Raw genomic sequence first — 115343 nt, 5'->3', positions numbered from 1 at the left:
ACTCAACATTTCTATCGATGGGTACTGGCTTGAGGTAATTAACTTCTAATTTCCCTGTCGCGTACCATACTGCTTCACCTGAGCTAATTTCTCGTCCTTCTAACTGATAACCTTTGGCAATTGCGGTGCAGATACAATGGCAATCAATCACTGTAGAAATGATCCCACCATTTAGGAGCTGTGTAGGACCTGCACAGTGATGAGCAGACGGAATAAATGTACAAGCGGATTTATTTTCCCCCACCCAATGGCTCTTAATTTGTAAGCCAGACGCATTCTCTGGTCCACAGCCAAAACAGTGGTTATTTGGTATCTGATCTTGAAACGCTTTTCCCTGCTGCATACTTCCTCCTAGAACCGACTCTTATTTATTGTCGAAATACTAACTAATCTTTCAGACAGCATGTCACTTTAACTAAAATTTAACAAGTTTAGTTTCAAAAATTCAAAGGCTTATCAAAAATCAGGCCGGCTTAAATAAAAACGGTGGGATCTAACATCAGCCTGGTGTGCAGAGAGGAGTAAGGACGTAATCGACTCTAAGAATAAAAGCACAGAAAGCAACTGAGGAGTTTTGCTTTCTGTGCCTCACTTTAAGACTGGCTATTTTTCTCGCTCGCCAGGAAGCATATTTTGTAAGTAGGAATGGCCAGTAATTCGCGTCATCAAAAACACAGCGCCAATGTGAACGCAAACACACACAAAGGTTAAGTTGACTGCGGCCTCGTGAATCTCTTTAACCCAATCTTCTCCCCAGAACCTGTCTGTTTCCATCAGATACCCTGAGATTCCGATAGCTATTAGTCCTATCCACATGCACCAAATCATTATCGCGCCTGCAGGATTGTGACCATGATGATCATCAACTCGGGTTTGATACACCTCTTTTAAATGCCCTATCGCTTTAGGAACGGAGGGTAAGAAGGAGGTAAGACGCGCCGGAGGTTTGGCAACACATCCCCATAGTAACCTTAAGACAACGGCTCCAACCGCAATATACCCAACCCACTGGTGTAAAGTGCTACCGTCCTCGGTAATGAAATAGTTTATCAAGAACAAACTAGCCACAAGCCAGTGGGTGAGTTTAACGACTCGATCCCACTGAGTTTTCTTAGTCATCGACTTCCTCTTTTACTATCGTCATATCAACCGGGTTGTAATAGATTTCAACACGCTTACCACTGGTGTCGTAGCCATATAACTCGTAGCATCCTGTATCGGTTTGTTTAAATTTCTTAACTTTATAACCTTGTGACTCAACCATTTTCTGAGCTGCGTCGAATTGCATCCAGTTATCCGGACTCTCTTCAGTACAAGTTGGGTCAGAAGCATAAGCACCAAAAGAAAGTAGTCCTGCGATCATCATTGTTGAAGCTAAAAGTGTTTTACGTTCCATATTATTATTCCTGTTAGTGGTAAGAAAGATTCAAACTCGCCACCAAGATTAATCGCCATAACTTAAGAACCGCTTAAGAATCATTACATAGAGGAAAAATTAGCATTCGATTGAAATAGATAACGCTGGCTGGAGAATCGAAGCGTATTAAATGAAGGAAGAAAAAATGGAAGGGAAACAAACGTCACCTCCAATATGTGATACTTTCGTTTCCAACCCCACCAATTGTTATCATATTGTTAACCCCAATCAATTAACGTATTGCCAAAACTGTTAACCTCAGGGTAATTAATTTGCAGAAAAGTAAGGTGACAATTCAATCAATAGAGAAATAGTCAATAATTATCAGTAAATTAATGAATTAAATGCATCTTGTTTCAATCTAATTAGTCAAAGAGGTTTAAAGGTGTTTAAAACAAGAATTTGTGATCCAGAAGAAAGTTTAATTAAACAATTAATTTACATTATTAGTGTTAATGTGTTGATTGGCTTCAACGAACATAAACGTAGTGATTTAGAAAGCCTGAGTGGCTCCAAGGTATTAATAATTTTTATAAGGGGTAAATGAAGGTTCCTCTCTCACCACACGTAAATAGATAAGCGGTTATTGAGAGAGGCAAGTCAGTAAAGGTACTTTACAGGTAGTATGCGGATTTAACTAACTTTGGGTTCGTGGTTAGCGTCCCAACTTACTTGAGGCCTATCAGCTTCAACTTCGGTCAATGGCTCGACAAGTTTGAGCTCATTAAAACAGCGTTCGGCTAAGCGATGGTACATATATGTTCCTCGCTCTTTCCACTTGAGCTCATCGTCCGATACGTCTCTTTTGCGTTCTGCAGGACTGCCTAAAATCATACTCCTTGGCGGATAATCACTCTTGGCTTTTACAAAGCTGTTCGCACCAACAATGGACTCCTTTCCTATTCGAGTCAGATCCATAACGACAGCATTCATACCGACTAAGGTGTTTTCGTCGATACAACAGCCGTGAATAATCGCTCCGTGACCGACATGAACATTTTGTTCAAGTATCGTTTCTTTGCCAGGAAAGCCGTGCATGACACAGTTGTCTTGAACGTTAGAGCCCTTTTTCACGATAAGACGGCCAAAATCACCACGCAATACCGCCAGAGGACCGATGTAAACATTTTCTTCAATAATGACGTCACCGATGATTTCAGCGCTCGGATGAACGAACGCCGAAGGGTGAATAACGGGAATAACGTCAGCAAACTGATATATGGGCATTGTACTTCCTTGTTACAAAGCTCACTCTAACTCAGACCACCAAAACGGATGTAGTAGTTTGGTGACGGAACGGGCAGCTTTCCGTTTGGAGTTTCGCTGCTCTCCATTACGTACCTCAGTGCCTTAGCGTGAACTTTTCGATAGATATTAATAGTTAACTGTTCAGCCTCTTTTCGTGGCCAGTCTTCCGGTAGCAGCTCGGTTGGTAAGTCCGGGTCTTTCACTATTATTCGGCGATAAAAGTGAATAACCAGCAGTCTCATTTTAAACGCATCTTCTTCACTAATCGCGTCATCCGACATAGACTCTAATATTGCCCATGCTGAACGGAACAGCTCGATAAACTGCTGATAATTTTCAGCAATACGCTCAATATCCCATGACTGTCGAACCATATTTCTTAATGCATCTTCGCTTTCAGAATACAATTCGGCCTGCTGGAATATCTTGGCGCTAGAGATGGTTCGCGTAATCTCTTGCTTAATTTCCGGCGTCAATTGCTGTAGATCTGGCTGAACAAAAAAGTCCTTGTCGAATAAACCAAACCCTTTATGTTGCAGGTATCTCACTTGTTCTTTACTGCTATTCGTCGGGCCAAGTGACGTATGAATAATATTCCAACGTTTGCTCCACGTAACTTTCTCAGAATGGTAAATCTTCTTGTTGGCGTTAAGCATTTCGTTATATCTGGACGGGTCCAGATAGTAGTAACTCTTTCGACCGACTTTATTGACCGTCAACCATTCATCTTTATGCAGGCGAAACACAGACGAACGCACGACGCGTTGATTCAAGCCCAGTGTTTCCATCGCTTGAATAAGGTTGCCCAACCAAATACCCCCACCGCATGTCCACAAATAGTCTCCAAAATAAGAAACAATTAACGAGGTACCGCTAATAGATTGATGACCGGAAATGTCGTCGAAAAATGAATGTAGATCTTGGTTCAAAATAGCTCCATGTTTGGCTTTAACTCGTTTTTAACTATTGAAAGCCAATCCGTTTCCCTAACTAATCTTTGTATTATTCACAATTAGGGCGGTTATACCACTCTCGAATTCAACCTTTATCAAGAGTGGTATATTTATCGGTTAATCTTTTGGACGCAAATCTCTTACACGCACTGCTTTCCCTTCAGATCGAGGGATGCCATTTACCGGAAGTAAATCAATGGTAGTAGAGATTCCGATCATTGACTTGATTTGATGTTGTAGGCGTTTGGTAATCATTTCACTTTGGTCCAGATAAATGTTGTCTTTTACTTCCAACAACACAACCAAATGATCCAGGTTACCTTTGCGAATCACTTCAAGTTGGTAATGTGGGCTAAGCTGTTCGATTTGTAGAATCTGCTCTTCGATCTGCGATGGGAACACATTGACGCCCCTGATGATCAACATGTCATCGCTGCGCCCCGTAATTTTATCCATACGACGCATCGTGCGCGCAGTACCTGGCAACAAGCGGGTCAGATCACGTGTACGGTATCGGATGATCGGCAACGCTTCTTTGGTCAATGAGGTGAAGACAAGTTCACCATGCTCACCATCAGGCATCACATTGCCGTTAACAGGGTCAATAATTTCTGGATAAAAGTGGTCTTCCCAAATAGTTGGACCATCTTGAGTTTCGACACATTCCATCGCAACACCCGGGCCCATTACCTCTGAAAGACCATAGATGTCGAGAGCAACAATACCTAAGCGTCGTTCTATCTCTTTACGCATCTCATTTGACCAAGGCTCAGCCCCAAAGATGCCGACTTTCAGCGAACAACCCGATGCATCACCACCGTAATGCTCTTCCAATTTATCCAGCAAGTTGAGACAGTAAGATGGTGTCACCATGATGATGGTGGGCTTAAAATCTTCAATCAGTTGAACTTGCTTTTCGGTTTGCCCACCAGACATGGGAATAACCGCAGCGCCGAGACGTTCTGCACCATAGTGTGCACCCAAACCTCCAGTAAAGAGCCCGTAGCCGTAGGAGATATGAATTAAATCTTTCGCACTACCGCCCGCGGCACGAATCGAACGAGCAACGATGTTTGCCCACGTATCAATGTCATTTTGCGTATAGCCGACAACCGTTGGTTGCCCGGTTGTACCGGATGAGGCATGAATACGAGCCACATCTTCCATCGGTACGGCAAACGAATTAAAAGGGTAATTATCTCTTAAGTCTTGCTTGGTGGTATAAGGGAACTTATTGATATCTTCCAGACATTTAAAGTCTGATGGATGCACCCCTGCTTCATCAAACTTCTTGGTGTACATTGGTGAATTTTTATAAGCATGTTCAAGCGTCCACTTCATGCGTCTGAACTGGAGTTCTCTTAACTCCTCTACAGAAGCGGTCTCAATCGCGTCCAGCGTATTTGAATACTTAATCATGTGTCGATCTCCTCGTAAGTCCTTTTGTTTCTTATTGGCCGTAAATCACGTCTGTTGTATTTGTTTTAATTTCAGACGTTTTCGATGATCATCGCGATCCCTTGCCCTACGCCGACACACATACAGCACAAAGCATATTTCCCATTTCTACGTTTTAGCTCATTGCTCGCAGCCATTACAATTCGAGCTCCGCTCATACCTAATGGATGTCCTAAAGCAATTGCTCCGCCATTCGGATTTACGTGCTCGGCGTCATCAGCGACTCCTAGTTCACGCAATACCGCCAGCGCTTGTGATGCGAATGCTTCGTTAAGCTCGATAACATCCATATCATTAATTGATAATCCTGTTATTTCTAGTACTTTTTTCGCCGCTGGAGCTGGTCCGACCCCCATAATTGCAGGCTCTACACCAACGGTTGCCGTTGCCAGTACTTTCGCTTTAGGAATCAATCCGTACTGCTTAATCGCATCGTCGTTAGCGATCAGCACAGCAGCAGCACCATCGTTTACACCAGATGAGTTTCCTGCGGTAACAGACCCATTTTTTGCGAATGGTGTTTTGAGAGCAGCAAGCTGCTCCAGAGTCGTTTGCGGACGAGGATGTTCGTCTTCGCAAACAACAATAGGCTCGCCTTTACGTTGCGGAATAGAAACCGGGACAATCTCTTGCGCAAGCACCCCTTTCTCTTTCGCTTGCTGGGTTTTATGTTGGCTACGCAATGCAAACACATCTTGATCTTCGCGGCTGATCTTAAATCGCTCCGCCACGTTTTCTGCGGTCTCAGGCATTGAGTCGGTGCCATATTGATTTTGCATTGCCGGGTTAATGAAACGCCAACCAATAGTCGTATCGAACATCTGACCATTTCTATCGAACGCAGTGGTCGGCTTGTTCACCACATAAGGAGCACGCGACATGGATTCGACGCCACCAGCAACCATCAACTTCGCTTCGCCCGCTTTGATAGTGCGTGCAGCATGGCTAATGGCATCCATGCCTGAACCGCACAGACGGTTGATTGTTGTACCGGACACTTCGATCGGCATACCCGCCAGCAATAGCGACATACGGGCCACGTCGCGGTTATCTTCACCCGCTTGGTTCGCACATCCCAAAATCACATCATCAATTGCCGACCAGTCTAAGTCTGGGTGGCGTTCCATTAATGCTTTAAGAGGGATTGCACCCAGATCATCCGCTCGAACGCTTGAAAGTGCGCCACCGAATCGACCGATTGGGGTTCTGACGCCGTCACAAATATATGCACTAGTCACTTAACTGTCCTCCTTTACTAGCTTTGTGCCAATTCGGTGAGACTTCCCCCGAAACAGCGCTATCAACTTTTGGTCCTGATTGACGATTTCTATGTCATACGTACCAGTTACTTTTCCTTGAGATTTCACATTCGCTATGGCCGTTAGCAGGTCATTGTCAAAAGCCGGACGAATGTATTCAATGCTGCATCCAGATGCCACCGCAGCTAAGTTTTCACTATTACAAGCACAAGCAAATGCGGTATCCGCCAGGGTGAATAACATACCTCCATGGCAAGTGCTGTGGCCATTAAGCATCGATTGAGTCACTCGCATCGTCACTTTTGCCATCCCTTTGGCAACTTCCACGACGTCCATTCCCATCGATTTTGTGCAAGTGTCATTTTCTAACATCGCTGCAACGGCCTTCTCAGCCACCGCTTTTTCACACCCAGCTTCGCTCATGTGTTGCGAAAGTTGCTTTGGATTGACAACTATCATGCTGCACCTCCCTTTGCTTTAATTGCGAATTGGCGAAGCAGTGGCGATGGACGATACCTTTCTTCGCAGTAGAAAGATTGCAAATGAGTGAGTGTGTCCAGTATTCGTTGCCAGCCAAGGCGTTCACCTTGCTCAATTGGACCAAGTGGATAGTTAACACCACTCTTCATTGCTACATCGACATCGGCCAGAGACGCGCCTTGCTGATTGACCAGATCGAGCGCTTCATTGATCAACATGACCCAAGTACGCCATAGGATCAGGCCAGGATAATCATCCAGCACTAATACCTGTTTGCCTTTCGATTGAAAGTAAGCAATCACAGTTTCAGTTTGTTGTGCAGAGTTCTGCAAAGCAGGGGCAATCGCGATGATATCGCTCGCGCCGTAATCTTGGCAGTAATCAAAAACAACCACAGGGCGTTGCATCTGATCAGATAACTCTGACGCTGTCACACCTTGCACTGGCGTAACAACGATGTCGTTTATACACAGTAGTGGCAAACCTTTCTGACTGCTTATGTTAGACAGTTGAGTCAGCTCAACAAAGCTCGGGGCAGCTCTCCAGTTACCTTGGAGGGATACCGACAAGTTCTCTGGCAGAACACATTTTTGTGCCAAATTAACACTTGGTTTGTCAGTTGAAGCATCATAGCAATAGAAGCCACGACCCGATTTACGCCCTAAGAAACCTGCCTCAACAAGTTCTTTCTGAGTCAGTGACGGAGTAAAACGTTTGTCCTGGTAATACGCGTCGTAAACGCTCTTGGTAACGGCATAGTTAACATCGTGGCCAATCAGATCCATGAGCTCGAAAGGCCCCATGTTGAACTGACCAGCTTGGGTGATGATATAGTCGATGTCTTGCACTTTCGCGACGCCGCACTCCAGCGCACGCAAACCTTCTGCATAAAACGGTCTTGCAACTCGGTTTACAATAAAGCCCGGAAGCGAGCGGGTAATCACAGCGTGTTTACCACATGATACCGCCCATTCCTTAGCTGCCTCAGTCACAGCCGGAGAAGTCGCGATTCCTCGCACCACTTCGACTAACTTCATCAACGGCGCAGGATTAAAGAAATGCAGCCCAACGAAGCGTTCCGGTTTCGCCAGCGCACTGGCAATCGATGTCACCGAAATAGACGATGTGTTTGTAGAAAGCAGACAATCTTGTCGACAAATTGACTCTAGATCTCTGAATAGGCTTTGTTTGATCGCAAGATCTTCGACAATCGCTTCAATAACCAGATCCGCGCTGGCGACATCTTGCAAAGCATCCGAGCAATACATGGCATCTAACAAGGTATCTTTAGCGCTTAGTGACATTTTGCCGTTCGCAACACGCTTTTCTAAACGCTCTGCGATTACCGATTTAGCCAGCTCTGCCTTGCCATGCTCAAGATCGAACAGAACCACTTGGTATCCAGATTGAGCCGCTACTTGTGCAATACCGGCTCCCATGGTTCCTGCACCTATCACCGCGACAGTTTTGATCACAAACTCCATGATTTACTTCCCTTTAAACTCAGGTGCGCGCTTTTCGAAAAATGCAGCGATACCTTCGCGGTAATCGTCTGTTCTTCCCGCTAATCGCTGAAGATCTTTTTCTAAGTCCAGCTGAACTTCTAAGCTGTTTTCGCTGGAGTGATTCAGTGCATGTTTAATAAGACCCAACCCTTTCGTTGGCTGCGTAGCCAAATGGTTTGCTACTGACATCGCCTTTGCGATAAGTTCTTCATCTTCAACACATTGCCAGATCATGCCCCACTCTTGTGCCTGACTCGCGCTTACTTTGTCACCGAGTAACATCAGTGCTTTCGCTCGCGCCGATCCTATTAAACGTGGCAGTGTCCAAGTACCACCTGAATCTGGTACCAGACCAATTTTGCAAAACGCCTGAATAAAGCTTGCAGACTTAGCCGCAAATACGATGTCGCACGCCAATGCGATATTGGCACCCGCGCCCGCAGCCACACCATTGACCGCAGCAATGACTGGCTTAGGCATTGCAGAAATTTGTTTGAGCAAAGGGTTGTAGTATTTCTCAATGCTCTCGCCAAGATCCGGCATTTCTGCGCCGCTATTTACGTTGCGATCGTTAAGGTCTTGCCCTGCACAAAATCCTCTGCCAGTACCTGTTAGCAGTACTGCGCGCACTGAATCATCAGTTTCCGCCTGCTTTAACGCCCGCTTAAGCGCCTTGTGCATATCCGGGTTAAAGCTATTCAATTGCTTTGGTCGGTTAAGCGTAATGACAGCAACACCAGCTTCTACCTGAAATAAAATTGATTCTTCCATTGATTACTTCCCTTTAAATGTCGCCTTTCTTTTATCAAGAAAAGCTTGGATTCCTTCCGCTCGGTCTCGGGTTTCCGCAAGCAGACTGAATAACTGTCTTTCCATCACCAGTCCTTGGCCCAAGGTGCCATTTGGTACTGATTTTAATGACGTTTTAGCGGCACGAACGGCTAAAGGCGCATGTTGGGCAATACTTTTCGCTATCTCTTGAGCTTTATTGAGCGTATTTTGTGGCACCGTGATTTCACTGATTAAGCCAGCGTTAAGAGCCCTTTGCGCCGAGATTGGTTTTCCGGTCAGCACCATTTGGTTCGCGAGAGATTTACCGACAGTACGAGACAGTCGTTGCGTGCCACCTGCGCCAGGCATTAAGCCCAAAGTGATTTCTGGCAAACCAAACTGCGTGCCTTCCCCTGCGACAACGACATCACAAAGCAGGACCAGCTCTAACCCTGCGCCCAGCGCGTAGCCATTAACCGCCGCTATCAGAGGCTTTTCGAACTGATCGATACGTTGCCAAAGTTTCGGTCTTGGATTTAGCCAAGTCTCTATCGATTGCTGACTCGACATCTCGTGTAAATCTGCACCTGCAGCAAATATCGTTTCTCCGCCGTAAAGCACTACCGACTTAATGGAAGTGTCCAGAGACGCCTCTTCCAGTAACTCCGCTAAGTGTTCCAGTACATCATTGCTTAATGCATTGCGCTTTTGTGGACGATTCAACGTGATGGTTAACACCCCCTGAATGGAGATGTCACCGATCAGGTCCTGATAATCGGTTTGTAATGCCATGCTACCCTCTACACATCAAAGTCGATTTCGATTTCACTGCTTGTCGGAACCGCCTGGCAGCTCAGAACGTAGCCAGCTTCAACCTGATCCGCTTCCAGGCTGTAGTTTGTGCCCATTTCAACCTGACCGGATTTAACTTTACAGATACACGTTGCACACACGCCGCCTTTACACGCATAAGGAAGGTCGACACCCTGACGAAGTGCTGCATCCAGCAAGCTGTCATCTTGTGAGGTCATATCAATCTTCATGATGCGACCATCTCGCTTAAGCGTGACTTGGGTATTTTCTGATTGGTTAGCTGGCTTCGCTTTAGACTTGGTTGCGGTGTTAAAACGCTCTACATGGTAATTGTCTTCGCTCAATCCGCCTTCTACCAACGCGGTGTAGCAAGATTCCAAAATCTCTTCCGGGCCACAAACGTAACACGCGTCAAAGTCGCTCCAGTTAAACAGGTTGCTACCGAGCTCGCGTAGTTTGTCGCCGTCTAAACGACCATTCCATAGATCGACTTCATTGGTTTCACGTGAGAAGAAGTAACTAACGTGTAAACGATCCGGATAGCGGTTCTTCAAGCCCAGCAATTGATTGCGAAACATCATGCTATTTACGTTGCGGTTGCCATACAGCAAAGTGAAAGTGCTGTTGTCTTCCTGCTCTAATGCCGTCTTAAGCATGGATAGAATTGGAGTAATACCCGAACCTACTGCAATACCTAAGTAGTTTACGCTACGCTCAGGGCTTGGAGAAAAGCCAAAATGACCCTGTGGTGTCATCACTTCAAGTTCATCGCCGGGCTGAATTTCGTTGACGGCAAAATTGGAAAAGCGACCTTCAGAAATGGCCTTGATCCCGACTTGCAGACTCTTTTCACCCGGGTCGGAGCAAATTGAATAACAGCGTCTCAGATCCTCACCGTTGATGTTCGATTTAATAGTGAGGTGCTGACCAGGGTGAAAACGAAACTGATCGGCAAGGTCTTGCGGTACGTCAAAGTGCAGCACCACAGAATCTGGCGTTTCCTTGTCTGCACGAGCGACTTTCAATGGGTAAAAATCTGTCATAATAATCCCTTACTTTATATGCACTTGAAGTAATCAAATGGTTCCAAACACGCATTACATTGGAAGTGTGCTTTACAAGCTGTGGAACCAAATTCACTCACCATTTTTGTATCAACACTGCCACAATGTGGACATTCAGGCTGTGCGTTGATGGCTGTGTGCATACACGCTTTTCTGTCTGGTGGCGCGATTCCGTATTCACGTAACTTTTGTTTGCTCGACTCTTGAATCCAATCTGTTGTCCATGCTGGATCAAGTTGTACTTCAACCCTCACATCCTCGTACCCTTCCATGTTGAGGGTGTCTCGGATATCGTTCATCAGCATTTCTGTCGCTGGGCAACCGGAGTATGTCGGAGTGAACTTCACTATCCAGGCATCACCGACTTTGGCAATATGACGAACCATGCCCAGTTCACCAATCGAAATAACCGGAATTTCCGGGTCTGGAATCGAGTTAACTAACTGCCAAACGCGGTGCGTCTCTGGATCAGAAAGCGAATCGAGTGTTTGCTTAATCATCAGCACGCCCTACCACTGTTGGTTTGGATAAGTCCGTTGCATGTACTGAAGTTCCGCCAAAATGAAACCTAGGTGTTCACTGTGCTTACCGGATTTACCGCCTTGCAAAAAGTACTTAGACTCAGGCATCGATAACGTCGCTTTCTCTAGCGTTGCATTGACATTGCGTTGCCACTGAGCTTTTAGTTCAGAGACATCAACAATAATGTTCTGCTCTGCGAGCGCGATTTCTTCTTCACTTGGCTCAAACATCTCGTCGGTGTAACGCCATAAATCGTTCAATGCTGTTTGAACTTTTTTATGGCTTAATTCGGTGCCGCTACCTAAACGTTCAATCCAACCTGAGCTGTATCTCAGGTGGTAAGCCACCTCTTTCAGGGATTTCTTAGCGATAGCTGCCAACTGTTCGTCAGCACTGTTCGCCAGCTCCTGAAGAAGCAGCGCATGGTAGTTGTCGTAAAGGAACTGACGTACAATCGAAATATCGAAGCCTTCATTTGGACGTTCTGCCAGCAGTAGATTTTTGTATTCGCGCTCTTCGCGAAGATAAGCGTAGTCATCTTCGGTTTTCTGACTCCCTTCAAGCTCTGCAGCGTATTGGTAAAAGTTACGGGCTTCACCAAGCAGGTCTAAGCCAATATTTGCCAATGCGATGTCTATCTCTAGTTCCGGTGCGATACCACACCACTCAGATAAACGATGACTGAGAATAAGGTTGGTATCTGCCAGTTGAAGTAAGTAGTTTACTTTTGTTTGTTGCTCACTCATGACTTACTCCCTACATATGCTTGATGTCAGCAGGAATGGTGTAATGACTAGCGTGGCGATAAACTTTATCTTCAGCAGGGTCAAAAAATGGACCTTGCTCGCTCGATTGAGACGCAGTGATTTGGTTTGACTCTACCACCCAAATAGAACAGCCTTCACTACGACGAGTGTAAAGGTCGCGAGCGGCTTCAAGCGCCATTTGACCATCAGAAGCACGAACACTGCCTACATGCTTGTGGTCCAAACCTTGTTTGCTTCGAACGAATACTTCGTACAGCGGCCAGTTAAATGAACTCATCTTGATTCTCCTTAATCTGTTTCGATTCTTGTCGGCGCGACTAGGCTGCGCTTTCGATCTGTTTTTTTGCGTAAGCGACAGCAGCTTCACGAACCCAAGCGCCCGCTCCCCAGGCATCACGCTTGTCTTTCAAACGCTCATGGTTACAAATGCCGTGTCCATGGATCACTTGGTTAAACTCTTCCCAGTTGATCTCGCCAAACTCATAGTGACCCGTTTCTTCGTTCCACTTCAGATCTGGATCCGGAATCGTCATGCCCAGTGAATGAACTTGGTGAACCGTGTTATCAACGAACTTCTGACGTAGGTCATCGTTGCTCACGCGTTTGATTTTCCAAGACATGCTTTTTGCTGAGTTTGGAGATTCACTGTCGTTCGGACCAAACATCATTAACGCAGGCCACCACCAGCGATTGATAGAGTCTTGAAGCATTGCTTTTTGCTCATCGCTGCCGTCAGCAAGTACTCGACATGCCTCGTATCCCTGACGTTGGTGGAAACTCTCTTCTTTACAGATTCTCACCATGGCGCGTGCATAAGGTCCGTAAGAGGTACGGCACAATGCCACCTGGTTAACGATTGCCGCGCCATCAACAAGCCAGCCAACCACACCAACATCAGCCCAGCTTAAAGTTGGGTAGTTGAAGATGGATGAGTACTTCATCTCACCGGTCAGCATTTTTTCGTACAGGTCGTGACGCTCGCCACCTAAGGTTTCTGCCGCGCTATACAGATACAGGCCATGACCTGCTTCGTCTTGAATTTTTGCAAGCAATACCGCCTTGCGACGCAGAGATGGCGCACGTGTTAACCAGTTGGCTTCTGGCAACATTCCTACCACCTCTGAATGAGCATGCTGACCTATCTGACGTACCAGTGTTTTACGGTATCCATCAGGCATCCAATCTTTAGGCTCGACTGCAATCTCTTGTTCGATTTTTCGCTCGAATGACGTTTGCTCAGAAGACATTCCCTTCCCCATTTGATACATATTAAATATTTTTTGTAATTTTAATGTATCACGTAAAAATCCATTCGCAACACAATAATTACAAAAAAGTAAAATATGACGTCTTTAATTGTTAAAATTGTGATAAAAAAACAGGGCCAGATGGCCCTGTTGTGTAATATTTGCAGAAATTTTTAGTGAATATCTGACCAGTTAAAAGTCACCTTGCTGTCTCGCGACTAAGGTAAGGATCGTATAAAGTGCAACGGGCTTTCCTTCCTGATTGCACACTTCGACATCCCAGGCCACAACACCCTGTGCCTGTTCTTCAGCAGAACGCTGGCGCTTCTTAATTTTCTTCTTACACGTCAAATGAACCTGAATGGTATCGCCGATTTTAACCGGCTCGATAAACCTCAGTCCTTCCATTCCATAGTTGGCGAGGACAGGCCCTGGTGCGGCTTCCACAAACAGACCTGCAGCGGCTGAAATGACGAAGTACCCGTGCGCAACCCTTTCACCAAACATGGAGTCTTTTGCCGCAATCTTATCCATATGTGCATAGAAGTGATCACCACTCAAACAACCAAAGTTAACAATATCCGCTTCTGTTATCGTTCTTCTTGCTGTCGTAAGGGTTTCGCCGATTTGCAGATCTTCGAAGTACTTTTTGAACGGATGTATAGGTTCAGAGACCGTTTCAGCCCCGCGAACCCACTCTCGACCTATTTTAGCCAGCATGGTTGGTGAGCCTTGAATCGCGGTGCGCTGCATGTAATGTTTTACTCCACGCAACCCACCCATTTCTTCACCGCCACCAGCACGTCCCGGACCACCATGAACAAGCATTGGCAGCGGAGAGCCATGACCAGTAGACTCCTTGGATGATTCTTCATTCAATACGTGTAAACGGCCGTGCGACGAACCAATTTCAAGTGCAAGCTGAGCAGCGACACTGACCGAAGCGGTAACGATACTGCCTACTAAGCTGCCCTGACCTTTTTTGGCTAACACTGCTGCATCGCTAAGGTCGCTGTATGGCATAAGTGTACATACCGGACCAAATGCCTCGACAGAATGGACTTCCTCTACCTCATGAGGGTTGTTGCAGCGAAGCAGAGTTGGCGGATAGAAAGCGCCCTCACTTGGGCCCTGAACACTCATGTCTGACGTATTTCCACCCGTCAGTACATCGCAATAATTGGATAACGTTGTGACTTTTTCTTTGACGTCGTCTAGTTGGCTTTTACTCACCAACGCGCCCATCTTAACGCCTTCAATTGCAGGGTCACCGACGACAACTTTCTCGAGTTTTGACGTTAGTGCAGTTGCAACTTCATCAATCAAATGTTCGGGTACTATGGCACGGCGAATCGCGGTACATTTTTGTCCTGCTTTCACTGTCATCTCGCGAGCCACTTCACGTACAAACAGCGCGAACTCCGGCATATCAGGCGTAACATCAGCACCTAAAATGGCACAGTTCAACGAGTCAGCTTCCATCGTGAATGGAATAGATTTCTGCGTGATCGAAGGGTGAGAGCGCAGCATTTGACCTGTTTGCGCTGAACCAGTGAATGTTACGACATCTTGATACTCGAGGTGCTCGAACATGTCGCCGACAGAGCCACAGATAACCTGAATAGCCCCTTCAGGCACAATACCGCTGTCTTGCATCGCTTTAACCATTGCTTGCGTCAGATATGCGGTTTCTGTTGCCGGCTTAACTATCGCCGCCACACCGCCTAACCATGTCGGCGCAAGCTTCTCTAACATACCCCAGCAAGGAAAGTTGTACGCATTAATGTGAAGAGCTACGCCCGTTTTACTAGTCAGAAAGTGCCGAGCCGCGAAGCCGCCTTCCTTAGAAAGAGGCAGTAATTCATCTTCCGGCCAAATGGTGTCGTTCGGTAGCTCACGGTTGGCAAGACTAGAGTAATTGAACAAGGTACTGACACCCCCTTCAATATCAATCCAAGAATCCATTCTCGTTGCGCCAGTGTGTTGTGAAAGCGCGTAAAATTCTTCCTTTCTGGAAAGCAGGTACTTAGCCAAATCTTTGATCATATTGGCACGTTCTAAGAACGTCATTTTGGAAAGCGCTTTAGTGCCTCGCTCTCTTCCGTATTCCAGGACCTTAGAAGAATCCATGCCATCCGCATTGACCTGATACAACGCTTCACTGGTAATTGCACTTGAAACCACACGTGGCTTCCCACTTCCAAAATACCATTCTCCGGCTACGTAACTGGTTAATTGTTCCATTTCTATACCTCGTTAATCCTTAATGCTGTAGCAATTGCCTCACTAGAGTTTTCCACCAAATGACATGCTGAATTCGGCGTTAGCACATCACTTATGAAAATGGCTGTGTTGTTCATCTTTAAAACAAGTTCTGACTCACAAAATCACAATTCATTAACAACCATGATACACAACCACAATTTTAAATGATACGTTTAAATTATCATTTGACCTAATTATGTGTCACGTGATTGGGAAATTAATTTATTTAAATGGGACTTACAAAGGAATCAGTATGTTTAAATCAACCGTAGCTAAAGGCCTGGCAGGATTGCTCGCTTCCACTCTATTGGTGAGTCACAGTGCTCAAGCACAAACGCACGAACTAAAAATCGCAACATGGCTCAGTCCAATGCAGACAATGAATGCTGATGTACTGCCAACTTGGGGGAAATGGATAGAAGAAGCCACTGATGGACGTGTCACGATTAAACTGGAATACGACTTGGCTCACCCCAAAAGTCTTGTTGAATTAGTCGAAGATGGCGCGGTTGATGCCGCTTGGACATTTCATGGTTACCTCCCAGGGCGTTTTCGTTTAACTCAAATTGCTGAGCTTCCGGGCAACAAGGCCGGTGGTGAAGCCGCTTCTGTCGCTCACTGGCGCGTTAACGAGAAATACTTTAAAAACTCATTTGAATACAACGGAGTTGAACTGGCCGGGGTATTTGTTCATGGACCAGGACAAGTCCATATGCGTGAGCCTATCGAATCTCTTAAAGATCTGAAAGGCAAAAAAATGCGTGTAGGTGGTGGTATTTCCACTGAAGTAGGTAACCTTCTGGGAGTCTCGGGAGTAAGCGCACCTGCGACAAAAGCGTATGAGATGCTATCGCAAGGTGTAGCAGATGGTCTGTTCATGCAAATGGACATGATGAAAGCCGCTCGCTTTAAAGATGTCGCACCATACAGCTACAAGCTACCAACTGGTTTATATCTCGGTTCATTTGGCATTTTCATCAGTCCTCAATTTATGGAAAAACTCTCTGAAGAAGATCGTCAGGCAATCAGAAGCGTATCTGGCGAAAAGTTATCCGCACTTGCCGGCCGTTACTGGTCTAAAGCCGACGAAATTGGTGAAGCTGATATTATCTCGTCAGGCAGCAAAGTAGAGAACTTGTCTGATGAAGATGTTCAATACTATGAGCAACTGACTCAAGGTCTAGACGATAAATGGGTGAAATCGGTTAAGTCACGTAAAGTCGACGCCCCAGCAGCATTAACCGAGTTCAGAAAAATCGTTAATGACTACGAGCCAATCGAGCTTTAGGAATCAATGATGAACAACTCATTAATTTGGTTTACCAAAAGTTGGGAGTCTACTGCCCAACTTTTGGATAAGTTTCTGAAGCTGTGTGCGTGTCTGATATTACTCTCAATGATGCTGCTTACCTGTATCGATGTAGTAGGACGCTACCTGTTTGAAAAGCCAGTAACCGGAAGTGTAGAACTCACAGAGTTACTTTTAGGTGCGCTCATTTTCTCTACGATGCCGTTGGTGACATGGCGTAAAGAGCACATAAGCGTTGACCTGGCCGATAGCATCATTCCCAGAAAGGTAAAAAACATACGCGATATGGGGTTTGATGCCGTGGTTTCTCTTTGTCTCTCAGTTATGGGATTCAAAGTCTGGGAACTGGGTGACCGAGCACTGATGTACGGCGAGATGACCGAATATCTCGAAATCCCAACCTATTATTTTGTCTATTTTCTGGCTATTTCATGCTGGCTAACCGCAATCACTTCGCTTGTTTTAGTGGTTACGCGAATCTTTAACAAAGAGTATTTAAATCAGAGGGATTGATATGACTATTGCCTTAATTGGTTTCGCAGTACTGATGATACTAATACTGTTAAGAATGCCGATCGCGTTTGCAATGGGTGTGGTGGGATTTATAGGTTATGCAGCTTTGGGGGACTGGAATTTTAATGGCGCACTAACTATCAGTGCTAAGCGACTGATCGACACAGCGCAGGATTACGGTTTGTCGGTCATTCCTATGTTCATTCTGATGGGGAACTTAATCACTCGAGCGGGAATGTCTCAAGAACTGTACCGAGCTTGTTATGCGTTTTTGGGTCACTATCGAGGGGGATTAGCAATGGCGACCGTAGCAGCGTGTGGTGGCTTCTCTGCCATTTCTGGCTCTAGCTTGGCGACATCGGCAACCATGGCTAAGGTTGCCATGCCTTCGATGAGAAAGTATGGATATTCAGATGGCTTAGCTGCAGCTTCCATTGCGGCTGGTGGAACGCTAGGGATCTTGATCCCGCCAAGTGTCATTCTGATCATCTATGGCGTACTCACCGAACAGAGCATTCGTGACCTATTCGCAGCAGGATTTATCCCGGGCATGCTTGGTATCTTCATGTACCTTTTAGCAACAAAATACGTTGTATGGCGCAACCCAAATGCAGGCCCTAAAGGTGAAAAGATGTCTAAGGAAGATAAAAAAGCCGCGCTGAAGTCTGTCTCGGGTATTCTTGGATTATTCGCACTGGTGATGGGTGGAATATATCTGGGCGCTTTTACCCCTACAGAAGCGGCTGGTATTGGTGCCGGTGGTGCCTTTGCTATTGCACTCTACCGCCGCTCTCTCACCCTCATAGTGCTTAAAGAGATCCTGATTGATACCGCGAGAACTTCAACCATGCTGTTTGGGGTCATTATCGGTGCGCTAATTTATTCCAACTTTGTAAACCGTACTGGTTTGCCACATGAGCTCGTCACCTGGATGTCGTCTTTCGGCGCAGAACCAATCTATGTCATTCTGGCTATCATGGGGATTTACATCCTACTCGGCACGGTGTTCGAAAGTCTGTCGATGCTTCTGCTGACAGTTCCAGTGTTCTACCCATTGGTTGCAAGCTTAGGCTTTGATCTGGTCTGGTTTGGTATTGTGGTCGTGGTTGTCACTGAGATCAGTCTTATTACCCCTCCGGTAGGATTAAACATTTTTGTGCTCAGTAGCGTCGTCAAAGACATCAAAACCAGCACGATATTCAAAGGCGTCACTCCTTATTGGTGCGCAGATATCGTTAGATTACTGTTGTTACTACTTATTCCGCCATTGTCTCTATGGCTCCCAAGTATCATGTGACAAACTAACATCATCATAGCGATATTCTTTAGGATGAAAGCGTCTTAAAGAGTATCGCTAACCTTTTATCGTCAACGTTTCACTAAATTGATTATCTAGCAGCTTATATACGCTTTTGCCCTCTCCACTTATCCAGTTCAAGACTTCATCATTTGTTATCAACAAAGGCATACGATGATGAAATTCGCTGCATTGTTCATTTGGCTCTGTTGTTAATGTGACAAGATCTTTTCCATCATTCAAAGCAATACCTGCCATATATAAAACATTGCTCTCGCCAAGGCTGAATAGATATTTGGTCTTTTTGTCGTTTTCTTCTTTCCACTCATACCAGCCCGAACATGGAACAATGACTCTGTTAAATTCAAATGCATGAGCAAATGTTGCCTTAACTGCGACGGTTTCGGCTTTAGCATTAAAGATAAGGTTATTTGCCCAATCAGGTTTTATACCCCAGGGTAAGTCAAGTTGTTGAAGTTCACCGTGCAATAGCCCAACGACAGAAACAATCTGTGTCGGGCTAAGGTCTCTATTAGTATCCGTTTTAAAACTGATCCCAAGCTGTTCAGAAACAATTTCGCAAAGCGGTTCGTTAATAACATTTAACCGTCCACACATATCACACTCCTACGAAACAACTGATGAAATACACATTATAGCTACTTTTTGAACCATCATGTTTGCATACATTAGAGACGTTCACACTCAGGAGTCAATACCAGAAGGTTATACATTAAAGTTATATCAATCAATCATTTAAAAAACAAAACCTTCTCTTACCTGCCAGTATTAAATGTAAATTAAAGTCAAAGAATTTCAAAAATTGAATAGCCTTTTCCTTTTTCGAACTAACCTGATGGCTAATCAAGTGTTAACTTAACCTTAACATCTTACATAAGGTAAAAACCGTCGATAGGTAAAAGCTGACGATTTTATTCAGCCCACAGAAAAATAATAGCCTGACTAAAAAAGCGCTTTACAAAATACACTCTACTCACAATTGGACGTTTAAGTATGAATACGATTATTAAAAAGACTGCTGCCACTGCATTGTCATCACTTCTGCTAGCTTCGCCTGCGTTCGCCGCAGACGTTACATTGCGCTTCGGGCACTTTTGGCCTTCTGTATCTGATATTCATAAAGAGATCTATCAAAAGTGGGCTGACAACGTTGAAGCGGACTCCAATGGCCGTATCAACGTAGAGTTATACCCGTCTTCTACTCTCGCGAAACCACCAGCCCAATATGATGCCGTTAAACACCGTATTTTAGATATGACCGCAACGGTGCAAGGCTACTCAGCTAACCGCTTTCCTCTGACTCAAATCGTTGAGCTGCCAGGGGTGGTACAAAATGCAACTCAAGGTTCTTGTGTTATTCAGAAGCTATACGAAGAAGGCGCGTTTGCAAACGAATACAAGGATTCTAAACCGCTATTCCTATTTACCCACGGTGCCGGCTTATTGCACGTGAAAGGCAAAAATATTGAGCAACCTAGTGATCTGGAAGGTCTGCGTATTCGCCGTCCAACAGCAGTTATCGGCGGCTTACTAGAAGAGCTTGGTGCGTTACCTGTCGGTATGCCTGCGCCACAATCTTATCAATCTCTTCAGCGCGGCGTGATTGATGGTGTCGCTCTTCCTTGGGAAGGCGTAAAGAGCTTTAGAATAAATGAACTTGCGGAAAACCATACTGAAGTAGGTGGACTGTACTCTCTGGCATTCATCGTAACGATGAATACTGACGTCTACAATTCGCTTGATGATGAACTTAAAGCGGTTATCGACAAGAACTCAGGAGCTGCGTGGTCACAAATTGCAGCGCAAGTTTTTGATGATTTGGACAGCAAAGGGTTGGAAGAAGCTCAAGCGGCTGGGCACACCATCAATCGCATTGAAGAGTTAAACAACGAAACAACCTGGAAACCAATTTTCGATAAAGTGATCGAAAACTACTTGTCTGATTTAGAATCGAAAGGACTAGCCGCACGCGACGTATACAAGCGCGCAATGGAACTTTCTCAAGACTGTATTTAAAGCCAGAACAAGGGAATGAGATTATGAAAACACTCATCAACCTAGTCAATCGTGCGGCACATATTGCCCACTTGGGCGCAGGTTTTATTTTGGTGTCGATGATGTTCATCACTCTTGCTGATGTCATCACTAGAGCGATTTTTGATTTTACTGATGGCGGCATCGACTGGACTTTTGTTGGGGGCATCGAGCTGATCAAGTTTGGTTTGCTATTTGCCATTTTGCTGACCCTGCCTCACTCGGTCGCTAAGTCTCAGGTCATCGTTGATCTGTTTACCGAGAAAATGAATCAGCGCCTGAAGATATATCTTGAAGCTTTCTACAACCTCGGTTTTGCACTACTAGGCGCAGGTATGTCAGTGCGCTTCTATGAAGCGATTGAATCGGCATCTCTTACCGGAGAAACCACACAGGATTTACAGATCCCGCTTCAATATATCTATGTAGGAGTGGTTATTGCGACGGTGCTACTTGCAGTCCGAGCGTTAATCATCGCAGGCGAGTTGGTTTTCCACTGTCATAAACAAGCGACTAAAAGTGGCGGTGATGCGCCAGCAAAGTCAAGCACCAAAAAAAGTAACGTGCAACAACGAAACAAAGAGGAGTTAGTCTAATGGATGCTTCAACGATTGGTCTAATTTGTATTGCGTTAATGTTGGTAATGATGGCATTCAGAGCTCCTATCGCGTTATCTATGGCGGTAACTGGGTTTGTTGGGTTCGGCTCTATTGTTGCTTTTCCTTCTGCAATGGCGATTCTGGATAGCGGCCCATTTGAGACCCTGTCTAACTATAGCTTTAGCCCTATTCCTATGTTTATCCTCATGGGGGTATTTGCCTCTAAAGCACAAATGTCTCAAGAGCTGTTTCATGGTGCAAGAACGCTATTTGGTCGCTGGCGTGGTGGTATGGCACTGGCAGCAGTAACATCTTGTGGTGTGTTCTCAGCTATCTCAGGCTCTTCTCTGGCGACTGCGGCGAGCATGTCTCGCGTCGCCTTGCCAGAAATGGAAAAGAATGGCTACGCAATGTCTTTGGCTACGGGGACACTGGCGGCAGGTGGTACGTTAGGCATCATGATCCCGCCTTCTATCGCCCTTCTGCTTTACGCCTTGATCACAGAGCAGTCTGTGGGTGATATGTTTATCGCTGGCCTAATTCCTGGATTACTCGGCCTGTTCCTATACTGTGCGACCATTGCTATCACAGTATGGTTAAAACCCGAGCTTGCAACACCAGGTGAGAAGACTTCCTTTGCAGAGAAAGTTAAAGGGCTTAAAGGCTTGGTTCCATTTACGGGTATCTTCGCTTTAATCATTCTCGGTATTTACTTTGGTCTGTTTACTCCAACTGAAGCGGCAGCTATTGGCGCGGCAGGTACGTTAGTTATCGCCCTATTCCGAGGAATGAAGTGGAAACAATTTATTGAAGCGGTAGAAGAAACGCTCGCCATCTCTTCCATGATCTTCTTTATGATCATCGGTGCCGAGATTTTTGGCTACTTCCTTTCAGTTTCAAGAATTTCTTACACATTGGTAGAAGTGGTTGATAGCTTGCAACTTTCTCCATACATGGTTCTGTTTGCGGTACTGTTGCTGTTCATCCTACTAGGCTGTGTGATGGATAGTATTGCGATGCTACTACTTACTGTTCCAGTGGTTTACCCACTCATTCAGGCAGCAGGCTTTGACCCAATCTGGTTCGGTATCGTTGCCGTTATTACCGTTGAACTCGGTCTAATTACACCGCCAGTTGGGATGAACGTATTTGTCATCAAGTCTTTAGCACCAGATGTTTCCATTAAAGATATGTATAAAGGCGTTTTCCCGTTCGTCATGTCAGATGTCACTCGACTGCTATTGATCATCGGCTTCCCATCGCTCGCTTTGGGACTTCTATAATGACCCCTAAAACCCTCGCCACACGGACTGTGGTGAGGGCTTCATCCCCTACCCAACTTTCCGGAGAATCTAATGAAAATCTTTAGATCAGGTATTTGTGTGCCTGCGATAACTTACGCCCTAGGTTTGCTGTTATCCGTCAGTGCTTCAGCCAAAACCGATGTCATCTTATTAGGAACGGGGACTCCTGTTCCCGACGCAAACCGCTCTGGCCCATCGACCGCCGTTGTGTACAACGATACTGCATTTATCTTTGATGCGGGCGGTGGCATGGTTCAAAAAGCCATTGAAGCAGCACAAAAGAAAGGCATCAAAGCCCTCTACCCTACCAACATCAAACACGTTTTCATCACCCACCTTCACAGTGACCATATTCTGGATATCTCAGAATTGGCAGCAACCTATTGGTGGCGACGTGACGACAAAGTATCGCTTTATGGCCCTGTCGGTACGGAAAAATTTGTCACTGGCTACTATGACATGTTGTCGGTTGATATTGGTTTACGCACAAGTGGTAAACAGCCGTTAAAAGACCCGACTAACTACCAGATGAACGTGACGGAATACACTGAAAGTAACACCGTTTACGATCAAGATGGCGTCAAAATCGAAGCGTTTACCGTGCCTCATGGTGATATCCGCCCTGCGTTTGGCTACAAAGTGACAACGCCAGACAAAACTGTGGTCATCAGTGGTGATACTGCTTATTCAGACAAGATGATCGAAGTCGCGAAAGGGGCTGATGTACTGGTGCACGAAGTGATCAGTGAGCAAGGGCTCTCAAAACTTTCTGAGTTTTGGCAAAATTATCATTCCACAAGTCACACCAGAACCAGTGAGCTAGCAAAGATAGCCTCTGAAGCAAAACCTAAATTGCTGGTGCTTAGCCATATCCTCCATTACAGCGCGCCTATCGAATCCGTAGTGGAAGAAATACAGGCGAGCTACGACGGAGAAGTCGTACTCGGTAATGATCTGGATATTTTTTAATCCTGCCATTCACTAATATTCCGTGTCAAATGGGTTGAGCTGTCTGAAAGAAGTCGGGCTCAACCCAGATTTATTTTTAAAGAATCGAGAGAAATACGCCGGGTCCTCAAATCCCAGATTGTAGGCAATTTGGTCAACATGTAATTGGGTATACAGAAGGCTTCGTTTCGCTTCCACAAATAGCCGCTCTGCAATAATCGCTTTTGCCGCTACCCCTTTTGATTTGCGACATACGCGATTTAACGTCGAAACAGACGTTTGCAGCGCTTGCGCATATTGAGCGACAGTCCAATGACGACGATAGTTATTCTCTAGTAGTTTTTGGAATTGATAGTAGTGACTATTTATGGAACCACCAACGTTGGTCTCTTCGTCTTGTTGCTTTATTGCTCGGAACAGAGTCAATAAAATCATCTTTGCTAACCATTCAGAGGCTTGTCTCATTCCCACATCGTGAGCATTTAATTCAGATGACAATAAATTACAATAATCATGCAGTTGAGTAAGAACCTTATCCTCGGTTGAAAATGAGAGCACTCTTGGCTTATCCAGAACCGTCTCAAATACACTTTCTGCATACGATAACGCCGAATGTTGAATCATCGGTTCCGCGATACTGACAACATATCCCTCCGTATTCGGCGAAAAAACAAAGCCATGAACGACCCCAGTAGGAATTGCAATCACGCTGGCATTATTAACATGTATCTTTTTATTATCTAAGGATATTTTCGCATTTCCATTATCCAGAACTAAGATTTGGAATAGCTTTCCATGGCGATGTGGCTTAATACGCCACCCTCTGGTTTCGCTGCGAGCAGCAATGGTCTCCACGTGAACAAACTCGGAATTATTGCTGTCACTCTCTTCTCCATATAAGAAGAACCTTGGCACATCAGATATCGAACTCATCACCTACCTACCCGATAAAAAAACATCACACCATGACCTAAAAGTACAAGAAATTGCTCTGTATGTGAATGGAGAGAATCACACTTTATTAACAAAATAGAAACACAAGGAATCACTACAAGCGGAGTGCTTAAAATGGAAGTTATCAAAACACAAGTTGCAATTATTGGCTCTGGCCCTTCAGGTCTATTACTAGGTCAACTGCTTGCGAAACAAGGTATCGACAATGTCATTGTAGAACGTTCAACTGCGGATCATGTTCTGTCCAGAATACGTGCAGGCATCCTTGAGCAAGGTTTTGTAGACCTCATCAGAGAAGCGGGATGTAACGCTCGTTTGGACAAAGAAGGGCATGTTCATGACGGCTTCCAAATTAGTGTCGACGGCGAAAGTACCAGAATCAACCTGAAAGAGCGCACTGGCGGCAAAGTCGTGACTTGTTACGGGCAGACAGAAATCACACGAGATATGATGGAAGCAAGAAGTGCTGCTGGCCTACCAAGCTATTACAACGCGCCAGTTACCGAGATTGTCGCGCCTGACTCTTCTAACCCTGCGGTTCGATTTGAGCACGAAGGTACCCTTTATGAATTGCAATGTGATTTTATTGCTGGTTGTGATGGGTTCCATGGTGTATCCCGACCAACGATTCCAGATACCATCCGTAAAGAATATGAGCGAGTCTACCCGTTTGGTTGGCTTGGCCTACTAAGCGATACCCCACCTGTTGATGACGAATTGATTTACTGTAAACACCCACGAGGCTTTGCTTTAGCCAGCCAACGTTCATCCACTCGTTCACGCTATTACTTACAGGTTCCCGCAACGGATAAAGTTGAAGATTGGAGCGACGATAAGTTTTGGGACGAACTGAAAAAACGCTTACCAGCTGAAGCGAGCAAAAACTTACAAACCGGACCTAGTATCGAAAAAAGTATCGCGCCACTGCGTTCATTTGTGTGTGAACCGATGCAATATGGTCGATTGTTTCTAGTGGGTGACTCTGCACACATTGTACCGCCGACCGGTGCCAAAGGGCTTAACCTGGCAGCCTCTGACGTGGCGACGTTGTACAAGATCATGACTCAAGTTTACAAAAACGACGACATGGAGTGCATCAAGCAATATTCAGATATCTGCTTACGACGAGTATGGCACGGTGAGCGTTTCTCATGGTGGATGACCAATATGCTGCATGACTTTGACGAACTCAGCGTGAACAACACGGATGGCGCTATATTCAGTCACCTCATGACATCTGAACTGGATTACTGCCTGCATAGTGAATCAGGTAAAACGATGATTGCCGAGCAGTATGTCGGTTTACCGTATGAAGAGATTAAGCCGACAAAATAGTACTCTTTAGTATGCAACAACCCCTGCCAATTAAGGATGCTGACGTATCCTTAATTGGCTTAATCACGGTAAATCGTTTGACGAACCCAAAGTGGAATCAGCTCTGACAGATTGTCCAAACTCATTTCTGCCCATCTTTGATTCAGTGAATCTTAGCTAAATCAAATTGGTCCCTGTCCTCGTAAATGTCTTTACTCATTTGCCTTCATTTCATGCCACGTTTTAGCGCCAAGAATAGTTCAAGCCAAATATGTATTGATAATAATTATCATTACATAAATAAATTATGTTATTATCAATAACTAAGAAGATCACTATTTGAGTTAATCCACATTGAAGTTCTCGTTTTTCCACCAATCACTTATCCCTATCTGGGTAATAGGTCTTGTTACTGCAGTTTTCTGTTTCCTCACCATTGAGTTCTATGAATCGAGAAGATTGCATGCTCAACTAACAACTCAATTTAGCAGCAAGGTCAAATCACTTGAACAATCAACGGCAGCCCTTTCTGAGTTGCTCTACTCCACTCATAAATTTATGCAAAATGGAAACAACCCGACTCAAGAACAGTTCCAAAATTTTCTCAACGATAGAACTGAAATAGGTTCAGGTATTAACTCTGTATTTTGGCTACCACTGACCGCTTTAAGTGACGTGAATCAGTTTAAAGCGCAAGCTGAAGATGATGGCTTGCTTGGTTTTCAGCTATTTCCAGATATCCAACAAACCGCATCATGTGCAAATTGGTTAGAAGAAGCCACACTGCCTGTTTACTATGTTTCACCTCAATTTGAAGCCAGCGACTATTTGGGACAGAGGTTAGACACAAACTGTAATGATGCTACAGCAATGGAGCAGGCACTGTATCAGCAAGACATCACTACCAGTATATTCAATGAGGATGGTATTCAAGGTATGCGGATGTTTCTTCCTGTAATGGAAAGAGATGGCAAGCTACAAGGTTTTGTGGTGGTAAGTATACTATTGTATGAATTTTTAGGTGTGGCATGGAAGAGTGAAATAAACTCGAAGAAACTAAACATCTCGGTGCTTAACCTCAGTGAACAAACACATACCATTGTTTTCCAATCACATATCAATGTCGCCCTAAAGAAAACCTCTGGTTTTGAAAGAAAAATATCCCATACCCAAGAAGTGACTTTACCGACTATAGGTCAACGGTGGCAGATATCCGTTTCAACAATAGAGGACAAGTATAGCGTGCTGATTTACGGCTCAGCAGCAGTAGTACTTATATTGTTGCTTACCGCATCAGTCTCGTTTGGCGTTGCTTTTTATGCTCATCGGCTAAGGGTCTCCGAACAGTTAGTAAAAGAGAAAACCCGCAGCCTTGAGATCCAGGCGACGCAAGATGAACTTACTGGACTGTTGAATAGAAAAGCACTCAGCGGACAAATAAATTTCCAGCGGAGACAAATTGAGACACGGCAAAGTGTAGGATTTTCGATTCTCTTTATCGACCTTGATAGGTTTAAAATTGTCAACGACTCCATGGGGCACCTGATCGGTGATCTCGTCCTAAAAGAAGTCGCTAATCGTCTCAAAAACAGCATTCGAAAAGAGGATATTTGTTTTCGTTTAGGTGGAGATGAATTTGTGGTGTGCCTACCTAATCAAGTTGATAAGCAAGTTACACGAGACTTATGCCAACGTTTTTCCAACCTCCTCACAAAGCCATATTACATCCATGGCCAAACCTGTCATTTAGGTGCAAGTATCGGGGTGTCAATTGTTACTTCATCCACTCAGTCACTCGCAAGTATTTTACGTGAAGCTGATACGGCGATGTACAAAGCCAAAGAATCAGGCGCTGAAAAAGTCATCTTTTTCAATGAAAATATGTTTACTGCGGCCAAGCAGCGTTTTGTGCTAGAACAAGACCTCATTAAAGCCGTCAAGGAAGAGCAACTTTCTTTGGCGTTTCAACCCATCTATTGCCAAAAGAAAGAACAAGTATCTGGTTTTGAAGCGCTACTTCGATGGAACCATCCAGTGAAAGGGTTAATATCTCCGGCCGAGTTTATCCCGGTAGCAGAAGAAACAGGCCTTATCATACAGATTGGCGACTGGGTCGTGAGGCAGGTCTGTCAGACTTTAGAGCAACTTTGGCAGAATCATTCACTCACCCATACGCCTAGAATCAATATCAACGTGTCAGCAAAACAATTCGAATCAAAGCATATCATCCGAACATTGCAAGACACTCTCAACATCTATCAATTCCCGCCTCATTTATTGGGGATTGAAATCACAGAGTCGTTTTTACTCAATCACTCACCATGTACGGTTAAAGCGTTAGAGGAAATTAAAAAACTCGGCGTCATTATTTATCTTGATGATTTTGGTACGGGTTACTCTTCCCTTTCAGTACTTAGTGAGTATCCCGTTGATATCGTAAAAATGGATCGCAGTTTTGTTCGCAATATTGATCATAATGCACATAAGTCTGCCCAATTATGCCAAGCCATTATCTCTATGTCTCATGCGATTTCATTGGATGTGGTTGCTGAAGGTGTAGAGACTGAAATACAGCTTGCAACACTACACAATTACGGTTGTAACTTTATTCAAGGCTTCCTAAAAGCTAAGCCCGTGAGTAAAGCAGACATGTCACAATACCTGAGTTACAAACCAAATGAGTGACGATATCAAAGCTGGTTGATAGCTTAAAATACAACTCAAAGAAGATATATGAGAAAAAACAAAGCGGTCCGTTAGTTTGGACCGCTTAACAAGGAGAGAATGAACAAGTCGTCGAACGACTATTTTGACTCGATCAACATCGTACCGGAGCCAGTATTTGAGATCGGTGCGTGGTAGCTGCTTTGCAACACATTCAGCTCACCTTGTAGCGTTCCGCGCATACCAAGCCACATGTTCAGTTCAGGGCCTTGAGCGCCACCCTCTTTGATAAGATCAAGAACAGAAAGTTTGGTCAGACACTCTGGCTCGTAAACCAGTTTATCCATGCAGTACAGGTCAAACTCTTTGTTAATAAACCCTGCACGCTCGCCGTCCAGCTGGTGTGAAAGACCGCCTGTGCCAAGCACAACCACTTTCAAGTCTTGATCGAAGCTTTCAACTGCCGCAGCAATCTGTTTACCCAGGTCGTAACAACGCTTTGGAGAAGGCATTGGATGCTGCTCACAGTTGATACAAACAGGAATAACCTGAACATTATCGTACGAGTAATTCGGCCATAGAAGCTGCATAGGAACCGTCAGACCGTGGTCGACTTTCATTTCCTGACAAATCGTGATGTCGAATTCATTTTCAACCAAGTGGTTGGAAATGTGCCACGCTAAGTCTGGAGACCCTTTCACATCTGGAATCGTTTGAATACCCCAACCTTCGTCGGCGTTTTCATAACGGTCTGCGACACCAATAGCAAAGGTCGGCTTCTTATCGATGAAGAATTCCAGACCATGGTCGTTGTAAAACAGAATCGCAACGTCTGGCTTTTCTTCCCCTAACCATTTAAGAATCGGAGGATACGCATCAAACAACGGCTTCCAGTACGGTTCCTGTTGTTGATTGTTTTCTATCGCTTTGCCGATAGCAGGGATATGTGAAGTACCGATACCACCTATAATTTTTGCCATGATTATTTCCCCGCGTCGACTAACATTTGCTTAAATTCTTCAACCGTTTTTCCGGTTTGAATCGCACCAATATCTTGCATATTCAGACCAAGCATGCCGGCAAACTTAGCCAAATAGTAAATACTTCCGCCAAGCTTTAGTAAGCCAAGCACATCACGATTTTGAATCGCGACTTTCTGCTCTTCCGTCAGACCAAACTTATCGCAGTAAGCCATTTCATCACGCTGAAACTCTTCGCGAGCCGCAGCCGTGTTGAGAGAAAAGCACATCTTGTTCAGACCGTAACCTTTACGAGCCATTTCACCGTCAAACAGAACGGTACCTTCAATTGAGGACTTGTTATCAAGATAAGACATTTTAAGCTTCCTCCGACCAGTACAGTTTCATCGGGTTAGTGACAAGCAGCGCTTGTTGCAGTTCTTCCGATGGTGCGATTTTTGGGATCACATCAACAAGGTGACCGTCATCTGGCGTGTGTGATTTCATGTTTGGATGCGGCCAGTCAGTACCCCACAGTACACGTTCAGGGAAGCGTTCAACCAACTCACGAGCGAAAGGAACCACGTCTGAGTAGTCTGGTGGCGTTAGCGTCAAACGCTCTGGACAGGTCACTTTCGTCCAGATCTGCGGGTTACTCTCCATCATGTTAATGAACTTCTCGAACTCTTCGCTGTAGACGCCTTTCGAGACATCAGGACGTCCCATGTGGTCGATGACAACGGTCATATCAAGTTCATTCAGGAATGGCGCAACTTCATCGATATCCTGAGCTTCAAAGTAGACAACAACATGCCAGCCCAGTGGACGAATTTTATCGGCAATCTGCTTAAGCGTTTCTTTTGGCGCGGTATCAACAAGACGTTTCACAAAGTTAAAACGCACACCACGAACGCCGGCTTTATCCATCAGTTGCAGCTCTTCGTCAGTGACGGTTTCATCGACAAAGGCAATGCCGCGAGCTAAATCACCAGCGGTGTTGAGCGCATCTACCAAAGCAGCGTTGTCTGTACCGTGGCAAGACGCCTGAACAATAACGTTGCGGCTGAAGCCGAGGTAATCTCTTAGTGCGAATAACTGCTCTTTAGAGGCATCACACGGCGTGTACTTACGTTTTGGCGAGTAAGGGAATTTACTTGCTGGGCCAAATACGTGGCAATGGCTATCCACAGCACCTTCCGGCACCTTAAACTCGGGTTCGCTTGGATTAGGGTGAAAAGGCAGATAATCCTTGTCCATGGTCAGTCCTTATATTCTATCTATTTGTATACACGATTCCGTCGAACAACTTTCGGGCTGTACGCAAAATGGCTGCAGCTTGGACTTGGCTGTCTTTTATATCCAACACTACGCTCATTTTGCCTATCGGGTGTTCAACGTCTACCGCTAAAGTTTCACTTTGCTCGATTGATGCCAGTTTTTGTGCAGGCGACCCCGTTAAAATGCAGGCACTCGCGACACTCACGGCTCCCAGTACACCTATGGAAGCATGGCAGCGGTGAGGGATAAAGGTACGAGTAGAGATAGCGCCGCCGTACTGGGCTTTGCTCACCAATGTCATTTTAGGTACCGATAATTGGGCAACATCACCGAGATTCATTAGCGGTCCTGCTTGCAGCCGTATTGATTCCAGCTTTTGTTTTAGTTCCGCGCTATTGTCGAGTTGGTCGCGACTTTCATCGCCGGAAATACCGAGGTCTTGAGCATTGATGACGACAACAGGCATGCCGTTATCAATTAAGGTCACCTCAATACCATCAATCACATCAACGACATTGCCGCTCGGCAGCAGTGCGCCACAAGTTGATCCGGCAGTATCTTCGAACGTAACCGCAATCGGCGCAGCGCTACCTGGAACACCATCAATTTCACAGTCACCTTCGTAGGTCACTTGTCGGTTCGGCGTATTCACGGTCACCGTCACGATTTGATCGGTGTTCTCCATGTAGATTCTTACTGTCGTTTGCTTTTCTTGGGCTTCCACGATGCCTCGCTCTATCGCAAATGGCGCAACACCCGCTAAGATATTGCCACAATTTTGCTTAGTGCTGATCAATGGTTGATCCACAAACACTTGTAAGAAAAGATAATCTACATCGACACCATCTCTTTCAGATGGTGAAACGATCGCAACTTTAGAAGTCAGGGGATCGGCACCGCCAATCCCATCAATTTGACGCTCGTCAGGTGAGCCCATTGCCGCGAGAAGAAAGCTTTCCAGACAAGACTGGTCTGAAGGCAGGTCACTTTTAACAAAGTATGCGCCTTTTGAAGTACCCGCTCTCATCCACATACAAGGGGCTTGGTTAGACATATTTGAGCCCTTTTTCTGCTAAACGCTCACGCATATTATAGATGTCCAGGCCAAGTTCGCCGTTTGCTAAGCGAACACGTTTCGCCTCTTCTCTCTCGATGCGGTCGAGTGCAGCAACAAGTACTTGTTTTGCTTCGTCGCGACGAACAACCACAACACCGTCTTCATCTGCGACCATAACATCACCCGGGTAGACGATTTCTTCTGCACAGGTCATTGGCACGTTCACTGAACCCAATGTTTCTTTAATAGTGCCTTCACTGAAGATGGTTTTTGACCATACCGGGAAGTTCATTTCGCGCAAATCTCGCGTATCACGTACACCGCCCTCGATGATCAGACCAACCACACCACGCGCTTGAGCTGAAGTAGCCAATAAGTCACCAAAGAAACCGTGGTTGGATGGCGAAGTTGGAGCGAAGACTAAAAAGTCACCGTCCTGAGCTTGTTCAATTGCCACGTGCATCATCCAGTTGTCACCCGCAGCACCAGAAATGGTCAGTGCTGAGCCTGCTACTGCATCACATTGGAAGATTGGGCGCATGTAGTGTGCCAGCAGGCCGCGACGACCTTGAGCTTCATGGATAGTAGCAACGCCACATTTGCGCAGACCTTCAATCACGTCTTTGTCTGCACGTTGAATATTCTGAACTACAACATTATTTTGCATAATATTAATCCTTATGCCTTCAGACGGCTGAATACACGACGAGCGTTGCCTTCAAAAATAAGCGCTTTCTCTTCGTCGTTGACCTTGTCGCTTGCATCGATGTAACGCTTGGTATCATCAAAATAGTGACCACTTTCTGGGTCGATACCACGTACCGCACCAATCATCTCAGACGCAAACAGAATGTTTTCCGCAGGGAGAATATCCAGTAGTAGGTCAATGCCTTTTTGGTGGTATACACAAGTATCGAAGTAGATGTTCTTCAGAACTGACTCTTCTAATGGTGGAAGACCCATGTCTTGTGCAATACCGCGGAAACGTCCCCAGTGGTAAGGCACTGCGCCACCACCATGAGGAATAATAATTTTCAGCTCAGGGAAATCTTTAAATACATCCGACATCAGAAGCTGTTGGAATGCCGTGGTATCCGCCCCCAGATAATGTGAAGAAGTGGTATGGAAGCAAGAGTTACACGCCGCAGATACGTGGATCATCGCCGGAACGTCTAACTCAACCATTTTTTCGTAAAGTGGGTAGAACGCTCGGTCACCCAAAGACGCATCTTTCCAGAAGCCGCCCGTGGTATCTGGGTTTAGGTTACAGCCGATAAAGTCCATCTCTTCGACACAGCGAACCAATTCGGGTACCGATTTAGAAGGCGTCACACCCGGCGACTGAGGAAGTTGAGCAACAGGTGCGAAGTTGTTAGGAAATAGGTCACACACACGACGAATCAAATCATTTTGATGCTCTGTCCAGAAGCGGCTAGTATGCTCGTTTCCAATGTGGTGTCCCATCCAACTTGCGCGAGGAGAGAAGATAGTCAAATCGGTTCCGCGCTCTTTTTGCAGACGAAGTTGGTTATTTTCAATACTTTCGCGAATCTCATCGTCAGAAATACTGATTGTACCTTTGTCTCCAACGTATTTTGGATCTTTTGCTACCGCTGCTTTTTGGCTTTCTCGGTAATCACCGACTTGCGGTGGTGTAGTGGTATAGTGGCCGTGGCAATCGATTATCATCTCATCAATTCCTTCTGTTGTTTTGTTTTTATACTCAAATAACCTCGAGATGCTTAGTTCTGTGAAAATGTCTTGGCTGATAAATTCAACCACGACTTGAATCCTGCATCTGGAATTCACTTGTGTATAACTACTATACCGACGGAGATAACAACTCGACTATTTCAATTTATTTTTACGGTATAAGTTTTTGAGATAGAAACTTTACCCTTACCGTCCAAAAAACCAATAAAAGATCAATAAATACATAAATTTAGAAAAAGTTAACAGGTGTTAGAAAAATGAATTTTTTATTTAATGGTCGAGATAAAGGAGGGGGAATTATGGTTATTGAAAGTTGGAGTACTTACCATGTAACGCCGTTTATTTTTTAAAGCCAGTCTCGGTCACTTACGATATTTTTATAACGAGCTGCTGAACGTTTAAATATTAGCTTTAACTATCAATTAAATAGTATCGCTAGCGAGATATTGCTGAGTTTAAATCGCGAGTCACAGACCTTTTTGTTTCCGACACTCAATTAGAAAATTGTCATCATTGCCTGATCTAGAACGCAACAAAAATACTTAAGTAATCCTACTCAAAAAATGCAACTAGTTTTATAACAAAAATCGCTTTCACGACACCACAATCTAGCACTCACCCTAAGACGACCTATAATTCATATAGTGAAGGTGCCATTCAATTTTTAGATAAAGGGATAATTATCAATTGAGAACAATAAAAAATAAAATCCATAAATTCAACAAATTAAACCAAATTTTATAGAGTTGAAATATTAAATAAAAAATAAACACCCTCCATTGTATACAATTTCAAATAGGAGATTGGCGTCACAATTTATAAACAAAAAAGTAACCTAATCATTTAGCATTATGCTTAAACATGTCTAAATAAGTGAAAAGTTAATGTGGGCTTGCCTTCTAGAATCGTTGCCCCATCAGCGTTACCAGCTTTCCGAATTGCATATTCAACACTGATAATTACATTGCTCATTTACAGGCGGTCTTATGTTTAACATCCCAAATATTCGGCACTTACGCGCCATTTCTGAAGTCGTCAAAACAGGCAGCATCAGTAAGGCATCGGAGACCGTGTTTCTCTCCCAACCAGCCATCACTCAAGCGATTTCAAAATTCGAAAAGAGTATTCACAGTGAACTTTTTGAACGTACCAGTGATGGCATGACACCGACTCCGCAAGGTAAAGCGTTCGCGTTTCGTATAGACAGGGCGTTAGATCATATCGAACACGGGATTTCGGAGACACTCAAGATCGCCAAAGGGCAACGCAAAAGCAACGTTCATCGATTTCTATACAATATGACGTCGACACACCTGAAGGCGTTAGTTGCCGTGTCGGATGGTCAGGGGTTTACCGAAGCCAGCCGCCTGTTGGAGGTATCCCAGTCTTCCGTTTACCGCGCATCCAAAGATCTTGAAGAGATCTTAGATGTCACCCTATTCGAAAAAATCAGTAATGGTATTGTCGTAAGTAAAGCCGGCACCGCTCTCGTCAAAGCTTGTAAGCTCGCATTTGTTGAAATAAAGCAAGGAATCGAAGAGATCGACGCACTTAGCGACCGTCATAACAGTGTGATCACAGTGGGCTGTCTGCCGTTAGCTCGTACCTGTTTGCTACCTATTACCATTAATGAATTCAGCCAAAGCTATCCAGACTGCCGGATTCAGGTTATCGATGGCCCCTACTCCGATTTGCTCAACCACTTAAAGTACGGTGAAATCGATGTACTGATCGGCGCATTGCGATTTCCGATCCCGAGTACCGATATTCGTCAGGAAACCCTGTTCGAATCCGAAAACAAAGTCTTTGCACGCCACGATCACCCGCTATCCAAAAAAGCGAATGTCACTCTGCAGGATTTACATCAAGCCAGTTGGGTAGTCTCCAGCGCCAATACGCCAGGACGCAAGATGTTTGAAGACCTCTTTATCAATGGCGGATTACAGCCCCCAACACGTTTAGTCGAAGCCAGTTCGCAGATGCTTGTAAAAGAATTGATACTGGGTAGTGATCGCCTGTCTGTCCTTTCTCAACATCAAATTCAACGTGAACTGGACGAAGGCCACTTTACGATTTTACCTTTTGATTGTAGCCAGCAATCTAGACCGATTGGCCTTACCATGCGTAAGAACTGGTACGCGACCACAGTACAGACGCATTTCGTATCGCTTCTGCGTAAGAATGGCTTGAAAATGTCAGGCTAATTCGGGCAGCGCTTTCTCAAAATTGAATACCTCTTATCATCTTTTGATTATTCGTGTTTTTATCCAAATGTTACAGTCGTTGTCGGTGAAGCAACATATTCGGGTATCAAAGGTGAAAACAACTCGCGCCGCATTTATTGGCTTCGGTGAAGCCGCTCAAGCACTTATCAGCATCGCTGGTGATAATGCACCGGAAGTGATCAGTGCTTTTGATATCAAAACACGCGATGAGGCTACACGTGAAGCAAAACTGATGGATTACATCCAATTTCAGGTCAATGGCGCGTTTAACCCAGAGCAAGCCGTTTGTGGCGCTCAGGTTATTTTTTCTCTCGTTACACCCGATCAGGCAAACTTGGCTTTAGCACCGCTCAGTAGTGCGCTAACAGAAAAGCAGTTTGTCGTTGACTGTAACTCTTGTGCTCCGAGTGTAAAAAAACACAATGCAACGTTGGTAGAGTCTCAGGGCGCAGCCTATATTGACGCTGCAATAATGAGTCCGGTAAAAGAGAATTCAAAGCCAATCCCACTGTACATTTCTGGAAAAAAAGCCACTCTGGTTGCACCACAATTGCAGTATTTGGGTTTTGACGTCACCGTGATTTCAGAGCAGGTTGGCGATGCTTCACAAATAAAAATGTTGCGTTCAGCAATGGTGAAAGGTCTGGAAGCATTAACAACAGAATGTATGCTTGCTGCTCATCGTGCCGGGGTCGCTCCCTATGTGATTGAGTCACTGGAAAAGAGCTACCCACAATTTAATTTGTCGCAATTGGCGGTTTACCATATGGAAAGAATGCTCACCCACGGGAAACGTCGAAGCGAAGAACTTAAATCGGTAGTCGAGACACTTGCTTCACTTGATATCGATACCAGTATGTCGAGCGGCGCAATCAACTGGCATCAACGGATGTCGGATGTAAATGTAACTGTCGATAATCAAACGTTAGAACAGTTATCTAATCAAATTTTGAATACGATGGAGCACTCAGCGTCACCCATCCAATCAAACGATACCCTTTCCTCTTAACCAAGTGTAATAAAGGATTATTTATGAAAGTATGTGTAGTTGGTGCAACTGGTGCCTTTGGCCGTAAGCACTTAGAAGCCATCCAAAATATCGACGACGTAACCGTATCAGTTATGGTTTCTCCAGAACAAGACAAGCTTGATGCTCTGATCAGTGAGTATGATTCACAGGCTGTAGGTGTGACGACGCTTGAAGAAGCACTTGTTCGTGACGATGTTGATGCCGTTATCTTAGCAACGCCAACTCAAGTGCACGCATCTCAGGCGATTCAGTGTATGGAAGCTGGCAAGCACGTTTTGGTCGAAATTCCTATGGCTGATAACATCGAAGACAGCTACAAAGTGGTCGAGACTCAAAAGGCAACCGGTTTAGTTGCAATGGCTGGCCACACTCGCCGTTTCAACCCAAGCCACCAATGGATTCACAACAAAATCCAGGCTGGTGAGCTAAACATCCAACAAATGGATGTGCAGACATACTTCTTCCGCCGTACCAACACCAACGCGAAAGGCGAGCCAAGAAGCTGGACCGATCACCTGCTATGGCACCACGCTTGTCACACAGTGGATTTGTTCCAATATCAAACTGGCGAAACCGCATCGCAAGTTCAAGGCATGCAAGGCCCTATCCATCCTGATCTTGGCATCGCAATGGACATGAGCATCGGTATGAAGGTGCCATCAGGCGCGATTTGTACGCTTTCTCTGTCATTCAATAACGAAGGGCCATTTGGTACGTTCTTCCGTTACATCTGTGATGAGGGTACTTTCCTTGCTCGTTACGATGATTTGTACGACGGCTATGACAACCAAATTGATTTGACGGGTGTTACTGTGTCAAACAACGGTATTGAATTGATTGACCGTGAATTCTTCGAAGCGATTAAGACTGGGAAAGAGCCGAACTCTAGTGTTGGCCAATGCTTGTCAGCGATGGAAACACTGCACCGCATCGAAGAGCAGCTCATTTAAGGACAACACAGCTAAGGAATCTTACTATGCAACAACGCAAAATTGGCCAATTTCAATGTAACCCTGTCGGTCTGGGATGTATGAACCTGTCTCATGCGTACGGCACACCACCGGATGAGAAACAGAGTATTCATTTACTCAATCATGCCCTCGATCTTGGTTACAACCATCTTGATACCGCGACATTATATGGTGGCGGTGCCAATGAAAAACTGGTGGCCAAAGCCGTTGGGCATAGAAGAGATGAATATCTGTTGGCCAGCAAGTGTGGCATGTTCATTAACGAACAAGGTAAGAAAGAGATCAATGGTCGCCCTGAAGCGCTGCGTAAAAACATTGAAAGTAGCTTACAACGTCTAAACACGGACGTAATTGACCTCTATTACCTTCATCGCTGGGACAAAACCGTCCCTATCGAAGAAAGTGTCGGCGAACTAAGCAGACTGGTTAAAGAAGGCAAAATTCGTGAAATCGGTTTGTCTGAAGTATCCGCAGAGACAATAACAAAAGCTGCTCAAATCCACCCAATTGCGTCCGTACAATCCGAGTATTCTCTCTGGACTCGCAACCCTGAGTTCAAAGTGCTGGAAACTTGTAAAGCACTGGGGACGGCGTTTGTTGCATTTAGTCCGTTAGGGCGTGGAATTTTGACGGGTAAAATCGATTCCCCGACGAATTTTACGCCTAAAGATATCCGTCGCAACATGCCTCGATTCGATAATGAGCATTTTGCCCATAACCAGCATCTGGTGGCACAACTGGCGCAATTGATCGAGCAAGAGTCTGACACTGAGCTAAGTAAAGCGAGTCTGGCTAGCATCGTTCTGCGCTGGGTACTGGATCAACACGATCATATTCATGTTATTCCGGGAACCACCAATATCGACCATCTCACCGAGAATGTGTCTGCAACGTCGGTAACCCTATCTAGCGACCTGTTAGAAAAAATGGGGCAGCTCATCAACAATGACAATGTTTCCGGCACGCGCTACAACGTCGCTCAACAAGTTGAGATAGATACTGAAGAGTTCGACCAAAGTACCGCTCTCTCAGTCTAAATTTTTTGAGCCTGCTGCTTCGGTGAGCTTTTTAAGTCAGCTTAGCTTAGAGTAAAACCTATCAGCAGACTCCTGAAGAACTTGTTTGATTAGACAGGAAAGCGTAAGCGTCTTCCGATCCCAAAAAATTTGATTCCACTATTTAGGTAAACTCCGGTTAAACTGGCGAATACCAATCACAGTAAGTAAGTGGTCAGAAATAGCGTAGGAAAAATGCTTGAGAACAAGGCAACATTTTTCGATAAGTAGTTACTCTACAATCAAAAATGTTAACGCTGTTATCTAGTATTTTAACAAGCTAGAATAACCAGTTATTTGCTACGATTGGTATAACATATTTAGGAAAAACCGGAGTAAACCATGCTGATCACCTTTCGCTGTAAAAGCCATGCCAATATCACCATGTTCGGCGATATTGCCCTCAATATGATAAAGATGATGGGGCATAGCGGTACTGTGCCCGGTTCGATCTCAGCTCAAGACCTGCCAGAAGCGCTCGCCAGATTAACCGCTTCGTTAACCAAAGCAGCAGAAGCAGAGCATAAATCCGTTCAAGAAGCAGATGATGATGATGACGAGCAATCAGAACCGGTCGTATCGATAGGTCACAGAGCAATGCCACTTGTTGAACTGCTCAAATCTGCCATTGAAGACCAATGTGACGTGATGTGGGACAGCCAGTAGATATGCCCTAGGATTTTGTCAAAATTCACAACAGAAGCATTAAGACTGTGATCGTAATCTTCTCTTAATTGCTTTTCTCTTCTTAATAACCAAAAGTGATTGTAGCCTATATTTCAATCGCCAGAATGTATATTGTATTCTGTTTTGTTCGCATCATAAACCTCATGGAAACGTCACGTGGACATCAAACGTCTTCAGTACTTTGTCGCTTTAGCTAAGAACGGCAACTTTACCAAAACAGCCGATCAACTGGATATTGCCCAATCGGCACTCAGTGTTAGCATGCAAAAATTAGAGAAAGAAATCGGTCTGAAGTTGATCAATCGCAGCAGCAGACAGATTCAGCTCACCTCTGATGGCATGAGATTCCTGTTCCATGCGCGCAGGATTCTGGAAGATGTTGAACTCGCCCAGATTGAAATGGATGAGCTGAAAGGGCTCGAACGCGGCAAAATCGATTTTGGTGTTTCTGCAATGCTTGGGTCTTATTTTTTCCCTGAAGCACTGTCAGCCTTTAACCAAGCCTACCCTAATATTCGTATTCATGTTCAGGAACACGGCACAGCAACACTAGAAAAAATGCTTTTAGAAGGCGCTTTAGACTTGGCATTCGTCCGCACAGATAAACCCGTTGATCAACTGAGATACGTCTCATTGTGCCCTGAAGAAATCGTTGCCTGCGTTAATGAGAGCCACCCATTTGCCCAATTATCGAACGTAACTCTGGAACAATTCTGCGAGCAACCGCTTATTCTGTTTCGGGAAGGATATTTGCTGCGTGAAGCCGTCAGTCGTTACTGCCGGAAGCACAATTTAAAACCAGATATACGCTTTGAGACCAACTTAATCGAACTCGTGAAAGCCTTAGTGAAAAAGGAGGCAGGAGTTAGCACATGCCTGAGACGAATAGTGCAAGAAAATGAGCCACTAGTTTGCGTACCGTTTAATCCAGCACTAAAAGTCGAATTCGGTATTGGCTGGAAAAGCAGCCACTACTTGTCTAATGCATCGCGTGCGTTTTTGAAGTTTATGGAAGAGTGGTATCAGCCCAAAAGAATCAAATAGCGCGTTATAAAAATGCCCTCGGCCGCCCGGAAACGACTGAGGGCAATACTATCCTGAAATGTCTCTAATCAGCACCGACTTTGAGTGGTGTGAATACTTTCAGTTGATTCAAAACGGTAACCAGAAGAATACCCACCGTGGCTGCGATGTTGATTACATCACTATCGCCAAATGCCAGTACCAACGCACTGACGAGTAGTACTCCTCTTGCGACCTTAGATAGAGGGTTAAACAACCTGCCTTCAATACTGCCCGCAAACGCAACGATCAAGGCGAGTGTGTAGATCACCGACAAAGCGAATGGGAACAATGAGAACTCTTTAAACCAGATGAGATTGCCGTGGGCCATCATAATCGGAATTAAGAAGAACCCTTGCGCCAACTTCATTGCCTGAATCGCTGATTTCATTGGTGAGGCATTTGCAATACCAGCGCCCGCAAACGCTGCCAGAGCGATCGGCGGAGTGATATTAGAGGTCTGTGACAACCAAAAAACGATCATATGCGCGGCAAGCAGGCTAACACCTAAATCGGTCAATGCTGGTACCGCCATTACTGACAATACGATATACGCAGCAGTAACTGGTAGCCCCATTCCAAGAACCAAAGCTGCCAATGCCACCAGCCCGAGAACCGACCATAATTGACCGCCCGACATGGCAAGCAGGAACTGCGTGAACTGCAGACCAATTCCGGTTTGTCCAATTACACCAACGATAATACCTGCACAAGCACAAGCTACAGAGATAGGCAGAGCCATCAGTGCCCCTTCTTTCATTCCCTGTAAGATCAGCTTCAATGAAACTCGCGTCGACTTACGCACCATAGCCGCAGCAAGAATAGCGCCACAACCTGCAATTCCGACCAGTACAGGCGAGTAACTCAACATCAATAGCACCGTAATAAAGACTAATGGAGCTAAGAAGTGCCAGCCTCGAACCAGAACAATTTTAATGCTCTCTATTTGCGCCATACCTTTCAAGCCGAGCTTACACGCCATCAAATGGATATAAAGCAACGTTGAAACAAAGTAGAGAATGGCAGGAACAATCGAAACTAGAAGGATCTCTGAGTAAGCGATACCGGTAAACTGCGCCATCACAAAAGCCCCAGCCCCCATAACGGGTGGCATGATTTGCCCACCGGTTGACGCCGCAGCTTCAATGCCAGCCGCCTGCTCTGGTCGGTAACCTAGCTTTTTCATCATCGGAATGGTCAGCGAGCCCGTCGTAACCGTATTCGCAATTGCTGATCCAGAAATCGAACCCAGCGCAGCAGAGGCTATAACACTCGCCTTCGCCGGACCACCTCGATACTTACCAGCCAGAGCGAAGGCACAGTCGATAAAAAATTGACCCGCTCCGGTAACCTGAAGAAACGCGCCAAATAGCACGAAAGTAAACACCACGCCAGCAGCAATTCCCAATGGTGCTCCGTACACGCCGTTAGTCGAGAAAATATGGAAGCGAATCATCTCTTCAATAGAAAAACTCTTACTAGCGATGGCATCCGGTAAGTGTGAGCCAAACATTGCATAGAGAATAAAGACGATTGCCAACCAAGACATCACGACACCAACAGTACGTCGCGTCGCCTCAAGCAACATCGCGATGACGACTACGCCTGCAAATGTATCCGTCAGCTGAAGACCATCCATCAGAAAGCTCATATCATCGTAATCGAACACGCTAATACGCCAGGTTGCCCAGATTGTAAGTACCATGCAACACAGATCGATCATTCTTCCAAGCAGGTAGACTAACGTTGTTCTGTTTAAAGAGAATGTCGGCTTAACCAAAAATACCAATACCAGCACCCAGCTAATATGAATGGGGCGAAATGTGGGCGCAGCTAACGACGCTGTAATGCCTTGCCAAATCTGAAATGCTGATAACGACACAGCAAAAATGGCGGCGACAGCAATCAGACGCTCGGTAACCAACAGGTTCCAGTTTCTATTGTCTTTCATTCACTGACCTGCCCTATTGCGCTTGCTTACTCTGCTGCTCTTGAAGATACTTTTGGGCACCCGGATGTAGAGACACCGCGCTTAGCTGGTTCATATTTTCCACCGTGGTGAATTTTGCGACACTGAGTGAATTTTGTAATGCTGACGCGTTTTCAAAAATTAAGCGGGTCATGTTGTAAGCCAACTCTTCGTCAAGTCGCTGGTTAACGACCAAAACGTTCCAAACCGCTGGTGCCGTAAAGCTTTCTACACCGTTATACACGCCCTGTTCTACCTGCACTGACTGATACGCAGGAAGCGCACCCATGATAGATTTCATGTCTTCAGCGGAGAAATTAAGCACGCGAATATCTCGGGTCAGAGCCAATTCAGTGATCGCGCCCAATCCGGTACCACCAACAAAAACCCCGGCATCAATCTGACCATTCGCAAGAGCCTCCGAAGTCGCGGAGAAGTTAAGTGACTGAACATTCATACCGTCTTCATCAAGGTCCAGTGCAGAAAGAATACTTCTCGCGCTCACTCTGGTACCCGAACCTGGCGCACCCAGAGAGACAGTTTTCCCTTTTAAATCTTTCAGTGAGTAAATATCCGAATCTGCACGCACGACAAACTGTACAACGTTTGGATAAAGTGCCGTCAGTACCGCAACATCAAGTGCACGTGAAAACGGCTTGCTTCCCTCTTGAGCCTGAATAACGACGTCACCCATCGCGAGACCTACCAATTGCTTATCCTGAACCACTTTGATGGTGTTCTCTACTGAAGCCGCCGTCACTTCAACTCGCATATTGAAATCAGGCAGGTTATCACTCCAGATTTTTGCCAGAACACCACCATATGGGTAATAAGTTCCACTCTGACTCCCTGTACCGATAGTGTAATTTTCTGCCTGGGCTCCACTAGCTACACCAAGAATAGAAGCTAGCAGCAGCGTTTTAATTGTTTTTTTCATAATGTCCTCACGTTATTGATGTGTATAAACACTCCATGTCGGCTTTTACACACCATTAACAATACTGACAAACACGAATCCTGGCTTTTGAGATATTAATAAATAAAAGTTGCTGCAAAAAAGATGAAAAATGGCATTTCTAATACAAATAAGTGATGAAATGAATCACTTTTATTAATAAAAATGAACGCAAACCGTATTTTCAACTGACTAGAGACGCAAGCCATCTATTTTATAGATTGAAAGTATATTTTCGATATATTGAACATATAGGACCAACACTGTTAACCTTTTTGCAACAGGAAAGAACCACAGATATACAGGGTGCTCCCAATTAGGCCGCTCAACACCAAGTGGTAAACAAGCAACATCTACCACTAAGAATCAAAAGCTGAACCGGGACATCTTTTGCTGAAATAAAAGGAATAACCATGACACTAAGCATCAAAGACAGCGTAAATTCGGAGCTGAAAGGCATTACCGTAACCCCACATCCAGCTAATGAGCGCTTGCAGGTCGTTACGCTTGGAAAAGACTTATTAGAGAAGTTTAATGACCTGACTTGTGAGTGGGATCTTCAAGCCATTGAGTACAAACCGTTTCTTCGCTTTGCGGTAGCAGAAGCACTGGATAAAGCATCCGACTATCAACTCGGTGAGCTGCTTGTACAGATTATGGATGATCGTAATCAAGGCGCATTTCTTCTCGAAGCTTGTGATGAAGTACGAGCAGAGTATGAAGATACAGAGATCCAGCGTCGTTACTTCGTCAAACTCTCTACAGCTATTTCGCACATGATTGGTCTGCCAAACTTTGATGCTATGTACGGAAAATATTATGCTCGTTTTACAGTACGTAACGTTGACGACAGTGACAGCTACCTACGTCAGGCTCACCGCCGTATGGAAATGCATAACGACGGCACTTATGTCAACGAGCGCACAGATTTCGTACTAATGATGAAAATGGAAGAGAGCAATATGCAAGGTGGCGATTCACTGCTATTGCATCTCGATGACTGGCAAGACTTAGACAAATTCTATAATCATCCAATGGCGAAGCAAGACATTACTTGGGGCGCGCCACCAAGCAAAAATACCGGTTATGACATTGAGCACCCTGTCTTTTTTGAAGAAGATGCAGAAGGCAAACCACACTTCCTGTTCATTGACCAATTTGCGAAACCTAAAAATCGACGTGAAGGTTTGTATCTGTATGAAATTGGTGAGTCTCTTGAAAATGATCCGAACTGTTTTAATGTTCGTGTCAACGTCGGTTCAATGCTGGTTGTTCACAACCACCGTTGGCTACACGGACGAGATAAATTTGTACCGCATCCAGATCTAAGTCGTGAATTACTCCGCCAAAGAGGTTCATTCTCACGCTAAATGTTACTGAGCCAGGGAACGGTCTGGCACCACTAAACTACATAACAATAATTAGCCCGTGTGAAATAACACGGGCACTACTATTTTGGAGATTTCAATGGAAAAGCCGTATGACTATGTGATTCTCGGAGGCGGAATTGTCGGAATATCAACAGCATGGCAACTGAAGCAGCGTTACCCAACAGCACGTGTTTTGGTATTAGAAAAAGAATCAGAAGTATCCATGCATCAGACCGGACACAACAGTGGTGTTATTCACGCAGGTGTTTACTACCAACCAGGCAGCTTGAAGGCCCAGTTCTGTCGAGAAGGGGTTGAAAAGACGATCAGTTTTTGTGAAAAGCATGACATACCTTACGATCAATGCGGCAAATTGTTGGTTTCAACAAACCAGACAGAATATGAGCGAATGCAAGCCCTGTATGAACGCTGTGCGCAAAATGGAATTGAAGCAGAGTTGCTCGATGAGGCTGAACTGCGAAAACGAGAGCCGAATATTACTGGCAACGGCGCTATTTACGTCAAATCGACCGCCATTGTTAACTATCGTCTGGTCACGAAGAAAATGGCGGAAGAGTTTGAAGCCTGTGGGGGCGAACTAAAACTGGGTACGGAAGTTCAGGATATTGAAGAAACCGTAGACAATATTGTTCTGCACTGTCGAAATGGAAATACTTCCCACACTTACCACGCCCAATTTCTAATCACTTGTGCTGGACTAATGGCCGATCGCATAACGCGCATGCTCAATATAGCCACCGATTTTCAAATCGTCCCTTATCGCGGGGAGTACTATCGCTTGCCAGCCAAATACAACCAGATCGTCAATCACCTTATCTATCCAATTCCAGATCCAGACTTACCTTTCCTTGGGGTTCACCTGACGCGAATGATTGATGGCAGCGTGACTGTTGGCCCCAATGCAGTACAAGGTTGGAAACGAGAAGGATATGGTAAATTCAATGTATCCCTGCGTGATATCCGAGATATGGTGACTTTTGCTGGTTTCTGGAAAGTGAGCTTTAAGCACTTAAAAACCGGTTTAGCAGAAACCTGGAACTCTTGGTGGAAACCTGGTTACCTGAAAATGGTGCAAAAATATTGCCCAATGCTCGAAGTCAGCGATCTCCAGCCTTACCCCGCTGGTATTCGGGCTCAGGCCGTTCTCAAAGATGGCTCACTAGTACATGACTTCCTATTTGCTGAAAGCCCGCGCTCATTGCATGTCTGTAATGCGCCTTCGCCAGCCGCGACTTCCGCAATTCCAATCGGCAACTACATCTGCGATAAAGTGGCTGAAAAAACGGCCACGACTCTCTCGGACGCTGCCTAAAATTAGCCTCGCCCGTTACCGATTGGTGGCGGGTCGATCTTCAACAACTGACACTTATGTACGTCACAATGCATTTGTCGTTGCCCACGATCGAGCAATAAAAATTAGTCAGAACTCACTGCTGTTTCGCTTAATCTGCTGTGTAGATATTCCACCAGCATTTTGAACTGACGAGGAATGAATCTGGATTGAGGATACTGAGCGACTATTTTTCCCTGATAACTTCCCTTTACTTCCCACTCTGGAAATAACGCCTCAACGTCCCCTGATTGTATTAACGTATCAATGGAAAACTCAGGGAAAATCGAAATTCCCATCCCTCTTAAAACAGCATCTTTACGGATTTCGGTATGATTTACGGCAAGTCGCCCATCGATATTCACGGAACGAATTATATCTTGTTGTCCAAAGACCCATTTCCTGTCGGCAGGGCTTTCACCCAAGCGGATACATTGATGCGCTGTTAACTCTTCAGGGCTCCCAGGGTAGCCAAACTTTTCCAGATAGTCCGTACTAGCACAGATAAGCAACCGATTCGTTCCTAACTCTTTGGCAACTAAGCCTTCGACTGGTTTATCGGTAATATGTATCACCATATCGACTTCATGTCCGATAGGATCAATAAAATGATCCTCAACGACAAAATGTACCGAGACGTTGGGGTATTCTTGTAAGAAGTCCAGAATTAACGGCGAAAGTACTTGGCTAGCCAAAGCTCTGGGTGCGGCAATTCGAATTTCACCAGCCACCTCACTTTGAGAAGAGAAGGCGGCATCAGTCGCCAATCGGGCCGATTTCAGCATATCCATACACAAGCCGTGAACTTCTTCTCCCGCAATGGTTAACCGCATATTTCGGGTAGTTCGTTCAAGCAGCTTTTGGCACAAAGCATTTTCCAACTTAGAAATGGAACGACTCACCGACGAAGGAGCGACGCCAAGTTTTTCTGCCGCTTTTGAAAAGCTCCCTTCTTCGATAACGACAACAAAAACGGCCATTTCCGGCAATAAAGCGATGAGCTTATTTGTGTCCACAGCGCAACAGTCCTTTCCAATTCTATCCATTGTTTCACATAACGTACTAGTGGATATTGATTGAGTCAATTTATACAAGGTTTATAAGGAAAAGATGTGTCTAGCTTAGCGATAAGAAACAAGCTTTCATTGTTCAGTATCCCCGAATTACTACTCCTGCTAGTGGCTATGGTTTGGGGAACCAGCTATGGCTTAACCAAGAGTGCACTTGCCTATACAACGGTCTCCATTTTTATTGCAATTCGCTTTGGATGGACGTTTGTGCTGCTACTCCCGCTCATGATTAGGGATTTTGATCGTGGAAAAAACAGAGATTGGCCAGTCGCACTGCCAACTGGTTTCATTCTTGCTGCTATTTTCTTTTTCGAAGTCTATGGGGTCAGTCAGACAACCGCTTCTAATGCGGCATTTCTTATCAGCCTGAATGTCATATTTACCCTGCTTCTGGAAACCTTACTAGGCAGAAGAAAGCCAAACCGAACACTGGTGTGGCTGTGCTTATTCAGTACAGCTGGTGTAGTCATGCTGACCAATTCCCAAGGGATCCATATAACGTTTAATCAGGGAGATATCTATATTCTTTGCGCGGCCGCGTTGAGGGCGGTGATGGTAATCATGACTAAAAAGCTGACTCATGGTAAACACATAACCAATACCACTCTAACGTGTGTTCAATCACTCATTGTCACAGTTAGCGCCTGCTTAGTCAGCGTTGTATCTCATGAGCGAACTCAGCCACTGTTCCCACAAGCACTGGAATTTTGGCTCACCACTTCGTTTTTGGTTCTGTTCTGCACACTATTTGCCTTCTATGTGCAAAATTATGCGGTTCGGAAAATTTCCCCTACCAAAGCGTCACTGCTGATGGGGAGTGAACCTCTGTTTGGCGCGATGTTCTCCTTACTATGGCTAAATGAAGTATTAACCAGCGTCCAATGGTTGGGAGCGGTTATCCTCCTCATTACAGTACTGAGCGCTTCTTTAAGTAAAGTTGGTGAATGAACCATCAGAGCTAGGAGACAACTTGAGCCAAAGTAGATTGAAATGAAAAAGCCGCTGACTATACAGCGGCTCTTGAACTTAGAACGTGGTTTTACGGTATCCCACCAATAATAGAAACAGGAAGTAAAGGCTGCCTAAAATGGAGACAACAAGACCAGCTGCAACTTCCGATGGCGGCATGAGAGTGCGCCCTAACCCATCAGCCCAAATCAACAGGATAGCGCCCGTCATACCAGCTGCCGGTATTAAATGAGTGTGACGATACAATCCGAGTAAACGTGCGCAATGAGGGGCGAGCAGGCCGATAAAACTGATTGCCCCAACACAGGAAATCGAAATGGCGGTAAGAACGCCTGCAACCGCTAACATCAATAAACGATAGGGTTTTAGCGTGACCCCCACGACTTGTGGGATCACTTCCCCTAATGGGATGACATCTAAGCTTCTTAAAAGAGGAATGGAAACCAGCAAGGCTAAAACCAATGTAGTGACTAACGGCATAATTGAGTCAGCAGAGGCGCCATAGACCGACCCAGATAGCCACATCAAGGTTACCGATGATGTTGTGCTGCCAAAAGTCAGTAGGATATGCGTTGCGGTACCCGTAAATGCTGAAATGACAATACCAAACAGGGCAAGTTGGGAAACGCTCAATTGCTGATTTATCCCCCAAAACAACAACCCGATCACTAATAAAGCCCCTGCCAAAGCCGCTATCATTAACCAACCTTGCCCGGCCCCTGGAAATATCACCAGTAAACAAGCGATTAATAGAACTGCACTCGTGCTGACACCTGAAATATCGGGGCTTGCTAATGGGTTATTAAACAGTGTCTGTAATAAGGTACCACCGAATGCCAGTGCGAATCCGGCTAACCCCGCTAGCCATAAACGATTGAACACCCACTCCGCCCCTAAGGTGCCTGAAGGCTCAGCCCAAAATAGGATCGTGAATACCAATAATACCGCTAACAAACACAACGTCCACATTGGTTTGAGTTTGACCAGCGGTCGTAAGCCAATAACCTGTTGTTCGGTTGCAGCAAGCGCACGACCACTTCGGCCGAATAACAATACCAGGAAAAATGGTGTCCCAAGAAATGCGGCAAATGCACCGGTTGGTAGTCGGTAACCCAAAAAGAGTAAGCTGCGTGAGCACCACTCTGCTCCCAAAACCAATAACGTACCAACGATGAGTGATACTCCCCAAAGAAGCGCCACGTTTCGCCCCTTGCGATTCGCTACGCAGATATAACGCGCCAAGTGCGGCGCCATCAACCCAATAAATCCAACCATACCGACAATAGCAATCGCTAATGATGATTGTGCGATCGCTAATGACAAAATCAACCAGCGCCACCGACCTACCGCCACTCCTAACGAGTGAGCGTGGGTTTCCCCTAATTGAAACAATGACAGTTTTGGTAAGACAAACACAGCCAGCATTAGCGTTGCTACAGCCGGAATCCATACGACTTTGAATGGTTCCGCAGAACTTTGTAACACTTGACCACTGCCCCACAGGAAGAGTCCGTCGGTTTCATGCTCAAAGTAAAGCAAAAAGACAGACGCAATGGCTCCGGCTCCTAAACCGATCGCCATACCCACCAAAATAACCGGCAGTTTACCTCCGCCAATTAAGCGACTTACCATCAGAACAATCAAAGCGACAAGCACACTACCAAGAAACGCAGCCCCCCATGTCATGAGCAAACCGCTCTCCGGAAGAAAGACACGAGTCAATACTGCGCCTAAAAGCGCACCGGATGCGACCCCTAAAGTAGAAGGCGAAGCGAACTCATTTTCCAGAGATGTTTGTATTAACAAACCAGAACTCGCAAGCAAAGCTCCGGTGAGAATGGCCATTCCAACAGTGGGTAACCAAATTGCCTGCATCATTATGTCGGACAACGCAGGATCACTCACGGGTGAAATGGTAAAGAGATACCCTGCGACCATCAATATCATCGCTAGCAACGTAGAGCTCCATACTTTAACCATCAGACGTCTCCTTCCACTTAAGTAGCGACGTTGCAAATGCGTTTGCCATTCGAGAAATAGAGATGGGTCCACCGAAACTCCATAACGGCTCGACATCTGAATAAAGATGATGTTTAACAAAAGGGAGATAAGGCCAGACTGGGGAACTCGTCATCCGTTCACTGTCGGTTTGATTACCTGCCAGCAAAAGGTGCGTATGATTTATGTCTGGTAGCTGTTCCAATTGTAAGTGAACAAAATCTTTACCCGGTAAAGTCGATTGCCAACTGTAATTCAACCCCAATTCATTGGCGACTGATCCCGCCAGGCTGTCTTTTGAGAACATTCGTAAACCGTAACCCATTCCAACAAACTTACCGTATGCAATAGATTTATGTTCCATTCCCCGTTCCGCTAATTTTTGCCGTAAGTCGCGTAATGTTTGATGCATCTCATCCACCAGCATCTCCCCTTTTGAGTTCTTGCCAGTTAACGTTGCCAATTCACGAAAGACGATAATAGCCTGTTGAAAGTAACTGAAGTCGGCTTGGCCTACCTGAGGAAATTGTTGGTAAAGTAAGGTCGGCGCGATACCATTTAACGCCTTGATAAGCCGCTGATGGCGAAAGTCATACCCAACGATAAGATCAGGTTCTAACTTTGCGATTTCAGTTAAGTTAGGCTCTTGTCTCCGACCAACTTCTGTCACACCGTCTGGTAATTCAGGGTGGTTAGTCTGCCATTTTCGATAACCTTTTATTTCGGTAACACCAACGGGGGTTACGCCAAGGGAAAGCAGCATTTCTGCTGCAGTCCAATTCAGCGCAACCACTCTTACGGCTGGCTTATCTAACGTAACGCACGTAGAGGCACAAACATTCAGCTTACCTTCATGTGAAGATGGATTCGCCAATGTCACCGCTGAATATAGAGACACAACAAACAGAAACCACGGCTTCATTGCGTTACCTCGGTCATTAGGATTCGCTGATCCTCTAACTGGTGTTCATTTACTCTGGTCTGATACACCTGTGTGATTCGCTCAGCCGTAATGACTTCATTCACATCTCCAGCAGAAATCATTTCACCATTATGGAGTAACATCGCGCGATCACTGTAGTGAAGTGCTTGGTTTAAATCATGCAGAACCCAAATGATCGTTTTATCAAACTCGCGGTTCAGACGACGTACAATGTTCAGCAATGCTTGCTGATGGTGAATATCCAGCCAGGACGTCGGTTCATCAAGCATTAAAATCGGCGTATCTTGTGCCAGCACCATCGCCAGCCAGCACCGTTGTAATTCACCACCAGATAAACCTGTTAGCAAACGCTCGCGATATTCCTCAACGCCAGCCTCCGTCATCGCCCAATCAATAATCGATTGATCGTGGTTATTCAGACCACGATACCAAGGTCGGTGAGGGTGTCGTCCAAATGTCACTAAGTCTTCAACTGTCAGTGTGGAAGGTACAGGATTACGTTGTGGCATCAATGCCATTTTCTGCGCAATGTTAGCCCGTGACTGTTTTGATAAAAGCTCGCCATTCAACGACACTGTACCTGTATCCGGGTGACGTAACTGACTCAAAACAGACAACAAAGTCGATTTCCCTGAGCCGTTCGGTCCGATCAAAGCCGTTACAGAGCCTTGGGGAAAACTACCACTCATCGGTGAGAGAATATGTTTCCCTCCAACTCGGAGGGAAATATCGTTAAATTGCAACACAGATTTCACCTTAGAACGTTGCACTATAGTTGATAGTGAAGGTACGCCCCAAACCATTGTGTGTATAAATGGCCTCTGGCGAGCTAGAACCATAAAGCATCTGTGAGCGCTGGCTCCAGATGGTTTCGTAATCTCGGTCAAGCAAGTTCAGAACACCCAAATTGATGCGTCCCACTGGCAACGCGTAGTACGCATTCAGATTAGTGACGGTGTAGCTTTCGAGCTTCTCACCCGCCTCATCTTCATAAGAAATGAAGCTATTCACTTTTAGCTCCGCTCCGTACTGATAGTTATCGTAACCAATCCAGGCACTGCCTGAGCTTGGGCTGGCTGAAGCCGCTTCGAGATCGATCCAATCACCATCTTCTTTAGTTTCACTGACGACGTAATGTGCTTGTACACCACTGTAGAGTTCATTGGTTAGCTGATAAACCACCTGACCTTCTAGCCCGTAAATACGCTTATCATCATCGGCAACTTGCACTGCATAAGTGGTGCGATCGTAAGTTACGGTTTTATCGGACTGAGAATAATACCCTGCGACCTGAGCGTTCCAGTCATTCTGAGCCATACGCCAACCTAACTCGAATGAATTCGTTTTGACACCTTGCAGCTCTGTATTTTCAACCGATGTTGACGACAACAGATTTGCCCCTTCGCCAAAAGGACCATCATATCTGCCCTGACCAAAAAATCTCGCTGGATCAGGAACATCAAAGCCTTGAGAGAAATTACCCCATACCTGCATATCTTTGCTTAAGTGGTACACGCTGCCGACATTAAACAACCATTCATCGTAATCGGTTTTACCGCCCGCAATGGTATCTGGCTGTGTTGTACCGTACTGCCCCAATTGATACAGGTGCTGTTGTAGCACACTGACATGGTCACCCACTTTATGCTCGATATTCTCGTAGCGGAAACCACCGCTTACCGTCCAATTATCCGTTACATCCCAATCAACTTGGTTGAATAACGCCCAGTAACGGCTGTCGATATCAGGATAACGCTGTAGCTTTTGCGTCGGGTTAAAAATCATACCGCCTGAAGAAACTGAGGTAATGGTATCGTATATGGTTTGATCGGCTTCAAACGACTCTTTAGAAGCATCCACCCCATATGTCATCGTCAATCGTTCCCAGCTCTTGATTAAGGCTAAGTTCGCACCAAAAATAGACGTTTTCTGTTCCGATGCGCCATACAGTGGATACACACTTCCCGGGAACGGTGAGCCAGTCACGCGTGGTAATGACGGGTATGGGAAAAAGCGCAATGACTCATCTCGATAGTAAGCTTGTGCAAGTAAGCGTTGTCCAAGCACGTTGTCATGGCTGTATTGTGCGTTCACCATCACTCGCTCTGTATTTGGCTGCTTGTCTAGCTGTAAACCTTTTCGGGTTTCAATTTGAGAAGGGTCGGTTAAACCAGATAAATTGGCGCCTAAATACGTCGCATATTCAGAATCTTGCTCACTGTTGTAGTACTGAGCTGTCACTGATAAGGCTTGATCTTCATCAGGCGTAAACTCTACAGTTCCCATCAGATCAATGGTTTCATTAAACTGCATATCGGTTTGGGTAATGTCTGGACGAATGATGTCTCCATTCGCATCATATGCAGCGCCACTTTTCGAATAAGCCACCGATGCGCGCCCACGTATTAACTCACTGCCTCCGGACACGGCCAGAGCAATTTGTTTAGCCAGATCATCACTCGAGTTAAAGCCCGTCTTTGCTCCGATTTTTGTTTCAACCGAGAGTTCTTCATTCGACGCTTTTTTAGTAATGATATTAATGATGCCACCAGCAGCGCCTGCTCCATAAACAGACGTCGCCCCTGAAAGCACCTCAACACGAGCAATATTAAATGGGTCTATGCTATCTAGCTGTCGGCTGATACTTCGAGTCGAGTTTAACGATACCCCATCAATCATCACTAAAGCAGAGCGACCACGTAAGTTCTGCGAATAATTTGTTCGGGCATCGCTGCCAAAATCAAACCCTGGAATTAACTCACCCAACGCATTTTTGAGATCCAGACCCGAGTTAACTGCCCTTTCGAGACTTTCTTGATCCACAACCCACATGGTTGAAGCCACATCTGAAATTGCCGTTTCAGTACGGCTTCCCGTTACAACCATGGTGTCTGAATATGCCGCATGGCTAATATTGGCAAAAATAATTAAAGCGAGAGGACTTAGCTTAGCCATACATCGAACATTGTTTTGCATAGTATGAGAGATCCATTCTTGTAATTAGTTTAAATAGACAAATAAGTGCTTGGCACAAGCATTTTTCGAAATTCAATCTCAAGTACCTCATTGCACCTCAGAGCGATGGCAAACGTAGTGGCAAACTCAAGCAAGGCAGTTCGCGCGAAATAACCGGTACTTTTGAAAGGAAAATAGTTAAACGATTGGGCGTGTCTGGTAGAGACGAAACAGAATCTGACAACGTTAGATTTGAGAATCAAAAGTATCCAACCAATCAACAGGCTTACTACGGAAAGCACAGAGCGGTAAAGCGAACGGCTTAACGGTGACAGCAAAAACGAATGGTTAAGTCCGAATAACCTGATGACAAGTCCAATTTGAGACATCACTGCAAACACAAGAAAACAAAATGATAACTATTATTATTACTATTAAATATTGGGTGGCAATATGTCAACAATAATGTGCATGAATCTAAACATCACAACTTAATGATAATTATATAATTTATGATAAAACGGAGACAAAGCCCTGCTACGCACGTCGTCACGGCTTAAAAATTTGAGAGCATAAATCAACGAGCAATAGAGCCTGATTTACGCCGGACTAGGAAGGGGCCTTAGAACTGAAGAGATTTTTAGAGTGATTATATTTCAATAAGTTAACAGCATAGTCGCACCAACCAGCGAAATAACTTAAACTGACTAGGTAGGTAAAACATATACTCGGGATGCCATTGCACGCCTCGGATAGACTGGGAATAAGTACTTTCGATCGCTTGAATAAAACCGTCCAGATCTCTCCCCGCAACACGTAAGCCATCTCCAACATCTTTAACCGCTTGATGATGCAAGCTATTCACCCTCAACTTAGGTTTGCCACACAAAGCAAACAGATCGGAGTCTCTATCGACAAACACTTGCTTGGTGGGTAACAAACCAGGGCGATTGTAGGTCCGTTTACGTAACGTCGAGATATCCGCGTACAGGTTGCCACCATGCACAACATTCACCAGTTGTGCGCCGCGACATATCCCCAAAATGGGAACCTGATTTTCTAGCGCCCATTTTATCCACCCTACCTCTAGCTTATCGCGCTCGGGATCAAATTCATCCCGCTCACTGGCTTCACCACCATAGTGTTCAGGGTCAATGTCATCACCGCCGCCAATAATCAGACCGTCGAGCACTTTCCCTGACCATTGGTGCTTAACACTGATTCTCTCAGGTTTTGCGCCTGCTAGTATGAGCGCGAGTTTTGTGCACCACCACGATGGGGACCAACTACGATGGTTACCTGTTACCCCAATTCTCGGCTTTTTATCCACTGACTGACTTCCTTAACCCAATCACTACGTTTTACACCGATAAGCGGTAGAGACATCTCTTTAAAACGACGAGATAAAAAGTCCAGCGCCTGAGGATCGGCAGCTAATGCCTCGACCAGATACCATATGTTCCAAGACGTCGCGAAGCTCCAATTTGTATTTTCAATCAAACAATCAGGTAAGCGATAATGAAATGTAGGCCTTTGATTTACTTTACTATCCTTCACCGATTCATTGACTTTGTCTTCATCAATAAAAGCAAACAATGGCAGCATATCTAATGCACGGTTTCGGCTCGGATTATGCGTAAGATAGTCATCGATCAAAGCACTCATATCCTGATAAGACGTGTCGAGCAGCAGCTCAACGTACTCTTCAGAATATAACTGGATGTAAGGGCTGATTTTTCGAGCTAAATTAACGTCGTGAGCTTCATTCAGCCACCACTGCAGTAACCCAAAAGCCTGCAAATAGGAATGGACAGTCTGGACATCTAGTGATGGTAATTCAGGATTAATATGGACACCAAAAGCCGCAACTACCGAATCATCGGTTCCTTTAGCACCGGCATCACGCAACGCTGGAATCAGCACATCCAATTTTTCCAGCTTATCTAGTGGGAATGGCGGAGAAACGATTTCCAATGGAACCACGGACAGTGCCAGTTGATGTAAAAAATCTACCCATTCATGGCCATCATCTTTGACTTGCGCGCCCAGAGCTGTGTTTTTAAGAAACTCCCAGTCTAATTCAACTTTAAACTTACCGTACTCAGGTGTTTGTAAAACGTATTCTACTGCGGACTTTTGCTCTAGCTCACCGCCGAACACCTTTTGCAGTATTTGCGTTACGTCCCCTATGGTTAAGCCGGTAAATTCGATCTCAAACCCAACACGGCGAACTTCTTCAGCTTCTGTCGTCGTTAAAGGCGGAGTTTTAAATGCCATTATTGCCTCCACTTATGATGATTAAAGATTCGATGTTCGTTTATTCAACACTACTATTGGTAACATAAAAAGCCACGGCAAAAAACCTCAGATCTTTTTTCGCCTTAAACAACCCGAACAATGTGGCGAGACTCCTGCTCTCTCCTTCTTCATGTAACCAGTGGATAATCAGGCAAGGATTAAGGAGTTTAGCCTCATCTCAATTAAAGCCAAAACCGATAGAATGACCCCATTAGTTTGGAGTGTGACCAATAAAAGCTCAACATTTTTACACTCTAAACTCTGCGTAGCCGGACTAAATTAGTTGGTAAAGTATAAGAGTATTGACTATCAAAATTCGTCATGAAATTAAATTTTATCTAAGAGTTACGCGCCTAGTAAGTCATTGTAAATAATGCCATCTCTTAGAGCCTAAATGTGAATATTGCTCATGTTCAACATCTTCTACTGTTTTGGTTTGCATTATTTCTAACTTCAATTCAAGCAATAATATTCGTCATTACCGAGGAGGTAATATGTCAGTCTCTTATGATTTTTCCGGTAAAGTTGCACTAGTGACAGGTGCAGCATCAGGAATGGGCTTTTCTACCGCAAAAGCATACGCGGAAGCGGGCGCGGCAGTGATGCTGTCCGACGTCAATCAACAAGCACTGGATGCAGCGGTAGCAGAAATCACTCAAGCAGGCGGTAAAGCGGCTGGCTTTGTATGTGATGTAACCAAAGAAGAGCAGGTTGAAGCACTTGTTACACAAACGGTTGAACAATTTGGTGGGTTAGACATGGCGTTCAACAACGCTGGTATTCAGGTTCCAGCGATCGATGCTGCTGACGAATTGGCAGACGACTTTGATCGAGTAAATGCGATCAACCTACGTGGCGTCTGGGCTAGCATGAAGCACGAACTTAAATACATGCGCGAGCAAGGCCACGGTTCCATCGTAAACTGTTCTTCCATCGGCGGCTTGGTTGGGCTAGGTAAACTGGCTTCTTACCATGCATCAAAACACGGAGTGATCGGCCTGACCAAGAGTGCTGCACTGGAATACGCTACACGCGGTATCCGCGTTAATGCGGTTTGTCCGGCAGCAATCGATACTCCGATGGTCGCAGACATGAAAGAAAAAGGCGTATTAAGTGATGAGATCATCGCCGGAATCCAGCCAATCAGTCGTCTAGGTAAAGGAGAAGAGGTGGCAGCAGCAGTAATGTGGCTAAGCAGTGATGCTTCATCCTTCGTACTCGGTGTCGCTTTGCCTGTCGATGGTGGTGCAACCGCACGCTAAGCAGAAACAAAACATTCGATTGTTCTTTTCAATGAGCGGGGATCTCCCCGCTCATTGTTTATCTTTTACCAAACTAAAATGCATTTCATTCACACCAAATATGTACGATTAGGCAATAATTCAGTACAAACATCTCTTCTCGTCCACATAGCCTTCGCACACACTCTTTGATGGGTAGGTTTCATATAAAACAGCCAATCCCTGAACTACTCTTAGTTGGAATAATGTTACATAGGAAATGCCGATGAAAATCCATCATCAAATACAAAACCAAAAGCTATGTAGGACGACATTATGCGCTTTAGCAGTCTGCGCTAGTATAAATGTTGCTCATGCCACCCCAGAGCAAGATTGTGAGGACCTGACTTCTTTCCCAATCTACAACGGCAAGATTACAGAAACGGAATATATTACAGCAGGTAAATCTGAAAAGGATCCATTCCGAATGTTTACCGGCGCACCAGACCTTGAGTTTGACTTACCAGCCCATTGTTTGGTTCGTGGGGAGATCGAGCCACGCACGACAGCGAACGGTAAAGACAACGCACTAAGATTCGAAGTTAGGTTGCCACAAAACTGGCAGAATCGATTCATTTTCCAGGGGGGAGGTGGAACAGATGGCTTTTTGGCCAACGCCATTGGCACGACACCAATTTCAGGTTCAACCGCTACTCCTGCCCTCAACCGTGGCTATGCGGTAACCTCAATGAACGGTGGTCATGACGGTGTTGACCCTACCTTTGGTTTAGATCAACAAGCGAGACTCGACTACGCCTATGCAGCAATCGGTAAAGTAACGCAAGCGGCTAAAACCATCGTTAATAAATACTATGATAAACAGCCCGCATTTTCCTATTTTATGGGGTGCTCGAATGGTGGGCGTGAAGCCATGATCGCCGCACAACGCTACCCTGGTGAATATAACGGTGTGATAGCAGCAAACCCTGGTTTTCATTTAAGCCGCGCGGCAATTAGTGAAGTTTGGGATACTCAAACATTAATGCGTATTGCTCCAGAAAATGAGCAAGGTCAGAAAGTGCTCGCCAATGCTCTCAGCAATCAAGATCTACAAATCATCTCTGACGCAGTACTAAATCAATGTGATGCTAAAGACGGTGTTAAAGATGGACTTATAAACGACTATAAGAACTGCGGCTTCAATCCAGATAACCTCATCTGCAAGTCCTCAGCTGATAGTTCATGTCTGAGTGAAGAAAAAGTTACGGCGGTTAAGCAGATTTTTGGTGGTGCTAAAGATAGCCGAGATAACATTCTTTACAGCACTTGGCCTTACGATGCAGGAATTACTGCTCCAGGATGGAGAGCGTGGAAGCTAGGCTTTTCCCAAGATGCCGCAAAGCCTGACGCTTTAAATGCGGTTCTCGGCGCAGGCTCATTGATGTTTTATTTTATGACGCCTCCAAATCCACAAGCAGACTTGGCACACTTTGATTTTGACCAAGCCGAATCACTTGTTAGAGAAACAGGAGCATTAAACGACGCAACATCAACCATGCTAAATACCTTCGTCCAAAACGGCAGTAAGCTAATGATCATCCAAGGTGTATCTGACCCGGTTTTCTCTGCCGATGATATTGAAAATTGGTACTTGAAAACCAAGCAAACAACTTCAAATGGCGATCAAGCTGCGATGAATGAGTGGAATCGATTATTCATGGTTCCGGGGATGACCCACTGTGGGGGTGGTCCCGCACTCGATGACCTTGACCCGCTAACCGCAATGCAGAATTGGGTTGAAAAACAACAGTCACCTGATTACTTACCCGCTAAAGGACAAAACTTCCCAGGAAAAAACATGCCTGTGTGTGCCTACCCTCAAGTAGCAACATACAAAGGTAAAGGTGATATCAACGCCATCGAATCATATCAATGTATGTAAGTGGTTAACGCTTGCTTAATCCCCAATAGAACTAAGACCTATTGGGGATTAATAATCACTGAAGTTATCCGTTATTTTTGCTGGTAGACAGGGAATACGCTTGCATCACCATAATCTTGGATTTTCTGCATCGTATTTAGAACACTCATGTCTTCATCTGATATCACAAAATCAATGTCTGCGTTGTTCTCCATGTGAGCACGATTTGCTGTTTTAGGTAGTGGTAATAGTCCGAGCTGCAAATCATATCGGATACAAAGCTGTGGAATAGACACGCCATATTTGTTAGCCATTTCAGCTATATCTGCATTTTTAAATAATTCACCATGACCGACTGGTGAATAGGCTTCAACCAGCATTCCTTTGCTTTGTGAATATTCGATGAGCTCTGTAGGTACATTGCTCACATGCGCTAAAAGCTGATGAAGCATTGGTTTGACGGTACAGCTTGCCAAAATATTATCGATATCATACTGAGTAAAGTTCGATAAACCTATCGCTCGAATTTTGCCTGCATTATAAAACTCTTCTAATGCTTTCCAAGCTTGTCGGTTACCTTCTTCAAATCGGTCTTCACTGCCAAAATCGGGCCATGGCTGAGGTCCATGAATGATCATAAGGTCAATATAATCCAGCCCCATGATGTCCAGGGAGCGGTTAATAGCATCAACAGCTTCCTCATAAGTCTTATAGCCAGCGGCTAATTTTGTTGTAACAAAAATATCTTCCCTTTTAACACCACTCGCTTTAATCGCAGCAGAGACCTCTGCTTCATTACCGTAATCTTGTGCACTATCAATATGACGGTAACCAACTTCAATCGCATCTTTTACTGCTCTTTCCGCATCGCTACCTGTTATCAGCCAGGTACCGAACCCCAACTTTGGTATTTCAACACCATTTGAAAGTGTGAAGTTTTCATTTATAACCATAATTCATTCTCCCCTATGACTGGATTTCATCTATCAGCTTAGTCACACACAAAACTATTTGCTGAAAAAGCATCTTGTTTGGCTAAAGAATATAATGCGAGAGTTCTTACGAATTTACATTACACGATTGTGTTCAATTCTTGCTTAATATTATAAAAGGCTAATTGACAAATAGAGCGTCGGTTGATTCATTAGCGTGCGTTACTATCTAATAGCGGCTCACTTTGCGTGGTTGTGCGCGATCTCAATACAATTAGGAGCAGCAAAGCAACGCCAGCCATTAAGCCACCAGCATAAGATACGTATGAATATCCTAGTCCTGCTTTCAGCACTCCACTGCCAACACCAGCACCTACCGCATTGCCTAAATTAAAACCAGCAATATTAATGGATGCAGCCAGGCTTGGAGCACCTGATGCGGCATTCATCGCTCTTATTTGCAATGGAGGGACAATAATAAAAGCAGCCACTGCCCAAACAAACATGCCAACGATAGCAATCCAATGGTTAACCGCAAGGCTTGGCATTAGAATAAGCGAGCCCATTAATAGCATGAACCCAATGATGGTTGAGCCATCCAGTGACCAGTCACTTAGCTTCCCACCTAAATAGTTACCCAGAGTGAGGCCTAAACCAATGATCACCAAAGCCATGGTGATGTAATTGCTTGTGGCATCGATTTTGTCTTCTAAGAATGGCGCGATGTATGTGTACAGAGAAAAGAATGCCCCAGCAAACAGCACGGTGACTATCATTGCAACTAGCATGTCAGTATTGAGAACTGACTTTACTTCTGAATATAAGTCGACAGTTTGTTGCTTTTCATCACGAGGTAAGTTTTTAAATAGGCCAAAAAGCGTAAAAACACCAAGAAGGGTAATACCCCAGAACGCCACTCTCCACTCTGCCTGCTGACCGATGTAAGCAATAGTAGGAACACCGATAATATTGGCGATGCTTAACCCCATAAACATGGTTGCAATCGCACTACCTTGCTTTTCCTTGGGTACTACACTGGTCGCAACCACTGCACCAAAGCCAAAAAACGCGCCTTGACACAAACTGGTAATCACTCGTCCTGCAATGAGAGATAGGAAATTAGGCGCGATTGCTGAAGCAATGTTACCAACAATAAAAACCCCCATCAGTCCTAATAAGGCAGTTCGCTTGCTCAATCGGCTTAACAGCAGAGTAATAATAGGCGCGCCGATCATCACCCCGATGGCATAAGCAGTGACTATCATTCCCGCATCAGGAATAGAAACAGATAAACCTTGTGCAATATTTGGCAGCAAACCCATTGGAGCAAACTCGGTAGTACCAATAGCAAAAGATCCTAAGCCAAGCGCTAATAATGACTTATTTACGGAAGTTGAATTGAGAACCAATTTAAATTTACCTTTATACTTTTCAGACGAGATAACCAAGTCTGTCATTCAAAAACCTAGGATTGAATACAGATAAAAATGGCAGCTCTATGCTGCCGTTTATTAAGCTAATTCCGCTTATTAACCTGTATGCAATAAAGAAAATCAATTAATAAGCTGTTTGAAAGTCGTCTAATTGAAATTTCGTTACGCACCAATTCCACTTCTCGTTATGGCGCATACAAATAGTAAAGGATAATTCTGAATTAACTCTTGCCTATAGCTCTGTGATTAATGCATATAATTACAATTCTATACCCAAATAAACTCGAGATGCTTGGTTCGGCGAGAATGACTTGGCTATCAGACGCGGCAATGATTTGAAGATCTAGTGGTTCTAAATCAACGCAGGTAACTGATTTTATTGACCGCTTCATCAACAGAAATATCACCATCCGTCAGTTCAAGAATCTCACGGCGAATAGTTGGTGTATCTATCAATTTGGCGATGACAGATGCAACATTACCTCGCTTAACTGTTCCATATTGGATGGCTGAGCCTAATGTGACGTGATTATCCGCGTCTGCATGTAATAGGGTTCCTGGTCTAATAATAACCCAGTCCAACCCACTGTTAGCGACAGCAACATCCGCTTCTTTCTTGACTCGCATATAGTGCTCAAAAGCCGCCCCTAGATTGTCGTTCCGAGCAGATTCTGGAAACGCTGAAACCAGATAAATTCTTTTGATACCATTCGCAGCTGCAGCCTCAATCATTTTGACTGGACCTAACCCATCGATCATAGACGTTCTGTCAACACCACTACCCGCCGCACCAGCCGTGAATACGATAACATCGCTGTTTTTCGTCATATCCGTCAGCTGTTCTGAAGTCATGTTCATTAAATCACCTTTAACAGGTAAAACACCTTGGATACGTAACGTTTCAGCTTGATCCTGAGAGCGGTGTAAGCCAGTTACCTGATGGCCGTTGTTGGTTAGCATGGGACATAAGTACTGACCGACGCCTCCGGTTGCTCCAATAACAAAAATGTTTGCCATAATACGGTCTCTCCCATAGCAGAAATATCGTTATCTAACCTGTGAAATAACAGATATTTGTTATTTTTCAATCGACTTAATCAATTGCCCCGAAGGGCAATTGTATAAAGCACTCCACACCGTTAACGTCTGTCAGCCAATGCGATAAAAAGTCCCTACGGATATGTTATGTGAAAAGGTACGAAAACCCTTTGCCTATTTCTGTTTAATGATTGCTCACCTATCCATTTGTTAGTTCGCAATCATCAATAGATTTACATAAATTAAGATCCGTATGTAGATAACCCTTCAGCTAACTCACGGTTACGCTTAGATTCTGCCGATGCTCGGTGATCACCAGCCAATAATGTGTAAATGGTTGGCAACACAAATAGCGTAAAGAATGTACCGATTAATAAACCAGTTACCACAACAACGCCAATTGAATGTCGGCTTGCAGCGCCAGCACCAGACGCAAACATCAGAGGAATAAGTCCAGAGACCATTGCGGCCGTTGTCATAAGTACAGGACGCATCCTGATCATGGCAGCTTTGAGCATCGCATCCATTGGAGCAAGCCCTTCATGCTTTTGAATATCGTTGGCAAAAGAAACCATTAGGATCCCGTGCTTGGAAATAAGACCAATTAAGGTCACCAGCCCAATCTGGGTATAAATATTCATCGTGGCGTAACCTAACCATAGTGGAACCAAGGCACCACAAATAGCTAAGGGAACGGTCACAAGAATGACCAGCGGGTCTTTGAAACTCTCGTACTGTGCCGATAGAACAAGAAAGATAACGATAAGCGCAAAGCCAAAAGACATAACCAGTCGATTACCCTCTTGTACAAACTGTCGACTGTCAGACATCCAGTCAATTTGTGCTCCAGCTGGCAGTGGTTGTGCTTTGAGGAATTCCACTGCTTGCCCCATTGTCACTCCTGGCATGAGCACAGCAGATAAAGTAACCGCGTTCATCTGATTGAACTGCGGTAAACGATTCGCTTGAGGCTCAACGACCACATCCACAACCGTAGACAACGACACCATCTCACCCGATTGCGAACGTACGTAGTACCCTTTCAGATCTCCCGGATTCTGACGCTCGCTCTGCGGCACTTGGGCAATCACATCGTAAGAGCGGTCAAACCAGTTAAAACGGTTGATATAGTTTTCGCCGACCAACACTGCTAGCGTATCTGCCACTTCACTCATGGAGACGCCCATCTCTCCAGCTTTAGCCGCATTAATCTTTACTTGAGCCTGTGGGCTATCAAATGCCAAGTCACTGTCGACAAAGGCAAAAAGACCACTGCCCCATGCCGCCCCTTTAATGGCTTCTGTTGCCTCGTACAACTCAGAAAACTCCGTTGGCGCACGAATGATCATTTGCACAGGAAAACCACCACTACCAGCAGGCAAAGGAGCAGGTTGGAAAGCAGTTGCAAACGCACCAGTAACCTTGCCCGTTTGACCATTTATCATTCCCTCCACTTCATTGGATGTCATTTTGCGTTCATCCCATGGTGCGAGAACAACACCACCAAACGCACTGTTTTGCCCTCCGAAGCCGTTGCCAAAAAAGCTCGCTTGATAATCAGGAAGTTGACGGAATATCGCCTCGACCGCCAATGTACTGCGTTCGGTGTAATCTACGCTCGCATATTGAGGCGCTTTTGTCTGAACAAAAACGTAACCCTGATCTTCTCCAGGTGCTAATTCATGTTTCACACCCATAAACAAGACGATAATACCGGCAAAAATCGTCAAACAGACCAGTAAAACTGCCGCTTTAGCATGCAAAACATGTCCCAAGACGCGTCCGTAGCGCTCTGCCAGTCCAGTCATTGTGCGATCAATAGCTTGTGCAAGACGCCCTTCAGACATTTTGGCATTGAGCATATAGCTACTCATCATCGGAGATAGAGTTAATGCCACCACACCAGAGACAATCACAGAACTTGCTAACGTAAAAGCAAACTCTTTAAACAGTGCCCCAGTCACCCCGCCCATAAGACCGATTGGCGCATATACAGCGGCAAGCGTGACCGTCATCCCTATGACTGGCCAGACAATTTCTCGCGCGCCCAATAAAGAAGCCGCGACTGGCGACTTGCCCTCTTCAATATGTCGGTGAATGTTTTCCACAACGACAATAGCGTCATCCACCACCAAGCCGATCGCGAGCACCATGGCTAATAAGGTAAGCAGGTTGATTGAAAAACCAAACATCGACATAAGTATTGCCGCGCCAACCAAAGAGAGAGGAATCGTTACTATCGGGATAATCACAGCCCGGAACGTACCCAAGAAAAGAAAGATAACCACAACCACAATGAGTACGGCTTCCAATAAGGTTTTCATGACCTCATCAATGGCTGCGTTTACAAAGCGCGCAGTGTCGAAAATATTGGTGATTTTTAGTCCTGGAGGCGCAGAGCTTTGCAGTTGAGGCAACAACTCATTAACGCCTGCTACGATTTCTAACGGATTACCATCGGGAGTCGGTGTAATAGCCAAAGAAGCGACACGCTCACCGCTACCAAAGAACGATGAGTCAGAGCTTTGACCGCCCAATTCAACCGTTGCAATATCTTTTACTCGAACAACACTATTATCGTCACGTTTGATCACCATATCTCTGAAATCTTGAACGCTTCTTAAATCGGTTGCTGCGGTAATGGGCATAACCGTTTGGCTATCACGCAACGTGCCTGGTGCCGCCTGAACATTGTTGGCTCGAAGCGCGGCGCTTAAATCTGACGCAGTCACCTCTCTAGCCGCCATCTTGTTAGGATCAAGCCACAAACGCATGGCATAGGTCTGGCCGCCGTTAATGTCAACGGATGCAACCCCAGGCACCGACGTAATCAAAGGTTGAGCAACACGGGAAATATAATCCGTTATTTCAGGTATCGTGTGCTGGCTACTGGCAAAGTTCACGTACTGCACCGCTGAAACGCCATCTGTGATTTTGTTTATCACTGGGTCAGAAGCGCCACTTGGCATACGGTATTTAACTTGCTGTACGCGTGCCATCACTTCCGTCAATGCTTTATCAGAATCGGCATTGAGAACAAGCTTGGCACGAATTTCACTTTTGCCCATGGTTGAGGTGGATGTGAGGTACTCAATGCCACTAGCACTCGCGACGGCCTGTGAAATTGGCGATGTGATAAAACCTTGCATCACCTCCTGAGAAGCCCCAGGGTAATTCGTGGTCACCAGAATTGTAGCGCTTTCCATTGCAGGGTATTGTCGCATTGGAAGAGAAAAAATAGACGCAATACCTGTCAATAAAATAAGAATACTTAAGGTAATCGACAGTATTGGACGCTTAATAAATAAATCAGTAAAAGACATGATATACCTCTCACATCGCGGCTTGTTCGAGCGTAGTAGCTCGTTCGATCACACGAAGCTGAGCGCCGGGGCGAACGCGGAGTTGTCCTTCAGTAACCACCACGTCACCAGGCTGCAAGCCTTTATCTATGATCACTTTTTCACCTATCCGACGACTAACTTGAACAGGGACGATGTCGCCTGAACCTACCCCCTCTGCCGATATATCGCGTACGATAGCAACGGTATTGCCGTTTGATGAGGTCATTACCGCAGTGTTGGGAAGAATTAGAGCGTCAGGCTCATCAGGTAAGTTCACATTTACCGTCACATACATACCCGGATACAACAATTGCTGTGTGTTTTGTACTTTTGCTTGAATCGTAACGTTGCGTGTATTTCGATTAACTTGTCGCTCGATGGCCGTTATATTCGCGTCAATCCTTGTGTCACTTGCAATTTCACTAAATATAGATACCGACTGTCCGACACTGATTCTCGCCAGTTCCTGTTGAGGGACATCAAAATTCACATACACAGAATCAAGCGCAGTAAGTGTGGCCGCTTTATCTCCCGGGTTGATGTATTCACCGAGATCAATCTGACGTAAACCAATTTCCCCACTAAATGGCGCGATAATACGTAACTGGCTCATTCGCGCTTTAATTTGCTCTACTTGCGCAGCAGCCTTATCAAACTCCGCTTGCCTTTGCTGGAGTGTCTCAGTTGACATCGCTTGCGTTTTAACCAGCTCCTTGGCCCGTTTAAGTTGTGCCGTAGCAAATTTTGTCGTGGCGATCGCTGCGGCGAGATCGGCTCGCTCCGGTGCATTGTCTAACTGCACAAGCAAAGTGCCCGCCTCCACTTGCTGACCTGATTCAAAATGAATTTTTGACACACGACCAGCCACTTGTGAAGCCAGAGTGACCTGTTGCACCGCCCTAACTTCACCTAGCGCCTGAATGGTTACAGGAGCAGAACTTACTTTTATCGTTGTTGCGACGACATCAATCGGTCCACCGCCAGCCCAGCCGCCTGCATTACTGTTCTTAACTGCTTTCCAGTACCATAAACCTGTACTAATTAGAGCGATAACGACGAGCACGACAATAAAAACCTTCCAATTAGTGCCCTGCTTAGCTGTTGTTTGGGGAGGAGAACTATTCACTTTTTAACCTCTAAAAAAACATGTGAAACCTAAAAGTGAATGCATCGTAATCCCTAAAGTTAACTTTAGGTCAATAGGTTTGTTGCACTTTTTATTGAAATGTATAGAGATAGAAAGTAGATTGCCTACACTGATCATAAAGTTAACTTTAGGTAAGGGTATGACTGATTCAAACAGCTTTGCGCCGGACAGGTTATTAAGTGTTGGTGAAGTATCAAAGAGAAGTGGTATCTCGGTTCCAGCAGTACATTTTTATGAATCGAAAAATCTGATCTCCTCAACACGTAACGCCAGTAACCACCGTCAATACCCAGCAGTTACTTTGCGGTACATTGCTATTATTCGTGTTGCGCAGCGAGTAGGAATGTCACTGGAAGAAGTGGGTGAAACGCTTAACAGCCTTCAGAACAAAGACAAGTTAACCGCATCGCAATGGAAAAACATTTCCGAGAAATGGCGCGAAGGGTTAAACGAACGCATCAAAAGATTAGAGCGATTACGCGATGAAATGGATAGTTGTATCGGTTGTGGATGCCTTTCACTTAAAGATTGCCCACTGAGAAACCCCGAAGATGTGTTGTCTGAAAAAGGCTCTGGAGCACACATACTCGAACGCCCTTGACGAGACTGCACGTAAATTTGTGTCATTGGACGTCAGTAATCATCAGCGACGGTCTGTTTTTCTCCAGTCTCTGTCTGCGTCAGTTATTTATGTATAATTGATTTATGAGAATTTGAATCGAGCTGATGGCAGCTCGTAGAGTGCCACGCCTGAGGAATACCTTGCAGTTAACAAGCTTTAAATACAAAACTCGCAAAGGTCCCGATTATCGTCACGGAGACCAGGTGTCTTTCATGGATATCAAAGAGACCTTTGGGATCGGTAGTATTCGTATCGGTAAATGGGTTAACTCTGAGGAAAAAGACCTCGCCGCGAATTTAATATTCGATTCTTTGGCAGACCTGGCTTATATATTGGCTTTACCGCCACGAGCAATCGGTCTGCGAGGAAACCTGAATCTGGCTTTTGGTACTGGCGGTAGTAAAGGCGTTCAGGCTCACTACGCACCTAATCAGCGAGAACTGGCATTGGCGAAAAATGCGGGAGCAGGTGCACTTGCTCACGAGTTTTGGCACGCTTTCGATCACTACATCGCTGACAAGGCATTTGATATTGGAGATCGTTCCGGTCCTCAGCAAAAAATTCTGTTCGCAAGTGATTGCTGGTTAAGAAGTGTGAACCATTTTCCACACCCTTTAAACGAAAGGTTACTTGAGGTTTTTGATTCGACTCTACTCAGTGGTGACGGTCAGGATAAACACGATTATGTCTCACGAAGTGTCATAGCAGATAAAGCATTAGGCTCGAATTATTTTTCACAGCCTACAGAGATGATGGCTCGAGCTTTTGAGGCAGTGGTGGAGTCGTGCTCCGGTATCGAAAACACGTATTTGGTCTCAGGTACCACAAGGTCTGAAAACTTCGATTTGTATCCAGATCTAAACCATCGACAAATCATAAATGATGCATTACAAGCATACTTTCGCCCCCTCGGTGACGCATTAAGTCGATAGCTAAGAAGTGGCATTTATGATCGTTAATAGCCTTCCCCCCTTTGGTTATTGTCCTCGGCTCACGATTGCTTGCAACCATCTAATAACCAAGGTAAAACTCTTAAGTAGTACTCAATCCATACCTACAAAATTTATAATACCAACCACTCAGGCCATAAATTGGTGATAAGGTTAATAAACTCAGTGGGATAAAATTATCATACTAAACCACTTCTACTCCACATATTGTAAAGGAAATACGGATGTTAAAACCGCTAGGGCTCGCCATTGCCACCTCCACGCTTATATTTTCAACTTTCACATTTGGCAGTGAACCAATTTTTGCCCAGGCATCGGAAGGGAGCTTCAACGATGCTGCCATTACAAAGCTTTTTGAACAGCAACCATCACTGAGTGCCTCTGTAACGTTTGCGGGTACGCCAAGCAATACCTTCAGACAATCTATCGACAACGATGCTCTTGCTTTTAGTGCGGTCGAGAACAGCACTATTGATGGTCGCTTAGTGCAGGCCACAGTGGAAGCCTTTCAGCAATACCGATTGGTCGATATTAAGGCATTCATCACCACACCAATAGAAATGTGTGTCTTGATGAACCATGAGGATGTGGCTAATGATACGGCCATCACCATGATAGCCTCACATCCCGCAGCCCTGAAGCAGATTAACGCCTGGAAAGCGGGTTTCCAGCCGAAAGAACTGGAAGTCCCAGAAGGAACAGCCGCAGCAGCAAGGCAGGTTGCAGAGCGTGAACTACCAGTCGGAACGGCGGCTATCGGTGCTTGTGTGCTTGATACCGTCTATACCGATTTGGAAGTGGTTGAGAAAGGTGTTCAGGATAACAAAAACAACAAAACCTCATTTCTGCTGATGAAAGTTGAGCCGCGCGGTGAGGCTATCAGCGAAACACAGGCCAGAAAAGAGCTCGCAGCAGCGATTGAGATGGGTAAGAAGTTGGCGAAAGTCAGCCAGTAAGACCAATTTCACTTTGCCAACTGATGTTGGGAGTGAATGGTTGAAATATCGCTAGTCGTCAAACAATGTCATATTGTAGTAATGTTTAGCAAAAAAGCCCCTTACGGGTAATGCCGATCAGTTAAGCAATAAATGATCGGTTGAACGATCCTCCAACTCGTTTATAAAGGCTCTAAGAATTCAATCTTAGAGCTTTTTCTTTTGCAATTAACTACAGCCTTATCACTTGCTAATCGCTATGCACCAAACACTGAACAGCTGGGAAAGCTAAGTGATATTCTCTCCCCCGATTTTATTAACCAATGCCTTGAAACTACTGGTGTAGCAACTATTCGTAAGCGTCGAATCCCCCTTGATATGGCTGTCTGGTCTGTGATTGCCATGTCTTTGTATCGACAAGAGCCTTTATGGAGCATTGTGTCAAAAGCCCAACTGATGCTACCAGGTAAGAAATCGTTGGTAGCCCCAAGCGCTATTGTTCAAGCTAGACAACGACTAGGAGATGAAGCGGTAAAGCAAGTTTTTCATCAGAGTCAAAGGCTTTGGAATCAAGAGGCACAACACCCCACATGGTCAGGGTTGAAGTTGCTTGCCGTCGATGGTGTGCTTTGGAGAACGCCGGATAGTGATGAAAATCGACAGGCCTTCAAAGCCCCTTCAAATCAGAATGGCGACGCGAGCTTTCCTCAAGTTCGCATGGTATGTCAGATGGAAGTGACCAGTCATATGCTTATTGCTAGTGCTTTCGATAGCTATAAAACGAATGAAATGAAGCTGGCAGAAAACCTAATCGAAACCACTCCAGACAATAGTTTAACGATGTTCGATAGAGGCTTTTTCTCGCTTGGTCTGTTGAATCGCTGGGCTTGCACTGGTCGCGAGCGTCACTGGATGATCCCCATGAGAAAAGGGACTCAATACACGGTAATAAGTAAACTTGGAAGAAACGACAAGCTTGTTGAGTTGAAATCTAACCCTCAAGCCAGGAAAAAGTTCCCAGACCTACCAGAAGCCATACAAGTACGACTGATAACTCGAACAATCAAAGGGAAAGAGGTCAATATCTTCACATCCATGACAGACGCAATGCGTTACCCAAGTTCAGAAATAACGGACTTGTATAGCCATCGTTGGGAGATAGAGGTAGGTTACAGAGAAATGAAATCAGCGCTTCTTAAAAATGAATTTACACTAAGAAGTAAAAAGCCAGAGATGGTTCGCCAAGAGTTATGGGGACTGCTTTTAGCCTACAATATACTGAGGTATCAGATGGTTAACATGGCCTCCAGCATACCTGGTTTATATCCAAACCAACTGAGTTTCACGACTTGTGCTCACGCCATTATTCATCTAATCCATGGCTTCTGGCTAGAATCAGCAGGAACGATACCAAAGAGGATCACTCACTTGATAGAAGAGACCTCTCACCATGTATTGCCTATCAAACGAGAAGATCGGATATACCCGAGGGCCGTCAAAGCAAAAGTCAGAAAATACCCTAATAAAAAGAATGCCAGTCAGCTTAACTGACTGGCATTACCCTTACGGGGCTTTTTTATTGCTGTATTGAAAACCACATTGTGCCAAGGAGTGACACATTAGGTCTTGTAGACAAGTGTTACTTCAGCTGGTAAGCACGCAAAGTTGTTACTTGCGCTGAGCTGGTGCCTTCATCGCTCATCAGAACACGCAAGTGAACAAATTCACCGGCTTCAGCGTTATTTGGTACCGTAGCAACCCACTGGCCATCTTCATAAGCCACTTCTGCGTCAACCCAATCTGATTCATTCAGTTTGTTGCTCACCGGACAATATGAATAAGCATACACATAGCTCAATAGACATTCCTGACCATAAGCGTATTGCAAAGTCGCTTCTGCCAAGTTAACCGTGTCATGGTTATCCATTACACCCGATAGAACTACTTTTGCTGGCTCACCCGCAGGATGGCTGTTGTTGATATCCGCCGGGACATCAATTTGTGGTACCAGGATAGGCTGTGCACCTTGCATGCTTTGATCCGTCATAAAGGTAAAGATACCCTGATAGAATGAACCTAGCTTGTCACCAATCGGTGAACGATCCTCGACACCACGGTTATAATTTCGCAGCTCTAGACGTACTTCTGCACTTTCCACTGGCACGGTTAAGGTACCTGCAGTCATGTACGTACTCTCACCGTTCACCCACAACCCATAAGCAGAGTTGCCATTTTGACCTGCAATCGCATCATGACCAGACGCATCACCAAACTGTGCAAAGTTCCACGAGATCAAATTAGTATCACGGCTGCCTACTGAGTAGTAACTCGTATTCAAGCTCGCACCTTTTGGTCCTTTCAGCCAGGTTGTTTCTTCTTCCCCGCCAGCAGGCATAATTCGCGGACCGTCAAAGTAGGCACCATCCGATTGAATACGGCTACCCTGCATAACAACGTTAGTCCAGGTGTTTTTACTGGTTGCTGTGTAGTATTCGTCACGTACAACCGGTGCAATCAACATTTGTGGACTACCCGTTGAATAAAACTCACCAGTGCTGTTAGTTTGCGCCATCATGTCACGGAACACAGGGCGCTCTTCACCTTGCGCGTGATACGCCGCACTGATGTGATACAAGTCCTTATCATGCACGCGAATTAAGCCACCTTTGTTGTGACCCTCTGTAATGTGGTGCAGTTGATAAGTATAAGGCGTTCTATCAACGGATGTACCCGACCAGCTTACCTTATTGCGACCTTGTTGAACTTCAGCAAATAGTACTTCACCTTCTTCAGCACTTAAACCAACCACAGGTTTCGTTGGAATACCGGTTATCGCTGTTTTATAACGACCATTAGTACCCGGACGATAGAAAAGCACGCCAATTGCACCGCGATCCAGTGCACTTTTCACCATGTACGACGTTATGTAGTAAGGGTTCTGGAACAGAGCAATTTTGCCTGCCAAGTCAAACTGGTTCCAGTCTGTAGAATAACCACCTTCACCAACAGGTACTACTTCTGCCGTGCCTTTACCATCAAAACCAACGGCCAGACCTTGTGCTACGGTGTGTAACTTCTGACCATTTTCCATCGTCATGACAGTTTCTGGCGCTGTTGCATGAGTAGACACAAATGAACGGAAACGGCTGTCGTGACCTTGTGACCACAGATACATGTTTTCGACATAATCCGGCATTAAATCAATCGCAGCCAGCTTCGCTACTTTGTGGTCATCCAGTGCGTAGTGCCACTTGTGGTTCAATCCATACAGGGACATCCACTGAACCATTCGCAGGTACCGTCACTGATTTAATACCTAAACCAGCCACCGTCGCTGGTAATTTTGTTTTACCATCTTCACCAATCAGATCCATACTCAATTTATAACTTACGTCACTGTTGCTGATGTTGGTCAGCGTCACATACGCGTCTACACTGCTCGCTGATGACACATCAACAAATCGACCAAGCTCAACGTTTGGCGCGGCAATTACAGGTTGAGTAATTGCGCGGTTCACATCCATCGGGCCTGCACCTTGCTCTAGTACATGGCTGTCATTGTCAAATACTGAAGAAGTCAGAACGCGTTTCAGTTGTACCGGAGACAGTTCAGGACGAGCCTGCAATACAATCGCAGCACCACCTGCAACGTGAGGAGCTGACATTGATGTACCAGACAAAGAGCGATAAGCATTACTACCAACACCACCCGATGCTGCAGCCATGACATCAACACCTTGTGAGCCGATATCTGGTTTGGCAGAATGACCATCAGGTGACGGACCGCGTGAAGAGAACATTGCCGTTTGGTTATCACGATCCAGTGCTGCTACAGTCAAAGCACTTGGCGCACAACCCGGTGAACCAACCGTTTCACGGGTATAGCTGTTACCGGCTGAGATAACAAACAGAGCTTTGTCTCTATATGCTTCAACGATATTAACCATTGGCCCTTCACAAGCCGTTGCTGAGCCACCCAGTGACATATTGACAATGTCAGCACCACTTTCAACGGCCCAGATCATGCCGTTGATAATACCGGAGGTACTACCACCACCGCTGTTACTCAGCACTTTACCGATCAGTAGATCAGCACCCGGCGCCATACCTGCCCAGTAGCCATTCGACTCATATCCTGTACCAGCAATGGTAGAAGCAGTATGCGTGCCGTGACCATTTAAATCATCAACGCCATTTGAAGAATATGAAAAGTCTTTTGAGCTAATGACTTGACCCTGTAGATCATTGTGCTCGACATCGTAACCAGTATCCAATACCGCTACTGTGACACCTTCACCATTAAATGCATTGGCCGCGTTACCCCATGCGCCCGTTAAAGGCACTGTCGGTGTCAATGTCGTGCCAACAGATTGTTTGTGACCGTAGATCACCGCATCTAGCCAAACGCCTTCGATACGTCCGTCTTGTGTCAGGTTTTCCCATACCGCTTCGGCTTTATCTTTTGCGATACCAAATGATGCGCTGTCGATTAATTCGATTTCACCAGTTAATGACGTCCCCTCAATAACCGTCGGTGTTGCAGCGCCTGCAAGCGAACCGTCGGGGTATTCAATAATTACCGGAAGATGGTCTGTGCTTGCATCATCATAACCAGATTTGTATAACTTATTGATATTAAACAATTCTAAGTCAATGACACGTGAATCAACGAAAGGTTGTGCCTTTGCTGGCACCAAGTAAGTATCTTTACCACGTTTGAACACAGAAGTAACAATTTCCACACCGTCTTTATTCAGCATGCGAATACCACCGAGTTCACCGGTATTGCTTACAACAGCACTGACTTTGTCACCAGTAATAAGGGTAAATTCAACCCCTTTAGCCCCATCTTGCGCCACAGCCAATTCCGTTTCGGCTTGAACACAAAGTGACAGGCTTGCCCCTAATAACGCCAAACAATGCACAGCAACTTTGCTGCGCTTAAAGCGACTACTCATACATTTCCTTATTGCTTAATTTTTTAATTTTCGAATGCCTTTATTTCCCAGTGGCAACGAACCAAATCCATTTCATTTAAAACGCAGAGAATATCGCCCTGCGAATAAGGCGATAAATTATTAACACATTACTTTTTTTAGGTAAACGAAAGGTAAACTTTACAGCTTTAAGGTGGGACAAAAATATTAATAACGGAGCGTTTTAAACACTAATTAGATATTGGTAAATTTAAAATTAACCACAAAAAATACAGACAATAAATCAACATAAACATTTGTATTTATTGAAAATAATTAAAAATAAAACAATATTCATTGAGATAAGCCCACCGTTTAATATAACTACTAATGCATAATAAACTCACCGAAGATAACCTCTTGATTATGAAAATTTCTGAACAAGGGTCAATTTATTAGATGTAATATTGGTTGAAAAATAAGAATGACAGTTTTAAACGCATAATCACATTACTCATTCAAACTTGCTTAGCTCTATTGTAACTAACAAGACTATATCGCATGGCATTTTAATAATATGGTTATATAACTCTATGTTGATAAATATCCCCTCCCTCATTGGTGCCTGCGCCCAATGGTAATCCATCAACTGGAAAGCGCATAAGCGCCACGTGTTAAGGCTCAAGATACGATTGACAGAAGGGGAAGCTTAGAATGCAGATTGATATCAATGCAGACACTTAATCCAACCAGCCTTGTTGTGCTTTTTGTACCAACTCGTCAACAACATAACGGATCTTCGGTAATAACTGACCGCTTTTCGGCCAAACAACGTGAATTGGAATTTCACCGCCACCATAATCATCCAACACAGTGACCAATTCACCGCTATCAATATATTGTCCGACTAACCAGCGTGGTAGTTGTGATAATCCGGCACCATTTAACACCGCACTTAACATAGCATCACCGTCTGCAAATTCATGAGTTACTGCAGGAGTAAAACGACTTAACACTCCTTGGTTATTTTTCAACAACCAGGAGAATGGTTGATTGCGACGAAAGCCAACAACGGTTCTATGGCTAGCCAAATCACCCGGAGTTTGAGGTGTGCCATGAAAGTTTAAGTAATGGGGAGATGCGCACACCACCAGTTTTTGTGTCGTCAGACGACGAGCAACCAGTGTGCTGCTGTCTTCCAGCTCACCAATACGCACTACCAGGTCGATTCCTTGTTCGATAATATCCACATAACGTTCATCAAAAGAAAGCGTGAGCTTGAGTTCCGGGTACTTATTAGCCATGTCGAGCAAAATGGGTAGCAGGCGCTTACGACCAAAAGCGGCTGGCAGATCAACTCTTAATCGCCCAGCAGGACGCATAATATGTGATGTAAGTTCCTGCTCTGCTTGTTCAAGAATTTGTAGTGCATTCTGACAACTGGCCAGATAGCGTTCACCATCCGCCGTTAAGCTCAAGCTACGGGTCGTTCTGTTAAACAAAGTAATTCCAAGCCGCTCTTCTAATCGAGCAACGGATTTACCAACCGCAGATTTTGTTAACCCCAAACGTTCGCCAGCGGCTGTAAAACTACCCGTTTTCGCCGTTGTTACAAAAGCCGTTATTCCTCCAAGACTATCTGATTTTTGCACACTGTTTCCTTTAACTATTTCTGAATTGCTACAACACTAGCAATAACCGGATACCAATCAGGCTGTTGCTGTAAGGACAGATAATAAGTCTCCGCTTCTGTGGCCATCAATAAACCTGGATTCTCACCATCACCAGAGCTCTGCAAGCTTAGTTTTTTATCTCCAGACATTTGTTGGATATTTAATAGCATTTGCGAAGCTTCACCCAATGCGTTAATTGTTGCTGGTAAAGCCGTTTCATTGGATTCCAGCCATCTTTGTAAACGACAAGATAACGCACTAGCCCGATGTTCACGAAAGCTTTCGTGAAACACCGTCTCAGGGTTGTTTTTAAAGGGCGTTTTTTGAATAACAACAAATTTAGCCACGCCTGACTGTGAAATACGAACCAGAGTTTGATAGCGAATAATTGCACCACCGACAGCACCATTCTCTCTAATAGATTGGTATGGCGTTTGCCACGAAACCTGATAAATGCCCGCTTTTACTCTTTCTACTGTCATCTCTTCCACAAAGTGAGAACTAAATTCAGGTGGAATCGAATCCAGCCACTGCTGCATTTCTTCTTTCCCTTTGGCTAACAGATGCTGACCAGCATGTATTAGCTCAATCTCGTCATCAAATAGCGCGAGTTGAGAGTATGTGGGCACTGTCTCTCCCTCGAAAAACGCAAACCAGTGATGGATGGCTTCTTTTATCGCCAATTCATCACGCAGGGGAAAATGATCGTTATTCATAATCGGTTATCTCAACACATAAATTACATTCGGCGTAGACGATAACATGTTTATTGTAGAATTTTTTTCTACATAAAGTGTACTCCGGGCTTGTTTATCGAGCGAGAATTTACACAGACAATGCTTGCCGAATATAACAAAAACGTATTTGGAGAAAGTAGATGTCAGATAAAAAAGTCCCCCTATCGGTATTAGATTTAGTGCCAATCGGAGAAGGTTTCTCTGTTAGTGAAGCCATAGCTAACAGCACTCGCCTAGCGCAAGCTGCGGAAAAAGCGGGTTTCAACCGTTACTGGGTAGCAGAGCACCATAACCTGAAAGACATTGCCAGTGCAGCAACGTCAGTTATCCTCAGCCACATTGGTGAGAAAACCAATTCTATTCGTATTGGTTCCGGTGGTGTGATGCTACCCAACCATGCCCCACTGATTGTCGCTGAGCAGTTTGCAACGCTTGATGCTCTTTATCCGGGACGAGTCGATCTTGGTCTTGGTCGTGCTCCTGGTACTGATATGCAAACCGCTCGCGCACTGAGAAGAGATGTCACCGCAAAGGGCATAGATTTTCCTGAAATGTTGGAAGAGTTGCAGTATTTCTTCTCTAAGGAAAGTGCCACTGAGTCGCTCAAAGCGGTACCTGGTGCGGGGTCACCAGTCCCATTATGGCTATTAGGCTCAAGTACATTCAGCGCTCAACTAGCAGCACAAAAAGGCCTACCTTTAGCATTTGCTGCACACTTTGCACCCGACGCGATGCAAGCAGCGATTAGTCATTACCGCAAAAATTATCAGCCATCTGAACAATTCCCAGAACCGTATGTCATTGTTTGTATTAATGCGGTTGGTGCTGATACACAAGAGCAAGCTGAATACCTGGCAACAACCGAACTACAAAAGTTCCTTTCACTAGGTCGTGGCGTAGAACAATTCTTGCCGAAACCTGTGGATGACATGAACACTATCTGGAGTCCAATGGAAGCCGTACAAATTAAGAATCAGCTAAGAGAGTCTATCTGGGGTTCCAAACAGGAGATTCGCCAGCGTCTCGATGATTTGGTAACACGTACGGGTGCCGATGAAATCATGGTCAACTCTTGGATCCATGATCCAGAAGCACGCATCTACTCTCACCAAGTCATTGCTGATGCTTGGCTGTAAGGGACTAAAATGAGTAAATTATTCACCGCGCTGTCACTTTCAGGTCTTCCCTTAACTAACCGAATTGCGATGGCTCCGATGACTCGATCTCGTGCTCAGAATGGTGTCGCAGACGAGATGACCGCAGAATACTACGCGCAACGTGCGAGTGCAGGATTACTTATTTCTGAAGGCACGCCTGTATCACGCCAAGGTAATGGTTACTTATTTACTCCGGGTATTTACTCCCAGGAACAAATTGATGGTTGGAGCAAAGTCACCCGCGCTGTGCATAACAAAGGGGGTCGCATTTTTGCTCAACTATGGCACGTAGGTCGAGTTTCTCACACATCAATTCAACCAGAGGGATCATCCCCCGTCAGTTCTGTGTCGATACAGGGTGGTACTGCCTTTGGTTATGATGCAAATGGTAACCCAGACCGATTACCTGCCAGCGAACCCATTGCCCTTAGCGAGCAGGGAATTGAAGAAATTATCGACGATTCTCGTGCCGCCGCCGCGAATGCAATTGCTGCCGGTTTTGATGGCGTAGAAATTCATGCCGCAAATGGTTACTTATTCGAGCAATTTCTAAACAGTTCATTAAATAACAGAACGGATGCTTATGGCGGAAAATCTGTAGAAAACCGTGCTCGTTTTCTACTGGAAACGCTTGATGCGGTTATTGATGAAATAGGAGAAGAAAGAACCGGCGTTCGCTTATCTCCTTTCCATCGTGGTCAGGAAATGCCAGCTCAATCAGACACTGAGGTAACGTATTTGTTTGTCGCTAAGGCGATGGAAGAACGAAACTGTGCCTATCTTCATCTTAGCCTGGAACACGAAACCCTATCGTCAGGGCTTTTACCCAAAATTCGCCGGACTTATAAAGGTGTCTTGATTGCTGCTGGAGGGCTGAATAAAGACAATGCGGAAGTTCTGCTCAACGACAATCTTATTGATATGGCCGCGCTTGGTACGCCATTTATCGCTAACCCGGATTTAGTTGAACGACTCAAAAATGACTGGCCTTTAGCAGAATTCACCCGAGAAGCGTTTTACGGCGGTGGAGAAGCCGGATATACCGATTTCCCTAATTTCCAAGGCTGATAACCCAAGCGTTCATAACATCGAGAGCATACCAAATTAAATTTTCAATTCGGGCCCGCTCTATTTGCTTAATGATATAGCGAGCCCGTCTAAAAACGATACCAAACATGGAGCAACCATGATAAATCATCCTACTGATCGTGCAGTAGTCAAACAGCTTATGACACGATTAACCACATTCTGGATGACTGGCGATGGTGACTTGAAATTTGAAGATTTTAGTCACGATAGTCACCTTTTCAGTAGTCATCACGGTAATGCAGAAGGCTTTACTGACATTACCGAGAAATTAAAACAAGATACTGCCAATAGCCCTATGCAAGGCAAGTTGACCAACTTATATGTGGCGACGGACAGTGAACATGCGGTAGCGAGTTTTTACTCGTTCGGTTTACTCGGTAATAGCAATCGAAACCTGTTTCTTTTTGGTAGCGCACAAGTCGTACAGTTATCGAAGGTCAATGATCGTTGGTGTATCGATACCATCCGGTTAGTCATAAACTGGTCCAAAGGGAATACTAATCAGGTCCCACACTGGCAGAACCTACCGGGAGAACACGGCTGGGAAATGGGGTTTAAAGCTCCGGCGCTGGTGAGTGAATTACATTCCCCTTGGACAGTTATGCCTGATGTTCCACCACCAGAAAACCTGCAAGAAGCTCTGGAGGAACTTTACTACCGTTACGCGTTTTCGGTCGATCAAAATGATATGGGCCTACTAAAAGCCTCTTACAGTGAAGACATCTCCGGTGGTTTCGCGCCCGTAGGCAACCTTTCAGGTCGGGATCAGGCCATTGGGACACTCAAAAACTTCCGTCATCTCGCATCGGTCTGGCAACATTTTGCAGAAGTTGTCCGCTATGAAGAAGAGGACGACGGTAAACATGTAAAAATGATTGTCGCACGCATTATTCCTGAAAGACCTCTCGATGAAGCAGGCAATACGCTTTACGGTGCTCATTATCAACTTCTTGCCAGAAAGATGGAATCAGGCCAATGGAATTTTTGCTGGACAGATTATCGTCCCGGTTGGTTCAGCGTTAATAACACCCCTGAGTTTGATATCGGTAATGCAACCGCTTAACACTTCACGAATTCATATCTCAATTTATATCTAAGAAAATATTTGCTGACGTGCCGAATTTTGCACAAAACGTTGCAGTAACGTACATCACCGAAATTCACAAGATGTAATTTTACATAGTCGGGGGTAGTGATTCATTCACTACCCCAAATTTGCTAATACTCGTTTACCCAGATCCATCTTTCACTATCCAATAAAGACTTAATACTGATAGTAGAAATTTTAAGGCAAAGTAGCAGTATTGCCCTAGGCATGGATTCGGTGGCTGAAATAGAATGGGGCACAAATGATTCAGCTCAGATCTGGTTGAATCGATGATGGACAAAATTGATTTAGAGTTTGATTTTCACCGCTATCTTTAGGATAAGTTTTTGTATGTTGAGATTTTTATTTGAACCTTGTTTCATTCTCAAAGCACATAATAAGTTTATTAATATCAGAGGATTCTTAGAGCAGGCAGATTATCGCTGACAAAGAAACTGAAATCACGTAGATCACTATCATCAAAATAAAAGTCCCGGCACATGTGCGTGCCGGGCCAATGCCTTTCTAATTAAGCCTCAACAGAAAGTGGCTTACTACTAAAGTTACGGTCAACTAAAATCATCGAAATAGTCGCGATGATCCCCGGAATCGCAAGGACCAGGAAGTTTACTTGGTGTGGAAGAGCCATAGCTAAAAGTGTACCCCCCACCATAGGACCAAAAATGGCGCCATTACGACCAACGCCAGATGCCCAGCCTAAGCCTGTAGATCGGATGTTTGTTGGGTAGTATTGAGCCACATACGCATACAGCAGAATCTGCGAACCGATCGTTGCAGCGCCAGCGATGCCTACAAGAGTATAAAGCACCCAAGTTGGATTATTGTAGCCAAGCATGACCAGAGAAACAGATCCAAGAATAAAGAAACATACCAGTACAGAGCGTAAAGAGAATCTATCCGCAAGCCATCCACCACCAACGGCTCCGATAATCGCACCGACATTGAGTATCATTAGGAACATCAGACTTGAACTTAATCCATAGCCAGCCACGGACATCAATTTTGGCAGCCAAGAACCTAGTGCATAAACCATCAATAAACAACAGAAAAACGCCGTCCAGAACATCAAGGTACTAAACATTCGTCCGTCACGAAATAGTTCTAATACCGGAGCTTTTGCTTTTTCGGCTGATGAGACAAAAAGTACTGAGTCTTGATTAATATCGCAGTTAGGTTCTACTTTCGCGAGTAGCTCTCGGGCCTCTTGCTCACGGTTCTGCGTGACGAGGAAGGTCAGTGATTCCGGTAGATATTTAATCATCAGCGGAAGCAATGCCAGCGGGACCGCAGCAAGGAAAAACATAATCTCCCAACCGAAGCGAGGTACGATCCAAATCCCCAGCCCTGCTGACATCATCCCGCCGACAGCATAACCAGAAAACATTAACGCAACTAATGTACTCCGGCTTTTTTTCGGTGAGTATTCTGTCATTAGTGAAACGACGTTAGGCATCACGCCACCTATACCCAAACCAGCAATAAAACGCAGAATTCCGAACTGCCATGGCGTGCTAGCTAAACCATTAATCGCGCTAACTGCACTAAACAGTACCACACACATCAGAATGGTCTTTTTCCTGCCAAGTTTGTCCGATAACATGCCGAAACCCATTGCGCCAAACATCATACCAAACAATGCGGCGCTTCCCAGCATGCCTGCAACATAGGGATCCAGGCCCCACTGACTCATTAATTTAGGCAAAACAACGCCATATATAACAAGATCATAACCATCAAAAATGATAATCAAAGTACACCAAAAAAGTACTTTCCAATGGAATTGGTTAAATTTCGCGTTGTCGACAGCTTCATTGACATTAATATTACTCATACGCAGCTCCCCCTTTTGAGTTGGTAAGATGCTGGAATTCGTTGTTCATTGTGCTCTCCTTGCATGTTCTTTTGTTTGTGTTTTTACGTTATTAAAACCTGTTCCTTTCTTTACTAACCTAAATCCCCTCCGGCCACAGGAAGCACTGTTCCCGTGATGTAACTCGCTGCATCAGACGCCAAAAATAGGATTGGTTCAGACTGCTCATCAAGCGTTCCATAGCGATGCATAAAGCTGGTGTCATTGGTCTGGTCGATAAGGGTTTGATACCAATCTTTTTCCTGCTCCTGCTGGGGTTCACGATTGCGCGGGGTCAAGCGCGCTGGAGCCTCAGTGCCGCCTGGTGCAGTGGCATTTATCCGAATTCCACGCTCGGCGTATTCGAATGCCATATTCACTGTCAGCGCATTAACGCCTCCCTTAGAAGCGCCATAGGGAACGCGCATCAATCCTCGGGTGGCAACGGATGAGACATTGACGATTGCCCCACCCTTTTGCTCCAGCATGTAAGGGATAACAGCTCGACAACACCAAAGCGTCGGAAACAGTGACCGCTGAACTTCCTTCTCTATTTGCTCTGGTTGGTAATATTCGAATGGCTGAGCCCAAATGGTTCCGCCAACATTGTTGATGAGAATATCGATACGACCATATTGCGCGTAGGCTTTCTCCATAACGGATTGTGCGCCTTGCCAGGTTTCCAAATCAGCTTGAAGCGCCAGTACTTCCGTTCCTTGCTCTTGCAGTTGCGAGGCCACCCCATGCACATAGTCGGCGATATCGACCAGAACCAGCGTTGCACCTTCGCTCGCGGCCAACTCGGCTACGCGTTTACCAATACCTTGCGCAGCCCCGGTGACAATCATGACCTTATTGACAAAGCGCGCACTCATGCGGCCTCCTCAGAAGCAGGAGTAACGCTTGCAGTGAATTTCTCGTAATGGAAAGAATTCGGCTTAATTCCCTGGGATTCGAAGTGGCCTAATACCGCGTTCACCATTGGTGGTGGCCCGCAAAGGTAAACATCAACGTCACCATCATTGAAAGGCGCGTCTTCCATATGATTGGTCACGTATCCTTTGCGCGGGTGATCGCTTTCTTCACTCGCGACAACCGTTTTAAAACTGAAATTAGGGATACTCGCGGCAAAGGATTCCAAAGCAGATACGCACACCAAATCGTCATCGTTGGTTACGCCATAGATTAGATGTACTGGCTGGTCACACCCTTTTTCTTTCAGTTGTTCCAGCATAGAAAGAAATGGAGCTAATCCCGTACCACCAGCGAGCATAACAACAGGGCGCTCAACCGGACGTAAATAGAACACACCCATAGGACCAGTTAACGAGACTGTATCTTTGGACTTAGCTTTACCAACCAGCCAAGAACTCATCAGGCCGCCGGGAACATTTCGAATCAAGAAACTCAATTCCCGACTTCCAGGCAGTGAGCTGAATGAATAAGCTCTGGTTTCATTACTGCCCGGGACCTGTATATTCACGTATTGTCCAGGGAGGAAGCCGATATCACTTTGAGCGGTAATTTTTAGCTCGATGGCGGTCGGCGATATAAGGTTGACCACATCAACGGTTCCCGATACGGTGCTGTTAGCGGCCTTACTGCACATTGAAGAAACTGCGGGAATTTCGACGACGCAATCGCTGGATGGCACCATTTGACAGGTTAGGATAAGCCCTTTTTCAGCTTCTTCATCCGTGAGCGCTTCATCGATGTATTCTTCGCCTAAATCGTATTTCCCTTGACGGCAACTGCCCTTACACGTACCGCAAACACCATCCGAACAGTCCATAGGCAGGTTCAATTGTGCGCGGTATGCCGCATCGAGAACCGTCTCGCCGTCATTACAGCTAATGACACGGGTAACGCCATCTTCGAAATTGAGTGCAATGTTAAAAGTCATATTGATTCTCCTGCAATCCATTACAAGTGGTAAACATCAACCGCTTGATTGATGCAGTCGTTAGTCAGCACGATTTTTTTGAATGTGATTAGAGGGGTCTCGCTGCTGATATCTAAGGTGTAAAAAGAAGTACCGTAGTATTCCTGCGTCTTCTTATAGCGATAGGATTTCGTCAGCCAGTTGAAACGCAGCTGCAACTCATTCCCTTCATGTGACAAGATTTCCAACCCGCTAATGAAGTGTTTAGTGCGCGGTTCTGGCAACGAACTCGCGCCAGAGCGTTCCGTTTTCAATCGGTAAACGCGGTCTTCTAAGCCATCTCGATTTGGGTAATAAATCAGTGATATTTCGCGCTGAGGGTCTTCAGTAAGTTGATCGTCGTCATCCCAGGCAGGCATCCAGTAAGTCACATCTTTGTGATAGCAAGTTAGCCAGTTATCCCATTCTTTATCATCGAGGTAGCGGGCTTCGCGGTTGATAAACTGCTCTATATCGTGGTAATTAAAGCTCATGCGTCAGCCTCCTTGTTAAGTACCGGAATGATTTGGTCAGATTCAGCTTCAATGGCTCTTAGCATTTCATGTTGCCAGTGTTGGTGGTGGTTAACGTACAAGCCTTCATCTTCCGGTTTAGTCCCGCTCATTAGAGGCTTCATATCTAACTGGTTAGCGTGGTCATCAGGACCGTCAATCCAGTGGGACGCACCACGGCTCATGTCATTCCATCGTGCGCCTCTTGCCTCGTATCCGTCCTGGCATGCGCGGAATTCTTCCAGATCGTCAGGCGTACCCATGCCAGATACATTGAAGAAATCTTCGTACTGGCGAATACGCTTGGCACGCAACTCTGCTGGTTCGTTCTTTGGCGCAAAGGCGTAAATAGTGACTTCCGTTTTGTTCACATCAATAGGACGACTCACCCGAATCTGGGTAGAAAACTGATCCATTAAATAAACATTGGGATATAGGCAGAGATTTTTTGTTGTTCGGACGATAGAGTCGGCTCTTGCCTCACCGAAGGTCTTTTCCAATCGCGCTAGTTGGCTAAACACAGGACGAACTTCAGGGTTTAATAAGCGGGTCCAGAGCATCATGTGGCCGTGTTCAAATGAGTAGAAACCGCCTTCAGCTGACCAGCTTTTCGCATCTACTGCCTCAGTGCCGCCTTTTTCATAGTTTCTCTGGCCCATGGTCGATAAGTAGTTCCAGTGAACTGAACTCACGTGGTAGCCATCAGCGCCATTCTCTGCCGTTAACTTCCAGTTGCCTTCGTAGGTGTAAGTTGAACTGCCGCGCAGTATTTCCAACCCATCTTCTGCCTGATCAACAATGTTATCGATGATTTTGGTCGTTTCACCCAGGTGCTCTTCTAACGGAAGGACATCGGCGCTCAAACTACCGAAGAGAAATCCACGATAGTTGCCGAATTTAGCCATCTGCTTCAAATCGTGGGAACCTTCAGTATTGAACTGCTCCGGATAACCACCCTTTTTCTGGTCTTTGGCCTTGAGAAGTTTTCCGTCATTGCGGAACGTCCAGCCGTGAAACGGACAAGTAAAAGAAGCCTTGTTACCGCGCTTCTTACGGCACAGAGTGGCACCACGGTGGGAACAGGTGTTTAGAATGGCTTTTAATTCACCGTCTTTGGTGCGAGTGATGATAACTGGCTGTCTGCCGACAGTGACAGAGTAGTAGTCACCTGGATTTGGAATTTGGCTTTCGTGAGCAAGATAAACCCAGTTACCTTCAAAGATGTACTTCATTTCCAGTTCAAACAGTTCGTGGTCGGTGAAAATGCCACGATCACACTGGTAACGTCCGGTGTCTGGATCGGCAACAACGGCGTTTCGTACGTTGTCTGCTAGTTGCTTGAGTTTGCTATTCATTATATTTATTCCTTTTGTATCCTGGGTTTCGGGTACAGGGGTGCGGTAACCACCTCAATATTGAAGTGGTTAGCACAGGGCAATAAGTAGGGGGAATTTATTAAGCCTGTTGACCCTCAAGAGCGCGAAGGCGGGAGTGGCGAACTTGAAGCTCTGACTTTTCTGTGCTGACCAGCTGGATATCGAATTCAACCTGAGTGAGTGGACCTTCCAAGCCTAGAGCATCAGCCTTAGCTGGATCTTCGATGCGTTGCGCTTCAACAACCAACTCTTCCAGGGTTGCAAAAGCGAAATCATCGTAAGTGTATTCATCGCCAGCGAGGTTGATCTGAGTAGTTAGGTGCTTGTAACCCGGCTTAGAAATAAAGAAATGAATATGTGCAGGTCGGTTACCATGACGTCCTAACTGGTTAAGCAGTTGCTGAGTTGAGCCTTCAGGAGGACAACCGTAACCTGCCGGAATAATCGAGCGAGCTGTGTAGCGACCGTTTTCATCCGTCTCGATACGACGACGCAGGTTGTATTCACTTTGGGATTTATCAAAGTAAGAGTACGCTCCCATACTGTTTGCATGCCAAATATCGACTACCGCGTTGCAAATCGGATTGCCTTCTTGATCCGTAACCTGTCCAGTCAGTAGCATCACTTCTGATTCAGTATCGGTGCCATCATCCATGCGAGCAAAGCCTTCACTCTTCGGCGCACCTGCTACATATAGCGGGCCTTCAATCGTTCTTGGTGTTCCGCCATATAGTCCAGCTTGCTTATCTGCCTCGTCCAAACGAATGTCCAGGTACTTATCGATGCCAAGACCCGGGGCTAACAGAGCTGCCTCGCCATTCGCACCCAGTTGGTTGATGTAATACACCGCTGACCATAATTCATCCGGTGTAATATCCAGATCTTCTATAATCTGGTAGACATCGTGCATTAGGCGATGCAGGATGGTTTTAACCCTTTCATTACCGTCAGAGTTATTGAAACCTGCCACTTTCTCTAGTAGCTCCTGGACTTCCTGTGTGTGCATAGTTTTAACACTCATGATTGCTTCTCCTTGCTTTATTTCTTTGCTTCTTAGTTAGTTGACATCACTTCGGTGTTCTTATCGGTCATCTTCGTGAATGGACGAAGGGTGACGGCATAGTGGGGAAACGCTGATATCCATGTAAGGGAACAGAGGTAGCTGGCTGATTAGATCCTGCAGCTCAGCATTATCCTCTACATCAAAAATGCTGACGTTGGCGTAGCTGCCTGCCACGCGCCACAAGTGTCGCCACTTGCCGGACTGCTGAAGTTGTTGTGCGTAAGCCTTCTCTTTTGCTTTGATTTCAGCGACCGTGTCTTCCGGTAGTGAGTGTGGAATTTTCACGGTCATTTCTACTTTGAATAACATAAGGGGTTCTCCGTAAAGTTAGCTTCGGCGGTAATAGGCAAATTTGTCTTCGTCAATCTCGATACCGAGGCCCGGGCCAGTCGGTAAATCGACGCCGTTATGATGGAAGTTGAGTGGATTCGTCACGATGTCATCCTTCATCAGTAACGGGCCAAACATCTCCGTTCCCCAATGCAAGGTTTCTAGTGTTGACCAGGCGTGCAACGAAGCAGCGGTACCAATCGTGCCTTCCAGTAACGTGCCACCGTAGAGACCAATGCCTGCGGCTTGAGCTACATGTGCTTGTTGTAAGGCTTGGATTGGGCCACCTGCTTTGGCGATTTTTAAAGCAACTGCGCCTGCGAATCCGCCTTTCGCGAGGTGATACATATCCTTAGCGTCTGCGACTGATTCATCGGCTAGAATCGGTAGGGAAAATTTCTGAGACAAACGAACCAAAGCATCAAAGTCTTTCATTGGTGTAGGCTGTTCGACCAAATCAACGCCCGCTTCGGTAAATTTCGCCATAGCAATAGCGGCGCTGGATTCATCCCAAGCCTGGTTAACATCGACACGAATACTCGCCGAATCGCCTACGGCCTGTTTAATAGCGATGACATGGTTAACGTCATCCTTTAATGCTCCAGAGCCAATTTTGAGTTTGAAATCACAATGGCGCTCAGCGTCGATTAAACTCAGAGCTTCATCGATATCTTGGTTGGTATTACCACTGGCTAACGTCCATAGAACCGGGAGATGTTGATGGACTGCCCCGCCAAGTAATTCCGATACCGAGAGGTTTAAGCGCTTACCTTGTAAATCCAACAAAGCGGTTTCTATCGCCGACTTCGCCAGGTTGTTGCCTCGAATGGCGGAATTGAGCCTTACTTTTAAGGTATTGATGTTGTGCGACGGCTGCCCAATGAGGTGAGGTGCGAAGTAAGTATCAATCGTCAGCTTGACACTCTCAGGGCTTTCAGGGCCATACGCTAAACCGCCAATGGTGGTTGCTTCACCGATCCCCTCGAATCCATCAGAATCTTTAATTCGCACAATCACCATCGTTTGTACTCCCATGGTAGTCACGGAAAGCTTGTGCGGACGTATTGTTGGGATATCAATCAGACTCGCCTCAATGGAATGAATGGTTGCTGACATATAGGCTCCAAGTAACTTTGTTAAACAATATGTAAATGAGATGTGAATCATTTGTTTGGTGAAGGTTATGTGTAATAGTGATCTGATACAAATATCAAATAAGTAGTGAGCAATACCCAGGAGGTATGATGGAGTTAAGACACCTGCGATACTTTGTCGCTGTCGCTGAGGAAGGAAATCTCACCAGAGCCGCAGAAAAGCTATGTATTGCCCAGCCGCCGCTAACTAGGCAGATAAAGCAACTTGAGGAAATAGTTGGCGTTCCGCTGTTTATTCGTAAGCCCCGGGGACTAGAGTTGACGGATGGCGGCGCGTACTTTTTAGTTCATGCGAAACAAATTCTCGACAAAGTGATGGTGACGATTGAAGGAACGCAGCAGATAACGAAAAAACGCAAAACATTATTTTCTATCGGCTTTGTTCCTTCGGTGTTTTACGGCCAGCTACCACTGATGGTAAGACGGCTAAGGAAAAACAAAAATTTAGAAATCGTGTTACATGAATTAACAACTCGTGACCAAATTGAAGCGTTGAAAACAGGAAAAATTGATATCGGCTTCGGCCGAGTCCATATCGATGACCCTGAAATCGAACAGGAACTGCTGTTTGAGGAACCGTTAATAGCTGCAATTCCGAGTGGTCATGAGTTAGGGAAAAGTAACCCTTCCTTACAAGAATTGGCCGAAATTCCAATGATCACGTTTCCCACTGGTCCCGGCGCACAATTTGCTCATTTTACTCAGGGACTATTTTATAACCGTGGTTTAAGAAGCAATGTCAGCCAACAAGTCAATGACTTACAAACCGCACTTTCCTTGGTTGCTTCAGAGATGGGATTTACATTGGTTCCGGAACAGGTACGTAAACTAAACCGAGAAGGTATTGAGTACGTCCGGCTCCAAGATACCAGTATCAAAACACAAGTCATCGCCTCTCGCCGACGAGGAGAAAACATCAACGCGGTAATGCGACTAGTGAACACAATCTTGGAAGAGCTAGTTGAAAACCGCAGAACGGGCCGATACTCCTAACCCTTAAATGGGTTAGGTACCTTTTGCCCAATTCATCAAACGATTATGTGGCTTAAACGCCACTTTCTCCGCACTTCACCTCACACATTATTCTGTTTTGAAACCACTCGATACCCCGATTTTTCTCGGGTGTATTTGTTTACCTCAAGTTCGATATGCGAACACAAAAAACAATATTCGAACTTTTTTATTCTTTTTGCTTGACGATGGCTGATATTTTGAGCAAACATAATGTACGAATAGTGAATATTAGTGCGTATTTCGCACAATAACGTGAAGCACATAATCAGTAAGGAGACATTGTTATGGCTGAGTTCCTTTCTCTCAAAGAAGCGATAAGCAAGCATATTTTCCACGGCGACACTGTCGCGATGGAAGGTTTTACCCACCTCATCCCGTTCGCAGCTGGGCATGAAATCATCCGTCAGGAAAAAAGGGATTTAACGTTAATTCGTATGACCCCTGATTTGGTCTATGACCAGTTAATTGGCGCAGGATGTGTGAAAAAGTTGATCTTTTCTTGGGGAGGCAATCCAGGGGTAGGATCTTTGCACCGACTCCGAGACGCTGTAGAAAAAGGCTGGCCACATCAATTGGAACTCCTTGAGCATAGCCATGCAGCAATGGCATGCGCTTATGAAGCCGGAGCGGCTGGCTTGCCTCTCGCAGTATTCCGTGGCTACGTAGGAAGTGACCTGCCAAAAGTGAATGAACAGATCAAATTCATTACCTGCCCTTTTAGCAACGAACAGTTGGCTGCCGTGCCTTCAATTAGACCAGACGTGACGGTCATTCACGCTCAAAAAGCCGATAAAAAAGGCAATGTACTGATCGAAGGCATACTCGGTGTGCAAAAAGAAGCGGCCCTGGCCGCTAAACGTAGCATCGTCACGGTCGAAGAAATTGTTGATGAACTTGATGCTTCAGTGAACGCTTGCGTTCTCCCTTCGTGGGCAATCACGGCTATTTCACACGTTCCTTTAGGTGCGAAGCCTTCCTATGCCTTGGGCTACTATGAACGCGACAATAGCTTCTACAAACAATGGGATGGCATATCACGTGATCGAGCAAGCTTCCAAGCTTGGGTACAGGAAAACATTTTCGAACAGGGAGAAGCATAATGAGTTTTGAATACACGTCTTCAGAGATGATGAGCATCACCGCGGCTCGTGCACTAACGGATAACATGACTTGTTTTGTCGGCATCGGCCTGCCAAGTGAAGCCGCGAATTTAGCGCGACTGACTCATGCGCCGAATATTACCCTTATTTATGAATCGGGTACGTTACAGACCAAACCTAACGTCTTGCCATTGTCGATAGGTGACGGCGAATTGTGTCACTCGGCATTGAGCACCGTATCTGTTCCTGAAATGTTTCGTTATTGGTTACAAGGTGGTCATGTCAGCGTAGGATTTTTAGGTACGGCACAAATCGATCGTTTTGCAAACCTGAATACGACTCTGGTTGGTGATTACCGCAAACCAAAAGTGCGCTTACCAGGCGGAGGTGGTGCCCCAGAAATAGCCACCAACGCACAAGAAGTCTTTATCACTGTGAAACATTCAAAACGTACCTTTGTAAAAGATGTTGATTTCATCACCACTGTAGGCTTCGGCCGTGATGGAAAGGCAAGAGACAATGTCCCTAATCTCGGCAAAGGTCCGACGGTTGTTATCACAGACTTATGCATCCTTCGCCCTGACCCTGCAACCAAGGAATTGATAGTAGTGTCGCTGCACCCTGGTGTGACTCGAGAAGATGTCATAGACGCGACCGGCTGGGAAATTCAGTTTTCGGATAACCTGGAAACCACACCAGCGCCAAGTAGCTTAGAACTAAAAGTATTACGCGAGCTAAAAGAAAGAACTCAGCGCCAACATGCCAACCAAGAGTGAGAACTACTATGACTAATGTTTACCTTTGTAACCCTCGACGTTCAGCTATCGGTCGCTTCGGTGGTACCCTTTCAAGTGTTCGCCCAGATGATCTTGCAGCCAAAATTTTCCAAGCTGTTTTAGAGCAGTCACCGAACCTGGATCCTGCTGCTATCGACGAGGTAATTATGGGCTCGGCTAACCAAGCAGGCGAAGACAACCGAAATGTTGCACGTATGTCAGCTCTGTTAGCAGGCTTACCTACATCCGTTCCAGGTACCACGATTAATCGCTTATGTGGTTCAGGAATGGATGCGGTCGGAACGGCTTTCCGGGCTATCAAAGCGGGAGAAATGGATTTGGTACTGGCTGGTGGAGTCGAATCGATGTCACGCGCGCCTTATGTCATGGGCAAAGCCGACAGCGCGTTCACTCGAACCCAACAAATTGAAGATACAACGATTGGCTGGCGCTTCGTTAACCCATTAATGAAAGAATTATACGGTGTCGACTCCATGCCTGAGACGGCTGAAAATGTAGCGGAAACCTATAATATTTCCCGCCAGGATCAGGACCTTTTTGCTTTTCGATCACAGCAAAAAGCGCAACACGCCATTACTGACCAGATTTTTGCACAAGAAATCGTGCCGATTGAAATTCAGCGCAAACGCCAAGAACCGTTGATATTCGATACCGATGAACACCCACGACCAAGCACGTTGGAAAAGCTCTCCTCACTCCCTGCCCCGTTCCGAAACGGTGGCAGTGTTACAGCAGGCAATGCGTCGGGTGTAAATGATGGTGCTGCGGCGATGCTTGTTGCCAGTGAGGAAGCCATCAGTCAACATAGCCTAACACCAGTAGCAAAAATATTGGGTATGGCAACAGCGGGGGTTGAACCTCGAGTAATGGGTATTGGCCCTGTCCCAGCAGTGAAAAAATTACTGGAGAAGCATAGGATAAGCATTCAAGATATAGACGTTATCGAACTTAACGAAGCATTTTCAGCGCAAGGATTAGCAGTGTTGAGAGAGTTAGGGGTTGCCGACGACGACTCTAGGGTTAACCCGAATGGCGGCGCGATTGCTTTGGGTCATCCTTTAGGTATGTCAGGTGCCCGTTTACTGATGACAGCCGCATACCAATTACAACGAACGGGTGGGCGCTATGCACTATGTACTATGTGCGTTGGAGTTGGACAAGGTATCGCGACACTTATCGAACGAGCTTAAACAAGGAGATCGCATGGGTTTTATGAGCTATCAAGGTCGCGCTATCTGCTACCATAGCCATGGAGAAGAAGGGAAACCGCTGCTGATATTGGCGCACCCGCTTGGTATGAATCAGGCTGTATGGGAAGGTGTTCTGCCCTATTTGACTCCTTACTTCACAGTTATGACCTGGGATCTACCGGGTCATGGAGACAGTGACGCTTTAGTCGAAGGCACCACAGAGATCACACCTAACGATTTGGCAGGTGAGGTACTTGCCCTAGCAGACTTGGTTGGGGCTGAACGTTTCCATTTTGTCGGTACATCGATTGGCGGTGTTATAGGTCAGCAGTTGCTACTCAGCGATAGTGAGAGAGTAATTTCCGCCGTGCTAACCAATACTGGAGCCGTCATTGGCACTAAAGAAAACTGGGAAGTTCGAGCTATTGACGTACGCACTAACGGACTCGGTTCGATGGTCGATCAAATAGTTCCGCGCTGGTTCGGTGCGCAGGCTTGTCGACAACAGCCAAATCTAATGAGTACATGGAAACAAGCGCTCTCTAGGTGTGATAACCACAGTTATGCATCTCTGTGCGTCATGCTAGGACAAACGGATTTTCGTCATCAAAAATTAAATAATGATGTGCAGCTGGTCTTGGTAGGTGGCAGTGATGATGTAGCAACTCCCCCTCATTCGCTACAACAAATAGCTGACTTAAATAACGCTAGTGCTCCAGTTATTCTGGATGGTATTGGCCACGTTCCGTCAGTAGAAGATCCCGCTTTGTTCAGTGACGTAATCTTATCCCATATGCGTTAATTTGAGATAATCAGACATCGCCCGTACTGTGGCGATGTCTGATTACTATCTATGCTTGAACCACTTACCTATTGTCCAACCATTGATTGGCTCCATGCATTCGTGCGATAATCGCACAATTATTCGACTTTGGATGTAGTAAAATGGAACATGACGTTTCTGATAAAGACTTCCTGACCACGTTTGCCAAAGGTCTTAACGTGATTCGCTCGTTCGAACCAAACTCAATGAGCATGACCCTCACAGAGGTCGCAAAAAAAAACGATCTATCCAGAGCATCAGCAAGACGCTTCTTACTGACCATGCTAAAACTCGGCTACGTTGAAACCGACGGCAATAGATTCTCCCTTACAGCGAAAGTTCTTGAACTTGGGTATTCCTACCTGTCGACATTGGATGTCGGAGGCACAGTCTCTACCCAATTAGAATTGGTCACTCAACAGCTTGGTGAATCTAGCTCGGCAGCCGTACTCGAGGGAGAAAATATCGTTTATATTGCCCGAATCCCTGTCCGTCCTCTCATGGCTTTCAACTTACAGATCGGTGCCAGACTTCCAGCGTATGCAACGTCGATGGGAAGAGTACTTCTGTCTGCACTTCCAGAAGAAGAGTTAGATCATTTGTTAGCGCAATCCAATCTTATCCAGTTGACACCAAACACGCTGACATCGCCTAGTGAACTAAAGGCAGAGATTGCCAAGGTTCGCTTACAAGGGTATGCCATCAATGACCAGGAACTAGAGCTGGGATTACGTTCCGTGGCAGTTCCCGTATTCAACCGCAACGGAAAGCTTCGATTAACCCTGAATGTAAGCTGTCACTCCAGTAAGACCACGGTAGATAGGATGATCAGTGAGTTTGTTCCAGTCCTGAAAGATACAGCTCAGCGCATCTCGATGTCCCTGCCGTAGTCCCGTGGACGGTAAATTTGCTCCAAATTAGTATGAGAGACTTTATAATCAGAAAAGTGATTTGTGGAAGTTTAAAACGATTAAATGCACACGCGAAAACTAATTTATCCATTCTTATACTTCTTTGGAACTCTTTTATTATGGCAAACTCCAAAATGAAGTGTCCAGCCAGACTGGACACTTCATTAAGCGAAATATTGCTTTTCAACGTTAACTGGGCTTAGATACCCAAGAGCACCGAGCCTTCCCCCGATTATAATTAACTTCAATGTACTCGAAGACCGTTTGGCGCATCTCATCTCTGGTCATGAACGGTTCATATTGGATTGCTTCAACTTTCAGCGAATGGAAGAAGCAAGCAAGATATTTGGAGCACGATCTACAATCAAACAAATGACATGCACCTGTCATTATGTAAATTAGCGAAAGACGAATAACTTAAAGTATTGAAAGCCGGAAAACGTTAGTTCCTATATTAAGGTAAAGAAATGTGGAACGGACTTCTCCTACCTAGAAATCTTCATGCTTACTTCAACTATCTATATCTAGAGCTATAAACTCAGACAAATAGCTGTTTAATGGTGATAAGCAAACGCAACAGAGAGCTTTTAAACTAAAGCAAATCGGGTCAATGTGACCCGCTTTGTTTAATCAGATGTCCTCGTGTTTATGCACCAAACCGAAGTCTGCAAGAACTGAGTAGGCTGCCGGGATCATAAATAGTACCAGTAAGGTTGAGGCAAAGATGCCGAACACAATGGAGATGACCAAAGGCTGAATGACCTGAGCTTGCAAACTGGTTTCTGTCAGTAAAGGTAGTAAACCTGCAGCCGTGGTCATTGAGGTCAAAAACACCGCTCTGAATCGTTCGCGACTCGCTTTAACCACCGAGTCGTGAACGCTGTCTCCTTCATCGACGTGATGGCGAATATACTGCACTAGCAATATCGAATCGTTGACCACGATGCCAGCTAGGGAGACAAAGCCCATCATACTTGGCATGCTAAGTGAGTGACCGAGCAATATGTGCCCCCAAACTACGCCAATGAAGGCAAGTGGGATAGCCAGCATTACTACTACAGGCTCCAGATAGCTGCGGAACTGATAACTAAGTATGGCAAACACGCCGAACAGACCAAGCAGGAAACCTTTGCCCATTGACGCGCCCGTTTCAGCGGCATCTTTGGCTTCCCCTTCAAAATCGAAACGTAACCCCGGGTATTTCGCCACCAGTTTTGACGCTTCATCACGTTGGAATTGAGCGATGATCGCTGTTGAGTTAGCTTTGGTATTGTCGACATCACCAAATACGCTAATGGTTCTTAAACCATCAATACGCTGGATTCGAACATAGTTACGTTGAAAATCTAACGTCGCAATGGTTGCCAGTGGTATCTGACTGCCATCCGACATGATGATCGGGAAGTTTGCCAGTTGTTGTAGGTCGCCCGCTTGAACTTTATCGAGACGCACTTCAATCGAGATATTTTCTACGCCGACCTGAATCTCATCCGCGGTCTGACCAAAAAAGGCTGCACGCAGCTGGTTAGCAACCAATTGTCCGTTGATACCATAAGTTTCTGCGCCCGGACGAAGTTTGACTAACACCTCTTCTTTACCCATTCGCATATCGTCAAGCACGCCATGTATGCCATCGAATTCGTTAAGATATTGCTGGATATCGATTGAGGCGGATTTGAGTGCCTCTAGGTCATCATGTTTGGCGCGGATTTCAATTGCGCGTCCACCTGGCCCCATCGTTGGCTGTTTAAAGACCAATGAAATGGGATCGGCCAGTTCACCAACATCTTGGCGCCAAGCGGCGATGAAATCATCAATAACGGTATTGCGACTCTCTGCACCGAGTAGATCAAGTCGAACGGTGGCGATATGTGGCCCTGACTCATTGGCGTCAGCATTGGCATTAAACTGGCTAGTAATATGCTCAATAAGTGGCACACCGTTTTCGAAATTTTGCGTCCATTCTTTGTCTAGCTTTTGCGCAGACGCAACGATCTTACCAACCACGGACTCGGTTTGAGAAAGTGATGAGCCCGGCGGCAGAATGATACGCGCTTCGGCGATATCACCATCGAGTTCTGGGAAGGGTTGAAACTTGAGTAAGCCTCCAGCCAACGTTGCTAATGAGATGAACAATAAGGCTAAGACACCACCGAGGAAGGCGTAACGAAATTCAACCACTCTCTCCACTGCGTTGACTAAGGTTGTATTGCGAAAGTTCTCAAAGCCATCAAGGAGTTTCTTTTTAAATTTGGCTGGGGGCTTTTCATTCTTCTCTTTATGCAGTGAATGCGATAAGTGGTTGGGAAGAATAAGAAAAGCTTCAACTAAACTCAGCGTCAGTACGAGAATCAGCACTTGTGGAACGGCTTTGAGCACGGCTCCCATTTCGCCTTGCAAAAACAGCAAGCTACCAAAAATACATACCGTAGTAAGGAAAGAAGAGACAACGCCGGGTAGCACTTTTTTCACCCCTTTGATGACGGCATTTTCGACATCTTCTCCTCTATCTAGGTGAGCGGCGATGGATTCAGCAATAACTATCGCATCGTCCATCATAATACCGATCGCCATAAGCAGACCGACCAATGACATAATATTGATTGAAAGTCCGAGCTGCACCATCAGGAATAGTCCGCCAAGGAAAGCAACGGGTAAGCCGGCTGCCACCCAGAATGAATAGCGAAGGCTAAAGAACAACCACATGGTGGCGAACACAAGCACGATACCCTGCCAGCCATTGCGAACCATCATGGTTAAACGATCCCACAGTACAGACGAGAGATCATTGGTGAGCTCTAATTTGACGCCGTCTGGGGCGATAGCTTGTTGCTGCTCTACGAACTGCGCGACACGCTCCTTGATTCTGAGCGCATCATCTTCTTTGTTCTTACTGACTTTGAGTAGGGCTGAAGGGTGGCCATCGAAGAGAACCTTCTGTTCATCTAATTCAAAGCGGTCGGTAATGGTTGCGATGTCTTTAAGTCGAATCTGTGAACCGTTTGGTCCAGAGCCAACGACGATCGATTCAAGTTGCTGCGGTGAAATACGTCTTTCATCGAAACGGATCAGAAAATTCTTGTCGGGTGTTTCAACATTACCACTTGGTAATTTAATATTCTGGCGACCAATTTGAGTGGCGATATCACCGACACTCAAGCCAAGTTGACGCATGGCTTGCGAGTCTAATTCGACGCGAAACTGATGGTCAGAAAATCCCGCCACATCAACCAGAGATACGTTATAGTCGAGTTTTAATGCTCGCTTAAGCTGTTCTGCATAGGCTTTCAGTTCCGGCCAGCTTGTATCTGCGGTAATGGCTACGTCAACAACAGGTTCGTTCCAGTCCAGTTCCTGCACCACAGGAGACTCAATCTGCTGTGGAAAATCATTGATCGAGTTGATTTGAGTTTGTACATCGACCAACATTCGCCCGATATCGGCTTTGTCGTTAAGTTTGAGGATCAGTCTTGCCGATCCCTCAATGGCTTCACATTGGGTCTCTTCGATATTAGCAAGTCCATCAACCGCATCTTCCATTCGAACACAGATGCTCTCTTCCACTTCTTGCGGGGACGCGCCGGGGTAGACGACGCCTGCCATTATGTAGGGAGGGTCGAATTCTGGGAAGGTTTCCCGCTTAATGTTGGAAAGTGATGTAATACCCATGACCAGCAAGCTAAGCATAAGTAGGTTTGCGGCTGTCGGGTGTTTAGAGAAGAATCGAATCATTGTGGAGACTCCTCGTTGCCACCATCAGATTCTTTCAACAACATGCCGTTAATCGCTGGCAGCAAATCGTTAAGGATCAGTTTGTTACCTTGTTCCAATTGCCCATCAATAACGACCTGATTATCGCGACGATAAAGCACCGACACTAGCTTAATCTCCAATTTATTGTCCTCACCCATGAGATAGATTTTATCGCCATGCAATGCACGTTCAGGGATCACCCAACTTGGGTTTTGTTGCCCCTCAATAGAGGCTCTTACAAACATGCCATTGACCAGTGGCGGTTGCGAGCTTGGGTTCAGATGACGGTAATCTTGTTGAATTTCCAGAATAACACCTGCAGTGGCCTGATTTGGGTCAACGGTCTCGCTGATACGGCTCACTTTCGCAGGCCACCTCGCTTTCATATTACCGCTGCTTAATTCAATGCTTGCGTCGATAAAGGTCATATCTGGCTGGGGAATACCGGATGCATCACGATTAAACTCACCAATACTTGAGGCGAGCGTGTGCATATCATGGATAGAGAGTTGAGCCTCGACTTCCATTACGTCCATGCCGTGTGCGGTTACCATGGTTTGCTGCAGATTAACGACCTGATTTTGCTCTATATCAACTTGAGCAATACGCAGATCATTGGGCAAAGTAATGATGGTTTTTTCTAGTGAACGTTGCGCTTCTTCCACTTTAGACAGGTCAACTTTGACCAAAGCTTCGGCGACTCGTTTTTCGGCGGGCATCAGACCGATTTGATTTTCAATGTCGAGTACCAGCTTGCGTTGTGAAAGCGCACTTTGCTCTTGCTGATCCACATCCGATTGGGAGGTAAGCCCTTTTGCACGTAGATTTTGTTTACGTGCTAGCTCTTTGTTGGCGATCACTAAACGATTGCGCTCAATTTTTAGCGTCGCCTTTAGGTTTTGTTCTTCTTGGTTTAGCTTGGCGAGAGAAGTTTGTGCAGATTTAAGATCCGCCAGAGCTTGGACCAATTTGAGTTCGTAATCGAGCGGGTCAATACGCAGTATTTCTGTTCCTGCTTGAAGAATTTGACCTTTTTCGAGTTTGGGATGGCGGTAGACGATTTTGCCCGTCACCTCAGCGATGGCTTTCCATTCGACCTTTGGCGTAATTTTGCCATAGCCAATCGCTTGTGGCGCCATAGCTCGGAGTTGTAACGGGACAGTATCAACCAAACGTGCACGATCACTTGCTGGCTTAATAGGCAAATCGGGCTTGAGTTTTATGGCAAGCACTAACGTGACTACCCCGATAGCAAGCGCCGGAAAGAACAGTAATTTCTTATTGATTTTCATAGTTTATGTTCCTGAAGGTCGTTAGGTAGTAACATGCCATTTGTCATCAGTTTTATGTTGTGCTCTAACAATTGATTAAGGAATTCTTCAGAAAGGTCTATCCCGTGAATGGCAAGGAGCGACTGAGGGGCGATAAAAGGGAACACCATTAAGCTGATAAAAGACACCTTGTCGTAAGCCATAACAGTGAAGAGTTCACGGGCGTGGTCGATAAGCTTTTGTCTAGCGTCAATGCTGTCGCTGGGACGACCTGCTTTTCTGCTGGTATCTGTCACAAGTTAACTCTCATTATTAATCGTATGATTAATTATAGAGAGTTCGCTAACTAACCGATATGACGTAAATTAATCAATATTTAAACAAGTGATTAATTTCTAAGGTTTGATGATGACTAAAGATATCTAAATAGAAAAATGCCCGCGTAGTGGGCGACTATACGGGCTAAAAAGGTAAGAAATGTGGAATGGACTTCTCTGAGTATAATCGGACGAGAAGGCGCAGTGATCTTGGGTATCTAAACCCTGTGAACTTTGAACAGCAAAATGGACTGCCACCGCTCTCCTAGACAAATTTAGGGCAAAAAAGAGCCGTAAAATACGGTTCTTAACTCTTCGGCTTTTCTGTTGAAACAACCATAAGTTGATATTATTGTGACAACAATATCTAAGGCACCAAAGCATAGTAAGAAACTTTCTTACAAGAAAATAGTTCCATCACTTCCCCTGCTAATATGTAAGTCGATAAAATCGATTGGTAGTTACGATACTTCAGAATTGCTTGGCGATCAGACATTATCAGTAGGCTTGCGCTAGCTAGAACGCCTGGCTTGGGGTGCGCATTAAACATGAACCTTTGATTATGCTAACGCAAAATCGATCTTTAATTTGATGAAGATAGATAATGAATGGCAGTTGGGCTAACTTCTTTCCGTACTTTGCTGGAGCTTTTAAGCTTTGAATTGGTAAGTGCAATAGTGCCACCACACTTACCAAAAAATATAGCCAAGTAATGGGGCAATCAATACTGTCACCATTCCTGCTATCATCATTGCTATGCTAGCAATGACTCCCTCAGTGTTGCCAAACTGAAAGGCTTTCGCAGTGCCAGCTCCATGAGCTGATGCTCCCAAACTCACCCCTTTACCCAGTCGAGAACGAATAGACAATACCGTCAATATAGACTCTCCCACTACCATACCTATGACTCCAGTAATTACCACGAATAATGCGGTTAAGTCGATTTGGCCACCAATTAATTTGGATGCTTCAACAGCAAAAGGGGTTGTTATTGAACGCATAGCTAAACTTCGTTGAAGCATTTCAGATAAATCAAATAACCGAGCTAGCATCACTGTACTTGTGACAGCCACGATGACTGAGATGGATACGCCAACCACCATAGATAACCAATGTCGTCGTATCAGATCAAGGTTATCATACACCGGTATAGAAAATGCCACCGTTGCCGGGCCTAGCATCCACATCAGCCAATGAGAATCTTCCATGTATGAGTTGTAAGGAATTTTGAACGCTACCACCATAATGATTAATAAAACCGGAGCGAGAAATAATGGCATTAACAAAATATTTTGCTTGCGTCGGTAAAAATACTTGCTGAAATAATAAAATATCAGTGTCATAACCAAACAAAAAAGACCGACTCCGTATTGCCCCCATACCTCCATTTAAGACTCCATATCTTTTGCTAAAAGGCTCTGATTACAACTTCGTTTGCGGCGCGCAAGCTTTAGCTCAAATCGATAAACTCGGTCAATGACTAACGCCGTAGCTGCAATAACAATAATGGTACTACTCAGCAACACCGCAAAAATTTTCAGCCCCTGATGTACGACTAAAGATTGGTAATTCACAACGGCCACCACTGCAGGTACAAAAAAAAGTAACATTTCCGCCAGCAGCCAAGTTGCCCCATCGCGCAACCAATTAACATTAACGACTCGAGCCAACAAAAGCAGCAAAAGCAATAACATCCCCGTTACATTAGCAGGTATGGGTAAATGAAACTGTCTGACTAAATAATCTCCTGCCAGCCATATCAGTGACAAACCAACTATCTGTAAAACAGTAAGAAAGCACCTTACCATGACCCACCTCGCATCATATCTTTGAACGTCATCACATTATAGAGACCACTACTACCTTCATAAAATGAATTATAATTATTAAAAGTATGCCAATATGGAATGATAGGGTTTTAGTTAGGATTTTTGAGGTTCTAAAATGGATATAAAAGCTTTACGTTACTTTGTAACATTGATTCAACATCAAAGCTTCACGCGTGCTTCAGAAGCTCTATTTGTTACTCAACCAACCATCAGCAAGATGATTAGAAACTTAGAACAATCGTTAAACCAGCCACTTATTCAGCGTGATGGAAGAAGATTTTGGTTAACCGATGCAGGGGAAATCTTTTACGCAAGAGCATTACAAGTAATTGATACGATGGAACAACTTAATGCTGAGCTGGATGATTTGAATCATCTAGAGGGAGGTCACCTTCGCTTGGGGATTCCACCTATGGTTGGGCATCTCTATGCGGGAATAATACGTCGCTATAAACAACTGTATCCTAAAGTAGAATTAACCATCTTAGAGTATGGTGGAAGAAAGATAGAGCAAGCTTTAATAAATGGCGAAATGGACGTTGCGATCACTATGTTACCGACGCATACCGATCATGCAATTACATTTCTACCTTTGGATAGGTACCAAATACAGGCTATTGTACCAAATAATGCTAAGTGGCAGAACAACGCCTTGGTTTCTTGGCATGATATAAGAGATGAACCCTTCTATATGTATACTAAAGACTTCACTCTCAGCGAATATATCCTTCAGCGTTGCCACCAAGCTGGATATACCCCTCAGATTTCAGCGCGAAGCAGCCAATGGGACTTTTTAGTTGCACTAGTCAAAAATGGAAGTGGGATTACGTTTCTCCCACAGCCACTATGCCACCGAATCCTCGACACGGAAGTTTTGGTAAAAACCATTTCACCCTCAATGGACTGGCGGTTAGGCCTTATTTGGCATTCAGAGAGGTATATCCCAAAGACAGCAACAGCTTGGATCGAGCTATGTAAACAAGAAAAAAGCGGTCCAAACAGGAGATAATAAAAACCGTAGGCGTTGTATTTTAATTCGAATGAAGAGCAAAGTGATATGAAGAAGTCATCATAATTCCAATAACATTCTTCACTTAGCTTTGGCCGATACACACTAGAATTTGGCAAGTAGGAGCAAGAAACTGCAGGGCGATGCGGGCATGATGATTTTACATCTCAAGGAAAGAGGAAATCATTATGAATATAGGTTACTTAAGCGTACTAATGTGTTACTTACTGGTTGGTATTAGTTACCCCATCGCAGCCGAGTCGATGAATAGCATTCCGGTATGGACATTCATTGCGATCACCTTCGCAATAGGTTTTGTATTTTTGTATATTATTGGGCGTGCTACAGGTGCCCCAGCTATCTTTTCACTCAGCCTAAAAACATGGGCCATCATCAGCTTACAGTCATTACTAGGTGCTGTTTTATATACCGCATTCCTGCTATACGGATTTGAATACTCAAACGCAATTTCTGCCTCAATCTTTACGAGTATTGCCCCGGCCGTAGTACTAGCGCTGTCTTATTTCTTACTTAAAGAAAAATTGAGTGCACGTAAAGGTTTTGCGATTTTATTCGCAATAGCAGGTGTACTGGTCCTGACGATTCCGTCTAGTGACACATCTGGAAGTTCATCACTTTACGGTATTATTCTGCTTGCGCTATCGACACTTTCGACCTCTGGTTGTGTTATCGCAGCGAAAAAATACGATGTACAACTTCCGGCTCTGACTATGGCGACCGGGGTATGTTTTACCGGGATGATCTTTACCGTTCCGTTAATGTTCCTGCTAGAAACGAAAGATATTGACCTATCACTACTGTTTGACAGTAAAAACACAGTGACCATGATCTACTATGGCATTCTGGTGTGGGCAGTCCCTTACTTCTGCTTCTTTAACGGTGTGACGAAAATTCCGGCCAGTGCAACGGGTATGGCGTTTGCAATTATTCCAGTGGCATCAACCTTCTTCTCTATCTTTTTCTTCGACCAATCACTGACTGTGACGGACGGTATCGCGCTACTCATGGTGACCAGTTCAATTCTTCTTTCAGAATCGAACGAAACCGAATCTTATACAGTACCAACTGAGTTAGAAAGTTAACGCACCAACACTGAACACAACAAATCACAAACGCACTCCCAAGGTGAAATAGCACTAATGGGGTGCGTTTTTTTAGTTTTCGTCAAGCCTCTTTAATTTGCCGTCTTGCTGTCAGCCGTACTATCTCACTGTTTTCCCTTTATTTATGCAATATGCACCTTTTTCGCCCATAGAGTTCTAGCGAATCTTTGCTACTGGCACTTATATTGCTTTAAAGCTAATAACTAGTTATAGCTGGGAATACCTGGATTATGAGCACTATTTTCTCGACTGACACATTAGAGCAAAAAGATCGATTCAACTACTGGAACGATGTGGTGACCAAGCACTATGCACCGTGTTTGGGAGTAGCCAGTAATACGGCTCAGTTCAAAGCCACAACGTCAGTTCAACACGTGGGGTCAACAGAATTAAGTCACGTAGATTCTGAGAGCATCCGCTATGATCGACGAGCTGCAGATTTACGCTCTGTTCCCAGAGAAGATATTTTTCTATCAGTGATGTTAGAAGGCGAAGGTTATTTCGAGCAGAATGAGCGTCAGGTAGCACACCAAGTCGGCGACATTCTGATCTATGATTCAGGCAAACCATACTCATTCAATTACACTTCAGCATATAAAGCGATGCTTTTGCGAATACCGCGCCCTTTAATTCAGGCCAAAGTAACTCGATTGGATAATCTGGGTGGTACCGTACTGAATGATCAATCGTCTTTTGGCCGATTAATTAAATCGCTGATGAACGAAACATCGATTATCGCGTCATCTCCTGACCTTATCAATGAAGATGATTTTATCGTGCCAACGCTCGATATGCTGACAACAGCCATCGACCGCGCAACAACGACTGATCATTCTATGACGTCTCACAACAAGCTACTGAACGAAATTAAAACTTATATCCGTAGTCATATTACTGATGAAGAGTTAAGCCTTGAAAGCGTCGCGTCTGAAAAAGGGATATCTCTGCGCACACTCAGCAGACTATTTGCGGAAGTGGGAGAGACCCCTCGCAACTGGTTACAGTCACAGCGTTTATCCTGTGCTTATGACGCATTAGCCAATAAACGCGTCACCAATATTACAGAAGCGGCACTCACCTTCGGCTATAAAGATTTGTCTCATTTCAGCCGTACCTTCAAAAAGCAATTTGGTTATTCACCAAGAGAGCTGACAAGGTAATTCTGCAAAAATCATCATAAAAAAAGGTAAGCAACCCTAAGGCCGCTTACCCATATGCGAACACACAACAATTACAGGAAAATACGTTTGTTTTTTACCCACCAAAGGCAGCTTTTCGAGCATGTTCTTCAGGTTCAATGAATCCCATGGCAAGTGTTCAGCGATACCCAAGCCCACAACTTCGGTGTTTTCACTGGCTACGTTAATGACTTTTACAACGTCTTCCAGAGTGATCTGCCCCTGAGCGATCCCTTCATAGGCATCTGCCGGCACATTTGGATTTTTGAACAACAATGAGCCGAAGTTCGCGATACTAAGCACATCAAGATCAAGGTGAATCGCCAGTACCTTAATGTTCTCTTCTTCTACCCATTTTTGAATCGAAGTAATTTCGCTTTGAATCTCTTCCGGGCGACACACTCGCATGTTGCGGTCTTTCAGGAAGTTCGCTTCAAACTCGCTTTCGTTATTAACTCCAGCGTACATAATCTTGTTCGTTTTAATTGGCGTACTAACAAAGTTAGTCAGATCGCTGTCACCTTCACCCATCAGAGCACGTAATACCGACGCATGAGAATGTTCAAATTCTTCAGATGTCATGATATCCGGGTGAGCATCCACCCAAAGAATACCTAGGTCATCGCCGTACTTTTCTTGCAAGTAAGCAAATGGTGCTAAATCGACCAGGCAATCGCCGCCCAGTACGACCAAACTATCTGGAGAATGCTTTTCAATTAGCTCTTTTGAGTGTTGAATTTGAGGGATGATCTCTGAGCGACCAACAATTCCATTTTCATTCTCTAACTGGTGGTTTTCATCAAAAGTGACGTTCACTTGTTCAACCGGACCATTCGCTTCAGGCGCTAACCAGGCCAGCAACTGAGCACCGAAATAGTAAGCGTGATTGTTTCCGCCTTGCCATTGCGGCATGAGTAGTCGAAGGGTTTTGTTATTTTCTACAGACATAATAAATTACCTTAAATTGAAATACAGACTAAGCGCTGTATCACTCATAAACTGTTGCAAATACACGTGCTGGAAAACTAGCAAGTGGAACACGAGGAGGAACCGCAGTCAGATAAGCATCTTTGCCTTCTGCGGCAGCTATGTTGGTCATATCTTCACAAATCACAATGCCGTTGCTCAGTAGAATGTTGTGAACCGGAATCGCTGATTCAGAGGTTTCGATGTTATCAACCAACGGAGAATCTATCCCAACCAGAACAACGCCTTGCTCAACTAAATAGTCAGCCGCTTCAACAGAAAGGTATGGCGTATTGATTCCGTACTCTTCCTTACCAAAAAACTGGTCATGCTTGCTGTTAAGCAGTACCGCTTTACCGGTTACATTTAAGCGCTCAAAATCTTCCACTTCAAAAGAGACTCTGCTGTCTGGCTTATTCACAACAATAAGCGGAAGGTGCGCTAACTTTTCTAATGGGTAGTCACAAATTTTGTCGCCATCCGGGTCTTCATGATAAGGCGCATCGATGTACGTACCGGAAATACCCAGTAAATTAATGCCGTCAATAAGAGCATTATTGCCAAATCGAGGGAAGTGGTCATACACTTCGACATGGCTAAGCCCCGGATAAGTTTCCATCCCGTGTTCTAGCTTGTGGTTAAGTTCGATATATTCCTTCACAACTATCTTAGTCATTGAGTCCGTCCTGATTATTTGTATTCCTTTACTCACTAATATACTCACTCCGAAGGTGAATACTTGGCTAAAAAAGACAAATACTTGTTCAGCAAAGCCAAGTCACTACACTTCAGGTAGTCATAGCTATCATTCACTTTCTTGGTCTAGCTGGAGCAGAATCGTTCCCTGCGCCTGACGCGAAATTAAATGTTGATAAGCTTGTTCGTACTCTTCCAGTGGAAATACACTGTCGATTCGAGGTTTGATCTTGCCTTGCTCTAAAAGAATTTTTAGGACATGGAATACATGCTCCACGTCTTCATCTGTTTCTAAATGTGCATCGAATCCAAGCAGTTTTTTCTCGTAAACAACAACATCAACAATATCGATTTCTGAAGTAAAGCCACCAGCAAAACCAATAGAAACAACGGCACCTCGGGTTTTTAGGCACTTCATTAGTTGGCCTAAAACTTCACCCGCTACAGTATCAAAAGCTAAATCCACACCTTTGCCTTGCGTGAGTTCCATTACTGTTGAAACCATATCTTGAGAAGAAAGGTCAATAACATGCTTCGCGCCAGATTCCAGCGCATTGGCTATTTTCCCGTTGGTTGAAACAACGCCAATCGGTGTTGCTCCTAATGCGTTTACCAGCTGTATTAAAGCGTGGCCAAGAGAACCTGTCGCACCCGAAATCAGTACTGTTTGTCCCTTTTTAAGTTGGCCCACCCGACTAATTGCCTGATACGCAGATACGTAATTAATTGGCAACGCCGCAGCGATATCCAGATCAATACCAACCGGAAGTTCAACAATCCATTTGTCTTCTACCAATACGAATTGTTGATGCAAGCCATCTTCGGTAATACCCAAAGCACCGCCACCATAAATAGCCACAGGCGTACCCGTTTTAAAGTGCTCACTTTCTACAATGACACCAGAACCATCATTGCTTAATACTAACGGGGCTTTGGCAGCCGGTACGCCACCCATTCGAATCTGGTTCGATAGAGGGTTTACCGTTGCGGCATGCATTTTCACCAGCGAAAACCCTGGCTTAGCTTGAGGAATTGAGCGTTCTTCAATGTGAAGAACAGGTTGAGTACCTAATTGCTTGGCGACTAATGCTTTCATTGTTATTCCGATGATTCTCATACGCTGCACACGGCAGCGTCATTAAACATGATGGAATTATCAATGACAGCTCAGTCCAAACGTTACTCTCTAAAGGACAACCTGTTTGCTCTGAATGCCAAGTTTAACCCTGGCGAAGTTGTGAAGGCGTAACGCCGTATGTTTCTTTAAACATCTTGCTAAAGTGAGAAATATTAGAAAAACCGTGTTGGTGTGCAATATCACTGATAGGCACATCTGGCTTAGTCATTACCCACTTATAGCTTGCTTTAATCCTTTGCTGCCATACCCATCGCATAACAGAAGTCTTTTCCTTACTGAACAATCGGCTCAATGTTCTTGAAGACATATGAAATTGTTGAGAAATGGACTCAACAGACAAGGAGTGGTCACCAATATTGTCAATAATGAACTGCTGAACCAATGTCAGGTTATCTTTCTTATCTCGCCGAATAGCTCGATCGCATTCAGGTGAAGCGACTTCAAATGCACTGCTCAACATAGATAAAATAGCAAAAAGCATCTTATCGCCAACAATATCTTCCTGCTCTTCACTTTCCCATGCTTGCTGAATCATTGAACCCACGAAACGCCCTAATGGTGAGTCATGTTTCAATGTCTTATTTAATAAAGAGTCTGCACTGTTTATTTTTGCGTTAAACACTGAATGAGGGACCGAGATAACAATTTGGTTATCACCCTGAGGGAAGCAATATGAGAATGGCTGATTATTATCATAAACAACAATATCGCCGATCGTTTGTTCCGTCGTTGTATTATTTTGAGTTAGTTGAGCATAAGGGCATAGCGATAAACAGATAAAATAGTCGTCTGTATAACTTGCTTCTTCCGTTTCATGGTATTCCATCGGTGTAGAGTTTATGCGAGTGATCAAAGCACTTCGCCCTAAAGATTTCACCGATAGCTCTCCCTGAAAATCTCCTTCCGTCAGATTTTTATTTTTTGTGAACGCCGAATAAGTTGAACCGACCAGGTTCTGCCAATACTCAAAACTTTCTTGTGCTCTTACATCCCGTGTGGAATAGCTTCTACTCACTAATTTTCTCCCCCTTCGATTAACGCGGTAATACAACCTGATAAAACGTCGAGTGCTCGTATATGAATATTATCAAGTTCAAACGATGCGTTTAGCCGAATACAGTGGTTATATTGGTCCGTCAAACTGAACATCTTACCGGGCGTGATACTGACATTTTGTTTTAAAACTTCGCGGTATACTTGAATCGCATCAAGATGTTTAGGCAGTTCGAGCCAAATAAAATACCCACCTCGCTGGCTAATAATCTTCACCTCATTTGGCAGCAGTGATTGCAGCACTTCAGCCATTTTCTTTTTACGTTCAGTCAGTTTTTTACGCAACTGCTTAAGGTGCAACTCATAATTTCGGCTAGTCAAATATTGGACCAGGGTCATTTGAATCGGTGCGCTGGTGGCCATTGTGCTCATTAATTGCAGCTTCTGTATCTCAATCGCGCGTTTGCCTGCCGCAACCCAGCCAATACGTAACCCTGCGATTAAAGATTTTGAAAACGAAGAACACAGCATGACATTACCTGAATCATCGTACGTCCGCATTGCGCTTACCGCTTCATCACCCTCATACAGTTCACTGTAAACATCATCTTCAATCAGTGCGACGTGATACTTTTGCATCAATTCAGCCACACGCCTCTTCTTTTCATTTGATAACGTATAGCCAAGCGGATTCTGATGATTAGACATCAACCAACACGCCTTCACATCGTGGGTTTGCAACGCGCTCTCAAGTGAGTCCAAATCAATGCCCGTATACGGGTCTGTTCGAATGGATAGAGCCTTCAGCCCCAGACGTTCCAATGACTGCAAAGCGCCATAAAATGTTGGCGACTCAACAACAACCCAGTCCCCAGGACGAGTACAGGCTTGTAAACTCAAATTTAACGCTTCCAACGCTCCTGCAGTAATCACAATTTCATCTGGTGAAACTTCAACGCCCTTTGCCGCATATCGCTTGGCAATGATCGACCTTAACTGTTCATTACCTGGCGGAAAATTGTCAAATGTATTTGATATCGGCATATTGCGCGCCGCAGCCGCCAAAGCACGAGTCACATGATAACGTGGATATAAATCCGGACTTGGATAGGCAAAACCGAAATTCACCAATTGAGGGTTTTTACTTGCCTGCAGGACTTCAAATATAAACTCATTAATATCAACCTGTTCAACCGAAGAAACGGCTGCAGGTGATTGTTGTGTGTTTAGCTTTTTCACGCTTGGAGCCACCCGATATCCTGAGCGTGATTGAGACACGATCCACCCTTGAGACTCTAGTAATTGGTACGCGTGCAACACCGTCATCAAGCTAATTCCTGTGTGTTCAGACTGTTTTCTCAACGATGGAAGCTTGTCACCCGGGTTCCAAATACCCGATTGAATCTGCCTTTTGAGTTGATCCACCAAATCTTGATATTTCGCCAAAACCAAACCTCAACAATAAATCACTGTTATTAAAAAATAACACTTAAATAAAAAATCTGTTATAGGTTTATCCACTTTTTCTGTATCTACTGCCGAACAAAACCAACCTTTAACATAGCGCCCTAAATAATGATTAAGCTCAAAGGAAGTTTATGTTTGGCCTCGACGCATTTATGCTGGCAAGAATACAGTTTGCTTTCACGGTTTCTTTCCACATTATATTTCCCGCTATAACCATTGGTTTGGCCACTTATCTGGCTGTGCTTGAAGGATTATGGCTCAAAACTCGTGATCCGGATTACAAAACGCTTTACCACTATTGGTCGAAAATTTTCGCCGTAAACTTTGGTATGGGCGTGGTATCCGGCCTGGTTATGGCTTACCAATTTGGTACTAACTGGAGTGGTTTTGCTGACTTTGCTGGTAGCATAACCGGCCCGCTTCTCACCTATGAAGTATTAACGGCTTTCTTTCTTGAAGCCGGTTTCCTCGGTGTCATGCTTTTTGGTTGGAACAGAGTCGGAGAAAAACTTCATTTCTTCGCAACGTCTATGGTTGCCTTAGGCACCATTATGTCAACGTTCTGGATTCTGTCTTCAAACAGCTGGATGCAGACGCCGCAAGGTTATGAGATCGTAGATGGTCGAGCTGTACCTGTTAACTGGTTTGAAGTTATTTTCAACCCATCCTTCCCTTATCGCTTGATGCACATGGGCATCGCCGCTTTTGTTAGCACAGCCCTTTTCGTTGGAGCGTCTGCTGCATGGCACCTATTGAAGGGACAGCGTAGCTCAGCGGTTAAGAAGATGTTCTCTATGTCGCTGGGTATGCTGGTTATAGTGGCTCCAATACAAGCACTCGTTGGTGATGCTCATGGTTTAAACACGTTAGAGCATCAGCCTGCAAAAATTGCAGCCATCGAAGGACATTGGTCAAACGCCAATGGTGAGCCTACGCCGTTAATCCTGTTCGGTATCCCAAATATGGAACAGGAGAAAACAGATTATGCGTTGGAAATCCCGGTACTCGGCAGCTTAATTCTGCGCCACAGCCTGACTGAGCCTATCCCTGCGCTTAAGGATTTTCCAAAAGATGAACGTCCCAATTCTACGGTTGTATTTTGGTCATTCAGAATCATGGTTGCACTGGGTATGCTAATGATTATTCAAGGTTTCTACAGTTTATGGCTGCGTCGTAAAAACGCTCTGTATTCCACTCACTGGTTCCTGAAATTTTCAATATTCATGGGGCCATCTGGACTGATAGCCATTCTTGCGGGATGGTTCACCACAGAGATTGGTCGTCAGCCATGGGTCGTTTATGGACTGCAAAAAACGCGTGATGCCGTTTCTGCACATGGCGATTTACAAATGAGCATCAGCCTGCTTTGCTTCTTTGTTGTTTACAGCTCGGTGTTTGGTTTTGGTTACTACTATATGATTCGCCAAATTAAGCAAGGCCCCGATGCACCGGATCATGAGCACCATGAAATGAACACCATTTCAGGTCGTATCTAGCCTCATAAGACAGCAAGTTAAGGTAAAGAATATGTATTTTGATTTATCCGTGATTTGGTTCGCAATCGTCGTATTTGCGACACTCATGTACATCGTGATGGACGGCTTTGACCTGGGAATCGGCATCCTGATGCCATTTGTTAAGAACGACAAACAGAAAGATGTCATGGTCAATACCGTTGCCCCTGTTTGGGATGGCAACGAAACCTGGATTGTACTGGGTGGCGCAGCACTATATGGCGCATTTCCACTTGCGTACGCCGTTATTATTGAAGCACTAACCATTCCATTAACCCTAATGTTGGTCGCGTTAATCTTTCGTGGTGTCGCGTTTGAATTTCGTTTTAAAGCACTACAAAACCACCAGCAATTTTGGGATCGTTCATTTATGGTCGGTTCGATATTCACCACGTTTTTTCAGGGTGTCGTCGTGGGTTCTGTCATTCAGGGATTTGAGGTAGAAAACCGCCTGTTTGTCGGAGGGCAACTAGATTGGGTTGCACCATTTCCTATTTTCTGTGGTTTTGCACTTATTGCAACTTACGCCCTTTTAGGCAGTACGTGGCTAATTATGAAAACGGAAGGTGAACTGCAACAGACCATGTTCCGTTTTACCAACAAAACGCTGGCAGCGATGGTCGCTTCCTTGGTCATTGTTAGTGCCTGGACTCCGCTGGCATTTCCATCGATTGCTCAACGCTGGTTTTCAACACCTAACTTGTACTACTTGATTCCGGTGCCTGTGATTACAGCACTTGTATGTTTAAAAATCATCGACTCTGTCAAGCATCACAAAGAACGCAGCCCGTTTATTATGGCGTTAATCATTGTCATTCTTGGCTTTGCCGGACTTGGTATTAGCATCTGGCCAAACATCATCCCACCTCATATCTCAATATGGGATGCTGCAGCACCAGAAATCAGTCAGAGCTTCATGTTGTTTGGCGCGGTTATGATTTTACCCGTGATCCTGGCCTACACATTCTGGAGCTATTACGTATTTTCCGGAAAAGTGAAAGAAGGCGAAGCCTACCATTAATATTAAAATTGAGGGCAAATGATGAATATTAAACGCGGAATTGAACAATGGGCCTGGATGATTGGGATTTGGGCAGCAAGTGTTGTGGCACTTGGGGCTGTATCAATGGGATTTCGCTTATTAATGACAGCGGCAGGACTTAAATCTTAAAAAATTTGTGTTGAGTTAGATACCTTTATCTGACCCCGCTACCTGTATGGTAGCGGGGGTTTTTAGTTCAAAAATCCTCGCACCTGAGGATGTTCAATAGCAAAATTTTTCGACTAAGAGCATTCTTCTACGATAAATAGCCGCATGGCGACAATATTGGTAAGATAACCATCTTATTGAGTTAATCATGTAAGACTATGAATTTAGACAGCCGTTTATCAAGAGTACTTCATATACTGCTTCATCTTGTCAACGAAGACAAACCAATGAGCTCTCAACATTTCGCGACTATGCTGGGCACTCAATCTGCTGTTATCCGTCGAACAATGACTGGGTTAAATAAAGCTGGTTACATTCGCTCCACAAAAGGGAAAAACGGCGGATGGTCAATCAGTTGTAACTTAGAAAGTGTTACGTTACTCGACATATACCAAGCCCTTGGCGAACCGAAGGTGTTCTCTATTGGGTTTGACAATCACAATCCCAACTGCATCGTAGAAAAGTCTGTCAATACCACTTTGAACGAAGCTCTAAAAGAAGCAGAAGAATTGCTGCTTAAACGTTTGTCACAGGTGACGCTTGCTTCATTAAGTGACGAGTTTATTCGCCAATACGACGCTCATAACACCAAGAAATAGTTCCGTTAAGGCTCTTTAACCCTCATCGTTTTGTGGTTGATATCACACAAGGCATTAATGTATCTTTTGATGATACATTAATGCCTATAAGTTGGATTTTCATGATCGAGTTATTTAATACACCGCAGGCAGCAAGCCTATGGATTTGTTTTGCTATTGCTGTCGCTGCGTCAAGCATCTCAATCACCATGACTCAAACCGAGTTATTTGTACCACTTCAGAATATTGCGAGTAAGTGCGGCCATATGATCAGTTACCTGTTCAAATGCTTTTATTGCATGAAGCATTGGGTGGCAATTCTTGGTGTTGCAATTTACCAACCTAGAATCATCATCAGTGACTATATTCTTGCCGACTGGACGGTTTCACTCTTTTTTACTATTACATTGAGTAGCTTAGTCAGCGGTTTAATTTTTAAAGTCTTTGTTAATGCGATGAATAAAAAGCTGAAGGAAAAAGAAGTTCAGGACGTTCTTCATAAGTAATTAAAGCATTTTATTACTTATATACTTTCGAGTGTAATATACTAGAGTTTTGACTAGAGTACCCACTTACCTGAATAAACTGATATCAACGACAATGAGCATGAACCGTAAAGTCTGCTTCTATATCGTTCTCTTACTTGGATAAAGGTGGGCTAACGTAGATCGCACTGACGAATTACTGACAGAAATGACGCTAAGTGTTGGTGAACGGCTAAAACTAGTGAGGGGCTTTAGCTACCAACACTAAAGGCAAACCAGGTTAATGAATATCTACTACTCTGTTTTCTCTGGCACTCACGACGGCAGCATCAAGAATTTTTAGCACCTGCAGGACTTCGTCGGACAACACTGGCGGCTCTTTGCCTTCAGTAACCGCTTTGGCGAATTGGTTATAGTACTCAAAATAAGCGCCTTGCTCTGAAGCAATAGCGTATTCGCCACTCTGATTACGCAGTAATGGCCAGCGTGTTTCAACTTCGTACCCCCAATTTTGAGGGTCATTGACCGGACGTTTACCATCAAATATGGCCTGAGCCTGAACATCAGACATTTGAGATTGAAAACTCCCCTTCTCTGCATAAACAAGGAACTCTTTCATCTGAACACGATTCAACTTACTGGCTGATAAGAACGATGTCGCTCCATTTTTATGCTTCAACGTCAGGGCAAAGCTCGCGTTGGTAGGACCCTCAGGAAGTTCAACTTCATCTAGATGTGCATGGATGGAAGTAACTGGGCCAAGCAGATAAATCGCCTGGTCTACGACATGACTACCTAGATCACGTAATAAACCTCCAGTTGGACCGACTTCAAGCGTAGCTGGCTCATCACAATCTAAACGAGAATGCATTCGCCATATACGACCTAAATGTCCCTCGTCCATCACTTTGC

Annotated in this window: 103 protein-coding genes and 1 pseudogene (2 of these 104 cut by a window edge); 41 read left to right on the top strand and 63 right to left on the bottom strand. The window is 45.0% G+C overall.

Annotated features, from left to right (window positions below; all coding sequences use genetic code 11):
- The 17 genes from OO774_RS20565 to paaZ all read right to left on the bottom strand — a co-directional run.
- Window positions 1-343, bottom strand: partial view of a PaaI family thioesterase gene (locus OO774_RS20565; protein WP_264906331.1) — the 5' portion only. The gene continues 140 nt to the left of window position 1, outside the view; 343 of the gene's 483 nt are visible here — the first part of the coding sequence; it begins with the start codon at window positions 341-343; its stop codon lies off the left edge, out of view.
- Window positions 344-603: 260 nt separating this feature from the next.
- On the bottom strand, window positions 604-1119 hold the full coding sequence (locus OO774_RS20560; protein ID WP_264906329.1) for a cytochrome b/b6 domain-containing protein: 516 nt from the start codon (window positions 1117-1119) through the stop codon (window positions 604-606).
- Entirely contained in the window at window positions 1112-1396 is a 285-nt protein-coding gene (locus OO774_RS20555; protein WP_263839824.1) for a PepSY domain-containing protein, read from the bottom strand. The genes OO774_RS20560 and OO774_RS20555 overlap by 8 nt, the downstream gene beginning before the upstream one ends.
- Window positions 1397-2050: 654 nt before the next feature.
- The gene (locus tag OO774_RS20550; RefSeq protein ID WP_264906327.1) at window positions 2051-2644 is read right to left on the bottom strand and encodes a phenylacetic acid degradation protein PaaY; all 594 of its coding nucleotides are present in this window, start codon (window positions 2642-2644) and stop codon (window positions 2051-2053) included.
- Window positions 2645-2670: 26 nt separating this feature from the next.
- The gene (locus OO774_RS20545; protein ID WP_264906325.1) at window positions 2671-3594 is read right to left on the bottom strand and encodes a PaaX family transcriptional regulator C-terminal domain-containing protein; all 924 of its coding nucleotides are present in this window, start codon (window positions 3592-3594) and stop codon (window positions 2671-2673) included.
- 141 nt (window positions 3595-3735) lie between these two features.
- Complete coding sequence (gene paaK / locus OO774_RS20540) at window positions 3736-5037, bottom strand: phenylacetate--CoA ligase PaaK (RefSeq protein WP_264906323.1); 1302 nt, start codon at window positions 5035-5037, stop codon at window positions 3736-3738.
- Window positions 5038-5108: 71 nt separating this feature from the next.
- On the bottom strand, window positions 5109-6314 hold the full coding sequence (pcaF, locus tag OO774_RS20535; protein WP_264906321.1) for a 3-oxoadipyl-CoA thiolase: 1206 nt from the start codon (window positions 6312-6314) through the stop codon (window positions 5109-5111).
- Complete coding sequence (paaI, locus tag OO774_RS20530) at window positions 6315-6794, bottom strand: hydroxyphenylacetyl-CoA thioesterase PaaI (protein WP_264906319.1); 480 nt, start codon at window positions 6792-6794, stop codon at window positions 6315-6317.
- The gene (locus OO774_RS20525; protein WP_264906317.1) at window positions 6791-8299 is read right to left on the bottom strand and encodes a 3-hydroxyacyl-CoA dehydrogenase; all 1509 of its coding nucleotides are present in this window, start codon (window positions 8297-8299) and stop codon (window positions 6791-6793) included. Before OO774_RS20525 ends, paaI begins: the two co-directional genes overlap by 4 nt.
- A 3-nt stretch (window positions 8300-8302) precedes the next feature.
- Window positions 8303-9091, bottom strand: coding sequence for a 2-(1,2-epoxy-1,2-dihydrophenyl)acetyl-CoA isomerase PaaG (gene paaG, locus OO774_RS20520; protein WP_264906316.1), 789 nt, complete (start codon window positions 9089-9091; stop codon window positions 8303-8305).
- Window positions 9092-9094: 3 nt separating this feature from the next.
- A complete protein-coding gene (locus tag OO774_RS20515) occupies window positions 9095-9883 on the bottom strand; it encodes an enoyl-CoA hydratase-related protein (RefSeq protein WP_264906315.1) in 789 nt (262 codons plus the stop codon).
- A gap of 8 nt (window positions 9884-9891) precedes the next feature.
- Window positions 9892-10947 carry a 1,2-phenylacetyl-CoA epoxidase subunit PaaE gene (paaE, locus tag OO774_RS20510; RefSeq protein WP_264906313.1) on the bottom strand — a complete coding sequence of 352 codons (1056 nt, stop codon included), beginning with the start codon at window positions 10945-10947 and terminating at the stop codon, window positions 9892-9894.
- Between the two features lie 14 nt (window positions 10948-10961).
- Window positions 10962-11468 carry a 1,2-phenylacetyl-CoA epoxidase subunit PaaD gene (gene paaD / locus OO774_RS20505; protein ID WP_264906311.1) on the bottom strand — a complete coding sequence of 169 codons (507 nt, stop codon included), beginning with the start codon at window positions 11466-11468 and terminating at the stop codon, window positions 10962-10964.
- 9 nt (window positions 11469-11477) lie between these two features.
- Entirely contained in the window at window positions 11478-12236 is a 759-nt protein-coding gene (gene paaC / locus OO774_RS20500) for a 1,2-phenylacetyl-CoA epoxidase subunit PaaC (RefSeq protein ID WP_264906309.1), read from the bottom strand.
- Between the two features lie 10 nt (window positions 12237-12246).
- A complete protein-coding gene (paaB, locus tag OO774_RS20495; RefSeq protein ID WP_020334268.1) occupies window positions 12247-12534 on the bottom strand; it encodes a 1,2-phenylacetyl-CoA epoxidase subunit PaaB in 288 nt (95 codons plus the stop codon).
- Between the two features lie 40 nt (window positions 12535-12574).
- Window positions 12575-13504, bottom strand: a complete 930-nt coding sequence (paaA, locus tag OO774_RS20490; RefSeq protein WP_264906307.1) for a 1,2-phenylacetyl-CoA epoxidase subunit PaaA — start codon at window positions 13502-13504, stop codon at window positions 12575-12577.
- Window positions 13505-13696: 192 nt separating this feature from the next.
- Window positions 13697-15748 (bottom strand): phenylacetic acid degradation bifunctional protein PaaZ, encoded by a 2052-nt coding sequence (gene paaZ, locus OO774_RS20485; RefSeq protein ID WP_264906305.1) that lies wholly within the window; start codon window positions 15746-15748, stop codon window positions 13697-13699.
- A 274-nt stretch (window positions 15749-16022) separates the two neighbouring features.
- On the opposite strand from paaZ, the gene OO774_RS20480 reads away from it, so the two are divergent.
- The 3 genes from OO774_RS20480 to OO774_RS20470 are packed head-to-tail and all read left to right on the top strand — an operon-like array spanning window position 16023 to window position 18888.
- Window positions 16023-17057: a TRAP transporter substrate-binding protein gene (locus OO774_RS20480; protein ID WP_264906303.1), complete on the top strand. Its 1035-nt coding sequence runs from the start codon at window positions 16023-16025 to the stop codon at window positions 17055-17057.
- A gap of 6 nt (window positions 17058-17063) precedes the next feature.
- Window positions 17064-17591: a TRAP transporter small permease gene (locus OO774_RS20475; protein WP_264906302.1), complete on the top strand. Its 528-nt coding sequence runs from the start codon at window positions 17064-17066 to the stop codon at window positions 17589-17591.
- Between the two features lies 1 nt (window position 17592).
- The gene (locus tag OO774_RS20470) at window positions 17593-18888 is read left to right on the top strand and encodes a TRAP transporter large permease (protein WP_264906301.1); all 1296 of its coding nucleotides are present in this window, start codon (window positions 17593-17595) and stop codon (window positions 18886-18888) included.
- A gap of 57 nt (window positions 18889-18945) precedes the next feature.
- Here OO774_RS20470 and OO774_RS20465 read toward each other — a convergent pair whose 3' ends face one another.
- Entirely contained in the window at window positions 18946-19506 is a 561-nt protein-coding gene (locus OO774_RS20465) for an SOS response-associated peptidase (RefSeq protein ID WP_264906299.1), read from the bottom strand.
- A 396-nt stretch (window positions 19507-19902) separates the two neighbouring features.
- Between OO774_RS20465 and OO774_RS20460 the strand changes: the two genes are divergently transcribed.
- The 4 genes from OO774_RS20460 (at window position 19903) to OO774_RS20445 (ending at window position 23815) form a co-directional block, all read left to right on the top strand.
- Window positions 19903-20925 carry a TRAP transporter substrate-binding protein gene (locus tag OO774_RS20460; protein ID WP_264906298.1) on the top strand — a complete coding sequence of 341 codons (1023 nt, stop codon included), beginning with the start codon at window positions 19903-19905 and terminating at the stop codon, window positions 20923-20925.
- Between the two features lie 23 nt (window positions 20926-20948).
- Window positions 20949-21539, top strand: a complete 591-nt coding sequence (locus tag OO774_RS20455) for a TRAP transporter small permease (protein ID WP_264906297.1) — start codon at window positions 20949-20951, stop codon at window positions 21537-21539.
- A complete protein-coding gene (locus OO774_RS20450) occupies window positions 21539-22825 on the top strand; it encodes a TRAP transporter large permease (protein WP_264906295.1) in 1287 nt (428 codons plus the stop codon). Before OO774_RS20455 ends, OO774_RS20450 begins: the two co-directional genes overlap by 1 nt.
- Window positions 22826-22897: 72 nt before the next feature.
- Window positions 22898-23815, top strand: coding sequence for an MBL fold metallo-hydrolase (locus tag OO774_RS20445; RefSeq protein ID WP_264906294.1), 918 nt, complete (start codon window positions 22898-22900; stop codon window positions 23813-23815).
- 12 nt (window positions 23816-23827) lie between these two features.
- Here the strand turns inward: OO774_RS20445 and OO774_RS20440 are convergent, their stop codons facing one another.
- On the bottom strand, window positions 23828-24727 hold the full coding sequence (locus tag OO774_RS20440) for a helix-turn-helix domain-containing protein (RefSeq protein WP_264906293.1): 900 nt from the start codon (window positions 24725-24727) through the stop codon (window positions 23828-23830).
- A 135-nt stretch (window positions 24728-24862) separates the two neighbouring features.
- Here OO774_RS20440 and pobA point away from each other — a divergent pair, with 135 nt between their 5' ends.
- Both pobA and OO774_RS20430 read left to right on the top strand, forming a co-directional pair.
- Entirely contained in the window at window positions 24863-26083 is a 1221-nt protein-coding gene (gene pobA, locus OO774_RS20435) for a 4-hydroxybenzoate 3-monooxygenase (protein WP_264906292.1), read from the top strand.
- Between the two features lie 438 nt (window positions 26084-26521).
- A complete protein-coding gene (locus tag OO774_RS20430; protein WP_264906290.1) occupies window positions 26522-28747 on the top strand; it encodes an EAL domain-containing protein in 2226 nt (741 codons plus the stop codon).
- 119 nt (window positions 28748-28866) lie between these two features.
- Here the strand turns inward: OO774_RS20430 and OO774_RS20425 are convergent, their stop codons facing one another.
- Genes OO774_RS20425 through OO774_RS20400 form a run of 6 tightly spaced genes read right to left on the bottom strand, consistent with a single transcriptional unit; the run spans window position 28867 to window position 33709 of the window.
- Window positions 28867-29706, bottom strand: coding sequence for a class III extradiol dioxygenase family protein (locus OO774_RS20425; RefSeq protein WP_065300965.1), 840 nt, complete (start codon window positions 29704-29706; stop codon window positions 28867-28869).
- A gap of 2 nt (window positions 29707-29708) precedes the next feature.
- On the bottom strand, window positions 29709-30062 hold the full coding sequence (locus OO774_RS20420; RefSeq protein ID WP_014233887.1) for a protocatechuate 4,5-dioxygenase subunit alpha: 354 nt from the start codon (window positions 30060-30062) through the stop codon (window positions 29709-29711).
- Between the two features lies 1 nt (window position 30063).
- Window positions 30064-30942, bottom strand: coding sequence for an amidohydrolase family protein (locus tag OO774_RS20415; RefSeq protein WP_264906282.1), 879 nt, complete (start codon window positions 30940-30942; stop codon window positions 30064-30066).
- Window positions 30943-30958: 16 nt separating this feature from the next.
- A complete protein-coding gene (locus OO774_RS20410; protein ID WP_264906280.1) occupies window positions 30959-32017 on the bottom strand; it encodes a 4-oxalomesaconate tautomerase in 1059 nt (352 codons plus the stop codon).
- Window positions 32010-32687, bottom strand: a complete 678-nt coding sequence (locus OO774_RS20405; protein ID WP_264906278.1) for a 4-carboxy-4-hydroxy-2-oxoadipate aldolase/oxaloacetate decarboxylase — start codon at window positions 32685-32687, stop codon at window positions 32010-32012. The genes OO774_RS20410 and OO774_RS20405 overlap by 8 nt, the downstream gene beginning before the upstream one ends.
- A gap of 11 nt (window positions 32688-32698) precedes the next feature.
- On the bottom strand, window positions 32699-33709 hold the full coding sequence (locus OO774_RS20400) for an amidohydrolase family protein (protein WP_264906276.1): 1011 nt from the start codon (window positions 33707-33709) through the stop codon (window positions 32699-32701).
- 1010 nt (window positions 33710-34719) lie between these two features.
- Between OO774_RS20400 and OO774_RS20395 the strand changes: the two genes are divergently transcribed.
- The 6 genes from OO774_RS20395 (at window position 34720) to OO774_RS20370 (ending at window position 40745) form a co-directional block, all read left to right on the top strand.
- The gene (locus tag OO774_RS20395; RefSeq protein ID WP_264906274.1) at window positions 34720-35937 is read left to right on the top strand and encodes a LysR family transcriptional regulator; all 1218 of its coding nucleotides are present in this window, start codon (window positions 34720-34722) and stop codon (window positions 35935-35937) included.
- 112 nt (window positions 35938-36049) lie between these two features.
- Entirely contained in the window at window positions 36050-36967 is a 918-nt protein-coding gene (locus OO774_RS20390) for a DUF1932 domain-containing protein (protein ID WP_264906272.1), read from the top strand.
- Between the two features lie 23 nt (window positions 36968-36990).
- Window positions 36991-37938, top strand: a complete 948-nt coding sequence (locus tag OO774_RS20385) for a Gfo/Idh/MocA family oxidoreductase (protein ID WP_264906270.1) — start codon at window positions 36991-36993, stop codon at window positions 37936-37938.
- Between the two features lie 26 nt (window positions 37939-37964).
- Entirely contained in the window at window positions 37965-38996 is a 1032-nt protein-coding gene (locus OO774_RS20380) for an aldo/keto reductase (RefSeq protein ID WP_264906268.1), read from the top strand.
- 360 nt (window positions 38997-39356) lie between these two features.
- A complete protein-coding gene (locus OO774_RS20375) occupies window positions 39357-39680 on the top strand; it encodes a DUF1840 domain-containing protein (protein ID WP_264906267.1) in 324 nt (107 codons plus the stop codon).
- Between the two features lie 177 nt (window positions 39681-39857).
- The gene (locus OO774_RS20370) at window positions 39858-40745 is read left to right on the top strand and encodes a LysR family transcriptional regulator (RefSeq protein ID WP_264906265.1); all 888 of its coding nucleotides are present in this window, start codon (window positions 39858-39860) and stop codon (window positions 40743-40745) included.
- Between the two features lie 64 nt (window positions 40746-40809).
- On the opposite strand, the gene OO774_RS20365 is transcribed toward OO774_RS20370, so the two are convergent.
- Complete coding sequence (locus tag OO774_RS20365) at window positions 40810-42714, bottom strand: TRAP transporter fused permease subunit (protein WP_264906263.1); 1905 nt, start codon at window positions 42712-42714, stop codon at window positions 40810-40812.
- 13 nt (window positions 42715-42727) lie between these two features.
- Window positions 42728-43669 carry a TAXI family TRAP transporter solute-binding subunit gene (locus OO774_RS20360; protein ID WP_264906261.1) on the bottom strand — a complete coding sequence of 314 codons (942 nt, stop codon included), beginning with the start codon at window positions 43667-43669 and terminating at the stop codon, window positions 42728-42730.
- 431 nt (window positions 43670-44100) lie between these two features.
- Between OO774_RS20360 and glaH the strand changes: the two genes are divergently transcribed.
- Together glaH and lhgO are read left to right on the top strand one after the other, a co-directional pair.
- Complete coding sequence (glaH, locus tag OO774_RS20355; RefSeq protein ID WP_264906259.1) at window positions 44101-45057, top strand: glutarate dioxygenase GlaH; 957 nt, start codon at window positions 44101-44103, stop codon at window positions 45055-45057.
- A gap of 97 nt (window positions 45058-45154) precedes the next feature.
- A complete protein-coding gene (lhgO, locus tag OO774_RS20350) occupies window positions 45155-46390 on the top strand; it encodes an L-2-hydroxyglutarate oxidase (RefSeq protein ID WP_264906257.1) in 1236 nt (411 codons plus the stop codon).
- Between the two features lie 104 nt (window positions 46391-46494).
- Here lhgO and OO774_RS20345 read toward each other — a convergent pair whose 3' ends face one another.
- Complete coding sequence (locus OO774_RS20345) at window positions 46495-47424, bottom strand: LysR family transcriptional regulator (RefSeq protein WP_264906256.1); 930 nt, start codon at window positions 47422-47424, stop codon at window positions 46495-46497.
- A 96-nt stretch (window positions 47425-47520) separates the two neighbouring features.
- Between OO774_RS20345 and OO774_RS20340 the strand changes: the two genes are divergently transcribed.
- Window positions 47521-48426: a DMT family transporter gene (locus OO774_RS20340; protein ID WP_264906255.1), complete on the top strand. Its 906-nt coding sequence runs from the start codon at window positions 47521-47523 to the stop codon at window positions 48424-48426.
- Window positions 48427-48504: 78 nt separating this feature from the next.
- On the opposite strand, the gene OO774_RS20335 is transcribed toward OO774_RS20340, so the two are convergent.
- The 6 genes from OO774_RS20335 to OO774_RS20310 all read right to left on the bottom strand — a co-directional run bounded on the left by OO774_RS20335 (window position 48505) and on the right by OO774_RS20310 (window position 56620).
- Window positions 48505-50427, bottom strand: coding sequence for an iron ABC transporter permease (locus OO774_RS20335; RefSeq protein WP_264906253.1), 1923 nt, complete (start codon window positions 50425-50427; stop codon window positions 48505-48507).
- Window positions 50420-51367: an iron-siderophore ABC transporter substrate-binding protein gene (locus OO774_RS20330; protein ID WP_264906251.1), complete on the bottom strand. Its 948-nt coding sequence runs from the start codon at window positions 51365-51367 to the stop codon at window positions 50420-50422. The genes OO774_RS20335 and OO774_RS20330 overlap by 8 nt, the downstream gene beginning before the upstream one ends.
- Window positions 51364-52134 carry an ABC transporter ATP-binding protein gene (locus OO774_RS20325; protein ID WP_264906249.1) on the bottom strand — a complete coding sequence of 257 codons (771 nt, stop codon included), beginning with the start codon at window positions 52132-52134 and terminating at the stop codon, window positions 51364-51366. The genes OO774_RS20330 and OO774_RS20325 overlap by 4 nt, the downstream gene beginning before the upstream one ends.
- Window positions 52135-52144: 10 nt before the next feature.
- A complete protein-coding gene (locus OO774_RS20320; RefSeq protein ID WP_264906248.1) occupies window positions 52145-54343 on the bottom strand; it encodes a TonB-dependent receptor in 2199 nt (732 codons plus the stop codon).
- Window positions 54344-55007: 664 nt separating this feature from the next.
- A complete protein-coding gene (locus tag OO774_RS20315; protein ID WP_264906246.1) occupies window positions 55008-55673 on the bottom strand; it encodes a gamma-glutamyl-gamma-aminobutyrate hydrolase family protein in 666 nt (221 codons plus the stop codon).
- Window positions 55646-56620, bottom strand: a complete 975-nt coding sequence (locus OO774_RS20310) for an amidoligase family protein (RefSeq protein WP_264906244.1) — start codon at window positions 56618-56620, stop codon at window positions 55646-55648. The genes OO774_RS20315 and OO774_RS20310 overlap by 28 nt, the downstream gene beginning before the upstream one ends.
- 515 nt (window positions 56621-57135) lie before the next feature.
- On the opposite strand from OO774_RS20310, the gene OO774_RS20305 reads away from it, so the two are divergent.
- Together OO774_RS20305 and OO774_RS20300 are read left to right on the top strand one after the other, a co-directional pair.
- The gene (locus OO774_RS20305; protein ID WP_264906242.1) at window positions 57136-57903 is read left to right on the top strand and encodes a glucose 1-dehydrogenase; all 768 of its coding nucleotides are present in this window, start codon (window positions 57136-57138) and stop codon (window positions 57901-57903) included.
- A 244-nt stretch (window positions 57904-58147) separates the two neighbouring features.
- The gene (locus tag OO774_RS20300) at window positions 58148-59803 is read left to right on the top strand and encodes a tannase/feruloyl esterase family alpha/beta hydrolase (protein WP_264906241.1); all 1656 of its coding nucleotides are present in this window, start codon (window positions 58148-58150) and stop codon (window positions 59801-59803) included.
- A 71-nt stretch (window positions 59804-59874) separates the two neighbouring features.
- Here OO774_RS20300 and OO774_RS20295 read toward each other — a convergent pair whose 3' ends face one another.
- The 5 genes from OO774_RS20295 to OO774_RS20275 form a co-directional block, all read right to left on the bottom strand.
- Complete coding sequence (locus OO774_RS20295; RefSeq protein ID WP_264906240.1) at window positions 59875-60735, bottom strand: aldo/keto reductase; 861 nt, start codon at window positions 60733-60735, stop codon at window positions 59875-59877.
- A 191-nt stretch (window positions 60736-60926) separates the two neighbouring features.
- A complete protein-coding gene (locus OO774_RS20290) occupies window positions 60927-62171 on the bottom strand; it encodes an MFS transporter (protein WP_264906238.1) in 1245 nt (414 codons plus the stop codon).
- Between the two features lie 333 nt (window positions 62172-62504).
- Window positions 62505-63164 carry an NAD(P)H-binding protein gene (locus tag OO774_RS20285; protein WP_264906236.1) on the bottom strand — a complete coding sequence of 220 codons (660 nt, stop codon included), beginning with the start codon at window positions 63162-63164 and terminating at the stop codon, window positions 62505-62507.
- Between the two features lie 263 nt (window positions 63165-63427).
- Window positions 63428-66508, bottom strand: a complete 3081-nt coding sequence (locus tag OO774_RS20280) for an efflux RND transporter permease subunit (protein ID WP_264906234.1) — start codon at window positions 66506-66508, stop codon at window positions 63428-63430.
- A gap of 10 nt (window positions 66509-66518) precedes the next feature.
- Window positions 66519-67655, bottom strand: coding sequence for an efflux RND transporter periplasmic adaptor subunit (locus OO774_RS20275; RefSeq protein ID WP_264906232.1), 1137 nt, complete (start codon window positions 67653-67655; stop codon window positions 66519-66521).
- Window positions 67656-67815: 160 nt separating this feature from the next.
- Between OO774_RS20275 and soxR the strand changes: the two genes are divergently transcribed.
- The 4 genes from soxR to OO774_RS20255 all read left to right on the top strand — a co-directional run bounded on the left by soxR (window position 67816) and on the right by OO774_RS20255 (window position 71734).
- On the top strand, window positions 67816-68277 hold the full coding sequence (gene soxR / locus OO774_RS20270; protein ID WP_264906230.1) for a redox-sensitive transcriptional activator SoxR: 462 nt from the start codon (window positions 67816-67818) through the stop codon (window positions 68275-68277).
- 161 nt (window positions 68278-68438) lie between these two features.
- Window positions 68439-69230, top strand: coding sequence for a CLCA_X family protein (locus OO774_RS20265; RefSeq protein ID WP_264908670.1), 792 nt, complete (start codon window positions 68439-68441; stop codon window positions 69228-69230).
- Between the two features lie 242 nt (window positions 69231-69472).
- A complete protein-coding gene (locus OO774_RS20260) occupies window positions 69473-70204 on the top strand; it encodes a prephenate dehydratase domain-containing protein (RefSeq protein ID WP_264906228.1) in 732 nt (243 codons plus the stop codon).
- Between the two features lie 201 nt (window positions 70205-70405).
- Entirely contained in the window at window positions 70406-71734 is a 1329-nt protein-coding gene (locus OO774_RS20255) for an IS4 family transposase (RefSeq protein WP_264904009.1), read from the top strand.
- Window positions 71735-71822: 88 nt separating this feature from the next.
- Here OO774_RS20255 and OO774_RS20250 read toward each other — a convergent pair whose 3' ends face one another.
- The 4 genes from OO774_RS20250 to OO774_RS20235 form a co-directional block, all read right to left on the bottom strand.
- Window positions 71823-73472, bottom strand: a complete 1650-nt coding sequence (locus OO774_RS20250; RefSeq protein WP_264906226.1) for a PA domain-containing protein — start codon at window positions 73470-73472, stop codon at window positions 71823-71825.
- Window positions 73414-75141 (bottom strand): S8 family serine peptidase, encoded by a 1728-nt coding sequence (locus tag OO774_RS20245; RefSeq protein WP_264906224.1) that lies wholly within the window; start codon window positions 75139-75141, stop codon window positions 73414-73416. Before OO774_RS20245 ends, OO774_RS20250 begins: the two co-directional genes overlap by 59 nt.
- Window positions 75142-75839: 698 nt before the next feature.
- A complete protein-coding gene (locus OO774_RS20240; protein ID WP_264906223.1) occupies window positions 75840-76751 on the bottom strand; it encodes a LysR family transcriptional regulator in 912 nt (303 codons plus the stop codon).
- Between the two features lie 14 nt (window positions 76752-76765).
- Window positions 76766-77488: a hypothetical protein gene (locus OO774_RS20235; protein WP_264906222.1), complete on the bottom strand. Its 723-nt coding sequence runs from the start codon at window positions 77486-77488 to the stop codon at window positions 76766-76768.
- A gap of 161 nt (window positions 77489-77649) precedes the next feature.
- Between OO774_RS20235 and OO774_RS20230 the strand changes: the two genes are divergently transcribed.
- From OO774_RS20230 to OO774_RS20220, 3 genes are all read left to right on the top strand, one after another.
- Window positions 77650-78645 (top strand): LLM class flavin-dependent oxidoreductase, encoded by a 996-nt coding sequence (locus OO774_RS20230; protein ID WP_264906221.1) that lies wholly within the window; start codon window positions 77650-77652, stop codon window positions 78643-78645.
- Window positions 78646-78654: 9 nt separating this feature from the next.
- Complete coding sequence (locus OO774_RS20225; protein ID WP_264906219.1) at window positions 78655-79734, top strand: alkene reductase; 1080 nt, start codon at window positions 78655-78657, stop codon at window positions 79732-79734.
- 118 nt (window positions 79735-79852) lie between these two features.
- Window positions 79853-80818 (top strand): nuclear transport factor 2 family protein, encoded by a 966-nt coding sequence (locus OO774_RS20220; protein ID WP_264906218.1) that lies wholly within the window; start codon window positions 79853-79855, stop codon window positions 80816-80818.
- A gap of 553 nt (window positions 80819-81371) precedes the next feature.
- Here the strand turns inward: OO774_RS20220 and OO774_RS20215 are convergent.
- From OO774_RS20215 to OO774_RS20180, 8 genes are all read right to left on the bottom strand, one after another.
- Window positions 81372-82694, bottom strand: a complete 1323-nt coding sequence (locus tag OO774_RS20215) for an MFS transporter (RefSeq protein ID WP_264906216.1) — start codon at window positions 82692-82694, stop codon at window positions 81372-81374.
- A gap of 113 nt (window positions 82695-82807) precedes the next feature.
- Complete coding sequence (gene benD, locus OO774_RS20210) at window positions 82808-83587, bottom strand: benzoate diol dehydrogenase BenD (RefSeq protein WP_264906215.1); 780 nt, start codon at window positions 83585-83587, stop codon at window positions 82808-82810.
- Window positions 83584-84615 carry a benzoate 1,2-dioxygenase electron transfer component BenC gene (gene benC, locus OO774_RS20205; protein ID WP_264906214.1) on the bottom strand — a complete coding sequence of 344 codons (1032 nt, stop codon included), beginning with the start codon at window positions 84613-84615 and terminating at the stop codon, window positions 83584-83586. The genes benD and benC overlap by 4 nt, the downstream gene beginning before the upstream one ends.
- Window positions 84616-84635: 20 nt before the next feature.
- Entirely contained in the window at window positions 84636-85127 is a 492-nt protein-coding gene (gene benB / locus OO774_RS20200; RefSeq protein ID WP_264906213.1) for a benzoate 1,2-dioxygenase small subunit, read from the bottom strand.
- Window positions 85124-86500: a Rieske 2Fe-2S domain-containing protein gene (locus OO774_RS20195; protein WP_264906212.1), complete on the bottom strand. Its 1377-nt coding sequence runs from the start codon at window positions 86498-86500 to the stop codon at window positions 85124-85126. Before OO774_RS20195 ends, benB begins: the two co-directional genes overlap by 4 nt.
- A gap of 100 nt (window positions 86501-86600) precedes the next feature.
- Window positions 86601-87542, bottom strand: coding sequence for a catechol 1,2-dioxygenase (gene catA, locus OO774_RS20190; RefSeq protein WP_264906211.1), 942 nt, complete (start codon window positions 87540-87542; stop codon window positions 86601-86603).
- Between the two features lie 60 nt (window positions 87543-87602).
- Window positions 87603-87893, bottom strand: coding sequence for a muconolactone Delta-isomerase (catC, locus tag OO774_RS20185; protein WP_264906210.1), 291 nt, complete (start codon window positions 87891-87893; stop codon window positions 87603-87605).
- A gap of 18 nt (window positions 87894-87911) precedes the next feature.
- Window positions 87912-89030: a muconate/chloromuconate family cycloisomerase gene (locus OO774_RS20180; protein WP_264906209.1), complete on the bottom strand. Its 1119-nt coding sequence runs from the start codon at window positions 89028-89030 to the stop codon at window positions 87912-87914.
- 125 nt (window positions 89031-89155) lie between these two features.
- Here OO774_RS20180 and OO774_RS20175 point away from each other — a divergent pair, with 125 nt between their 5' ends.
- The 6 genes from OO774_RS20175 (at window position 89156) to OO774_RS20150 (ending at window position 94882) form a co-directional block, all read left to right on the top strand.
- Window positions 89156-90061, top strand: a complete 906-nt coding sequence (locus OO774_RS20175; RefSeq protein ID WP_264906207.1) for a LysR family transcriptional regulator — start codon at window positions 89156-89158, stop codon at window positions 90059-90061.
- Between the two features lie 305 nt (window positions 90062-90366).
- Window positions 90367-91182: a CoA transferase subunit A gene (locus tag OO774_RS20170; protein ID WP_264906205.1), complete on the top strand. Its 816-nt coding sequence runs from the start codon at window positions 90367-90369 to the stop codon at window positions 91180-91182.
- A complete protein-coding gene (locus OO774_RS20165) occupies window positions 91182-91958 on the top strand; it encodes a CoA-transferase subunit beta (protein WP_264906203.1) in 777 nt (258 codons plus the stop codon). Before OO774_RS20170 ends, OO774_RS20165 begins: the two co-directional genes overlap by 1 nt.
- Before the next feature lie 8 nt (window positions 91959-91966).
- Window positions 91967-93169: a 3-oxoadipyl-CoA thiolase gene (gene pcaF, locus OO774_RS20160; protein ID WP_264906201.1), complete on the top strand. Its 1203-nt coding sequence runs from the start codon at window positions 91967-91969 to the stop codon at window positions 93167-93169.
- Window positions 93170-93182: 13 nt separating this feature from the next.
- A complete protein-coding gene (locus tag OO774_RS20155; RefSeq protein ID WP_264906199.1) occupies window positions 93183-93971 on the top strand; it encodes an alpha/beta hydrolase in 789 nt (262 codons plus the stop codon).
- Between the two features lie 143 nt (window positions 93972-94114).
- Window positions 94115-94882 (top strand): IclR family transcriptional regulator C-terminal domain-containing protein, encoded by a 768-nt coding sequence (locus OO774_RS20150; RefSeq protein ID WP_264906198.1) that lies wholly within the window; start codon window positions 94115-94117, stop codon window positions 94880-94882.
- 185 nt (window positions 94883-95067) lie between these two features.
- On the opposite strand, the pseudogene OO774_RS20145 reads toward OO774_RS20150, so the two are convergent.
- The 6 genes and pseudogenes from OO774_RS20145 to OO774_RS20120 form a co-directional block, all read right to left on the bottom strand.
- Window positions 95068-95236, bottom strand: a pseudogene (locus tag OO774_RS20145) (IS3 family transposase); the annotation flags it as partial.
- A gap of 297 nt (window positions 95237-95533) precedes the next feature.
- Window positions 95534-98635, bottom strand: coding sequence for an efflux RND transporter permease subunit (locus OO774_RS20140; protein WP_264906196.1), 3102 nt, complete (start codon window positions 98633-98635; stop codon window positions 95534-95536).
- Entirely contained in the window at window positions 98632-99948 is a 1317-nt protein-coding gene (locus tag OO774_RS20135; protein ID WP_264906194.1) for an HlyD family secretion protein, read from the bottom strand. Before OO774_RS20135 ends, OO774_RS20140 begins: the two co-directional genes overlap by 4 nt.
- Complete coding sequence (locus tag OO774_RS20130) at window positions 99945-100223, bottom strand: hypothetical protein (protein WP_264906193.1); 279 nt, start codon at window positions 100221-100223, stop codon at window positions 99945-99947. Before OO774_RS20130 ends, OO774_RS20135 begins: the two co-directional genes overlap by 4 nt.
- Before the next feature lie 710 nt (window positions 100224-100933).
- On the bottom strand, window positions 100934-101632 hold the full coding sequence (locus tag OO774_RS20125; protein WP_264906192.1) for an LrgB family protein: 699 nt from the start codon (window positions 101630-101632) through the stop codon (window positions 100934-100936).
- Window positions 101633-102052, bottom strand: a complete 420-nt coding sequence (locus tag OO774_RS20120; protein ID WP_264906190.1) for a CidA/LrgA family protein — start codon at window positions 102050-102052, stop codon at window positions 101633-101635. It abuts the gene before it with no gap.
- A 136-nt stretch (window positions 102053-102188) separates the two neighbouring features.
- Between OO774_RS20120 and OO774_RS20115 the strand changes: the two genes are divergently transcribed.
- The 3 genes from OO774_RS20115 to OO774_RS20105 all read left to right on the top strand — a co-directional run bounded on the left by OO774_RS20115 (window position 102189) and on the right by OO774_RS20105 (window position 105366).
- Entirely contained in the window at window positions 102189-103082 is an 894-nt protein-coding gene (locus OO774_RS20115) for a LysR family transcriptional regulator (protein WP_264906188.1), read from the top strand.
- 188 nt (window positions 103083-103270) lie between these two features.
- On the top strand, window positions 103271-104185 hold the full coding sequence (locus OO774_RS20110; protein ID WP_264906186.1) for a DMT family transporter: 915 nt from the start codon (window positions 103271-103273) through the stop codon (window positions 104183-104185).
- Between the two features lie 251 nt (window positions 104186-104436).
- Window positions 104437-105366 (top strand): helix-turn-helix domain-containing protein, encoded by a 930-nt coding sequence (locus OO774_RS20105; RefSeq protein WP_264906184.1) that lies wholly within the window; start codon window positions 104437-104439, stop codon window positions 105364-105366.
- A 36-nt stretch (window positions 105367-105402) separates the two neighbouring features.
- Here OO774_RS20105 and OO774_RS20100 read toward each other — a convergent pair whose 3' ends face one another.
- The 5 genes from OO774_RS20100 to OO774_RS20080 all read right to left on the bottom strand — a co-directional run bounded on the left by OO774_RS20100 (window position 105403) and on the right by OO774_RS20080 (window position 110623).
- Complete coding sequence (locus OO774_RS20100; RefSeq protein WP_264906183.1) at window positions 105403-106332, bottom strand: arginase family protein; 930 nt, start codon at window positions 106330-106332, stop codon at window positions 105403-105405.
- 40 nt (window positions 106333-106372) lie between these two features.
- Window positions 106373-107026: a cyclase family protein gene (locus OO774_RS20095; protein ID WP_264906181.1), complete on the bottom strand. Its 654-nt coding sequence runs from the start codon at window positions 107024-107026 to the stop codon at window positions 106373-106375.
- Between the two features lie 129 nt (window positions 107027-107155).
- Entirely contained in the window at window positions 107156-108142 is a 987-nt protein-coding gene (locus OO774_RS20090) for a zinc-binding alcohol dehydrogenase family protein (protein ID WP_264906180.1), read from the bottom strand.
- Between the two features lie 124 nt (window positions 108143-108266).
- Entirely contained in the window at window positions 108267-109199 is a 933-nt protein-coding gene (locus OO774_RS20085) for an AraC family transcriptional regulator (protein ID WP_264906178.1), read from the bottom strand.
- On the bottom strand, window positions 109199-110623 hold the full coding sequence (locus tag OO774_RS20080) for a PLP-dependent aminotransferase family protein (RefSeq protein ID WP_264906176.1): 1425 nt from the start codon (window positions 110621-110623) through the stop codon (window positions 109199-109201). The genes OO774_RS20085 and OO774_RS20080 overlap by 1 nt, the downstream gene beginning before the upstream one ends.
- Before the next feature lie 152 nt (window positions 110624-110775).
- Here OO774_RS20080 and OO774_RS20075 point away from each other — a divergent pair, with 152 nt between their 5' ends.
- The 5 genes from OO774_RS20075 (at window position 110776) to OO774_RS20055 (ending at window position 114452) form a co-directional block, all read left to right on the top strand.
- Window positions 110776-112140 (top strand): cytochrome ubiquinol oxidase subunit I, encoded by a 1365-nt coding sequence (locus OO774_RS20075; RefSeq protein ID WP_264906174.1) that lies wholly within the window; start codon window positions 110776-110778, stop codon window positions 112138-112140.
- Window positions 112141-112171: 31 nt separating this feature from the next.
- A complete protein-coding gene (gene cydB, locus OO774_RS20070; RefSeq protein ID WP_264906172.1) occupies window positions 112172-113179 on the top strand; it encodes a cytochrome d ubiquinol oxidase subunit II in 1008 nt (335 codons plus the stop codon).
- A 21-nt stretch (window positions 113180-113200) separates the two neighbouring features.
- Window positions 113201-113329 (top strand): DUF2474 domain-containing protein, encoded by a 129-nt coding sequence (locus OO774_RS20065; protein ID WP_264908668.1) that lies wholly within the window; start codon window positions 113201-113203, stop codon window positions 113327-113329.
- Window positions 113330-113526: 197 nt separating this feature from the next.
- A complete protein-coding gene (locus tag OO774_RS20060) occupies window positions 113527-113967 on the top strand; it encodes an Rrf2 family transcriptional regulator (protein WP_264906171.1) in 441 nt (146 codons plus the stop codon).
- A gap of 101 nt (window positions 113968-114068) precedes the next feature.
- Window positions 114069-114452, top strand: coding sequence for a DUF1360 domain-containing protein (locus OO774_RS20055; protein ID WP_264906169.1), 384 nt, complete (start codon window positions 114069-114071; stop codon window positions 114450-114452).
- A 259-nt stretch (window positions 114453-114711) separates the two neighbouring features.
- On the opposite strand, the gene OO774_RS20050 is transcribed toward OO774_RS20055, so the two are convergent.
- A protein-coding gene (locus OO774_RS20050) for a Gfo/Idh/MocA family oxidoreductase (RefSeq protein WP_264906167.1) crosses the window boundary here: on the bottom strand, window positions 114712-115343 show its 3' portion. Its footprint extends 397 nt past the window's final position; the window shows 632 of its 1029 coding nt (coding positions 398-1029); its start codon lies beyond the right edge, outside the window; the stop codon is at window positions 114712-114714.

It is taken from the genome of Vibrio sp. STUT-A11 (assembly GCF_026000435.1).
GTDB lineage: Bacteria > Pseudomonadota > Gammaproteobacteria > Enterobacterales > Vibrionaceae > Vibrio.
Note: the sequence above shows the minus strand (reverse complement) of the source record. Positions and strands in the feature narration are given on the sequence as shown.

Bases quoted from the DNA above. Each gene is read 5' to 3' on its own strand.
- OO774_RS20560 (WP_264906329.1), bottom strand. From the start codon at position 1,119: ATGACTAAGAAAACTCAGTGGGATCGAGTCGTTAAACTCACCCACTGG.
- OO774_RS20555 (WP_263839824.1), bottom strand. From the start codon at position 1,396: ATGGAACGTAAAACACTTTTAGCTTCAACAATGATGATCGCAGGACTA.
- OO774_RS20550 (WP_264906327.1), bottom strand. From the start codon at position 2,644: ATGCCCATATATCAGTTTGCTGACGTTATTCCCGTTATTCACCCTTCG.
- paaK (WP_264906323.1), bottom strand. From the start codon at position 5,037: ATGATTAAGTATTCAAATACGCTGGACGCGATTGAGACCGCTTCTGTA.
- paaI (WP_264906319.1), bottom strand. From the start codon at position 6,794: ATGATAGTTGTCAATCCAAAGCAACTTTCGCAACACATGAGCGAAGCT.
- OO774_RS20525 (WP_264906317.1), bottom strand. From the start codon at position 8,299: ATGGAGTTTGTGATCAAAACTGTCGCGGTGATAGGTGCAGGAACCATG.
- paaG (WP_264906316.1), bottom strand. From the start codon at position 9,091: ATGGAAGAATCAATTTTATTTCAGGTAGAAGCTGGTGTTGCTGTCATT.
- OO774_RS20515 (WP_264906315.1), bottom strand. From the start codon at position 9,883: ATGGCATTACAAACCGATTATCAGGACCTGATCGGTGACATCTCCATT.
- paaE (WP_264906313.1), bottom strand. From the start codon at position 10,947: ATGACAGATTTTTACCCATTGAAAGTCGCTCGTGCAGACAAGGAAACG.
- paaD (WP_264906311.1), bottom strand. From the start codon at position 11,468: ATGATTAAGCAAACACTCGATTCGCTTTCTGATCCAGAGACGCACCGC.
- paaC (WP_264906309.1), bottom strand. From the start codon at position 12,236: ATGAGTGAGCAACAAACAAAAGTAAACTACTTACTTCAACTGGCAGAT.
- paaB (WP_020334268.1), bottom strand. From the start codon at position 12,534: ATGAGTTCATTTAACTGGCCGCTGTACGAAGTATTCGTTCGAAGCAAA.
- paaA (WP_264906307.1), bottom strand. From the start codon at position 13,504: ATGTCTTCTGAGCAAACGTCATTCGAGCGAAAAATCGAACAAGAGATT.
- paaZ (WP_264906305.1), bottom strand. From the start codon at position 15,748: ATGGAACAATTAACCAGTTACGTAGCCGGAGAATGGTATTTTGGAAGT.
- OO774_RS20480 (WP_264906303.1), top strand. From the start codon at position 16,023: ATGTTTAAATCAACCGTAGCTAAAGGCCTGGCAGGATTGCTCGCTTCC.
- OO774_RS20475 (WP_264906302.1), top strand. From the start codon at position 17,064: ATGATGAACAACTCATTAATTTGGTTTACCAAAAGTTGGGAGTCTACT.
- OO774_RS20470 (WP_264906301.1), top strand. From the start codon at position 17,593: ATGACTATTGCCTTAATTGGTTTCGCAGTACTGATGATACTAATACTG.
- OO774_RS20465 (WP_264906299.1), bottom strand. From the start codon at position 19,506: ATGTGTGGACGGTTAAATGTTATTAACGAACCGCTTTGCGAAATTGTT.
- OO774_RS20460 (WP_264906298.1), top strand. From the start codon at position 19,903: ATGAATACGATTATTAAAAAGACTGCTGCCACTGCATTGTCATCACTT.
- OO774_RS20455 (WP_264906297.1), top strand. From the start codon at position 20,949: ATGAAAACACTCATCAACCTAGTCAATCGTGCGGCACATATTGCCCAC.
- OO774_RS20450 (WP_264906295.1), top strand. From the start codon at position 21,539: ATGGATGCTTCAACGATTGGTCTAATTTGTATTGCGTTAATGTTGGTA.
- OO774_RS20445 (WP_264906294.1), top strand. From the start codon at position 22,898: ATGAAAATCTTTAGATCAGGTATTTGTGTGCCTGCGATAACTTACGCC.
- OO774_RS20440 (WP_264906293.1), bottom strand. From the start codon at position 24,727: ATGAGTTCGATATCTGATGTGCCAAGGTTCTTCTTATATGGAGAAGAG.
- pobA (WP_264906292.1), top strand. From the start codon at position 24,863: ATGGAAGTTATCAAAACACAAGTTGCAATTATTGGCTCTGGCCCTTCA.
- OO774_RS20425 (WP_065300965.1), bottom strand. From the start codon at position 29,706: ATGGCAAAAATTATAGGTGGTATCGGTACTTCACATATCCCTGCTATC.
- OO774_RS20420 (WP_014233887.1), bottom strand. From the start codon at position 30,062: ATGTCTTATCTTGATAACAAGTCCTCAATTGAAGGTACCGTTCTGTTT.
- OO774_RS20415 (WP_264906282.1), bottom strand. From the start codon at position 30,942: ATGGACAAGGATTATCTGCCTTTTCACCCTAATCCAAGCGAACCCGAG.
- OO774_RS20410 (WP_264906280.1), bottom strand. From the start codon at position 32,017: ATGTCTAACCAAGCCCCTTGTATGTGGATGAGAGCGGGTACTTCAAAA.
- OO774_RS20405 (WP_264906278.1), bottom strand. From the start codon at position 32,687: ATGCAAAATAATGTTGTAGTTCAGAATATTCAACGTGCAGACAAAGAC.
- OO774_RS20400 (WP_264906276.1), bottom strand. From the start codon at position 33,709: ATGATAATCGATTGCCACGGCCACTATACCACTACACCACCGCAAGTC.
- OO774_RS20395 (WP_264906274.1), top strand. From the start codon at position 34,720: ATGTTTAACATCCCAAATATTCGGCACTTACGCGCCATTTCTGAAGTC.
- OO774_RS20385 (WP_264906270.1), top strand. From the start codon at position 36,991: ATGAAAGTATGTGTAGTTGGTGCAACTGGTGCCTTTGGCCGTAAGCAC.
- OO774_RS20380 (WP_264906268.1), top strand. From the start codon at position 37,965: ATGCAACAACGCAAAATTGGCCAATTTCAATGTAACCCTGTCGGTCTG.
- OO774_RS20375 (WP_264906267.1), top strand. From the start codon at position 39,357: ATGCTGATCACCTTTCGCTGTAAAAGCCATGCCAATATCACCATGTTC.
- OO774_RS20365 (WP_264906263.1), bottom strand. From the start codon at position 42,714: ATGAAAGACAATAGAAACTGGAACCTGTTGGTTACCGAGCGTCTGATT.
- OO774_RS20360 (WP_264906261.1), bottom strand. From the start codon at position 43,669: ATGAAAAAAACAATTAAAACGCTGCTGCTAGCTTCTATTCTTGGTGTA.
- glaH (WP_264906259.1), top strand. From the start codon at position 44,101: ATGACACTAAGCATCAAAGACAGCGTAAATTCGGAGCTGAAAGGCATT.
- lhgO (WP_264906257.1), top strand. From the start codon at position 45,155: ATGGAAAAGCCGTATGACTATGTGATTCTCGGAGGCGGAATTGTCGGA.
- OO774_RS20335 (WP_264906253.1), bottom strand. From the start codon at position 50,427: ATGGTTAAAGTATGGAGCTCTACGTTGCTAGCGATGATATTGATGGTC.
- OO774_RS20330 (WP_264906251.1), bottom strand. From the start codon at position 51,367: ATGAAGCCGTGGTTTCTGTTTGTTGTGTCTCTATATTCAGCGGTGACA.
- OO774_RS20320 (WP_264906248.1), bottom strand. From the start codon at position 54,343: ATGGCTAAGCTAAGTCCTCTCGCTTTAATTATTTTTGCCAATATTAGC.
- OO774_RS20310 (WP_264906244.1), bottom strand. From the start codon at position 56,620: ATGGCATTTAAAACTCCGCCTTTAACGACGACAGAAGCTGAAGAAGTT.
- OO774_RS20305 (WP_264906242.1), top strand. From the start codon at position 57,136: ATGTCAGTCTCTTATGATTTTTCCGGTAAAGTTGCACTAGTGACAGGT.
- OO774_RS20300 (WP_264906241.1), top strand. From the start codon at position 58,148: ATGAAAATCCATCATCAAATACAAAACCAAAAGCTATGTAGGACGACA.
- OO774_RS20295 (WP_264906240.1), bottom strand. From the start codon at position 60,735: ATGGTTATAAATGAAAACTTCACACTTTCAAATGGTGTTGAAATACCA.
- OO774_RS20290 (WP_264906238.1), bottom strand. From the start codon at position 62,171: ATGACAGACTTGGTTATCTCGTCTGAAAAGTATAAAGGTAAATTTAAA.
- OO774_RS20285 (WP_264906236.1), bottom strand. From the start codon at position 63,164: ATGGCAAACATTTTTGTTATTGGAGCAACCGGAGGCGTCGGTCAGTAC.
- OO774_RS20280 (WP_264906234.1), bottom strand. From the start codon at position 66,508: ATGTCTTTTACTGATTTATTTATTAAGCGTCCAATACTGTCGATTACC.
- soxR (WP_264906230.1), top strand. From the start codon at position 67,816: ATGACTGATTCAAACAGCTTTGCGCCGGACAGGTTATTAAGTGTTGGT.
- OO774_RS20260 (WP_264906228.1), top strand. From the start codon at position 69,473: ATGTTAAAACCGCTAGGGCTCGCCATTGCCACCTCCACGCTTATATTT.
- OO774_RS20250 (WP_264906226.1), bottom strand. From the start codon at position 73,472: ATGGTTCAGTGGATGTCCCTGTATGGATTGAACCACAAGTGGCACTAC.
- OO774_RS20245 (WP_264906224.1), bottom strand. From the start codon at position 75,141: ATGAGTAGTCGCTTTAAGCGCAGCAAAGTTGCTGTGCATTGTTTGGCG.
- OO774_RS20235 (WP_264906222.1), bottom strand. From the start codon at position 77,488: ATGAATAACGATCATTTTCCCCTGCGTGATGAATTGGCGATAAAAGAA.
- OO774_RS20230 (WP_264906221.1), top strand. From the start codon at position 77,650: ATGTCAGATAAAAAAGTCCCCCTATCGGTATTAGATTTAGTGCCAATC.
- OO774_RS20225 (WP_264906219.1), top strand. From the start codon at position 78,655: ATGAGTAAATTATTCACCGCGCTGTCACTTTCAGGTCTTCCCTTAACT.
- OO774_RS20220 (WP_264906218.1), top strand. From the start codon at position 79,853: ATGATAAATCATCCTACTGATCGTGCAGTAGTCAAACAGCTTATGACA.
- OO774_RS20215 (WP_264906216.1), bottom strand. From the start codon at position 82,694: ATGAGTAATATTAATGTCAATGAAGCTGTCGACAACGCGAAATTTAAC.
- benD (WP_264906215.1), bottom strand. From the start codon at position 83,587: ATGAGTGCGCGCTTTGTCAATAAGGTCATGATTGTCACCGGGGCTGCG.
- benC (WP_264906214.1), bottom strand. From the start codon at position 84,615: ATGACTTTTAACATTGCACTCAATTTCGAAGATGGCGTTACCCGTGTC.
- benB (WP_264906213.1), bottom strand. From the start codon at position 85,127: ATGAGCTTTAATTACCACGATATAGAGCAGTTTATCAACCGCGAAGCC.
- OO774_RS20195 (WP_264906212.1), bottom strand. From the start codon at position 86,500: ATGAATAGCAAACTCAAGCAACTAGCAGACAACGTACGAAACGCCGTT.
- catA (WP_264906211.1), bottom strand. From the start codon at position 87,542: ATGAGTGTTAAAACTATGCACACACAGGAAGTCCAGGAGCTACTAGAG.
- catC (WP_264906210.1), bottom strand. From the start codon at position 87,893: ATGTTATTCAAAGTAGAAATGACCGTGAAAATTCCACACTCACTACCG.
- OO774_RS20180 (WP_264906209.1), bottom strand. From the start codon at position 89,030: ATGTCAGCAACCATTCATTCCATTGAGGCGAGTCTGATTGATATCCCA.
- OO774_RS20175 (WP_264906207.1), top strand. From the start codon at position 89,156: ATGATGGAGTTAAGACACCTGCGATACTTTGTCGCTGTCGCTGAGGAA.
- OO774_RS20170 (WP_264906205.1), top strand. From the start codon at position 90,367: ATGGCTGAGTTCCTTTCTCTCAAAGAAGCGATAAGCAAGCATATTTTC.
- OO774_RS20165 (WP_264906203.1), top strand. From the start codon at position 91,182: ATGAGTTTTGAATACACGTCTTCAGAGATGATGAGCATCACCGCGGCT.
- pcaF (WP_264906201.1), top strand. From the start codon at position 91,967: ATGACTAATGTTTACCTTTGTAACCCTCGACGTTCAGCTATCGGTCGC.
- OO774_RS20155 (WP_264906199.1), top strand. From the start codon at position 93,183: ATGGGTTTTATGAGCTATCAAGGTCGCGCTATCTGCTACCATAGCCAT.
- OO774_RS20150 (WP_264906198.1), top strand. From the start codon at position 94,115: ATGGAACATGACGTTTCTGATAAAGACTTCCTGACCACGTTTGCCAAA.
- OO774_RS20140 (WP_264906196.1), bottom strand. From the start codon at position 98,635: ATGATTCGATTCTTCTCTAAACACCCGACAGCCGCAAACCTACTTATG.
- OO774_RS20135 (WP_264906194.1), bottom strand. From the start codon at position 99,948: ATGAAAATCAATAAGAAATTACTGTTCTTTCCGGCGCTTGCTATCGGG.
- OO774_RS20125 (WP_264906192.1), bottom strand. From the start codon at position 101,632: ATGGAGGTATGGGGGCAATACGGAGTCGGTCTTTTTTGTTTGGTTATG.
- OO774_RS20120 (WP_264906190.1), bottom strand. From the start codon at position 102,052: ATGGTAAGGTGCTTTCTTACTGTTTTACAGATAGTTGGTTTGTCACTG.
- OO774_RS20115 (WP_264906188.1), top strand. From the start codon at position 102,189: ATGGATATAAAAGCTTTACGTTACTTTGTAACATTGATTCAACATCAA.
- OO774_RS20110 (WP_264906186.1), top strand. From the start codon at position 103,271: ATGAATATAGGTTACTTAAGCGTACTAATGTGTTACTTACTGGTTGGT.
- OO774_RS20105 (WP_264906184.1), top strand. From the start codon at position 104,437: ATGAGCACTATTTTCTCGACTGACACATTAGAGCAAAAAGATCGATTC.
- OO774_RS20100 (WP_264906183.1), bottom strand. From the start codon at position 106,332: ATGTCTGTAGAAAATAACAAAACCCTTCGACTACTCATGCCGCAATGG.
- OO774_RS20095 (WP_264906181.1), bottom strand. From the start codon at position 107,026: ATGACTAAGATAGTTGTGAAGGAATATATCGAACTTAACCACAAGCTA.
- OO774_RS20090 (WP_264906180.1), bottom strand. From the start codon at position 108,142: ATGAAAGCATTAGTCGCCAAGCAATTAGGTACTCAACCTGTTCTTCAC.
- OO774_RS20075 (WP_264906174.1), top strand. From the start codon at position 110,776: ATGTTTGGCCTCGACGCATTTATGCTGGCAAGAATACAGTTTGCTTTC.
- cydB (WP_264906172.1), top strand. From the start codon at position 112,172: ATGTATTTTGATTTATCCGTGATTTGGTTCGCAATCGTCGTATTTGCG.
- OO774_RS20065 (WP_264908668.1), top strand. From the start codon at position 113,201: ATGAATATTAAACGCGGAATTGAACAATGGGCCTGGATGATTGGGATT.
- OO774_RS20060 (WP_264906171.1), top strand. From the start codon at position 113,527: ATGAATTTAGACAGCCGTTTATCAAGAGTACTTCATATACTGCTTCAT.
- OO774_RS20055 (WP_264906169.1), top strand. From the start codon at position 114,069: ATGATCGAGTTATTTAATACACCGCAGGCAGCAAGCCTATGGATTTGT.